Raw genomic sequence first — 115,343 nt, 5'->3', positions numbered from 1 at the left:
GGGCGGCGGCTGGCTTGCCAAGCTTGGCATGCAGGACTTCGCAGGTTCTGCCGTTGTGCATATGCAAGGAGCTACTGCAGCATTGATTGCCACCATTCTATTAAAGCCTCGACTTGGCAAGTACAGCCCAGACGGCAAGCCGACCTTAATCCCTGGACACAATCAAGTCTACTCTGTGCTTGGTGTTATTCTTCTCTGGATAGGCTGGTTTGGATTTAACCCAGGCAGTACGCTTGGTGCCGTCAATGATGGATTCTTTGGCTATATAGCCGTGACAACGCAGCTTGCAGCAGCAGCTGGAGCAGTTGCGGCACTGTTAATCTCATGGATGGTCTTCGGGAAAGCAGATATTCCAAGTATGTTGAACGGTGTACTGGCTGCGTTAGTTGCGATAACAGGAGCTTGCGCCTTTGTAGAGCCTTGGGCTGCACTTGTCATTGGTGCAGTCGCTGGAGTCATCACATTTTTTACGGCTTCATGGGTAGAACGAATGGGAATCGATGATCCGATCTATGCATTCTCCGTACATGGTGTAGCCGGCATCTGGGGGGCGCTTTCTACAGGCCTATTCGCTGCACCAGCATTAGTCGATACTGTTGGGGTAGGCAAATCTGGCTTGTTCTATGGAGGAGGCGTTGACCAGCTTCTCGTTCAATTGATTGGTATTCTAGGGGTGTTCGCTTTTGTAGCTGTACTTTCCTTGCTTGTGCTTGGAATATTGAAATGGACGATCGGACTTCGCGTTGCTGAAGAAGAGGAGCTGGTTGGTCTTGATATGAGTGAGCATGGAACCTACGGTTATCCTGAACAAATGAAGGCTTTGCAGGCTCATGAAGCGACTCTGAACCGCAAAGCCGATGATACGTTACAGTCTTGAGTAAGACTCAAAGCCTTGCTTTGCAGCTGGCACAGCCTTGGATGGAGCGACTTTCTTGCTTAGACCAGCTACCTATGCAAGAACGAATCATGTACTGCAATCAAGTGCGTATGGAGTGGATGAATACTTACTTTTCAGCAACGAATGAAGGCATTAGCAATATTAGGTTAGGGCATCGCTTGCCTTCATCTCATAATCAAAACCACATTTCCATTCCATTAACCGCTGATCAGAAGCACGAGCTCATTACGGCAGTGTATGATCATCTCTTTCAACAGGCGTCTGGTTGGGTAGAGGAAATCCTGGAGCAGGAAGGGATGGGAAAAGCCCCTGTTCCATATGCTTGTGTCCTGTTCGGCAGTGGAGGGCGAATGGAAATGACGCCTTGGAGCGACCAGGACCATGGATTGGTTTGGGACGATTCCATCAGCCTTGAAGCTGGCTCAATGGAAGCTTATTTTGCAGCATGGGGTGAAGCGTTTACGAGATTGCTCATTCAGCTCGGATTTCCCCCGTGCTCAGGCAAAGTGCTGGCTAGCAATCGCCAGTGGCGAGGCTCACTTAAGGAATGGATTGCTCGAACCAAGCGTTGGGCAGTTGAAAGAGGTTGGGAAAATACGCGATACCTTACGATGGCGATGGATATGAGAGCGATTTATGGCGCTACTGAGTTGGAGAAACAGTGGAGGGGTTCATTGAATATGGTCTCCCCTCTGCTCCGTTTAGAAGTACAGCGAGCGTTAATCGCGAATCTGCTGCACCGAAAGCCTGCCCATAACAGCTTTGGTAAGCTGATACGCGAGCGATACGGTGAAGATGCAGGGCGATTCGATGTGAAATATCGTTCCTATGTCCCTATTGTGCAGCTTGCGCGCAATACGGCATGGATGGAGGGTCAATATGCAGAAGCGCTATCGACAAAAGAGCGGCTGCTCAGGCTTTCTTATTCCTTAGAACGAGATTCATCGTTAGACGCAGCTGTTCGTGAAACGGGTGTAGCATGGGAGATGGTGCTGGAAAGTCGGCTGGAAGCACTGGGCTGCTTGGTGCATGGACAGTGGCAATCAAGCGGCATGGTCGATCCGGGACGGTTGACAACTGTCATGAAGCAAGGCTTGAAGTCTAGCTCCCATGCAATCAATAAATGGCTGCGATGCTTGGAACGGAGGTACTTGCATGATTGATGAGAATAGAAGCGGTAGCTCCGGATGGATGAATCGCTTAAGAGAACGGGCAGGATGGATGCAGAAGCCAGTCCTATCAACGGACGCATCTGTCCAAGGTGGAATCAATTCCTTTTCAAGGCCTTCGAAATTGCATAGTGAAGGTGCAAGGCAGGCCTATGAACGGTCCTTGGCGAAGGAGAAGGAGCGTGCAGGAAGGGGCAAGGAGCGTTCTCTGCTGTTGGATATTCCATTAACCGAGCTTCCTGTCGTCGTTATCGACCTGGAAACGACTGGCTTTGAGCCTTATGCTGATGAGATTATTTCGATAGGTGCCAAGAAAATTGTAGGAACGAAGTGGGAGCAGGGAGAAGACTGCGAATGGTATGAGCTGCTTAACCCGGGCATCCATATCCCCTCCCATATCGAGCTGCTAACAGGGATAACGAATGAAGAGGTGACCGAGGCGCGATCAGTAAGTGATGGGCTCCGGCACTTCGTGCAATTTGTAGATAAACGGCTCATTATCGCTCATGCTAGTGGCCATGACAAAGCTTTTCTCCGTACGGCGCTTTGGCGATATCACCGGCACACATGGAAGTATAGGATGCTAGATACGATGCTTGTTGCAAAATGGCTGTATCCTAAGCAACGAGAACTGGACCTGGATACGCTAGCTCAGATGCACGGCATTTCTATTGTGAAGCGCCACCATGCTCTCTATGATGCTAGGACTGCTGGAGAGCTTTGGATGAATTTTGTGGATCAGGCGCTTGCAAAGCGTGTTATGACATTGCGTGAGATGTATATGTATTTAAGTCAATATTAAAGTGAGATTATACTAACAAGCCGAGTCGCTCAGGAGTAATCAGAGCAGCTCGGCTTGTTCCGCATTAGGCTATGCCACCTTTTTATCCGGCTTAATGAAGAAGAACACCAAGACAAGCGCAATAGCTGACAGCGAAGTGACGCTGATAAAAATAATGCGATGGGAAATATCCATCATCCAGCTGAACAATGGTGGTCCAAGTGCGACCCCGATAAAGCGCATGCTGCTGTATAGTGATGTAATCATGCCTCGTTCAGTCTTCTCTACAGCGCCTGTAATCATGGTATTTAAGCAAGGAAGCAGCAAACCTGTACCAATAGAGCTTAACGTAATAAGCCCGATAAAGACATAGAGATTGCGGCTGAAGAAGATTGTTAGGCATAAGGAGATCACCATTAGGGAAAGTCCGATGTTGATGAGCCAGCGAATGAGAACACCATTTTTCTTAATAAGGCTGCCCGTTGTAAAAGAAGTGATGACCATGCCCAACAATGGGATGGCGAGTACAAGTCCCTTCATTACCCCTTTTATATGGTAAGGATCCTCTTCAAGTATATCGGACAAGTAAAACAAAATGCCGAACAGAATAAATAGAGCTAAAGAACCGGAAATAAAAGCAGGAATAAGCCAGTGTCCCTTTTGTTTGAAGATCTTCTTTATGTTCTCCATATACTGGGACAAAGGGAGCTTCTTTTTATCCTTAGATGCTTTGGGCTCCTTGATCAAGAAAATCATGGCCACTAGTGAACCTGCGCAAAAGACGGGGAATGCAAAGAAAGGAACGGTCCAGCTCCAAAGCGCCAACAAGGACCCTAGGATGGGACTTGCTACTTTACCAGCGCCATTCGATGCTTCTATAAGCCCGAGTGCCTGACTTTCGGTTGCACCCTTATATAGATCACCAACAAGCGCCATGGCAATTGGGGCTGTGCCGGCAGCTCCGATTCCTTGTATCGCTCGTGCTGTAATCAGTAGCGGGTATGATTTCCACAGCGCGCCGAATCCTGCTAGAATCCCTGCTGCCCCGTATAGAATCAGAGCGGGTATAATGATTTTTTTGCGGCCAAAGCGGTCCGAAAGGTAACCGGCGATCGGGATAATAATTCCCGCTGCTAAAGAAAAAAGAGTGATGATCAAGCTTGTCTGCAAGGAGGACAACGAAAGCTGTCTTTTGACATCAGGCAATATGGGCACCAGCATCGAATTGCCAAGTACGAGTACAAGGGGGACAGTTGCCAACGCGGTATATTCAATCCACTTTGATTGATTTTCCTGCTTAGATGCTTGTTGCTTCGCTTGGGCGTGTTTCATAACGGCCTCCCGTTCGAATCGGTATCTATGACGCAGTGAAGCTAAGCCGAATGCAGTCGACGGCATATGCTTCTAACGTACCCAAGAATGGATTTGTACATGCTTGTCGTATTCTTGAGAAAAAAAGGGTATGATAAAAAATGGAGATATGTACAGAAAGGGTATGGTTTCATGAAAAAAAGTACAGGTGTGCTCCTGCTGTTAGTTGTGCTTGTTGCGATTACTGTGGTCAATAATCAGCGGGTAAGCGGTGAACAACTGGCATCCTCAAGAGATGCAATCGTATCGACAGAGGAGGCTCCACGAGAGGGGTTTATGGCCCCTTCCTTTACCCTGCAATCTATAGATGGACAAACGAGTTATGAGGTCGGAGGCAAGCGGAACAAGCTCTTGTTTTTGAATTTTTGGGCTTCTTGGTGTGGACCATGCCAGGCTGAAGCGCCGGATCTCGTCATGCTGTACGGCAAGTACAAAGATCAACTTGATATGTATTCGGTCAATGTAACATCCAACGATACGGTGGATAAAGCAAAGCAATTTGTGGATCAATACAGCTTTGTGAATCCCGTGCTTATGGATGTCAAAGGAGATGTATTTAAGAAGTACAACGGCATGGCATTTCCGACCAATCTGCTGATCGATCGCAATGGAGTCGTTCGTCACGTCTTTATTGGGATGCGGCCGATTAAAGATGTCGAAAAGGCAGTAAACCATTTATTGAAGGAAGCTCCGTAAGGATGAGAGCTATGAATGATTTCCTTTAGGGTTAATGTGATATCGAATGATTGCACATTTAGTAAAGTGTCTCATGAGGACTGACAATAATTGTGAAAGAAACAGGATGTGCGTAATAACCGCTGTATGCTGTTGCTGAAAAAAAGGCAACGATTAACCATCTCTCGAATGGCTGATCGCTGCCTTTATTTGTTTCAATGCGTATAACGGCCTGCTCAGTGATTTACGATTCCGAGCGGCTCCTTGCGCTGTATGGCTGTGGTTTGCTTTTCCTTGCCAATTAGCGCATAGCGGAAGCTGTCCACTAGAGCTTCCCAACTGGCCTCGATTACGTTGGAAGAGACACCAACTGTACTCCACGTATTTCCGAAGTTCGTCGATTCGATCAGTACGCGGACTTTCGCTGCTGTCGTGTCATTTTCATCCAATACACGAACCTTATAGTCTGTTAGATGCATATGTTCAATATCTGGATAATGACGAACGAGCGCCTTCCTTAATGCGTTATCCAGCGCGTTGACCGGACCGTTGCCTTCTGCAACCGTCAGAATCGTTTCCTCGTCAATGGTCAGCTTCACAATCGACTCAGAGCAGGAAGAATCATCGCTCGCCTTGTCCGTAATGATCTTGAATGCTTCGAAGGTAAAAGAATCCTGCGACAAGCCGGTCGCTTTTCGGAGCAGCAGCTCAAGGGAAGCATCTGCGCCTTCAAACTGATAGCCTTGATGCTCAAGCTCCTTGATGCGCTCGATAATAGAGCGTGTCTCCGGATTGGTTGCGTCAAGCTCGTAACCGAGTTGGGCTGCCTTGGATAAGACGTTGCTTTGGCCTGCAAGCTCAGACACGAGAATGCGCTGTGTATTGCCGACAAGCTCAGGCTCGATATGCTCATATGTTCTCGCATCCTTCAGGATGGCAGAGACATGGATGCCTCCTTTATGAGCAAAAGCTGCATTTCCCACATAAGGCTGGTTGATTGGCATATGCACATTGGCAATTTCGCTTACGTAGCGGGCAACACTTGTTAACTCTTTAAGCTGTGTGGCAGGAAGAACGTCATAGTTCATTTTGAGCTGGAGTGTAGGGATGATGGAGCACAGATTGGCGTTGCCGCAGCGTTCGCCATAACCGTTGACCGTTCCTTGAATCTGCAATGCCCCTGCTTGAACCGCGGCGAGTGCATTGGCGACCGCAAGCTCACAGTCGTTATGCGTATGGATGCCGAATTTGACTTTAACCGTATTAACTGCTCCTCTAACAATCTCACTGATCTCGTGCGGAAGACTTCCGCCGTTTGTATCGCACATCACAATCCAATCGACCCCTGCTTCTTCCGCACGCTTCAGCACAGCGCGGGCATACTCCGGGTTATGCTTATATCCATCAAAGAAATGCTCAGCATCGAGCATGACCTCAAGACCTGCTTGCTTTAAATAAGCGATAGAATCCCCGATCATAGACAGATTTTCTTCCAATGTCGTTTGAAGGGCGGTATGCACATGAAAATCCCATGACTTCCCGACTAACGTTGCCGCCGGAACTTGAGCCTCAATAATCCGATTCAAGCTGACGTCTTGTTCTGCGAGAGAATCCTTACGTCTCGTACTGCCGAATGCAGTCAGCTTCGAGCTCCAGCTATACGTCTTGGCCCGGTTGAAAAATTCAATATCCTTGCCATTGCTCCCTGGAATTCCGCCTTCAATATAATGAACACCTAGTGCATTTAATTTGCGTGCAATCTTGATTTTGTCGTCTGCAGAAAGACTAATGCCCTCTCCTTGTGTACCGTCTCGAAGTGTAGTATCGAAGATGGCAATGGATGTCGTCATGAGATGGCCCTCCTTTTTTTAAGTGTGGATGAATATGGTAAGTTTTATTTTCCTATTATAGCATCGGATTTTGGCTTGTATAGAGGAAGTTTCAGATCTTGAGGCACAAGTGCATAACCAGAATGGCATGTTTATATAATGATCGTAGGAGAAACCCTCTATCGAGGCCATGTAAGAACGACCGCTTCGGGTGAGCTTTACATCATGTTTATAGTGAAATGGAATGTTTGTTCTGTTCATGAAGGTTTGTTGCATTCTATTATGGTAAAATAAGAGAAGAAGGTGATGATGGAGGAAGAGTAGATGAGTACGGAGGATTCGGTTAATCAAGTAAAGCGGTTCTATCCTGAGAAGGGAAGAGTGATTCTTCACTTGGATATGAATGCGTTCTATTGCTCGGTGCACGAGGCTGAAGATCCGGAAACGTACCAAGGCAAGCCTACTGCTGTAGCTGGAAGCATAGAGCTGCGCAAGGGGATTGTTGTAACCTGTTCGTATGCTGCCCGCGCGGTTGGGGTGAAGACCGGCATGACAGTCAGACAAGCTATGCGAATATGTCCGGATCTCATCTTGATTCAGCCCGACTTTCATTTGTATCGAACCTACTCAAAGGCGTTCCTGGAGATTGCAAGATCATATACCCCGCTCGTCGAACCCGTATCGATTGATGAATGCTACTTGGATATTACGGGTTCCAAGACCTTTGGCACTCCGCTTGAGATTGCGAATGAACTGCAGAGCCGTATTCGAGAGCAGCTGTTGATCCCATGCTCGATTGGCATTGCACCGAATAAGCTGTTAGCTAAGATGGCCTCGGATATGAAAAAGCCTAACGGTATTACGGTGCTTCGCATTCGGGAGGTTCCGAAGCTCTTATGGCATAGACCTTGCGGAGAGCTGTTTGGAGTTGGGAAAAAGACAGCCGCGAAGCTTGAGCGGATGGGCATTCTTACAATTGGGGAACTGGCCAGAGCGGATGAAGGAAGGCTTGTCCATGCCTTCGGGGTATACGGACAAGCGATGAAGCAGGCAGCGCATGGCCTAGACTATAGCGAGGTGAAGGCCGATCGAGAGGCAGCCAAGTCGATTGGCCACTCGACGACATTGCCAGCGGATGTGGATACGGATGAGGATGTTCGCCGGGTTCTTCTTAATCTGTCGGATCAGGTGACAAGACGCATGCGCAAGCAGCATATGCTCGCGTACACGATTCAATTGACGATACGATCTCCCGATATGAAGACCATTACACGATCCACAACATTGGAAACGCCGACTGACGATAGAAATAAAATGCTTGATGAAGCAAAGCGCTTGTACGAGAAGCATTGGAAGCGCGGGGAGCCTATTCGTTTGCTTGGCCTAACAGGGCAAAACCTTGTGGTTAAGGAAGAAGCTGCGGTGCAGCTGGATTTATTTGAGTATCATGAGCAGCCCAAAAAAGAGAAATTAAATGAAACAATGGACAAAATAAGAGACAAGTACGGAGAAAATTCACTCGTAACGTTAGGAATGCTTGGAGATGACCCTTCTGTGCTGCTTCGCAATCATCGCAGGCGAGGCACTTCTCTGGATAAGGACTTCCTAAGAGAGTGGCAGCAGGATCATAAAAAGGAAGAAGATTAGCTAGAAATCTTGTATGGATAAAAATGTAAATTTTATCTAGGCAGTTGGATAAGGTAAATCGTCTAACTTCTTGTCTGTCAAGGAAAATCGTTTGAATTTCGACCATCTTTGTATTATAGTGATTACGGAGGAACGAGAAAGTAGATCGTAGTTAACCAGGAGGGAACAAAGTAATGGCAAAATATACTTGGGTTGAAAAAGATACATGCATCGCATGTGGTGCTTGCGGCGCAACTGCACCAGATATTTATGATTATGATGATGAAGGTATTGCTGAAGTCATCTATGAAGGAGACAACAATCAGGGGGTTACCGAGATCCCAGAAGATTTGTACGATGACCTTCAAGATGCAGCAGATGGCTGTCCTACAGATTCCATTAAGATTGCGGACACACCTTTTAACTAATTTGTTATCATCAACATGATGTCATGATAGATAAAGAGATCAACCAAAACCAACCAACAAACAAAGAACTCCCGCATTGGCGGGGGTTTTTTTGTCGAATTACATAAGAAATTTGTCGTGTTATAGGGAGTGGAAGCGCATCTTGGAGTTTGAAATTTCCTGGATACCCATTACAATGTAATAGGATAGGGAAGGGAGATGACCATGCTAAAAAAAACATTTCCTATTATAATAGCCCTCTTGCTGACCTTTATCATGGGAGGCTTGTATATTATCGGATCTGGCGGCATTCTTCAAATGACCGAGAATGCGTTTAGAGATGTGCTGTTGTTAAAATCAGAGGAAGAGCGCAGGCCTGACGATCGGATCAAAATGCTCGTCATTGATGATGCTTCCCTGCAAACTTTGGGTGCATTTCCCTGGCCAAGATCTTTATATGCAGATGTTGCGGACGAACTGATGAAGGCAGGAGCCAAGGCCGTCGCGATCGACTTGCTCATGCTCGAACCGTCTGTTGATCCAGCAGAGGATGAACGGTTGTCCCAAGTTTTAAAGAAATGGCCGCAGATCTACATACCCGTACAGGCTGTCTTTCCTTTGCTGCAGGAAACGAAAGATGCACTTCAGATCGAGCGGATCGATCGTCCGCCAAAGTCGATTCAAGCACAAGCTGCCCAGCTTGGGCATGCCAATGTCATGCAGGATCAAGACGGTATTATCCGTCGATTAACGTTAGGGCTGCCGGATGAGCAGGAACAAATGATTCCTGCTTTGAGTGTACGGCTTGCTAATTCGCTGTTAGATAAGAACGAACAGATCGCTTGGGATTCCAGTCTGCACAGCTGGGTGCAGAACGGCCGTAAGATCCCATCCAATAATCGCTATCAGGTGAGAATTGATTATTACTCCACCGCCTATGATACCGTTGATGATGCCGTTGGAGGATATGATCGACAGCCCTTCTCTGAAGTGCTGCTAGGCAATATTGATCCTAGCTACTATAAGGGAGCTGTTGTCTTGATCGGTCCGTACTCGCAAACCCTTGGCGACCGACATCTTACGCCAGTAAGCCGATCGATTCCTCTCTACGGAATAGAGATTCATGCTAATATGGTTCAGTCCTTGTTGGAGCAAAACTACTATCAAGAGATAAAGCCCATAGGAGGCTTGCTGATGATATTTGCCATTACTTTATTGGCTTGTCTATTAGCAGCTTACTTTAAAGGCTTCAAGACCTATATAAGCTTTCTTCTACTTATTTTAATATATATGAGTATAGGATATATGTTCTTTTATTTTGAAGAGACGTATATTCCATTTTTATATGGGATGCTTGGAATGATAACAGGCTTTGCGATTGTGACAGCTAAGAAGAGCAGCGAAGAACGGGCGCTTCGCAAGCATGTAACTCATCTCTTTGGCCGCTATGTTTCCCCAGATGTGGTTCGAGCCTTGCTGGCTTCAAAAGAACCCATTAAGCCCGGAGGCGTGCGAATGGATATTACCGTGATGTTTATCGATATTCGATCCTTTACGCCATTAGCCGAGCAGCTTTCCCCTGAAGAGACTCTTTTGATCCTCAATCGTTACTTGCAGATGTGTACGGAAACGGTATTCCGTTATCAAGGAACATTGGATAAATTCCTTGGCGATGGGGTAATGGCGATCTTCGGTGCCCCGCAGCGAATGGAGAATCATGCTGATTTGGCAGCTGAGGCTGCGCTTGAGCTTACGCACTTAGCAGAAAAGTGGACAGAGGATATGCGGCGCGAATACGGGCGCGGCATTCAATTCGGCATTGGTCTGGAGTGCGGTGAAGCGGTGGTGGGAAATATTGGATCCGCCACTTTGCGAATGGATTATACCGCGATCGGTGATACGGTGAATGTCGCAGCGCGACTAGAAGGAAAGGCTCAGCCAGGCAAAATTGTAGTGGGTCCAGAAGCGGCATCGCGCCTTCAATCGAGCTTTGAGCTGCATACCATTGGAATGGTTCAGCTAAAGGGGAAATCTGAACCTATGCTCTTAAGCGAGCTCGTTAGTAAACGAAAAAATCAGTAGCCTTATCTTGAATGCAAGAATCAACATACCGATAACTATGGAGAGAGGAGGTCTGTGATGAGAGCGCTTCGCTATATGTCTGTGCTGCTGATGATTGTTACGATCATCTTGAACGCACTGCCTCATCAAGCAGCAGCAGCGGACAAGCTTGTTCGTGCTGCCGTGGTTACAGACTGGAAAGGAAAAGCGAGTGTAACGAAGACCGGAGGCAATAAAGAGATCCAGTTATTTAAAAAAATGAGCATTAATGAGGGAGACCGCATCGTAACGGGGCCGAAGTCCAAGGTGGTTCTGCAGCTCGTTGGCGGAGACAAAGAGGATACGGTTACGATCGGAGAAAACTCGAATGTGACCTTTACGACTTTATCTAGCAATAAAGGAATCAAGACGCGGATAAGCGTATGGTCAGGCTCTGCCTGGCTAAAGGTGAAGTCTGCGGCAGGCGCGGATGCAAGATTCGAATTGGAAACGCCGACAACGGTCATGGCGGTTCGCGGGACGCAGTTTGGCGTTCATGTGAATCCAACGGATGGTCGAACTCGATTGCAGGTGACAGCAGGGGTAGTTGCTGTGCAATACCCGGTATCTTCAACATTCGGGCAGTTGGGATCTTCATATGGAAGTCAATCGATGCTGATGCTTAATAGATTGAATGTTTATCCTGCACAATCCGTCTCATTTATTCCTGATCAAGAACATTCTGGGCTTATTAGGCCTTTCCTTGGTTATATCAATACCCATGCGCTTGCGGAAGAAGGGGATCACGCGATCATCCAGGCAATTGCTGACGGCTACAAGGATGCTGTGGAAGAGAATGATCTTCTATGGCAAAAATGGCTCGATACATATGGGGAGGGGCCATCTCTCGATTCTCCGCTTGCTTCCTATCTAAAGCTTGGGTCAACTGAGGGGAATGCATCATTATCGCAAGAGCGCATAGCGCTTGCAAAACACAATGTTGACCACATGATCGGCACGTTGATAATGCATGCCAATGCTGCTGGAGTATTAAGCAGCACGGAGTTTACGAGCTGGTTGCAGACATCAGGGCTCAAGTCCAGTAAGATTGGGCTCAAGCTGACTGAGGAGGAGATCAGCAGACAGAAAGTCATTCGTGAAGCGGAGAAGAATGTACCAAGCATTACCGTCCCTAATGCACTGGAGAAGAAGAAAGAGGAACTTCTTGCATTGGAGCAAGAACGAATGAAGCAGCAGGAAGAGCTCGATCGCGAAGCTCAGCTTGCGCTTGAACAGAAGTATCAGGAGAATATGACATCGGAAGAGAAGCTCGAGTTCGATAAAGATCATCAATCTGCCAATGATGAGCTCTGCAAGCATGCTGATCAATATTATACCTGTGGTGAAAGTGGCGGTTCGTCCGGAGGATCTGCTGGAGGAGACGGAAACAGCGGTGGTGGTAATGAGAATGGTGGAGGAAATGAAAACGGCGGGGGCAACGGGAATGGCGGAGGTAACGAAAATGGGGGGACAGACCCGGATCCGCCTATCGTTACGAAGCCTTCCAATGTTGTAGAACTTGCAGCCTCTTCTCAGGAAATGACAGCAGGCAGTGTTGTGACAGTTGATGCGATATTGAAGCGATTTGAATCATCGCCAGTCGTGACAGCAGTGGAATTGTCATTTGAAGTAACGGGCGGCGAGTGGGATATGAGCAAGCTGACTGGAGCGGACAAAGCGCTCTATCGTCATGGAGCAAAGGGAAGATTTGCATTAGCCTTCACGTCAGGTGAATATCCAACCAATCGAGCGGTGGATCAGGTTCAGCTTCAAGGCTCAACGCTTACTTACCGAATCCTAAAAACAGATGCAGGTACCGTTACATTAAAGAATGAAGATGTCATCGTTACCCTTCCTGTGAAAGCACTTCTGGGACAGGAAATGACGATTGCCATTAAGGAAGTCAAGCTGTATGACGAACAGGGGAAAGCGATCGAAGCGAAGCCATCTGAAGATAAGATTGTTATCCCGATCAAGCCATAAGCTTCACATTCAACCTATACAAGTAAATAATGAACAGGTATAGCCTAAGGAGTTATGTTAAGCATGAGCATGAGAACTAGAAGAGGTCGATATATCAAACAGAGCATTGCATTTTCTTTCGTGTTCCTTCTATTAAATGGCGCATGGGGGCTTGAGGGGGCGGTTGACAAGCAAGTTGCATTGGCAGCACCAATGGGACCCTCAAATGCCGGAGCAAGTTCAGATTCTATCATGCAAGGAATGCGTTCTCCAGCCTTTGAGACGAAGCATTGGCTGACTGAAGCTTATTGGTATGAGATCGTCACCTTGGCGGGAACCGGAACACCTGGTCACGAGGATGGAAGTTTGAATGAGGCAGCTTTTCGTTATCCAACCGGGCTGTTCGTGAATGGCAAAGGAGATTTGCTTGCTGCGGACTCGCTTAATCATATGATTCGCAAGCTGACTCAAAAGCAGGTCTCAACGGATGCAGGCGCTTGGCTCGGAGAACAATCGGCGGGAACACCAAATGGCGGCTGGTATGACAGTAACGCGAAGGAATCGTTATTCTCTGAGCCCAGTGCTGTTGCCGAAGCTGCTGACGGGACGATCTTCGTTGCGGATACAGGCAATCACGTGATCCGCAAGATTGACCGAAGCGGTCAAGTTACGACTTTAGCAGGCGACGGACTTGCAGGCTATAAGGATGGGATCGGAACGAAGGCCCGGTTCCATTCGCCGAGAGGCATTGCGATTGGCGAGAACGGGATCGTTTATGTTGCTGATTCCCTGAATCATGTGATCCGAAGCATTGATGCTAATGGAAAGGTAACAACGCTGACCGCGCCTTCAGCTCGAATCGTTGAATATTCGAAGGGCACTGTGACGGCTGCTGGAGACTATCAGGATGGGGAACTGGCGAAGGCTAAGTTTAATGAGCCTTCAGCCCTTCTCTATGCTTCTAGCGGGAGGTTGATCGTCAGTGATACAGGCAATCATCGCATCCGTGAAATCGATCTAATGAAGAACCAAGCAACAACACTTGCTGGCGGAAGCCGTCACAGCTCCAAGCAGATTTATGGGGATAACGAGCTTTATGCGCCAGGAGGATATAAGGATGGCACTGCTCAGCAGGCTGCATTCAATGCTCCTGTTGGAATCACGATGATGAAGGATGGCAGCTTGATTGTTGCTGATCGAGACAATCATTCCATTAGACTGATTCATCAAGGCAAGGTGTATACCGTTGCCGGACATCCTGAAGCACCGGGATTTCAGGACGGTATTGCGGCATATGCGAGCTTCCATGAGCCAACGGGCGTTGCTGTGCTGCCAACAGGTGAGGTAGCGGTATCTGATTCCTTCAATAATACCATTCGTCTTCTTAAACGATACCAGCTGCCGCAGCAGGCAGGATCTAATCTGGAGAGTGGAAATCATGCTCCGAAGATGGTGTATAATCAACAAATCATCAAGAGCGATTCGCCGCCGATAAATAAAGAGGGAGTAACCTACCTTCCTATTCGAGCGCTCGGAGATGCCATTGGAATAACATCCAAATGGGATCAAAAAAGTGGCAAAGCAGCCTTTGTAGCAGCTGATGCAGCATATCATTTCGAGCCAGACAAACAAACCGTACTGAAGCAATCTGGGGATTCGGAGACGACGCTAACGATGCAGCAAGCTCCATTTTTAGAAAAGGGTCGATTATATGTACCTGTACGTTTCTTTGCGGAGCAATTTGGTTTACGCGTGGATTGGATCCATGAGCTGAACATGATCGTCGTTCGTGATCTTACCTATATTCGGTTTGTGGATCAGTCATCATCCTAAACCCGTCCTTACATTGCAAGGAATAGAAGATATGCAGGAGGACCAATATGAGCAAACAGCAGGGGAATGCCGGATTCTCCGCTAAAGATCAAGCTTATATGAAGAAGTATGTAGAATCTCATCCTGATAGCCGCATGGCATGGTATTTGCTCGGCAAGGAATATGAGCGAATCGGTGAGATGAATAAGGCAAGGTACTGCTTCAATGAAGCTGGCGATATCTATAAAGCCTTTGAAAATGAACCTTTGCCCGCGGAAATGGCTGCAGAGGCAGAAGAGAAGCGTCAGAAGATTATAGAGTGGAAGTTTGCTAAGAAGAGAAGACGAAAAGTACTTGCTCGAACAGTGGGCTTGACGATCATGCTGTTGCTGTTCGGTACACTTCTTGTAACAGGCGATGCTGACGCGCCTCCATCTGACAAACAGCAGGCAGCGAGTGAAGAAGCCAGCGGCACAAATCTTGAGCAGCCAAAAGAGGCGCCAAAGGAGCGCATTTATCTTGCGAAGAAAGGGGCTGCTGAGGAGCAGGGCAAACTGCTGGCGAAGCTATTAAAGGCGCCATTACCAGCACGTTCTTCTGCATTGGTCGTGGAGCAGGAGGCTGTAGGCAGATGGAAACTGTGGACGCAGGAGCCTGAGCCGGCATATGCGCTTCAAGCGACGGATAAAGCGCGAGTCACGAAGATCACACAGTTGAATGCTGAAGATTGTGAATGTGAGGAAGAACAGACTAAGAGCAAGGATCGAGCGGCGACATGGGCCATTGATCAGGAAAAGCGGATGATGGGAAGATCTATGCTAACCGCGGTGCTCGCGCTCGGTGAGACGCCTCCTGCGGAATTAAAGAGTCTTGCAGGACGGTATCCAGACAATTGGATATCAGGTGTGGATCAGACGCTTGTTCCCTATTACAAGCAGGCGTATGCGGAGTGGAAGGCATTAGGAGCTCTTCCAAAGCAAAAGGGGATTAAGAAGCTTTGGGAGCAGGTCGCTTCGCAAGAATCGACTCCATTTCATGAACCAATGCGCATTGTGGTAGATAAAGCGAACTATCGTCTGGCACTCATTAGCGGAGATCAGATTCTGCGAAATTATGCTGTAGGCCTTGGCGGCAAGCGTACTCCTGAAGGGGAATTTATCATCACGGAGAAAGTGGTCAATCCAAATGGAAGTGCGACGGGAGCATTCGGCAGCAGAGGGATGACACTGTCCAATACGCTGTATGCGATTCATGGTACGGATGAGCCGGAAAGCATGGGGAAGGATCAATCACTGGGCTGTGTAAGAATGCTGCGCGAGGATGTGGAGGAGTTGTTCGACATTGTTCCTATGGGGACGAAGGTGACGATCACATCTGGCGTACTTCCGGACAAGAAGCTTATTCCTGCGGAAGATCGGTATCATGTGCCGTTAACATCAGGTCAAGACAATCCTAACAAGGTATACAAATGGCTATAAGAGAAGTTCATCATCAGCAAGCCGAGCCCCGATGCGGGACTCGGTTTGCTGATTTCGTTTTTATAAGAATAAGATCATCAAGACGACAAGCAGCAGTACAACGAAGGATAGGGAGCCAATCACCCATTTTAGAGCAGCGCGATTCATTTCTTCATGCTGCTTATGGGGCATGGCAGGCTTAACTCGTTTAACAGACATGAACATCACCTTTCTTTTACGCGTCATTGAAGTCGCATGATCTAGAATGAATAAACAAATCGTATACTATTATTGTAAACGGTTTCTCTTATTTGGGCTATAGTTTTGCGTAGGCTTGCTCTTTTCATTTAGAGATGAAACGATTAAACTGTTGCATAGGCAAAATGTCTGATTCGGAAACAAGTGGAATCAAGCTAACCATTTTCTATAATTTTATGTTAGAATAAATTACATGATAACTGACGAACGGAGTGACATCTTTTGTTATACCGTAATTTCCTGAAACCAATATTTTTCCGTATGGACCCTGAACAAGCGCATCATACTGTTATGGGAGGGCTCGCGACCGCAGCGAAGATCCCTGGGGCGCTTTCAATCATGAAGGGCTTATATGGCGTGCAAGAAGATCCTATGCTTGCTACGGATTTGTTCGGTCTTCATTTTCATAGTCCGATTGGCCTCGCGGCTGGCTTAGACAAGAATGCGGAGGCTGTAAAAGGACTTTCTTCCGTAGGTTTTGGATTTTTGGAGGTTGGTACGGTAACGCCTGTAGGACAGCCCGGTAATGAGAAGCCAAGAATGTTCCGATTGCCAGAAGACGATGCGCTCATCAATCGTATGGGCTTCAACAATAAGGGTGCCGATGCCATGCTGACTCGCTTGTCTCAACTGAAGCAGCATACGGTACCGATATGGGTGAATATCGGTAAGAACAAAGTGACCCCGAACGAAGCCGCCCACGAAGATTATCTATCCTGTATTCGGAAGCTTTACCCGGTAGCAGACTTATTTGTGGTGAATATCAGCTCGCCTAATACACCTAATCTCCGTAATCTCCAGCATGGTGAAGAGCTCCGTCAGCTTCTTGGCCAGATTGTTCAAGAGATGAAGCTTCAAAATGAAGCTGTAGGGCGTAACAAAGCGGTACTGGTCAAAATCGCGCCAGACGTGACGGAGGAAGAGCTTGCTCATATGACGGAAACGATCGTAGAGAGCGGCGTGTCCGGCATTATCGCAACGAACACGACACTGTCACGAATGGGCACAACTAATCAGAATCGCTTGGAAAGCGGCGGTTTAAGCGGAAAACCGTTAACAATACGTTCGGCTGAGGTCATTCGTCAGGTCTATCAGTATACCGACGGTAAAATACCGATTATCGGTTCAGGCGGTGTGTTTACAGCAGAGGATGCCTATGCACAGATCTGTGCAGGAGCAAGTCTGGTGGAGATCTATACCTCCTTTATTTACCAAGGGCCAGATGTGACTCGAGAGCTAGCTAAAGGACTTAAGCAATTGCTTCAACGAGATGGCTATCAGCATATCTCTGAGGCGGTTGGCCGGGATCATCGGAGATGAGAGGGCCTTTCGCCTTATAGAGCATGAACGGTTGCAAGGACAGGAGGCGTTAAGATGGACGGAAGAGACTGGGGAAAATTTTTATTACCTTATGAACAGGCCGTCGAAGAGCTGAAGGTCAAATTTAAGACCATGCGGAACGAACTGAAGAAGCGCGAAGAATATTCGCCAATCGAATTCGTAACAGGACGTGTAAAGAAGATATCGAGCATTCTTGAGAAATCAAAACGGCTCAGTATTCCTTTTGATGATATTGAACGAGGGATTGAAGATATCGCTGGCATACGCATCATGTGCCAATTCGTAGAGGATATTCGCTATGTAGCGCAGCTGATCCGTAATCGCAAGGATATGAGTGTATTATATGAGAAGGATTATATTACGAATTATAAGGACAGCGGCTATCGAAGCTTCCATATGATCGTAGAGTATCCGGTGCAAACGGCGCTTGGCCAGAAGATTGTTCTGGCTGAGATTCAAATAAGAACGCTTGCGATGAATTTCTGGGCGACGATTGAGCATTCGCTCAACTATAAGTTTCGAGATCGCCTGCCCGAGGACGTGAAGGAACGCTTGAAGAAGGCTGCTGAGGCTGCTTTCGTACTCGATAATGAGATGACGAGCATTCGCCAGGAGATTCTCGATGCGCAGAGGAGCTTTGAGGACAAATCAAGAATCGTGCAGAATTGCTTGACGTTTATCCAAGAGCTGTACTTCTATCATCAGATAAATGAAGCGATTGAGTATCAGAATCGATTCAATGAAGTGTGGCAGCAGGAGGATTTGACAGGTCTTCGTCAGCTTGAAGAGGAGCTTATTCAGGCAATAAGCGATGCGAAGCGCAATAACAATGCGAATAAGCTTGAATAAATAGAAGAAAGGCTCGTCTCCTAGGGAGGCGAGCCTTTTATGTGTTTGTATAAGAACCATTTCAATCACATCGTATTATTGCAAGACGACGACGTCACCAGGCTTAAGCCCATCCAATACTTCGATCTTCTCGGGGGTTTCCATCCCTGTCTTGATGTCCCTACGGACGGCTTGTCCATCGGCTTGACGCAGCATAACATAGGAACCGTCTCCATCCTTCATGACGGCTACAGTCGGAACGACCACTGCGCCTTCTTTTCGCTCCGTTTCGATTTGGCCTGTAAGGCTAAGTCCTGCAATTAATTGCTCATTCGTCTCCAAGCTAATGATAACTTCAAATTGTGCAGGCTGGTTGCTGTTGGAGTCGGTGCCGCTCTTCGCGAATTTCGATACTTTGAGCACTTTTCCATTTAAGCTCGTATCCTTAAGCGCATTGATGGTCACCTTCACAGGCATACCTTCCTTAATGCTGAATACATCCTGCTCCCCGACGTAGCTAACGAGCTGGAGCTTGTTCATATCCACGATCTTCCCGATGCGCTCGTTCTCCTGGACAAGCTGAGGCAGCTTGCTAGCATCATCATAGAGGAAGATCCCTCCTGTTGAGGCGCCATAGCTGGCTTGACTCATCTTGCTTTGCTTATCCGCAATATCCTGCTTCTGCATATCCGTCGAAACTTGGTTGATTTCACTTTGAATTTCTTTTTGAAGCTTCTCTGTCTCACGTTCAATGAACTGTTTCTTTGCATTTTCTTCGGTATATTCCATCTCGTTTACTTGCTGTGCAGTCTGCTGCTGCAGGCTGCTGAGCTTCGCCTCAAGCTCTTGTTTTTTCAGGTTGGCTTCGGTCTGGGCGACTTCCTGTCGAAGCTCTTTTGTGCTGAGCTGGAACAGCACATCGCCTTTCTTAACCTGTTGACCATCCTTTACATTCCACTTTTGAACCTTGCCGGTAAACGGAGCATATACGATCGTTTCTTTTTCATAGGTGGATTTGCCTTTCACTTCGATATTGTGAATAAGGGTCTCCTTCGCAATGTTAAAGGATATCATCGAATCAAGGTCGCCGGCTTCCATAACAGGCCCCTGCGGCTTGCTGAATTGATAAAGACCGTAGCTGATGCCGGCAAGGATAACAATAACAACCAGCCATTTAATTTTTTTCTTCATAAAAGGTACGTCCTCCCTTTGTTGTGCAACGAGCATGATTCAATCCAATCTAATCGCGTTTGATCGCAGTTAAGGCATCCGTTCTAGATGCGGACAGGGCAGGGTAGATGCCTGACAACACTCCAGTCAATATCGCAAAGAAGATGCCGAGCGGAATTATATACAGCGGAATGAAAATAATCGCTTCTTGGCTGGAGGTTGCTGTCATGACGGCTCCATTGATCCCCCAGACGATCCAGTAGGAAATAAGGACGCCAATTAAGCCTCCAATAAAGCCGAGCAAGGCGGCTTCAATAATAAACATGTTTCGAATCTGTCCGAGGTTTGCACCTAATACCTTCATGATCCCAATCTGTCTTCTTCGCTGATAAGTGGACATGGTCATCGCAACAACAATGGAGATAGAGGCGATCAGCAGGACGAACAAGCCTGCACCCAGCGCGATGGTGCGAATGATGGCAAACTGCTCTGTTAACCGGTCTTTTTGTTCCAAGTTGGTTTGGGTGTTTAGGACAAGCTTCTTAATTTGCTCCTCCACCTGCTTTACGTTCTCCTGTTGATCCACTTTCACCACAACGGAGTTGTATTGTCCCTTCTTCAGCGGCGTCACACCGCTGTACTCCGTCAGCTTCAATGCATCCATAAGAAGCTCGGCGGTCTCGAAGGATACATAGGCCTTCTTATCGTAGACGGCCATATTATCGGTTGTATTGGCTGGCTTGGCTAGAATTCCAGTGACCCTCATATATGAGCTCGACAGTTCTTTGTTTGGCTCCATGGTTTGCGTCTTGAAGCGCACCTGCTTCTGATACAGGGATGCAGGCAGTTTCTGAATCTGCTGAATCTGGTTGTTAAGCTCTTCGTTGAATGGATCACGCTCAAGCTTTGAGTATAGATCGTTCATGGCTTGCTGATCGATCAATCCGAAGGTAGCCCCATAGCTAAGCACGACAGTATCCGGAATATCTGATGGTGACCCTTGCTTGAAGGTATTTCCCATGGAAATAAGCTCATTCAAGTCTGTCGCGATCACCTCAACATGATTGTTGCGATCATCGGATAGATACATCGGTAAGTAGGACAAGGACTGCATCGGAAGCGCACTCTTTACATGAGGCAGCTTGCGAATGACCTCAAGCTTCTGATCGGTCAGCTGTCCTCGAATGGCTTCTTCACTGTTGGGGTTGGTTTCGCCGCTGCGGCTGTTGCCTGCTGAGAATGGCATGACGGTGATCTCATCAATCTTTAGAAAAGAGTTCATCTCTTTCTCGGCGTAATTCTGAGCGGAATCTCCTAGGCTCATCGCAACAATAATAGCAGCACAGCCGATCGATATCCCTGCTGCGCATAGGCCGGTCACGACTTTGCGTCGACGCAGCTGATCGAAGGCGAGTGACATATAATCCCGAATTCTCATGTTGTTCCTCCAACGACAGGCTCTGGCACATGCTCCTCCTCGAGATGACCATCACGAAGCATAAGGACGCGCTTGGTATGCTCTGCCACTTCTCGTTCATGCGTGACAATAATAAAGGTGGTGCTCATCGTTCGATTCAGCTGCTTGAGGATCGAGATAATCTCCTCCTCCGTCTTCGTATCGAGATTCCCTGTTGGCTCGTCCGCAAAGATTACAGATGGCTCTGTAATGAGCGAGCGGGCAATACTTACACGCTGCTGCTGACCGCCTGACAATTGAGAGGTGAACATTTCCGACTTGTCAGGAAGGCCTACCTGCTCAAGAAGAATCATAGCTTTTTCTTTTCTCTTTCTTTGGGGAATACCTTGGAAGACTAATGGGAGCTCGATATTTTCCCGAACGGTCAGGTTGGGGATGAGCTCGTACGCTTGAAAAATAAATCCGATATGTGACCTGCGGAATTCAGCAAGCTGATTCTCGCTCATCGTTACGATGTCCTGACCTGCTATGTATATGCTGCCTTCTGTGGGCTTCATCAGTCCAGCCATTAGGTTCAATAGTGTTGATTTGCCTGATCCGGAGCTTCCGAGCAGGGCAACCATGTCTCCTTTATGAACCACAAAATCAATTTGATGCAGGACTTCGGTTAATTCCAGTCCATTGCGGAAGGAATGAGACAGCTGTTTAACTTTAAGCATATTGTCCTCCTTTCTCCTTTCCCGTTAAGCCTTTAAGCCTATGATCGATTGTACATGCTAACATTCAAGGTGAACAAGACAAATGATTCAACGTGACAATATTCATTGGACGATAGTTAGTGAAAAAGTACGTCAATCTTTCAAAATTCGTTTCAATCATGATATGCTGTAGCTATGCAGTAAAGTTGAATAAGAACCAATGATTCAAAAACGGCAGAAGGTCCTGACAAAGCAAGACCGATCGCCTTTGTTTGAGCCTTTTGACCACGTTTTTTATAATCGAGAAAGGCAAGGACGACAGAGATCGCAAGGGATCGTCTGCCTTTTTGTAAAAGAACGAAAGGATGGGAAGATGAAGCTTCCGATAGCATTTGTTACCGCCATGCAGCAGCGACTGGGCGAGGAATTTGAAGCTTTTTTAAAAAGCTATGAGGAGGCTCCTTATGCAGGACTCCGTATCAATACCATTAAGACCAATATAAGCAATGTATTGGATCATATTCCCTACAAGGTCACCCCGATTCCTTGGACGCGAGATGGATTCTATACTCCGCAGGATGCAAGGCCAGGCAAGCACCCTTTCTATTACGCAGGCATGTATTACATTCAAGAACCAAGCGCTATGGCGCCAGTAGAGCTGTTGGATGTTCAGCCGGGAGAACATGTGCTTGACCTGTGCGCGGCGCCGGGAGGAAAGTCTGTTCAGATTAGTGCAGGCCTTCAAGGCACAGGCGTTCTCGTTACGAATGATATTCATCCCGATCGGACAAAGGCGCTGGTGCGCAATATGGAGCTGTACGGAGTAACCCGCTCGATTGTGCTGAATGAACAGCCAGAGCGTATTGCTGCCGCATTTCCAGGTTATTTTGATAAAGTGCTGGTCGATGCCCCATGCTCGGGCGAGGGCATGTTCCGCAAGGATCCCGATATGGTGCGATCCTGGGAGCGTGAGCCCGTAACCAGCTACTCTGTCATGCAGCAGGACATATTGGATGCGGCAGCTAAGGCAGTTGCGCCAGGCGGAACGCTTGTCTACTCGACCTGCACCTTTTCTCCAGAGGAGAATGAGGCGAGCATTGCAAGGTTCCTGACCAAGCATCCTGAGTTCCATGTGAAGCGGGTCGAGCTGAAGCATGGCTGGGCTAACGGGAGACCAGATTGGGCGAAGCAATGCATGGAGGAACATGGCTGGGAGGCAGCACCTGAGGCGATACAGGCAACTCAGCATACCATTCGCTTATGGCCGCATCGCTTGCACGGTGAAGGCCACTATGTAGCTGTGCTCGTGCGCGAGGGAGAGCGCTTAGAACGCCATGATCCGATGTCCGATGCTCATGAAGAGGCAATAAGCGCTTCACTTAACCGATCAGGAGGCAGTCATGAACGAAACGCTTCTGAGCGTCATCAGGCAAAGCTTGTCCGCAAGGGACAAAAAGACACGGTCAAATCTGCTAAACCTAAATACTCGGCAGCTAAAAAAGGGCTCCAAGCTCCTGTAAAAGAGGAATTGGAGGCTTATAAGGCCTTTTGCGACGAACATTTTACCGAAATGCCTGCAAAGCTCAACGTCATGATGAATGCTTATGGATACTGCTGCCCGATCTCGATTGATCGATTGATAGGACTTCGAGTTGTTAGACCAGGATGGTTTCTCGGTACCTTTAAACCACAGCGATTTGAACCCGCACATGCACTCGCTCTAGGTTTGAAGGTGAATCAGGCAAAGCGTCAATATGCTTTATGTCTAGAATCCGAGAAGCTTATTCCTTATCTGAGAGGCGATACCCTGACGATCGATGAAGAGGAGCTTCAATTGCATCTGGGAGCACAAGCTAAGGGCTATGTGCTGCTAACCTTAATGGGCTGCCCATTGGGCTTTGGCAAATGGGTAGACCGACTGTTGAAAAATGAATATCCCGCTGCATGGAGGTGGAATTCGTAATGGCTGCAACAATGCGGGTGGATAAGCTCCTCAGCCATATGGGCTGTGGGACAAGATCAGAAATCAAGAAATGGGCCAAGACAGGCTTGATCCAGGTAAATGGGGCTGTTATCAAAGATAGCGGCAAGCAAATCAATCCTGAGCATGACGAGGTGCGCCTAGACGGCGAAGTCATTCGCTACCGTGAGTTCATATATGTCATGCTGAACAAGCCGCCAGGCGTTATTTCGGCTACGGAGGATCGGTATGACCAGACTGTGATTGATCTGCTGCCGGCAGAACTTCAAGTATTTGAGCCATTTCCTGTAGGCAGACTGGATAAAGACACGGAAGGCTTGCTTCTGTTGTCCAATGACGGCAAGCTCGCCCATGAGCTGCTTTCACCAAAGAAGCATGTACCTAAGACATACTATGCCAAGGTGGAAGGAAGAGTAGACGAGGCGGATGTTGTCGTCTTTCAAGCAGGCGTTACGTTGGATGATGGCTACAAGACGAAGCCTGCCCAGCTAGTCGTTCTTCAAGTAGAGGAACGAGAGATTCCTCTATCTCATATTGAGCTGACAATTTCCGAAGGGAAGTTCCATCAGGTCAAGCGAATGTTTGAGTCGGTAGGCAAGAAGGTTACGTATCTAAAGCGCCTTACGATGGGCACTTTGAAGCTGGATGAAGAACTCGCGCTAGGCGGATGGCGAGAGCTGACGGATAAAGAGTTAGCGGAGCTGAAGCGAGCATCCACAGAATAGACATAGAGAGAAGTCGGAGGGGACCAGCTTGAAAATGAAAATGGTAGCATTAGATATGGATGGTACGCTGCTTTGCGATGATCATAGCTTGTCACCTCAGAATGCAGCTACCATTAAGGAATGTTCCAACCAGGGAATCGAAATTGTCCTGTGCACAGGCAGAAGCCCGAGCAGCACGCTGCCTTATCTGGATGAACTGGGACTGGATGGTGTTGTCATTACACATAATGGGGCTGCGACGATCCAATCAATTGGAAGAAAGGTGTTGCATGCCTTTAGCATGAATCGCGAAGAGTTGGAGCCTTATCTTGCCTTTTGCGAGGAGCGGGACATACACTACGATTTGAATACGACATTTGATCTTTTTGTCACACGCTATGAGGAACTGACACCTGAAATGCTAGGGCTGTACGCGCAGTTCCGCATAGAGCCAAAGAGCTTTCCGGGCTGGGAGCAGCTTGAAAGCCCTGTCGTCAAGATGACCATGAGCGGGGAGAAAGAACGAATGGATCTTCTGGAAGAGGAATTGAAGGCTTGGGACCATAAGCTTCAGTGCATTCGATCAGGAGATTACTTCATTGATGTGATGCATGCGGAAGCGACAAAGGGAAATGCGCTCAAGGAACTGTCTCGCATTCGCGAGATTGATCGGGATCATATTCTCGCAATCGGAAACTATTACAATGATCTGACCATGATTCAGTTCGCCGGCGTTGGCATTGCGATGGACAACTCGCCTGACGACATTAAGGAATTAGCTGATGATGTAACACTATCCAACAACGATGGCGGCGTTCATGCAGCACTTGTAAAGTACGTCTTGTCCTAAATAACGAACAAGAAGGAGGGGGAGCAATCCCCCTCCTTATCGTGGTAGCGTTCGGTTGTTGGAATTAGAAAATAAACGCACAGGAAACGATGACCAACAGGATGAACAACACCAAAATAACACCCGTGGAAGTGTGAATACCTGCTACAGCACTCATTATAATTCCTCCCTTTGCAATGTAGTTGGTCCACACCGAATCGGGCTTGCTTGGTTCCGGGCAGTTGGAGGATGCAGCGGAACCGTCCGTCATTCGGTATATTGTATAGTATGCAAAAGCCTTGATCGGGATTGGACATTTATCCCTATGGACTGCATTTGGGCGCTAGGCAACGGGATAAACGCGGAATATCTCCTGCTTGCCCGATGTTTGCTGTAGGCCATGACGTCATTTGCATCTAATCCTACTTCACTTTGGAAGATGACGATAATGTAAGAGTTTTTCTCGCGATTATGCATTACAATAATAGAAGTCGTCTTGTGGAATAAGATGAATGTAGAATGCAAGACTGAAGCATAGAAGGGCGGAAAGTCCGGTAAGCAGGGGGACGTTCCTACCATATACCGTAAAGTCGGCTAGGGTGTAATGAATAAGGAGTGAGGTCATGAATGATATCGTCGTAGAGATTAAAAATGTGACGAAAAAAATTGGCGGCAAAACGATCATTAATGATTTGTCGTTTAGCGTAAATCGTGGAGAGATATATGGCTTTCTCGGCCCCAATGGTGCAGGTAAGACCACTACGATCCGCATGATGGTTGGACTGATGTCCATGAATTCAGGCGAGATCATCATTGAGGGTCATAATGTGGTGACGGATCGAGCGAAGGCTATGATGCATGTTGGTGCTATCGTAGAGAATCCAGAACTATACAAATTTATGACGGGCCGTCAGAACTTGACCCATTTTGCCCGCATGAGCGGCCGAGAGATTTCTCAAGAGCGCATTGATGAGATTGTGAAGCTGGTTGAGTTGGATCAAGCGCTCGATAAGAAGGTTAAAAATTATTCTCTAGGGATGCGTCAACGCCTAGGAATTGCACAAGCGCTTCTGCATCACCCATCCATTCTGATTCTGGACGAGCCTACGAATGGCTTGGATCCAGCGGGTATTCGCGAGCTGCGTGACTATTTGCGCCGTTTGTCCAGAGAAGAGAACATCTCGATTCTAGTATCGAGCCACTTGCTCTCTGAGATTGAACTGATGTGTGACCGCGTTCTCATTATACAAAATGGTCAGTATGTCGGTGAGCGCTTGCTCGACGGAAGACAGGAAGGGGAGCTTGCAGAAGAAATGCAGGCGATCCAGCTTCAAGTGGATCAGCCGGAGAAGGTGAAGCAGGTGCTCCAGGATACGCCGTGGAGCGTTGCCTCTGAGGAAGGCAATCGATTGATGCTGAGTCTTTCCCATGAGGATATTCCGAAATTAATTGCTGCGCTCGTATCTCAGAATGTGCAGTTGTACGAAGTACGCAAGGTTACACCGACCCTTGAAGATACATTCCTGCAGATGACAAAGGGAGGTCGTATCTTATGAGGTACTTTAACGGACTAGTCAAAAATGAATGGATGAAGGCAACAAGCAAGCGGCAATTGCCTTACTATTATCTCTTCTTAACGCTGCTTACGATTGGGATCGGAGCCGTGATGCGCATGGTTATCGGTGATCGTTCCGGCTATGCAGCGATTGATTCCGTAAGTGTAAGCTTATCTGTACTGCTCACGATCTCCAGCTTTTTCTTTATTGTGGTATCGTCTCAAATTATTACGGATGAGTTCAAGGACGGGACGATCAAGCAGCTGCTAATCCGTCCTGCAAGCCGCACGACGGTACTGATGTCCAAGCTTGTCAACTTGCTGTTGATCATGGCATCTGTATATGTACTGGCCTTTATCTTGTCTGTAGGGGTAGGATTTATCCTCTTCTCAGGAACTACCGAAACGACCTTTATGGACGTGGTTAGACAAGGGCTGCTGACGCTTCCTTCATCCTTGTTCTATTCATTATTTGCATTCATGGTTGCGGTCTTGACAAAGAGCTTGGGACTTGCGATGAGTATTCCGATTATTGTGCAGTCTTTAAGCGGACTGACGCAATTTGTCGCGAATAAGCCTTGGTATAAGTTCTTGATCTTCCCGAACTTGAACTGGGAAGGCTATGTGACGGGCAACGCGAATATGATTCCATTTGCCGGAGGAACGTTTTTCTTTTCCATTATGATTTTTATTGTATATATGCTCGTTCTCTTGCTTGTTTCGATTTATGCATTTAATGCAAGAGATGTTCAATAGGTTATAAAAATCCCCTGCTCGTCTCTCATGACAGGCAGGGGATTGCTGTACTCAGCTGGACCTTTTGCTAAAGTTGTTGGATTGCAGCTGGTCGAAGGTGGTTATTCGATTTTTTCCTCTTTGCTTGGAGCTGTACATCGCCTCGTCGGCTTGTTGAACAAATTCATCTACACTAACATGATTTTTGTGGATGCTGATTCCGAAGCTTCCGGTTACTCCAGTCTCTTGTTCGATCCTAACGCGGATCGTCTCGGCCAGATCTATAGGCGATACATGCTTGTTTGTAATAAAAGCGATTAGTTCTTCGCCGCCGAATCGGCCTGCAATACCGTATTCATCAACCTCTTCACGGATGATTTGAGCGGTTTGTTTAAGCACCTCATCGGCATACAGATGGCCTTCGGTATCGTTCAGCTTTTTAAAATTATCCAGATCACAAAAGATGAGTGCTCCAAACCGATTGCGATGATTAAACCATTGGTTCATGCGCTGATACATATAACGCTTATTATATAAGCCCGTCAAGCCATCCGTTATCGATGTGCGGTAGGTGCTTTGCAAATTCTCAATAATCCGTTCAAAGAAGATGAGGAACAGAATACTATAGAACAACAGCGCGACTAAGTGCTTCGCCGATAACAGGAAAGGATTCGACTCATCGTAAATATATGCATCCATCATCACAATCAGCAGATAAATGTTATAGGTCAGCAGGCTGAGAATATAGTGAATCTTCTGATTGATCCTCGGTGCAATCCACATATAGCACAGAATGGCAGCAACCATCTGATACAGAATGATGGGCCAGTACAAGCTGTGCATGCTTTGGTCTTCTTGTACCCACGCGAAGCAGATAATCGCTATGACTGGAATGCCGCCAATCAGCACGGCGAATCGATTGCGCGCTCGCCGGTTCATGCGCTTGTACAGTCTTAGGACCGCAAGATTCAATAGAATGTAGGATAAAGCCAGCATGGACGCACGGCTGATACCAAACCAATGATGAGGAGCCAGTGTATTTGAGAGATCCGACAGCATTACAATTCGATCGATCAGCACCAGAGCAAGTCCAATGCTAAACAATATATAGGCAAACGAGCGCTGCCGTGTAAATACCCTAATGGACAGTATGATCATGATGACCATAAGGTAAATCAAACAGTATACACTGAAAGCAGCGACTTCGTATGAGTCCGGAATGAACATGAGAAACTCATTCATCAGTTGAGAGCTCCTATACGTTTTTTGTTTACGGAAAGTAAGGTCTAATATATCATAAACAATGGTGAGCGAAAAGGGAATGCAAAAAGGAGGGGGAATCGTGAAAATATTGCAAGCCTTGTTCTTCCCGCCTGAACAGCCTGGTGGGGTATCCTCAATGATCCCTTATATCCTTGAACGATTTCAATCGCCGAATTGGGATATGGAAATGTTTTCATTGCCGAAGCGAATCCGGGGAAAAGGAACAGAGCCGGTATCCTTTGATACCTTTGATTGGACGCAGTTTGAAGATAGTCTAATCGTCCAAAAGTATATCCAGACGTATCGGGATTACATCTGGTGGACCAAGCTCCGCACACAAAAAAACTATGATCTTATTCATGCTCATCACCCTATAGCAGCATTAGCTATGAAGCAGTTGTTCCCAGATACGCCGTTGATCATGACGATTCATTCAAGCTTCGAGCGCGAGCTGATATTGAACGGGCGAATCGAAGAGAATGGTCCAGAGCATCGATTTCTGACCTCCCTTTATCGTGAGCTTGAAGTGAAATCCGATCATATCATGACAGTATCTGAATCCTTTAGGGCTTACTTAAGCACTTATCTTCACCATAGTGATCAAGTCTTGGTTCTGCCAAATGGGTTCGACGAGAAGCGGTTCAAGCCGATTTCTCATGAAAATGGAGTGCCGCAGCTGATCACCGTATGCCGCCTTGTCCCGGCTAAGGGACTGGACATCCTCTTGGAGGCTTGTTCGAAGCTGAAGCAAAGAGGACTAGACTATGTGCTGCACATTATTGGGGATGGCCCGATACGCAAGGATTTAGAGCAAATGGCTCAAAAGCTTGGCATTTATGATGAAACGATTTTTTACGGGTACATGCTTCATCCTGAGGAGTTTATGCCTTTCTCCGACATCTTTGTTCTTCCATCGCGTGCAGAAGCGTTCGGATCGGTATTTGCTGAAGCAGCCCTATGCTGGCTCGCGCTTGTCGGCACAGATATCGGAGGCATATCCGAGCAGATCGAGGATGGAGTCAATGGATTGCTCGTGCCTGAGGATGATGCGGACGCGCTTGCTGATGCGCTTGAACGCTTAATGATGGATTCACAGTTCCGGTATGAGCTTGCTAGAGCGGCTTGGACGAAGGCCAAGGGAACCTATTCGTTAAGCCGGATTGTAAACGAACTGAAACGAACGTATATTAGATTCAGAAAGACTACCTAAACAGAAAGCCGGTGCTAGAGTAGCATCGGCTTTTGAATTATACGAAAGATGTAATCCGTGAATGAAACGAGTGATGAGTGAAGGGAGCGAACGATATGAAATTCCGCTTCGTGCATGCGGCTGACCTGCATTTGGATAGTCCCTTTAAAGGGCTTGTTGATCTACCGGATGCGTTGCGTGAGCAGGTGCTGCAATCCACGTTCAATGCTTGGGACAACCTTGTGGAACTTGTACTTAGGTGCAAGGCAGATGCGCTATTGCTATCAGGCGATATATTCGATGCCTCCCATCGATCATTGAGAGCAGAATGGAGGCTTTTGAAAGGAATAGAGCGCCTTGGAGAGGCGTCGGTGCAGGTATATATCATTCATGGCAACCACGATCCTTTAACTGCTGAGAAGGCTTGGTCAGCTCCGATGCATGTGCATGTATTTGGAACAGAGAAGCCAGAAAGCTATCCGCTCTACAATAAGGACAAGGAATGCGTAGCTGTAGTGACCGGGATGTCCTACGGGGCACCAGCGGTCTATGATAACTTGGCATCTGCCTATCCAAGCCAGCCTGAAGCCGCACTGCATCAGTTAGAGCTGCCGCCGTCAGGCAATTCTCTGTACCGCATTGGCCTGCTGCATGGAACCGTTGATGCTGGCGGCGAGCATGACCCTTATTCTCCATGCACCAAGGATGAGCTAATGCGGAAAGGTTATGACTACTGGGCGCTCGGGCATATTCATGTGCGTCAGGTGCTGTCCACCTCACCATATATCGTCTATTCCGGCAATCTTCAAAGCCGTCATGTAAAGGAAACAGGAGCTAAGGGAGCGTACGTTGTTGATGTTCATGGGGATCATTCGACAGAGCTTGCTTTTCACAGCCTCGACCACATTCGATGGGTGGAAGAGAAGGTAGACATGAGCGGGGTGGATGCTTCTCAAAAGGCTAGCGAGCTGCTGCTCCAGAAGGTGGAAGAATGCCGCGATCTCGGTGAGGGGAGACATGTTTTTGCTCGCCTAGTACTGACGGGGAATACTCCGCTGCATGATGAATTCGCATATGGTTCCTTGATAAAAGAGCTGCTTGAGCTATGGAAGGAATCGGAGTGGCCTCGATTGGAAGCTGGAGAACCTGTTGTGTGGCCGATTCAAATGCTTGTGCAAAGTGAGCGAAGCGTTAATGTGGATGCTTGGCGCGGAACGGATCATTTTATTGGAGACGTTGTCCGAACGACAGAGGAGCTGCTTCTTGACCAAGAAGAACGAGACCAGCTTGTGCAAGAATCCTTAAGTAGTTTCTATGGACAGCGTAGATTGCGTCAATGGCTTCAGGGTCGTTCAGAGGACGAACAGAAGGCATGGGTCGAACAAGCCCTGCATCTCGTCGTAAATCGATTGGATCAGGGGGAGAGAGTCGATGAGAATAAGTGAGCTGCAAATTGATGGGTTGGGACCGCTTCAGGATAGCAAGTTTTCTTTAGCCGCACACGGATTGACGATGATTGTCGGCCCTAACGAAGCGGGAAAGAGCAGTGCAGCAACAGCGATTCGCTATCTTCTGTACGGCATGCCAAAGAGACCCGCGAGTGGTGAGTCCTTATCCAGTCATGGACGATTGCTTCAGGCTAGGCTTGTTGCGATCGATGATCAGGAGCGGGAATGGAGAATCGAATGCAGAGAGCGGTCGAATGGCTATCAGCATATCGTACACCAGATTCAAAGGGACGGACAGGTGGAAGCCAGAAGCCTTCAGGACCTGGAAAAAGAACTGCTTGGCGGCATTAATCAAGAGATGTATCGCCGCTTGTTCGGCATTACTTTGGATGAGCTTCATGCCATACATACGCTGCAGGGAGAAGCTCTACGTTCCTTTCTGTATGATGCAGCTTTCGATGCGGGTCGCTCGCTTGTGGAGACCGAGAATTGGCTGTCACAGGAGATGGATAGATTATATAAGCCGCGAGGGCGGACGCAGCAGCTTCATCTTGTTCTACAAGAAATGGATCAACGGGTAAAGGAGCGAAGAGAAAGCGAGAAGCTTGAGGGACGTCTCATCGAGCTCAGAATTGAATTGGAAAAGCAGAAACAAGGCTTAGCTGAACATTCAGAAGAACGAGCAGCGTGGAGAGAAGAAATGCTGCTTATAGAGCGTGCCCTGCATACTCGTGACATGTGGATTGAGAAGTCTGCATTGGAGGAGGAACGAGAAGGGCTCCCGAACCATGCTGCGTGGCAGCCTGGCTGGAAAGAGCAAATGGATCGGATTCATTCCGCATTGGACAATCATGAAGAAAGGAAGAGAATGATTGAGCGGAAGCTCGAGCAGCTTGAGCTGGAACAGACAAGCCCTGATCAGAATTTGTTATCCTGTGGAGCGGAAGCCAAGCAGCTAACAGGCCAAATTCCGATGATACAAGCCCAGTCTCAGGAACTTGAGGAGCGTCAGCACGAGCATGAGACGATATCGCAAGAGCTGGCCCGACTCGCCCAGAATAGCGGCAGCGAGTGGACAGTTGCGATGCTGCTTGCCTCCACGGTAGCAGAGCCGGATCAGGATGAAGCAAGAGAAATAGGCGAGAAACGGTCAAGGCTTGAGGAGCAGGCTGCTCGCGCAAGGGATGAGCGGAGCCGGGCAGGCGTTGAGCTGTTGATGGCTGAAGAAGCCGAACAGCAAGCACTAGCCTCCTTGAAGAGACATGAGGATCTAGGTGTGCTAGGCACTCGCTTCTCTCCGAGCGCGTATGAGGTTCAGCGGTTGATGCGAGAGATTGAAGAGGCTGCGAGAAGCCAAAGCGTCTTAAATGATTATGCATCTAAGGAATCCTCTGCTTCCTTTGACACGAAGCGATTATACCCTGTCATCTTTGGCGTTATTGGATTGCTTGCTGCAGCAGTATGCGTGTATCTTCAAGAATGGACAGGGGCTGTGCTCTCTCTGCTATTCGGCTTGGTAGGTGCAGGAGGCTTCTATGCGGCAGCAATGCCAACGGAGAAGCAGAATAAATCCTCTTCTGCAGGGCAATATGAGAGCTTGACGCTCCTGAAGCCTGTTATGGAAGCGCTAGGACGATCATCTCTGGATCATCCAGAGGGATTGGACGATCCAGTGGAACAGCTCAGCCGCTCGCGTAGAGGTGTACAGAGCCATAGCCAATCCCGTAGGTCGAAGACAAGGCCTCTCGTTCAGGTTAGCGGAGTCAGGAGTCCTTCAATTTCTGCTTCAATGTATGAAGCCTTGGATGCTCTGCAAACATGGAACAGCGAGCGTGAACGCCTTGGAGCGGAATATAGAACTGTACAAGAGCTTAGAAAGCAAGCTCACCGTCAGGTTGAGCGGGCAAGTCACGTTGAAGAGGAACTAAAGCAAGAGCTGGCTCAGCTTCATGGCCGATGGATAGAGTGGCTTAAGCAGCGTCAACTGCCTGAGCACTGGAGTCCAAGGAGCGTGCTGGATCACGGGGTGCGAGCTGAGCAAGCTTTAACGAGAAGAGCGAGGATGCTCCGCTGTTCACAAAGAGTGGAACAGTTAACAGCATCTATCGAAGCATTTATACAACATTGTGATGAGCTGATTGAAGCTGCAAGCAAGCTGCCGATATTCACTTTCCTTGAAAGATGGATGCAAGAGAGCGGGGACGGCCATTCCAGCATTTCGGAAATGAATTCCGAACGAACAGAAAAACTCCAGGATATGAGAGCCATTTTGAGGAAAATGGTTGAATACTATGAGGCTGAGGAAGCACGAGCTCAAGCGAACCAAAGAGTCGAAGCCTCGATATCGGAATGGAGAGCGGAGCTTGAAGTCGTAGAGCGCGAGCGTTCGAGACTTCATGAGGAGCAAAGAGGGCTGTTGTCTAAAGCCAAAGTAGCGAACCAGGAGCAGTTTGTACTTCGAACTCAGCAGGCGGAACGTTTCCTATATATTGATCAGCGACTTCGGGAGTTAAAGACGGGATATTACCGAGGCGGCGATCAAGTGGCGATGGCTCCTATCGAATATCTGCTGACGCACTATGATGAAGTGCAATTGGAGCAGCAGCTTTCCGTTCTGAGACATGATATAGAACATGTGGAGTTGGCTATAAGGGAAGGAGAGCAAAATTGCGGTAGACTTGCTCAAGAAGAGGAGCAGTTGATGAAGCGGATGGAGACTGAACAATGGCATCAGCGTACAGCTGAGCTCGAGAGTGAGCTGGATCGTCTTGGAGAGCAGTTCGCTGTATATTCGATCGCGAAGGCGATTATTCGCAAAACGAGAAGAAGCTATGAGAAAGAGAAGCAGCCTTATGTATTCAAACAGGCTGGAGAATATATTCGGCGTATGACGAATGGTCGTTATGTTCGAATAGTCTCTCCAATGGGCACGCAGAATATCGCAGTTGAGCGGGAGGATGGGCAATTGCTTGAAAGCTCTTGCTTGAGTCGTGGAACAGCAGAGCAGGTATATCTTGCTATGCGTTTTGCATTGATCGACGTCTTGTCCAAGCGAGCGAAGCTCCCCATGATCTGGGATGAGCTCTTTGTTAATTTTGACCCGGAGAGGCTTCGTCATACCTTAAGCTGTATGCCTGATCTTCTAGCTAGACAGCAGATGATCTGGACTACCTGCCATCCATATATGGTGGAGGCGGTAAAGGAGATTATTCCTGATGTGCATATCGTGCAGCTGTAACAGAGACAGCCTTTTATTATCCTTTTTTAACTCAAGAACTAACTCATCCGTTCTTTTAGGCTGTCAAAGTCCAAGGGTCGTTCATCTTCTGCATTAATAGCATGATTCTCGTGATTAGTTGAAAAAAGAAACAGGGCACTTCCTCAGAATGGGAATGCCCTGTTTTTATTGATTATGTTCACTTTCACTTATCTCGATTGTTTAGGTCGAGCATGTATGGATTTGAAGGAAAATGATCCATTATTTTTACCATGCTTATTTGGATCAATGGGGAACTTGTCATCTAGATTGATTCGCATAAGAAGGACAAGCCAGGCAATGCTGAACAGTCCAAATAAAGGATATAGGATCGAAATAAGCGATTTGAATCCAAATTGGCTCATCAGATAGCAGAACAGCATGATCGAGATAATGATAAGTTTAGGGTGAAAGATTACTCTCTCCTTCAGTTGAAGGGTTACGCCATAAATGTCTGCAATGAATGTGGTAAATATTTCTGAGAAAATAAGCAGAATGTAAATGAGTTGTATAGCCATGCCCAACCCATAAGCAATTTGTCCCATTGGAATATCAAATTGAATGATGCCAGGCATATGTGCGGAGAGGGCGATATGGCCTGCATACAGCATGCCTCCGATTAAGATTCCGCCAATCCATCCGCCAGCGCGTATGACCTTTTCGCTTGGCATCGAGGCTCCCATTGGAACAAGCACGGCCTGTGCCATTGCAAGATTGAATGCCCCATATAAAAAGGAGGACGATATTGCTCCGTACAACGGCTTGTCTGATACGTACGTGAATGCAAGGGTTGTGGTTGGAAGTTGAAGGGTATCCCATAGTATAAAGCAGGTAAAGACCAGCATAGTAGGTACGACTAATGAATTCAGATTTAAGATGGCGTTCATGCCTCGATTGATAATAATGTAGGAGCCTAAGATTGTAATGAGGAGGCCTGTCTGATAGTGCATGTTTAAATGTTCTGAAAATACAGATCCTGCGCCTGCGAGCATGACACTATTGACGCAGATGATGACAACAAGTGTGAACAAGCTGACATAGCCGCCTGCCTTTTCACCAAATAAGGATCGATTCACATCCTCATAGGATCTTGCCTGGATACGATAAGACAGAAGCATAAGCTTCGTTCCTAGCCAAACAAATAAGGCTGTTGCAATCAATATGGTAAACAATGCGTTTCTGCCATATTGGGTGAAAAATTGAAGAATTTCTTGTCCTGTTGCAAAACCAGCGCCGACCACGGTGCCGATATACGTAAATGATATTTGCAGCACTCTAAATATATTTTTCATTGCATGTAAGCTCCTCTCATGCCTGCAGTAAGCCTATGTAATGAAGAACAACTGGAGTTGTCCTCCATAGACTGTATGCAGGAAGAGGAGCGGACATGCCAACTGAAGTCAACTATGCATTGGAACGAAACAATTTGACAGCATGAATCTTGCTTGTTGTCGGATCAAGGTCCAATCTCAGCATGGACTGATTCGAATAGTATCCCCATACGTAGCCAGAATCCTGATCAGGAGCTCCTAATGCTTCTTTAACGGATTCGCTATGCTCGCCAACCTGAAGGCCCTCTATGCCGGTGCGAAGTCCCGCTTGATGCACTTCGACAAATGCGATATGCCCGCCGGCGGTGCATCCGACAGAGAAGCCGTCATATTCAAGAACCTTTACAGGATCTTCTTCAGGCATGACATAGGATGAGGAAGGCTCTCCCCAGGAAGAGGTGATATAGTCAGAGGAATCATCGAGGTGGATTCCCATTAAGCTCATATCATGCGGATCAAACGGATGATCGGTTAAATGCTCAAGTTCTTGCTTTGAAGCGGGAACATTTTCAGGGGAAGAGGCAATCTTGGCATCTTCTTTCCACGCATTATTGCCTGCTTCCTTGCCTTGCTGCTGCTCTTGAGCAGAGGACTTGTCCACAACGTGTTCTGAAGCTGCGGAGTTAGATGACGCAGGAGTACTCCAGACATATAGCGATGCTAACATAATGGTCATAGCGATGAGGATAAACAGCCGATCCTTGCGTGATGAGTTCTGATGCATTCTGTTCCCTCCTTCGTATTGTCACGCGACATATGTACAACCCTATTACCCGCATTAAAGAAAAAGATAACATCATATGAATTCCTTTATATATAAGGACGCGAGCGGTACTATATAAGTTGCATCCAACAAATAAAATTGAATCCTTTTCTCCTTTTATAGAAATCGCATATAATGTAATTAAGTAAGGAGAGGAGGCGACTCGAAATGGTCCATGAACCAACGGCTCAATATTTGCAAGAGAAGGTATCAGAGGCTAAAGTTCATTTCGAACGTGCATTGGACTGTAAGCACACGGAATTCGATGACTTGTACCCTTATATGATAGAGCATCCACAGTTCTTCTGGTACAAACGCTATGTCGCATGGTCTGAGCTATTAACTGTAGTAAAGCTATGTAATGAGTTGGGTGTGGCTTGGCGCCATCAGTTCTCCGTCACGCAAGCCGAATATATCGACAAGCGGGTTATGTCTGCGAAGGTTCTTGATTATTGGTTCGAGAAGAACGATTCCAAGGAACATGTTGGACACTGATGGAATAGAACGTCATTATTTCGTTGCAGGATGAAGCAGCGCAGGTTCTGAACCTAGGGATGATGTGCTGCTTCTTGCGATGAATCCATTCATGAAAGGAACAGCATGATGATAGATGATCAAACACTTAATGAGTATAGACAAGCAGGAATCAAGGTTAGAGTAGTAAGGGACATTCTTGAAATGAATGACGTAAAAGGCATCGTAGTGGCTTGGGATGAGGAGAACGTTATGATTCGCAAGCAGAATCGGCGCATTGTCAAAGTGAAGCGGAGCTATCTCTTCCAGCCATTTGATGAGCCCCGCCGCCTTCCGCCGGGATTGCTGACAGAGGAGTAAGCTGCTTGAGTACAAGTGTTTCTAACATGGGTTAGTTTGAATAGGCTTTTGTGTAGATCATATCGGAGCAGCTAGTACGGCTGTCTTGATGCTTAAGAATTGCACTTGTTGCTCTGATATGAAAATAGATAAAAATATTGTTGACCACATTAAATGATTGTGATATTATAAATCTTGTCGCTGCTGATGATAATCACGGAGACAATGAACAAATGAACATTATGCAGTCATGGCGGAATTGGCAGACGCGCTAGATTCAGGTTCTAGTGCCCGCAAGGGCGTGGAGGTTCGAGTCCTCTTGACTGCACCATATTTAATCAATGATAAGTCTTGCGAAGCAAGGCTTTTTTTGTTTTTTAAATATTTTAGACTGGCAAAGAAGTCAACTGATAGGATGACTTGTGGCGTATTTAATACTGGAATTTATTATGATGGTGTGATCGTGGATTGGCGTAATATATGTTCCTGTGAGAAGTGAAGAGGAGGCATCGGGGAAGTCCGTTAGGTATCGATCAATAAATATGTAGACATATTTTCTAAATAGTGGTACTATTCGTTTTTAGCCGCAGGAGGTGTTCCAGCCTCTCGCGGCTTTTCTACATACAAGAGGAGGTCACACATCATGTCTTTATTTTTTACATACGTTTTACTTGGTCTATCCATTGCGATGCCAATTGGAACGATTACGGTAGAGATGACGAAGCAAGGAATGAAGCATGGATTTATGCATGGTTGGAGTGTCGGCTTGGGAGGCATGACGATCGATTTATTGCTTATCATCGGGCTTTACTTGGGGCTTGCTTCGATATTATCCATGCCATATATTCAACTCATCATGTGGTTGGTGGGTGGCATATTCCTTATATACGTTGGCTACGATAGCATTAAACATGCTGATCACGACATTACGCTGTCTGGGGAAAAAACAGAAAAATCGATATTTTCCTCCTATAAAAATGGCCTCTTGGTAGCCATTTCACCGGGAAATCTAGTATTTTGGATCAGCGTTTTTGGCACGGTGCTCGCTAATTCATTCGATCATACCAATACCAGTTATTTTATAATCGTCGGCGCAGGCATATTATTTGGTATTTTAATGCATGATATCGTGTTGATGATGATCGTAGCTACGACTAGGAAAGTAATGAATCGGACAGCCATTAAGATGGTGTCTGTTCTGGCTGGCGCTGTTTTGATCTGTTTTGGACTTTATTTCTTCTACGAACTCATCGGTCATCTTCAAAAGCTTTAGTTGCTTGGACGAGATACTTAGGAGTAACGAATATGAAACGAATGAGCCGTAAGGGATTGGATCCCTGCGGCTCTTAATGATGTTTCTTCGTTTTTCTAGAATGATTGTTGAATCGAATACTGCATTCTAGAATGAAGTAAAGAGCAAGAAAGGAGACAAGCACCACTTTAACAAGATCCAACAACATCACCGCCCTTTAATTTGGAAGTTAATCTATGATGCATATGATAACCATCATTTTAGTCAAGATAGAATCACACTCGATTTATGGATGATCCATGTAATCCTCGTCTTACTCCGCCAAGAAGAACTGCGTAGCCATCAGACAAGCAAATACCCCAATTGCTACGAGTAGCTTGCCTCGGAAACGTATGGACTGTAGGCAGGCATTGCTTGGTTCTGAATCATCCCCTAAACGCTTGAATAGCCATGAATGCGGATTTTTAATGGTAAATATCGCAAGACCAATTGTGGCTAGGCCAAGCATCATATTGACCACACCCATTAGATCACCTCTCTGCCAATCAATACGTCCATCAAGGAATAATGTTCCATTTGAATAGCGGTAAAAGACATGGCAATTAGATATTGAAACTAACCTTCAGGTGCCCCCATTGCAAGCTTCATGACCAACCGGATGGGCCAGGAAGGTTTGGCCAGCTGATTGAGATCACCTACATAGTAGAGGTCTTTATCCGGATGATAGAACGCAAAGGATCCGGATGTACCAGAGTGACCAAGCAGTTCTCCGTTCCCTCTGAAAGCTGTTAGCAAGCCTCCTAGTCCAATTCGCATGTAGCCGCCCCCATACTGAATAGGTCCCATTGTGATCTGAAGTTTGCGATACTGTGCAAGTTGGTCTAATACCTCGCGATTAAACAAAGTTCCTCCCCAGAATGCCTTAAGAAAGATCATCAATTCTCTTGCTGTTGTGATCGTTCCTCCGCTTGCTCGGCAGCTGCACACAAACTGCGGGATATCGATCTTGTTATCTTTGTAGCAGATAGAAGGAATATGATCCTCGCCATAAAGAGGAAGATAGGTATGCTTTAGTTTGAGTGGTGTGAAAATAAAATCCTCGTAAGCTTCCGCTATTGAAGCACCATAAGCCTTCTCAATCACTTCTCCAAGCAAATCAAAATTAATGTCCGCGTAATGAGCCCGGCCTGTTGTACGTGGTGCGAAGTGCGGCTTCAACTGCTTTGTCCAATCCAGCATATCGTCAAAGGAGTAGGCGAAATCCTCCTTAATGGCCTTTGCCTTAGTGGAATCCTTGCTTTCCTCAAAAATATCCGGCAGTCCGCTCACTTGGAATAGGAGGTCGGAGATCGTTAAGTCTTGCGAGTAATCGGCAGATTTATAGATATGCAGTCCGCTTAATTTCCTTTTATCGATATAGGTTGTAAGCTTATCGTCCAACGAGAGCATGCCTTTCTCACGAAGGGCAAGTATACAAGTTGTGGTAAATAATTTGCCAATGCTAGCCATAAGCAGTGGGGAATCGATATCTCTGCCTCCGAATCCCTTGCTCCACGAAAAGTCTCCGCTTGTATTTTCGATGTAGACGATTGCTTCTTGTATGTAACGAGATTGGGCGATTTGATCAAAAGCTTTTGTGTAATGGGAAAGATTCGTTGTTTTCATAGGCCCTCCTTAAATAATCAGGCTTTTCGCAAAGATCTGAGCTGCACATCATATCCATTTTATTCCGATTCAACGATATTATTTGCATTCGTTATGATTTGTTTATCGTTTAATATGGGTAATAACATAACATACAAATGTGTTTAAAAAGTAGAAGAAGGAGAGGGTACACATGAATAATGTGAACTTGAGACAAGAAATTAAGGAAACCTGCGAGGCATACGACAGCCTATATGCGCAATTGGTGAAGCCAATTAATCAGATGCTGATGGAGCTTGATGCTTCTATTTCAGAGGAGACAGCGCAAAAGATCGTCGACAATTTGAAGGCGTACCATGCTGGGGACAAGTATATTGCGGATTGCCACTGGGATGAGAGCCAGAACTTTATGAAGGATGGCATCGGGCTGTTGAAGCAAGGCGATCTTTCGAACGGTGCCCTTCAGTTGTTTGGCGCAGGCTTGAACTTTGCTAGCTATGCTGTTAAGGTGGCAGGCAGCAAAAATGTGCATATCCACAGTCAGATGAATGATGCATTTAAGCGTATTATGAGCGAGCTAAAGGAAGAGTAAAGCAATCATTAAGTGAAATGAAAAAAAGGTTCCGGCTTCTTTCTGGAACCTTTTTTTTGTTGCAAGCAATAGATAGACTAGGTGACTGTGGCTCATTAGAATAGGTCTCTTCCATGCCTTTGGTTTGGATGATCTATCTTGCTGTCGCTATAATCGTGTTCGTTCATCCTCCTGAGTCCTTAAATGAAGTGATAAGACAATGAAGTTAGACCAACAATCTTATCTAGCCAGACTGATGAGAAGTCGCATTTTCCAGCGGGGCACGAAATTGCTCTTCAACTCGATTAGCCATCCATAAGCATACCTCCCATAGATCGGACACTGGCTGACCAGTGAATGGCAGCGTATGCATATATCCCGGCGGCCCGTACTCTGGAGTAATGGACATCGCGGTATAGCCTGCTGCACGCTTTGTTGTGATGATTTGTTCCCACCATGCCTCATGAGCTTGAAGCTCGCCAGCATATTCAGGCGCTCCAGGATGAGGAACCTGAGGACCCTCCGCATAGCCTACACGTGCATGAATGTGAATGACATGAGGGAAGAGAAAGCGAAGGCACTCCTCCTGATCGTGCAGCAGTGATTCACAGACACAGCACCAATGGCTGAAATCTGCAGTTAGCTTGAGTGAGGGGAGTTCTTCGATAAGATTGCGGGTTCCCCAAGGGGTAAACATTGCACGGCCACGGTGCGTCTCGTGGGCTACTGGGATACCTGCTTGCTCCTCAATCATCAGTGCTTGTGTGAAAAAGGCAACTTGGTCACGAAAGGTCATTGAATCCTTCCCACTGTGAGCGTTAATCAGCAGCGGCTTAAAGTCCAAGCATCGCTCTACCTGCTCAGCAAAGGATAGGGCGTGATCTGCTCCGCTCGTTGCGATTAAGGCGATAAAGTCCAGACGATGCTCTTGAAGAAGCGCTTTGAAGCGTTCAGAATCCTTAGGTGAGGGAAGTGAAGCTTCAATGCCCTTATATCCAGCCTCAGCGATCCGTTTGAACTGTTCCTCGTACGTTCCTTCCATTCCCCATAATGCTTTATAGATGTTGATCTGCAAGAAAGCAATCCTCCCTTATTCGGTCTAAAATCAGCTTGGACCAGCCGTTCAATATTTGTTTTGTTTAACGATGGCAACCGCTTATTGATCTGCCCGTGATGATATCGGTCATTACATGTTCAGCATATCGGAAGTAGCGGTTAAAAAGCGTTACTCAAAACCCGACATCATTTACTCAAAAGCTGTCTTTATCATTCACACCAAAGCCAAATCGATGATTATCGTTCACATAAAGATGACGAAATTGAAAAGCACCAAGCGACATAAAACGTTATAATCGTACATAGTTAGATTCGGAGCATTGCTTCATGAGGGGGGTCATTATCAGTGACCTCTACATGATAGGATTCATACTTCCTGCTGTGGTGTAAACATAGGTAGACTCATTTTCATTCATTCAACAACTGATTGGGAGGTGCTGTTATCATCATGAAGAAATGGATCATGATCGGACTGTGTGTGGCCGTGCTAGGTGGAGGAACAGCCGTATGGGCATCGAGCAGCTCGCTTGTCGGCAAGAAAGTGGAGAAGATGGTTTCTCTTTATATAGGGAGCACTAAGGTGAATACCGATGCGATCATCATTGATGGCGTGACGTATGCGCCAGTTCGCAAAGTGGGCGAAATGACGGGGTTGCAGGTATCCTACGAGGATGGAGCGGTAAAGCTGAATCGTAAAGATACAGGAGGCTCAGGCCCATCCAACCTGACTAGAATTGAAGAAATCAACGCTAAGATCCAAGCGAATAAGGAAAAGATGAAGGCGAATAGCGAAAGCATTGGCGACAGCGAGAAGAAGCTGGGCGAACTTCGATCTAAGTATGGAAAAGATCAGACAGGCCTGCAAAATGACAAGGACTACAAATACCATCTTGCTTTCGTAAAGGCTGCCAAGGCTGAAAATGCGGACATCGATAAGGAGATTGAAAGTTTGAATAAAGAGAAGCAGAAACTGCTCGCTTCGAAGTAATCCATGCTTGTATGCGGAATGGATTGTTACATAAAGGCTGTCTTCCACGACACAAATGGATAGATTCGCAGTGTAGCGGAGGACAGTCTTTCCTCTATTTTTTCCAATCAAAAGCTTTAAGGTTTAGCCGATAAAGGTCATTCATTTAGACTGTTTAAATGTTTCTTCTCACTTGCTTTGCTGGAATAAAAGTCCGCCCTGTCTAAGGATGACGTTCGATGCCTACGATTTACCAATTGTCAACCCTTTCCTTTCTCATCATTTTCTCATAATATACATGCGGTATGGCTCAACCTCAGTACACACCTAGGTTTTATTTGTGCATAACGGTATAAATCTATGATCCTACCAATTTTTAGATCTTGTTGCTGAAGATTTGCTCATGCCAAGATGAATCTATCTTTTACAAGGGAGGAGATTCATAGCATGAGTGTAAAGAGGTACATAAAAGGCGCCATCATTGGCTTGACGATCTTGGCGATAAGTATGACCAGTATACCAGCGATGGCCGCTTCGTCATCCGGCACGGATCGGTTTGCGATGGCTTATATATACTTTGGTACGCCTAGCAAATATGTTCAAGCGGTTGATTCAACGAAGGGGAGTCTTGACATGGTGTCGCCAAGCTATTTTGACTTGAATTCAGACGGTTCCTTGAAGCTGACAGAGGCAGTTGACCCGAACTTTGTTGCAGAGATGCATAAGCGGGGCATCAAGGTTGTTCCTTTCTTAAGCAACCATTGGGACCGCGAGTTAGGCAAGAAGGCTCTTTCCAATCGAGCAGCCTTAACGAAGCAGGTTGCGCAGGCAATCGAGAAGTATAATTTGGATGGCGTGAATGTGGACATTGAAAATGTAACCGAAAAGGAGCGGGATGCTTATACCGATCTTGTTCGTCGATTGCGAGAAGCCATACCAGCTCATAAGGAAGTGTCAACTGCGGTAGCAGCGAACCCAGAGGGGTGGACGACTGGCTGGCATGGCTCTTATAACAACGCAGCGCTCGCAAAGGTCAGCGACTATCTGATGATCATGTCCTATGATGAAAGTTATCAAGGCGGCGCTCCGGGTCCTGTCGCAGGGTTGCCTTGGGTGGAGAAGACCATTAAGCAGGCACTAAAGACTGTTCCAAGTGAAAAGATCGTGCTGGGGATTCCATTCTATGGCCGCTATTGGAGTGCGGATGGCCGCTATAAAGGGCTTGGCATACAGAATCATCTGGTCGAACAACTGATTCAGGATTATAACGGCAAAGTAAGCTACGACTCTACGCAGCAATCCGCCAAGGCTACATTTACGATCAAGGCGTCTGATAAGAAGCCCGTCATTCATGGAGTAACGCTGTCTGCTGGCCAATATACGGTTTGGTATGAAAATGAGGCCTCGATCAAGGCGAAGCTACAGCTTGTGAACAAATATAACCTGAAAGGCGCAGGCAACTGGAGCCTGAATGAAGAATCTGGAAATACGTGGGATTACTATAAGACTTGGCTTAATGGTACCTTGTTCTATGATACGATTGGTCACTGGGCGAAGGATCAAATCGAATTTGTGTTCCATGAAAAATGGATGACTGGTGTGGCAAATGGCCAGTTTGCGCCAAATCAATCCTTAACAAGAGCGCAGGCGGCAAGTGTGCTGATGCGTATTCAAGATCGAAATGCACCGGATCAAGCGGAGCAAGTGAGCTTTAAGGATGTGCCTGCGAATCACTGGGCATGGAACGATATTCAAGCGGCTCAAGCTGCTGGCTACATCACAGGCTTTGCAGACGGAAGCTTCAGGCCGAATCAAGCGGTGACTAGAGAGCAGCTTGCCGTGATGCTTGCGAGAACGCTGAAGCTTGATACAGAGCATGCAATCGGTTCGACGGCGTTCAAGGATGTGCCGACTACTCGATGGTCAAGTGCTTCGATTAAGGCCTTGGCACAGCAAGGCGTATTGGATGGTTATGGAGATGGCACCTTTCGCCCGACAAGAGCCGTGACCCGTGCTGAGATGGCAGCGGTTCTCCAATCTGCGGAGAGCCTGCTGCGATAATAAATATTTCTAGCGAATGCGTTCCTTTGGCTTAGAGAGACGTACTTGTGCCAAGTACAGTTGTATCGAGGCTAAAGGGGCGTTTTTTTTAACCTATGACAAATCATTGAAAAAGACAGAATGTCTCCATTTGCTAGCAGGATATTCAGACAAGGTGGTGAAGTGAGTAAGCAAGGATCATGATTTTTTGTTTATGACATAGAAAGATAGAAGGGGGAATAATGCGTGAGTTACCCTGCCTTGTCATAGCTTGCGAGAAATGTATGGTGGATGTTTGCATGATGAATGGAAAGTGTTTATCGCACTTTTATGTAAGCGGTATCAACATATGGAGGTTTAACGGAAGGAGGCCTGTGTGTTTATACCTTCATCTAGCATGCTTACGAATGTTAACGATATCTTCGCCATGCTGCTTATACATTGATTTTCGTTATCATCATGATCCTGCATAAGTGATTGCCATTCGCATCATATAGGTGAGGTGCTATTATTTTTATAAATATGCTGATCTGTATTGATGTGCGATTATTCGATCAGATTAAATGAATCTATTACAGGTAACTATCATAATCAAAGAGGAGTGGATCGTTATGCCTACTGCATTAATCGTTCAAGGGGGATGGGAGGGACATCAACCTAAAGAAGTTGCGGCTTTATTTCGGAAATGGCTTGAGGAGGACGGCTTCGATGTTGAGGTAAGCGACACTCTTGAAGCGTTCCGTGACATAGAGAAGCTAAAGCAGCTGAGCCTGATCATTCCGATCTGGACGATGGGCACAATCGACCAGACGCTTGTGGAACATGTCTCGATGGCTGTTCAAAGCGGTGTAGGACTTGCGGGCTGCCATGGCGGAATGTGCGATGCCTTTCGCGACAATGTCGATTGGCAGTTTATGACAGGTGGCAATTGGGTTGCGCACCCTGGCAATGATGGCGTGGAATACACCATTCACTTCAAGACAGCCTCCAGCCCGCTGACGGATGGAATAGAGGACTTTACCGTGAAGACAGAGCAGTATTATCTTCATGTGGATCCTGTGGTGGAGGTATTGGCTACAACGCGCTTCAAAGCGGAATCTGGACCCCATGCCGCCAATGGGGAGGTTGATATGCCGGTTATTTGGACGAAGCGCTGGGGAAAAGGACGAGTGTACTATAATTCGCTTGGCCACAACGTATCCGTGCTTGATCAGCCTATCGTCAAAGAACTGATGAAAAGAGGCTTCCATTGGTGCTCCGCAGGAGAGTAAGGATGCAGCACAAATGCCGCAAGTGTTTGTTTTAGAATCATCCTCAGATGATAGGAGAGTGTATCGATGCTAAAGGCAGGAATCATAGGTGCGGGGAATATTAGCGGTATTTATCTTCAAAATGGCCGTCGATTTGAATCAATGGAGATTACTGCAATTGCGGATCTGGATCGATCGCGTGCGGAGGCAAAGGGGCTTCAATATGGGATCCGAGCATTGTCAGTCGAAGACATGCTTATGGATGCTGAGATTGACCTGATCATTAATCTGACGATTCCAAAGGCTCATGCAGCGGTTAATTTGCAGGCTCTTGAAGCAGGCAAGCATGTATATGTGGAGAAGCCGTTTGCCGTTTCATTGGAAGAAGGGAAAGAGGTTCTTCGTGTTGCAGAAGCAAGGGGCTTGTATGTTGGAGGTGCTCCAGATACCTTCCTTGGGGGTGGAATTCAAACTTGCGTGAAGCTCATTCTAGAAGGGGCCATCGGTACCCCTGTTGGAGCGACAGCCTTTATGATGAGCGGCGGGCATGAATCCTGGCATCCTGATCCTGCCTTCTATTACATGAAGGGTGGCGGCCCATTATTTGATATGGGCCCTTATTATATAACGGTATTGATTGCCATGCTGGGTCCGATCCATCGCGTGACAGGAGCAGCCCGGATCTCGGCCCCGGAAAGAACGATTACAAGTGAGCCGAAAGCTGGAGAGAAGATTCGAGTTGAGGTTCCTACACATGTAGCGGGGATTATGGAGTTCAAGGCAGGTCCGATTGCGACGCTGCTGACAAGCTTTGATATCCCAGGTGGATCTGTTCTTCCGCGGATGGAGGTGTACGGCACAGGAGGCAGCCTGCTTGTGCCAGACCCGAATGATTTCGGAGGAAAGGTCATGCTGCGTAAGTCTGGCGAGTCGGAGTGGAAGGAAATAGAGCTTACACATGGCTATGCTGAAAATGCAAGAGGGCTGGGCGCGGCGGAAATGGCAGCTGCTATTGCGCGAGGCACGGCGCATCGGGCAAGCGGAAGGCTTGCGTACCATGTATTGGAGACCATGCATGGCTTCCATGCATCTGCGGAACAGGGTGTTCATATCGTGATGCACAGTGATTGCGACCAGCCTGCAGCTTTGCCTGCAGGCCTTCATCCTACATTTCTCCATATATAGCTGTACCTATCCTATGTTCAGCATAAAGCATGGCACTTTACTATAAGGAAAAAGCATTTTGAGGAGTGGCTGTATTCATGAGCATTCATGTTAACGAGCAGGATCAGCTTATTTACCTGCACACACCAAAGACAAGCTATGTCATGCAGATTGTAGATGGGAGATTCCTTGCTCATGTGTATTGGGGAAGAAGGGTAAGTGGAGGAATGCAGCACTTTATTCACTATGCCCAGCGACCATCCTTCAGCCCGAACTGGGATTCGTCGAAATCAACGATGACGCTGGATACCTTGCCGCAAGAATACCCTGCTTACGGTACAGGAGATTTTAGACATCCTGCGCTAGAGCTGCGCTACGCGGATGGTACCTCTGCGACAGAGATTGAGTATGTGACGCACCGCATAAATAAAGGCAAGCCTCGCCTTGAAGGATTGCCAGCCGTATATGTTGAGCAGGACGAAGAGGCAGATACGCTTGAGATTGAGCTGCAAGATCGCGTGAGCGGGCTAAAAGTGATCTTGCAATACAGTGTCTACCAAGACCGCGACGTTATTACCCGATCTGCTCGCATCATTAACGAGAACGTGCATGCTGTTCGCTTGGAAGCGGCATTGAGCGCAGCGGTTGATTTCCATCATGATCAGTATGAGATGATTCATCTCGCCGGCACATGGGCAAGAGAGCGGCATGTGAAGCGCACTCCGCTGACTAGCGGGGCCGTTGCAATTGAGAGTCGCCGTGGTGCAAGCGGGCATGAGCATAACCCATTCCTTGCTTTGGTATCTCCTGATGCAACGGAGAGCAGTGGAGAAGCATACGGCTTTAGCTTCGTCTATAGCGGAAGCTTTGTCGGTCGAGCAGATGTTGATCAGTACGGAACGACTCGTGTGCTCATGGGTATCAATCCGTTTGACTTTTCGTGGCTGCTGGACAGCGGAGAGTCTTTCCAGGCGCCGGAGGTCGTGATGGTATATTCCTATGAAGGCATAGGAGAGATGTCAAGAACGTATCATCGTTTATACCGAGAACGTCTTTGCCGCGGTCTTTATCGGGATGAAGTTCGTCCTGTGAAAGTGAATAATTGGGAGGCCACGTATTTCAGCTTCAATGCAGAGAAGCTGGGTCAGATTGGTTCGGTTGCAAGCGAGCTTGGCATCGAAATGTTTGTGCTTGATGATGGCTGGTTCGGCAGACGCGATAGCGATAACAGCTCGCTTGGCGACTGGGTGGAAGATCGAAAGAAGCTGCCAAACGGGCTGCATGGCGTATACGAAGACTTCCACAGCAAGAATCTGAAGTTCGGGCTCTGGTTCGAGCCGGAGATGGTGTCTCCAGACAGCGATCTGTACAGAGCGCATCCTGAATGGTGCTTGCATGTGGAGGGGCGCCGCCGGACAGAAGGACGCAGGCAGCTTGTGCTTGACTTTTCCCGCAGGGAAGTATGCGACTACATCTATAATCAGATCGCTTTGGTATTGGAAAGCACGCCGATCGTATACGTGAAGTGGGATATGAACCGTAACATGACTGAGATCGGCTCGCCTGCGCTGCCGCCAGAGCGTCAGCGTGAAACGGCTCATCGCTATATGCTGAATCTTTATGACATGATGGAGAAGCTCACGAATCGCTTTCCACACATTCTATTCGAAAGCTGCTCAGGCGGAGGCGGACGGTTCGATCCTGGCATGCTCTACTACATGCCGCAGACGTGGACAAGCGACAATACCGATGCGATTGCACGGCTTGCGATCCAGCATGGAACAAGTCTTGTCTATCCTGCGAGCGCCATGGCATCACATGTATCGGCCGTTCCGAATCATATCATGGGTCGAACGACACCACTCCAGACAAGGGGGCATGTGTCTATGGCAGGGGTGCTGGGATATGAACAGGATCTGACGAAGCTTACGGATGAGGAGAAGAAAGTAGTTAGCGAGCAAGTCGAATTGTATAAGAGCATTCGTTCGATCGTGTTGTTCGGTGATCAGTATCGCCTCGTAAATCCAACAGAGAACGGTCATGCCTCATGGATGTATGTATCTAGAGATAAGACGCAGGCTGTATGGACCTACGTCTCTGCTTCCATTGTTGGCAATGGGCCTATTCCATATATTCGCATGCAGGGACTAGACCCGGCGAAGCTATACGAAGTCTTGGAAACGGGCGAAGTGTATCAGGGGGATGAATTGATGTATGCGGGAATGCCTGTGAAAGTCCCTCATGGTGACTTTGGCAGCATCATGTGGAGATTAAAGGCTGTTCAATAGTAATACCTGGGTAAACATAAGGGGCGCTCCCGCTAAGCTAAAAGCGGGAACGCCCCTTATGTATTGGAGCAGCAATATGCTATTTCCAGTTCTCTTCAGGAACTTGCTCATCGATCACATCGACGAAGCGATCAAAGCACTTGCAGTAGAAATCTTTGCGACAGATTGGGCATGGGATTGTAAGCAAACGATTGATCGTCTTCTTACCATTGTTGTTGAACAATCGAAGCTGTGTTCCATCATGCATCGTAACGACTAACTGCTTCAAGCCAACCGATTGGTTGTCGTCACTTGCGTCTACATGCTTAACGATAGGTTGATAGGACATATCGTAAATCACCTGCATTCTTCGTTTTTTTGCGTAATTACTATCTTAGGGGTTTTTAGAGTGGTTGTCAATTAAACAGCCTAAGGATCCTTCGATTAGATCGGAATTATTCCAGTTAACGCATGTTTCTTCCCATGGTACACATACTAACCTGTATCCATTTACATGGAGTATAAACACTGGAGGATCATTTATGCGCAAAGGGTCAAAATGGAAAACAGAAATAACTTTATGTAACCATTTACGAATTAAACAAATAGGGCTTGCTTTTGCGATTGTTATTCTCTTTAGCAGTTCTGTTCCGAACATTCCATCCATCTATGCTCGTTCAATCATTCAGAAATCGGATCATTCTGCTGTCAATAAGAAAGTCGCGATCGTTATCGATGACTTTGGCAATCGAATGAGAGGCACAGAAGAAATGCTCAAGCTTCCTGTACCTATCACGGTGGCGGTAATGCCTTTTCTGCCTAGCTCCAAGCAGGACGCAGAGGCTGCTCACAGTCTTGGACATGAAGTGATTGTCCATATGCCCATGGAGCCTAAACATGGGAAGGCAAGTTGGCTTGGGCCTGGAGCGATCTTATCGAGTCAGAGCGATATCGAGATCGAGCAACGACTTCGTGAAGCCATTGATGCTGTTCCATACGCTGTTGGAATGAATAATCATATGGGCTCAAAAATAACTGGTGACAAGCGGATTATGCGCATTGTGCTTCGCGTATGTAAAGAGAAGGGTCTGTATTACTTGGACAGCAAAACCAATTACCGATCCGTTGCCGGAGAAATTGCAGAGGAACTAGGTGTATCGATCGTATATAACCAAGTATTCCTTGATGATCTTCATACTGAATCCCACATCGCAAAGCAATGGGAAGAGGTGAGGAAGATATTGTCGTATCAGTCTGCCTGCATCACTATCGGCCATGTGGGTACCCAAGGACAGAAGACAGCAGCTGTACTCCATCGTTCTGTCCCTAAGGTAAAAGATCAGTATCAATTCGTGCGTATATCGGAGCTTGCTTACAAGGGACGTATCCCACTTCAATAATATAACGCATGGTAATGGATGATAGCGTCGCATAAGCGCTGTGCGATTAAGGACTGGCCCAGTCGGCTGGTAAGGAGCTTTCGATCCTTTGCATTGCTGATGAATCCTGTCTCAACAATAACGGCTGGCTGTTTGACACGTCGCAGTAAGTAATATTTTGATCCGGTCTCAGGAAGAACGGGCGATGGAGCAAGGGTCTCTAGCTCTTGTTGGATAAGAAAGGCTAGTGCCTGACTTCTGCCTTCTTCCTGATGCAGGACCATAGGCCCCCGCTTAGAAGCGTTTTTTCCCCAGTTTACATGAATACTGACAAACATGGATATCGGCACCTCCTCGCTTAATTGTCTTCGTTGAGCTAGATCTCGGTTGTGACGGGACCTGGTGGCTGACCATCGGTTATCATCACTTAAAGCATAATCGCCCGTTCGATTAAGAATAACGGGCACGCCTTTCGCTTTTAAAAGAAGATACAGCTTTTGAGCAATGGCGAGATTAATATCCTTTTCCTTAAGATTTCCGTGAACGGTTCCTCCGTCAATTCCACCATGTCCAGCATCAATAAGAACAAATCGCTGGGTGAAGACATGCGCAATGGGCTGCTGTTCAGATCCGCCTGAAGGTAGGGAAGCAGCAGGTGCCGCAGGTAGCGACATGTATAGCAATAAGGCTGCAATGAGCATGCTTAGACGAATCGAGAAATGCTTGTTCATGCGTCGGACCTCTTTTCTCCAATTCATTAACCGTATGATGCGCGAATCGGATGAAGTCCATTCTATGCGTCTGCTGGAAATGGATGAGGGTTTAGAACGACCGACTCCCGCTAACACTAATAGCAGCTGCTTCATCTAAAGATGAATGAAGAACGACGTTAATCCGAGATGCGGCTTTCCTAAATGTTTTCGATATCATCACGGATCTAAGTGATAAAGGGAGAAGCAGCAGGAAGTGTCTTGCTTCAATAAAAAGAATAGGGAGGTGTGATGTTTTTATGGCGAAAAGTGATGACCTAATCAAGTACATTACGCAGCGTGTGGTTACGTACATGGATACTCCGAAGGAAACCAGACAGGAACGCAGGAAGGAACGGAAGGAGAAAAAGCGTGAGCCATGGCTTGTTCGCTGGTTTGGATTAATGCCTTTCGGATTCAAAATGTGGGCGACTGATTGGCGTGATTCAAGCAAGCCTATCGTGAAGCGAATCGTTCGCTATACTGGGAAGATTGCGAAGGTACGATGGAGAAAGTCTGCCACATGATGAGCACCAATCAAATCACACAAAAAAGGCGCACCCGAGTCATGATAGACGTTTTCGGTGCGCCTTTATGAATTAGGATGTGAAAGGAACCAGATAGCCTTCATCAAGCAGATCATTTTGCTGAATCCACCGTATAACCTTGTCGTTCGACTGTAAGGTTAACCCGTAATAATAGCTTGTGGATCGGTTAGAACGATTTTGATCTGGAGTAACAGCTGTGGAACCACTATCATCAACAATAGCGGCAGACCATGCTTGTTTGCCACGCAGCGCGTATGGGATTCGAATGTCCTGCTTCGTAGCCGTATGGACATATACAAGACGTGATTGGGATTTCGGTTCCCACTTTAACAGCTTCTGTGCGGCATCGCTTTTGCTCCACGTACTTTTTTTGGTCATCCATTGAATGTTCTCATAAGGATCAAACGATCCACCTATGCGAGCAGCATTTGGCATCCATAATGACAGGATGTCCTTTGTTTCAGAACTGCTCTGAATCTTCCGTTTGTTAACTTGTGTAATGGAATCCGGCGTAGAGGCAGGCAGGATAATCGGTGATCCATATCGATTTGAATTTATTTTTGTTAGTGGTTGTTCCCTATAAGGAATTTCTTCACCTGTAAACGCATCAAAATAACGACTTTCTCCGTCAGCGCTCACTTTCCACAGCGCCATCAACGCGGATGGATATATAGCCTCGACTTTCATCTCATCTTGTTTATAACCACTGCGCTTTAAGGCTTCTGCTAGTGTAAGACGATCATAAGGAAGCTCGGAACCGGCACCGTATTCTGTTAGCTTATAATCCCCTTGTTCATTCACATGAAGAATAAAATAGCCTAATGACTGATTGCCTCGGTCTAAAATACGAACGAGATATCCGTGCGTTCCGGGACCTAATGGCTGAACCTCCGTTTTTGCATGCTTCCAGCTTGTGAAAGGCTCATTTTTGGATAGTGCTGCTATGGCTTGTCCAATTGCCTCATCCAATACTTGCTTATGACTGACAGCGTGCTGCTTCTTATATGGATGAGAACTGCTTGTCACATGAATGCAAGAGGATTGTGCATATCGGTCTGCTCCTGCATCAATGAAGGGTGTACATGAGGAGTGCTGAGAAGCAGACGGATGCGCTGCTGCTTCTTGTATGATCGTGATCGGAGACGTGACGTGCTTAACTGAAGAAAGCAGGGGAAGTTGTGGAAGTGCCCCTACTAATAAATAAGATATACTCGCACAAACCGCCGAAGTAACGGCTGCAGCTGCTGCCATGCACAATCCTTGCTTCCATCCATTTTTATTTGCCATATTCATCAATCACCTCTATTTGTCCGCAACATTCTATTGTATTAATGGTGTACCCTGTTTATTCATATTTATTCTTTAATTGTAGAGGATGGCTTGTACAAAGACTGTCGCAATACGTGGATCGTGGCGGTGCAGATTCGTTCTATTTTTGACGTTACATGACAGATATCCTCAACTGATCGGTTGTTGTGCATGGAAGAATCAGAACGAGCGGCAAGCATGTCGCATGGTTGCAGATAAAAAGGAAAAACGGCTCATGACTGGCCGTAAGGCAAGTGAACGAGAGCCGCATTGATGAGATGCACTTCGATTCGAGGCTCAAATTGCCATTCCAGCTCTTGACGCCTCATATTGTATTGTTCCTCTAGACTCATCATGGAGGGAACGTCCAATTCCTCTTGATTCTCCTTAGAGTCAAAGGAAGTAGAAAGATTAAGGTTAACCATAGCGTCTTTATTCTTGGCGGCTTTACGTGCTGCACCAGCTTGAGGGGTTTTCTCCTGCGAAATGCCTGCCGCCTTAGCCTCCTGCTCCTGCTTGAGCAGCGGAATATAATAGGCGTCCAAACGGTCCAGCTCTTCCTCTAAACGTTCACTGGCCTCAATGGCCCAGGCTAAGTCAATATCCTGCAGATGCTGCTTGAGCTGATCCTCAATGAGCAGCACGCCCTGTTCAAAGGTAAATCGTGAAGGTACGGTATGCACATGATTTGGAAGCTTCGGTGACATATCTCTTTGCTGAAGCTGCTCCATAAATTGCTCGGCCAGATGTCCGGAATGAAGCGATATGCCAAACGAATGTATCTCTTCCCGTTTTAAATCACAAGCGAATTCAACCTTAAGATTCAGCATAAGCCAAGGCTCATAGGCAAGAGAGCGCTTAGGACCGCGTGATACCGGCCGATGCTCAGCGTAGCCTTGATCGAATAGAGACACGAAGCGGCCTTGCTCAGCGGCCGCTTGCATCATACTTTCGAGCCTTGGGCTGCCGTAATGAACATTTTCCCTTGGGATGCGTCCGATTCCGCCGCCACCGCCGGTAAAGGCTGGTGCAACGCCGAAGTAGCGTCCCATGATCGGATCCTGGACCTGGTCAGGAGCGGCGCTGCCTGAAGGCTGTCCCACAGGCGCTGTCACATAGCTGACGGGTCCTCGCTCTGGTGGCAGCTTCGCTGGATCAAATACAAACGTAAAGCGCATCGTCTCGGGCTCTGCGCCTGTTCGATCTACAAAGCCCCAATAGTAGGGACGATTCGTCAGCGCGCGATCCGCCTGTTCAGATAGCTTTACCGTCACATAGACTGGCGTCTTCTCCATGACTTGACATTCCATGGATTCAAGATAGCGCATGACAAAGTTTTCGATCTGCTGGGTGTTCATGGCTGCACCTCCGATCCATGACTATAAATCTTAAGGAAGCTTTGAATGGTTGCTTCTTTCTCATTAGGGGAGAGGTTCGTGTGCAATTCGTCCTTTATAGAATTGATAGAGCGGCCAAGTGAATCGACCTGCTGCCTAATTTCTTCGTCTGTCTTGGCCTCCAACAGGATTCGAGAGATGCTCTGCTCCCAATTATCCTGCTGTTCCAAGCGTTCAAGAATCATATCCAGGCGTCCAATTACGCTCTCAAACATATTGATCTTTTCATGAAGCAAATTCAAAATATGCTCTTCGATCGTACCTCTCGTAGACAGGTTATAAATCTTCACATCTTGGGACTGGCCAAGTCGGTGCACGCGACCGATGCGCTGCTCGACTCTCATTGGGTTCCATGGCAGATCGAAGTTGATCATATGGTGGCAGAACTGAAGGTTAATGCCTTCGCCGCCCGCTTCCGTTGCAATCATGACCTGCGCTCGTCCGCGGAACAGATCCATCATCCAATCCTTTTTCCCTCGATTCATGCCTCCTCGGTAAGGAACCGCCATAAGCCCATGCTTGTGAAAATACTGCAGCAAATACTCCTGAGTCGCCCGGTACTCCGTGAAGACGATGACCTTGTCATTCATGCCGCGAATAAGTTCCATCGCAGTCTCAGCCTTTGTGTTCGATGTCACCTTCTTGATGAGATCGATCAGATCCCAGATTCGCTCTCGGATCGGAGAGTCCTCAGAGAGCTTCTTTGCAAGATTGACTAGAGTCACAAATACGGCATCGCGGCTTGAGCATACCTCTCGCTGCAGCGTAATCATCGAGAACATGCTGCCAAAGTCTTGTCCGTTCTCCTGATACTGCTCGCGAATAAACTGAGTAACGCCATCGTATAGCGCCTGTTCGTCTGGTGAAAGCACAAGCGGGACATTTTTAACGATTCGCTTCGTAAATTGAACGCTGCCCTCGCCGCGTCGATTGCGGATCATGACCTTGGAAAGCGTCTGCTGCAGATTATCTTCATTCTTAGGCACACGCTTGTCTAACATGTAATTAGCGCTGAATTCTCCCTGCCCGCCTAGCTGGCCGGGCTTTAGCAGTGTGATAAGATTATACAGCTCGTTCATATCGTTCTGCACAGGTGTTGCGGTAAGCAGCATGCAGTATTTTTTTCTCATTTGGACGATGAACTGATAATTCGTCGTTTTCTTATTCTTGAGCTTGTGTGCTTCATCTATGATTAGCATATCGATATCCTGGTTAAGCAAATACGTGCGATGCGGCTCGCGCTTTGCGGTGTCCATCGAGGCAACAACAACAGGCGAGCTCCAGTGGTATTCCTTTTTTTGCGCAATGGCAGGAATGCCGAATTTATGATTAAGCTCTCGCACCCACTGAAGAACAAGAGAAGCGGGTACTAGAATCAGCACCTTTTTGACGAGGCCTCGAATCATATATTCCTTTAATACGAGACCCGCTTCAATCGTCTTGCCAAGACCCACTTCGTCGGCTAGAATAGCACGACCTCTCATCTCATGCAGCACTTTGCGGGCTGTATCCAGCTGATGGGGAAGTGGCTCCACGTTGGTAAGATGATTCAAGCATTGCAGCTCGTCAAAAGAGTGGATTTGTTTGGCTTGCTCCGCCTCGTAGGCAAGCTGAAAGCATGTCCAGTCGTCCCATGGACCATTGCGTTCGATACGACTTTGGAACGACTCCATCCAGCTCTTGTCAAAGCGAATGGGCACGAGACTATCAGTTCCGAGCGGCGAATATCCATTGTTCACGAATTGGACCTCCCATGGATTCATGTGATGTAGATGTAGTATGCGCCTCTTTTGCAATATTCATAACTTTGAACTGCTGCATTGGTGAAGACAATGCTCACGGAATTGTCATGAACTGTTCGTATATTTGAATGATTTCTCTCAAAATTAAGCATGAATGAGATTGATAGAGCAAAACCTATAATGTTAACGCTACAATCGATTTTTCGAAGGTTTCCATCCATCTATAACCATTAGAAAACAAGCGTTCGGTATAGTAAAATAATTAAGGCACACAATATGTTGATGGACTACATATATTTTGATACTAAATATAGATGGTGTGCAGTTGTTGAATACCATACACAGGAGGTCGTTATTGTTGAGTACCGAGAAGAAAGAGCAGCGCTTGGAAGGCCTAAGTGAAAAGATATTTCTAGATCGCTACGCGAGAAAGAATGCAGATACAAGTCAAACAAAGGTGGGAGACGTTGTGCTCGTCCTAACGAAGGATGATCCGAAGTTCCCTGCCAAAGAGGTTGGAGAAGTTATTGAACGCCATGGAAACATCGTATCCGTTAGACTAAGAAGTGGGGAAGTCGTGGAATCCAGCGTTGAGAAGCTTACTCTAACGATAGAGAAGACTCCAGAAGAGATGTGGGATCGTCTCGCAAGCGCGATGGCTTCTGTCGAAGCGCCGGAGAAGCAGGCAGAGTGGACAGCGAAGTTCCGCACCATTCTTGATGATTGGAAGCTCGTTCCCGGCGGACGCATTGCAGCTGGCGCAGGCGCGAGCGAAGAATTGACCCTGTTCAACTGCTATGTCATCCCTTCTCCAAAGGACAGCCGTGGCGGCATTATGGAAACCTTGTCCGAAATGACAGAAATTATGGCTCGCGGCGGCGGTGTAGGCATCAACTTATCTTCCTTGCGTCCAAGACGTGCCATTGTTCGCGGTGTAAACGGCTCATCCAGCGGCTCTGTGTCTTGGGGCGGACTTTTCAGCTATACGACCGGCTTGATTGAGCAGGGCGGCAGCCGTCGGGGAGCACTCATGCTCATGATCAACGACTGGCATCCTGATCTTGAGGATTTCATTACGGTGAAGCAAACTGCAGGCCAAGTCACGAATGCGAACCTTTCTGTATGTGTCAGCAATGCATTCATGAAGGCAGTGAAAGAAGACCTGGACTGGGAGCTTGTATTCCCAGATACGACAGATCCTGAATATAACGAGCTGTGGGATGGCGACCTTGATAAGTGGAAGAGCCTTGGCAAAGCAGTGATCCCTTATCGCACCGTTCGTGCGCGAGACGTATGGCATACGATCATTGAATCTGCTTGGAAGTCTGCAGAGCCAGGCGTTGTGTTCATGGAGTACTACAACCAAATGTCAAACAGCTGGTACTTCAACCCGATCATTTGTACAAACCCTTGCGGAGAGCAAGGACTCCCGGCTTGGGGTGTCTGCAACCTGTCCGCGATCAATCTATCCAAGTTCTATGATGAAGAGAATCATGATGTGGCATGGGATGAGCTAGGTCTTGTAACTCGTTATTCCGTTCGCTTCTTGGATAATGTCATTGATAAGACACCTTATCATTTTGAGAAAAATAAAGAAAACCAACAAAACGAACGCCGTGTTGGCCTCGGCTCCATGGGTCTTGCAGAGCTGATGATCAAGCTTGGCATCCGCTATGGCTCGCCAGAATCGTTGGCGTTTCTCGATAAGCTGTATGGCTTCATCGCTCGTGAAGCCTATCTTGCATCGAGTGAGATTGCGGCTGAGAAGGGCTCCTTCCAGGCCTTTGATACGGAAAAGTATTTGCAAAGCGGCTTTATGAAAAATATCGTAGAGGAGTATCCGGAAGTTGGAGAATCCATTCGCGTCAATGGCATGCGCAATGTGACCGTGATTACGCAAGCACCAACAGGTTCAACAGGTACAATGGTGGGAACTTCTACAGGAATCGAGCCTTACTTTGCGTTTAAGTACTTCCGTCAAAGCCGTCTTGGCTTCGATGAGCAGTTTGTACCGATCGCACAGGAGTGGCTGGATGCGCATCCTGGTGAACCGTTGCCGGATTACTTCATTACGGCTATGGATCTGAGCGCAGAGGATCATATCCGTGCGCAAGCTGCGATTCAGCGCTGGGTAGACAGCTCCATCTCGAAGACAGCGAATGCGCCGAACGACTTTACAGTTGAAGATACCAAGCGTCTATATGAGCTTGCGTTCGACCTTGGCTGTAAGGGTGTTACGATCTATCGTGACGGAAGCCGCGATACACAGGTATTGACGACAGAGAAGAAGGAAGATGGAAAGAAAGAGGAAGCTCAAGCTGAGGTTCAATCAGAAGTGGTAAGTGAGTCCGCAGCGATAACGGCTGCAAGCAAGCCTGCTCAGCCTGCAAGCGATGCGAATGGTTCGAACGGCAATGCGTATCTGCGTCGTCCGCAAGTGCTTCGCGGTGCAACCTATAAGATCAACACGCCATTCGGAATGGCATACATTACGATCAACGATTACGACCATATTCCAGCGGAAATCTTCCTGAATGTAGGCAAGGCAGGTTCAGACGTATTCGCAATGGCAGAAGCGCTTGGCCGTGTATGCTCCTTGTTCCTTCGTTATGGCGACCATGGCAACAAAGTAGAGCTCTTGATCAAGCACTTGAAAGGCATTGGTGGTTCTGGTGCAATCGGCTTCGGAGCCAATCGTGTGGAATCCATCGCAGATGCAGTAGCGAAGGCGCTTGAGAATCACATCAATGAGACAGGTCCACAGCCTAATGTGATCGAGCCGGCACCGATTGCGGCTACAATTGAACCGAAGGCTGTGACGATCGGCATGAAGGGCTCCTCGGATTCCCGTGATCTGTGTCCATCCTGCGGCACAGCATCTCTGCTGAACGTCGAAGGCTGCAAGACCTGCGCTAACTGCGGATACAGCCGCTGCAATTAAGGGAAAGTCTAAGGTTTTGTTCTTCATTGCCATACAGATGAAGGATATCATCCACTAATCACACCTGCTATAGAAAACAAGCGATTCTCGAGATGAACGTACTCGATGGATCGCTTGTTTTGTTGTAAACCTATAAGGTTGAATATTTCGAATTCGTATGAAGTTGATGGAAATGGGAAGCCTACAAGGTACCTATTACCTTTCAGGGGGCTTGCTTAATGTCTGGCATCTCCAAGCGAACAACACGACCCTCCTCAACGTCTCAAACATCGGGGGCTGAGGATTATGGTTGGAATCACCTTTATAAATACCAGTTTACTAAGGACATCAAACAAAATGAGCAGACCATGAAGGAGATCCTTCATAATTGCTCAGACGTACAATATCGACATATCCGAATAGGCAATGACATGAAAGCCCTGCTCATCTATGTAGATGGGCTCATTGATTCGAAAAGTTTGGAAGAAACGGTGCTGAAACCACTAATTGTCCAAGGATTGAACGATGATGACGATGATTCATTTGCCAATCAGATTGTGGACACGCTCGCAACCAGGCAAGCAACACAAACGGAAGATGTACAGGAAACGGTTAAAAGCATACTAGGCGGTCAAGTTGCTATTTTCGCTAAAGAGTCCAATAAAATATTAATTGCAGATCTCAAAGAATTTGAGAAGCGGCAAGTGTCTGAACCTGCTACAGAATCGGTTGTCCGAGGGCCGCGAGAAGGATTTAATGAGAATATACGGACAAACACGGGACTGCTGCGTCAGAAACTGAAAAGCCCACTGTTAAAAATAGAACCTTTAACCCTTGGAACCTTATCACAAACAGATGTGGCAATTGTGTATATCGAAACTCTTGCTGAACCCTCCATTCTAGACGAGGTCCGCAAGAGAGTTGGAAGCATAAAGATCGATGCGATTCTAGATTCGGAATACATTGAAGACTACATACAGGACGCACCCTACTCGCCGTTTCCTACGGTTCAAAACACCGAACGGCCAGATGTCGTCATTTCTAGCTTGCTGGAAGGCAAAATTGCCATAATGGTGAATGGATCGCCCTTTGCACTTATCGTGCCTCTTACTTTTTGGGCGGCATTGGAATCGGCAGAAGACCATTACGAGAACTTTATCTATACAACAGCTATTCGCTGGCTGCGCTTTCTACTGCTGTGCATTTCCTTTCTTCTCCCTTCCTTGTATGTCGCATCAACGACCTTTCATCCTCAGCTTATTCCAGCTGATCTGCTGTTCAGTATCGCTGCTGCTAGAGAAGGGGTTCCTCTGCCAGCTGTGATCGAAGCCATTTTGATGGAATTGATGTTTGAAGCATTCAGGGAGGCGGGGATTCGGCTGCCTAAACCGGCAAGCTCTGCGGTCGGCATGGTAGGGGCGTTGGTTATCGGAGAATCTGCTGTCCATGCAGGCATTATTTCAGCGCCTACGGTCATTGTTGTTGCTTTTACTGGGATCGCTTCGTTTGCCATCCCACGATACAACTTAGGATTGGCCTTTCGTTTCCTGCGGTTTCCGTTGCTGATCTTGGCGGGAACGGTTGGGTTTTACGGAATTGGCTTCGGACTGATCATGCTCCTTATTCATGTCGTTAATCTCAGTTCCTTTGGTGTGCCTTATCTTTCACCTCTAGCACCGCAGGTGCCAGGCAATCTCTTGGACATCCTAATCAGGGTGCCTCGTTGGGCAGCGAATCGTCCTAGATCCAATACGGGATTGGATATAAAGAGATTTTCAGAAGATACGAAGGAAAGCATGGAACAATTCGAGCCTAAAATAGATTAGCTTTGTGCGATCACTTCATGAAGTAGGGGCGTTTTGTAAATGAAGATAACCGGAATACAGTTATTTTGGCTGATGATCTGTGTTGTAACCGGCCTAGGGATTCTATATGCATTGCCTCATTCTATCGAAATGGCCAAGCAAGATGCATGGATATCGATTGCCCTAGGAGGATTCATGGGGGCAGTTGTGTTATTCGTCATGATGAAAGTGAACGTGATATTCCCTAATCAATCCATCATCCAATATTCCCAGTCCATACTTGGGAAGTGGGGAGGAAGAATGATCGCGATACCTTATCTCCTTATGTGGTATGTGGAGGGTGGAATGGTTTTGCGCAGCTCCACTGATTTTATTTACATTACGCTCTTTAACAAGACGCCTATCTTCATCCTGTCTCTCATGATGCTGATCTTAGCCGTTTATATCGTTTATGTTGGAGGAATTGTAGGTATAGCGCGATGCAGCGAGATTATGGGGCCGTTAATTCTTTTTATGGTTGTCTTTACCTGTATGTTCAACCTAAGCAACATGGATTGGAACCAAATTACGCCTATCTACACCGATTCAGGCTGGAGATCAATCGTCAAAGGAAGTGTTACGCCGCTTTCCTTTTTTGGAGATGTGGTTGTATTTAGTATGGTATTTTGTTTTGCAGTGGACATGCGCAAGTCTGCTCCAAAGGCATTATGGGGGCTATTGGTATCGATTCTCATGATCGTCCTATCCATGATCGTCATCATTACAACATTCGGTCCCAATCTTTCTTACCGCCTCTGGTTTCCTTACTACCATATGACGCGGCTTATTTCCGTTTTCGGCTTTATTGAAAACTTAGACTTCTTTGCAGTGGTCGTTTGGATGTTCTCAATGTTCATCAAATCATCGCTTGTCCTTTTTGCAGCCGTATATGGGACAGCACAATGGTTCAATGTACAACAATGGAGAAAACTACTGTGGGTAGTTGCTCCAACGGTATTGTGTTTGTCGCTGCTGCCAAAAAACATCAATGAAGCCGTTATAGGACACGTCTATATTTGGCAGTTTATCGTGCTTCCCCTTAATATCATCGCTATACCGTTATTGTTATGGGTAGTCGGAATCTTGCGCCATCATGCCAACAAGCGGGTGAGGCAGTCATGATGCGCAAATTTTTGTTCCTAACTATCAATATGGCTATGTTAGGAACCCTTGTAACGGGTTGCTGGGATAGCAAGGAACTGAATGATCAAGCCATTGAAACCGCTTTAGGTGTTGATCTGAATAACGATGGCACGATTCGATGCACGCTGCAGATTCTGAGTCCTTTCAATGCAAGCATCGGGGAGAAAGGGAAGGATAAGTCGGTTTTCACCGTTTCGGAGAATGGCCGAACGATTATTGAAGCGATTTCACATATCCAGCAGCGACTATCCAGATATGTGTTTGGCGGTCATCGAGAGGTTGTTATTATCGGGGAATCTTTAGCTAAGTATGGCATTTCGGATATATTGGATGAGTTTACGAGGAATCCCGCTGTTCGTTTAAGAATGGACATGTTTATTGTAAGAGGGGGAGATGCGGAAGATTTTCTAAAACTCACATACCCCCTGGAATACATTCCAGCAAGAGCACTGCCTGAGATTCATAAAGTAAATGGAGCACATTGGACGCTTACGTTGAGAAACTTTTTAATGGCAGCCACGGGAGAGGAAGGCAGCCCATATCTTCCTGTAATCGATATCTATAAGGTGGATGAGGGGGTTGAACCAACGCTGGGGCTTGGGGGCAAGGCAATCTTTGATCAAGAACTGAAGCTTGTGGGATATATGAATGAGGAGGAAACCTCGTATCAACAATGGATTAGGGGAGAGTCAGATTTTTTAGAACTGTTTGTGAAGATTCCACACGAGACAACGGAGATTGCGATGAAGGTTAGGCACTTGAAAAAAAAGATAAAGACGGTTGAGAAAGGCCGGAAAGTCAGTATTCACGTGACTTTGAGTGGCATCGCCACCATTCTTGAAGATAATACCCGTTATGATTTCAACCAATTTCAGAATATGAAGACACTGCAAAAACATTTAAGCAGCCAAACGGAGCAAACCGTTCGCCAATGTATTCAAAAAGGACAGTCTTTAGGCGCGGATGTGTTCGGCTTTGGAGAAGCTTTTCATCGGCAGCATCCTTCTAAATGGAAAGAGATGAAGCAAGATTGGGGAGAGAGGTTCAAGGAAGCTGAGATTACCACGTCGATAAATGTCATTGTAAGGTACACAGGTTTGGAGGGTCCAGCCCAAATGTGGAAAAATGATCAAATTATTAAATAAGGCTTATCGAAAAGCAGCCCATCATCATCGATAGGGCTGCTTTTCATCTCAAGATTATACTTTCATCGTCTGGATGGCATCGTCTTCATGGCGACTTCCCTGACGTGCGTCAAACTACAGGTTCAGAATCGTTTTCGCAACCATGAAATAGATGACAAGACCTGTGCCATCCACAAAGGTTGTAATGAACGGACCAGAAACGACGGCTGGATCAAGCTTTAGCTTTCGAAGAACAAGCGGCAAGGCAGAGGCTACGATGGAAGACCAAATGACAATAAACACCATGGCAATCGCAACGACCTGTGCAACCTCAAACCCTACGCCTAATATGGAAGCGCGGATGAGACCCGCTACACCCATCATAAGACCCAAACATACCCCGATCGTTGCCTCTCTTTTGATGACCCGGAAGATATCTTTAAACTTCACTTCTCCAACACCCACTGCGCGAATGATTGTTGCCACGACCTGCGTACCTGTATTTCCGCCTGTACCCACGAGCAAAGGAACGAAGAACGCCAGTGCAACGACTGCTTCAATTGTATCCTCAAAATGCTTCAGTACGGTCCCGGTGTAAGCTTCAGCAACAAACAGGATAAGCAGCCAAGGAAGCCGTTTTCTAAAAATACTCCATATGGAGGCTTCAAAGTATGGCTCGTTTAACGGCTCACTGCCCCCTAATTTTTGAATATCTTCCGTTGCTTCCTCATGAATAACATCAATGAGATCGTCAACGGTGATGATCCCGATCATTCGCTGCTCCTCTGTAACGACTGGGAGAGCCACGAGATCATAGTTGGATAACTGATCGGCTACCTCTTGCTGATCCATTTGAGCGGGAACGGTGATCAAGTCCTTTTTCATTATGTCTTCAACCAAGGCTGTCTCTTCTGCAAGAATTGCATCTTTAAGAGAAAAAATGCCAACCAATACCCCGCTGGAATCAAGTACATAGATATAGGAGACCATCTCAGCATCCTGACCAACTTTGCGGATGTGCTGCAAGGTATGTCCAACTGTCCAATTGTTTCTTACCGCAATATAGTCTATGGTAGCAAGACTTCCGGCTGTTTTTTCCGGAAACCGCATCAAGGCTTCGATCTTCTTTCGGTGTTCCTCAGGAAGGAACTCAAGAAGCGTTTCCGCTTGATGAGGATGAATAGCAACCAGTAGATCGACAACCTTATCACTTGACATCTCATTGAGAATCAGTGCGATTTTTTTCTCTGATACTCGGTCTAATATATGATACTGAACATCAGGATCGACATATTCTAGAATTTCTGCTGCTAACTCAACAGCGGTGCTGTTGATGAGGTCGATCTTCTCATGATCTTTAAGTTGAAGCAGCATTTGTGCGATATCGTAAGGCTGATGTCGAATTAAAAATTCATAAAGACGCTCCTGATTTTGTTCGACCAACCTCTTTTTTAGCTCTTGAATCGTAATTTGTTTAACCATGTTGTCATCCTCCTCACGCTTTGCGTGACATACCTAGTTTGTTTCCCTTTGCGCTTTAGTAGCCATAAAAAAGCTTTCTCCGCACAAAGGAGAGCATGTAGTTCCTGTTCTTCAACCCGCTGACTGGTTGACTTCTGCATGCTGAAACACACCTGCTAGGCTCACACATGTTAGGCAGGTAAGAGGCAGTGCAAATGGCAGCCAAGGGTAAGAAGAGCATCGTTCTCCCACTTCGCAAGGTCATGTACTTGTTTCAATGATCGATTACTGGAACTACTGTCCATCGGATGTTCTCCCCCCTTAATTGGCAAAAATAATACCCCTCTGGATCCAGTCCTAGAGGGGCAGATGAAAGAATGCATGTAAAAGATGCATTCTGCCCCCTAGTTGAGTTTTAGCACTATGCAACGTAAAGAGAAGGGGATGTTGTCTCTCTTAGCCACCTTATGAAAAGCCTTAATCCGGCAATTCCTGTTCTACCCATGGGCATCTCTCGATATTTCTGGGCAGTGGCCTATGTTTGCATAGGAGCCTCACCTAACAAGGTTAATATGAACATTGAACTTGCACATCACGTACTTCAGTATAGTGGATCGACTTAAGAAAAAGGTTATGAAAAAGTTAAAGTGGTAAATTCGCATTTTTAGCCTTATAAAAGTCAAAGATAAGAAGAGGCGGGACCGTTTCATTCGAAGTGGAAATGGTTAAGGTTGATATAGTGACATCTCTTTGAATTTTTGCATGTAGAGCAAAAGAAAAGGGATTTGCATGGAAGGATTATCGTTTAGATTGTGGAATAGATCATGTATTTCCTGCTTCTATATAAATAGTGGTTTTTCAGAGCTTGGGAATAGCCTGTTATGGATTGCGTCATCATGAATGAGCGGCTGTGCGTTGAGAAAGGATCTCATTTTATAATTATTATAAAAAAGTCTTGACAGATTGCATCGTTTCGTAAATAATAATTATTATAAAGTGACGCCGACATGGACAAGCGACATGATTCGGACAAGCTTTATAACAATATAAATATAATTGCAAAGGAGATATACACATGTCATTAATCGGAAAAGAAGTATTACCATTCAAAGCATCTGCATTCCAAAACGGTAAGTTCATCGATGTTACAGAGGAAAACTTCAAAGGCAAATGGAGCGTAGTTTGCTTCTATCCAGCTGACTTCACATTTGTGTGCCCAACTGAGCTTGAGGATCTTCAAAACCAATATGCAACATTGAAAGATCTTGGCGTTGAAGTATACTCTGTTTCCACAGATACTCACTTTACACATAAAGCATGGCATGAAAGCTCCCCAGCGATCGGCAAAGTAGAATACATTATGATTGGTGACCCTTCTCATGTCATCTCCCGCAACTTCGATGTATTGATCGAAGAAGATGGTCTTGCAGACCGCGGTACATTCATCATCGACCCAGACGGCGTTGTACAAGCTGTTGAAATCAACGCAGGCGGCATCGGCCGTGACGCTAGCTCCCTTGTAAACAAAATCAAGGCAGCTCAATATGTTCGCAACCATCCGGGTGAAGTTTGCCCAGCTAAATGGCAAGAAGGCGGCGACACACTTAAGCCAAGCCTCGATCTCGTAGGCAAAATCTAAAGGGTGATAAACGATGGCACTAGATCAAGAACTTAAAAACCAACTCGCACAGTACCTCGATCTCTTGGAAGGGGAAGTCGTGCTTAAGGTTAGCGCAGGCACAGACAAAGCGTCTGAAGAAATGCTTAGCCTAATCGATGAGCTCGCTACCATGTCCTCAAAGATAACGGTTGAACATACAACGTTATCTAGAACACCAAGCTTTAGTGTCAATCGTGTAGGTGAAGAGACGGGGATTACGTTTGCTGGAACACCTTTGGGTCATGAATTTACTTCTTTGGTATTGGCTCTGCTGCAAGTTAGCGGCAGACCACCAAAGGTGGAGCAAAGCGTTATCGACCAGATCAAGAGCATTAAAGGCGAATATAAGTTTGAGACGTATATTAGCCTAAGCTGTCACAACTGTCCTGATGTTGTGCAAGCACTGAACTTGATGAGTCTTCTCAACCCAGGCATCTCTCATACAATGATTGATGGCGCGGTCTTCAAAGATGAGGTAGAGAGCAAGGACATCATGTCTGTGCCGAGCGTATTCTTGAATGGCGAATTCTTCGAAAGCGGTCGTATGAACGTGGAAGAGATTCTTGCCAAGATTGGCAGCGCTCCAGACGCATCAGAGTTTGACAATAAAGAGCCTTTCGATGTGCTTGTTGTGGGCAGCGGCCCTGCAGGTGCAAGTGCGGCGATCTACGCTGCACGTAAAGGCATTCGCACAGGTATCCTAGCTGAGCGCATCGGCGGTCAAGTGAACGACACCTTGGGCATTGAGAACTTCATCAGTGTGAAATACACGGAAGGTCCGAAGCTTGTTGCGAGCATTGAAGAACAAATCAAAGAGTATCCAATCGATGTGATGAAGCTTCAACGCGCGAAGCGCTTGGAGAAGAAGGATCTTATCGAAGTGGAGCTGGAGAATGGTGCCGTTCTTAAGAGTAAGACGGTCATTCTCTCAACGGGTGCTCGTTGGCGGAATATCGGCGTTCCTGGTGAAGCAGAGTTCAAGAACAAAGGGGTAGCATACTGCCCGCATTGTGACGGCCCTCTGTTCACAGGAAAAGACGTAGCCGTAGTAGGCGGCGGCAACTCCGGTATTGAAGCTGCGATTGATCTTGCAGGTATTGTTAAGCATGTGACGGTTCTAGAGTTCGCTCCAGAGCTTAAAGCAGATGCCGTGCTTCAGGATCGTCTCCACAGCCTGCCAAACGTTACGGTATTGAAGAACGTTCAAACGAAAGAAATTACCGGTACCGACAAGGTGGATGGTATTACTTACATTGATCGTGATTCAGGAGAAGAGAAGCATGTTGAGCTGCAAGGCGTATTCGTGCAAATCGGTCTCGTACCGAACACGGAATGGCTGGAAGGCACGCTTGAGCGCACCCGCATGGGTGAGATCATCGTTGACAGTCGTGGTGCGACTACGATTCCTGGCGTGTTTGCAGCAGGCGACTGCACAAACAGCCCGTACAAGCAGATCATCATCTCGATGGGATCTGGCGCGACAGCGGCGCTCGGTGCTTTCGATTATCTCATCCGCAATTAATCGGCATCATAGAATAACAGCATATGATCTATCTTTAGGTGGATCTTGAGAAAAAGCCCTCACTTTGTAGTGAGGGCTTTTTTCGTGTGTTTTTATTAGATATGAGGAATAAAAAGTCATATAATGATGACGGTAGTGAAGGGGGTATTTCCCGAGTAAGTTTGTACCACTTTAAAATTTTGATTCTGCACTAATCTGACAAATATATTTTCGGAACGACAAATAACATATATAGAAAATATAGGAGTATTGTTGTATGATGTTATTTAATGTGGTAAATTATAACATTTCATAGTTGGAGGTGTATTGAAAAATGAAGAGAGTGTGCATGATATTTTTTTCGTTATCATTTGTACGAGTTTATTAGGTACAAGTGTATCTGCTGGAAGTACTTTTTACTATTATGATTTATCTAATCGATTAATCAGTAAAACGGTAACTAATAAGGAGGGGAATAAAAATACAACAGAGTATACTTATGATGAGAATGGAAATCTGCTGAGAAAGAAGCATGTAAAAAGTCTAAATAATCTAACGAACGGGGATTATGAAAATTTTACAGGTACTAATGGTATAGCAGATCACTGGAAAGCTTACAATTTAGGGACATCCGCCCAATCGTTCTCTCCAACAACAGACGCTTATTCGGGAAAGCAAGCACAGCATATTCAGTTAACTAATGCGGCAGAAGGTGCAGTTGCTGGCATAGAACAGCAGATATCCATTGCGGGTGGAAAGCCATTTGTTCTAGGAGGCAATATTCGAATCATTCAATTGTCTGATTCGATCGTTCAATTTGGCATTCGATTCTATGATGTAAATCATCAATTAATACAAGATGAATTTAGGCAGTTAACGTCATCAAATGATCGTTACTCATTTATTATGTCCAGAGGAATCGTCCCGCCTAATGCAGTATCAGCCAATGTGTACGTTTTTATTCGTTCATCGGGTAATCAGGGGCAGAGTACGATTTCGATCGATACTGTAAACCTAGATTATAGTCAAATGGGATCATTTATTTCCTTAGGAGACAGTCATGTGCTTGCTATTAAGAATAATCAATCTGTTTGGGGGTGGGGGCATGATTTTGACGGAAGAGTACCTGATAATAATGATACACCAGTTCCTTTTATAGGACTTGAGAACGTCAGGTCTGTTGCAGCTGCTGATCATTCCTCATTTCTGCTACAAGATGGTACTGTTTGGGGTGTGGGTAGTAACACCAAAGGTCAGTTGGGAAATGGAACCAATAAAAGCTCGAGAGTACCCGTTCAAGCTCTCGGTCTTGATAAGGTGATAAAAATCGATTCTGGCTTCAGCTTTGTACTTGCTTTAAAAGAAGATGGAACCGTATGGTCTTGGGGACTTAACCACTTAGGTCAGTTGGGAGATGGCACAACTATTGATAAGAACATCCCTGTACAGGCAATAGGACTCACGAATGTTGTTGATATAGCAGCTGGAGAAATGCATAATATTGCTCTCAAAAGTGATGGAACCGTATGGTCTTGGGGGACAGGAGGCTCAGGGCAGTTAGGAACTGGAAAAAGCGGCGCCTATTATAATGAGTCTGCGCCTGTTCAAGTTATTGACCTTCAGAATATCAAAGCGATTGGCGCAGGTGACGATCATAGTTTTGCTATATCAAGCGATGGGGCTTTATGGGCATGGGGGATGAACTCGTATGGTAGATTAGGTGATGGAACTACAACTTCCCGAAACAAACCTGTAAATATAACGGGAATATCAAATGTTGTTGCTGTCACTGGGGGAAAGGGACACACTATTGCACTTTCAGCGGAAGGAAATGTTTGGTCCTGGGGACGTAATTATAATGGGCAATTAGGTCTAGGAAATAATATTGATATGTTGACTCCAGTGTTGGTTCCAGGACTTAACGGAATAACAGAGATATCCGCAGCTGACGATAGTTCTCTTGTATTGCGTTTAGACGGAACGGTTTTTGGATGGGGAAACAACTTTTTTGGTGTACTAGGTAGTGAAACTGGAGATAGCCCAACTCCAGTTCCAGTATTCTCTAGAGGAGAGGATGTTATTCCACCTAACTCACCATCTGGTTTCTCTGCGACTCCAATCTCTGATAGGTCTTTCCATCTAACCTGGACTGCTTCTGATGATAATGCCGGTGTCATGTTGTACGAAATTTATAATCAGGGCATTAAGATAGCAAGTACAAGAATGCTCGAATTAGAATTGAAAAACATGATTCCATATACTAAATATTCGTTAAGTGTTGTTGCAGTGGATTTATCTGGGAATCGTTCCGATCCAAGTGGTCTTGTGGAAATTACGACGAGTCAAGACAGTGAGCCACCTTCTGCACCTTCAAACCTCACACAATCAAACCTTACTTCGACTACCGTTCAGCTTGTTTAATCTTGTTCCTGCTGCATTAGAACATTATGAATTTTATACTAAACGAAAATCTTATAAGCAAAGACACCAAAGTATAAGCTCTCCTTCTCTTCACCAGACAGTTCCGCAAATGAACAAGATATCAGATCTACCAGCATTACAGAAGATCAATGAGTTTAACAGTGATTATCAATACGCTGTAAAAACTGACCATATTGTTGATCCACTTTATCGTACTGCAAATCATTATGTAACAGATATTAACTTGGTAGGTAAAGAAGGTCTTGATCTTATCATCACTCGTTCCTATAACTCACTCTCCAGCAAAATATTGTCACCACAATATACTGTTGGACTTGGAAATTATGGTGAGACACCGCAAACAGAAAATATTATTGGATTTATAGCGACAGGCTGGGCTTTAAATTTGCCATATATGCAATTAACTAATCAAATTCCAGATGTACTGCCTAAAGTGATTGCATGTTCAACAGTTAATAATGCATGTGATACAAGTCCACAAGCAAACATCCCTAAAAGTGGATTTCTAACACAATATACGTTGCAATCCTCTCAGAAAGAAAAAGTTATATTTACTCTTGAGGATGGATCTACGATTGAATTTCGTAATGGTCTACTTTATAACTATCCTTATGAAAATGTTACATACACCAAGACGAACGGCCAGCCTGTCATGCACAAACTTACAATTAATGAAGCTCTCACATACACATTTGACGAAGCGGGGAGAATGATCAGTAAGGAAAATCAATATGCTGATAAAGTAAGTTACCATTACAATTCAAACCAACTTGATGGTAACGAAAATATTGTCATTACGGACTCCTATCAAAGACAAATAACGATATTTCGTAAACCTGATCTTAATTTTCCCAATCGACCTCCTATTATAACAGGTATCAAAGTGATGCATGGAACAAATGTAGTCAAAGAAATTAAATATGATGTGTCCCGCGCAGCCACAGATCTTGTTTATCGAAATTGGAATGAAGAAACTGATGAGGTAGAAATCATAGAGAAACCTCAATTGGGGTATTGGAAATTAAATAAAGTTACTGATCTTACAAATGGAAGTCAGATTCTGGAGTCCTATGATTATTACCCAGTAGATACAACCAGACTTGCAGATTTTAATTTTAAATCAGATGGATATGCTTATAGCTCCGATGCAGAAGGCAATCCCTCTGCTTATGATGCTGCATCTTGTCCAGATCCTAACAAACTATGCTATACAAAGCAGTGGAGATGGTCTGGGGACGACCAATATGTTGAGTCCGATAGTGTCGTTCAAATGAACAATCATCGGTATGGTGAAATTGCGTATTCTTTGTTAAAGAACATTTATTTTTATAATGGATTGACAGTCAAATATAACTATCAAAGTTATAATGCAGGATGGTCAGCTAGTCCAGAATATACACAGAAAGAACAGTATCGAGGAAGTACTAGATTGTATACAAGTCCGCATGCCTTATCTTACTTTGGATATCATGCAGTAGATCGGGTTGACTACATATATAATGAGGATAATCAATCCAAGATGATATCCAACTATTATAGGAATCTGCATCAGGATCATGGCTGGCAATTCAACGAATATTGGCAGCAAGATAAGAGTCAGATTCCTAGATTACGTAATAGTTCTCGGTATGGAGATAAACAGATCACGATCGAGCAGCAGCAAGTAGGTAAAGTGTTAGATGCAACCTACCGACTATATCATTATGAACCTGGCGATACACAATTATTATTGAAGTACTCATGGATGGCACCTTGGAATTATAACATGCTAGAAACAGTTGAAGATCATGTTCAATATACAAATCATAATCATCTGATTACGAAGTATGGTTACGATACAGGGCTTGACCAGCCATCTAAAATCTGGTCTTACGTAGGAAACGTAGATGATGTCTGCCAACCTCCGGAACCAACGAAGTTAGATGTAAAAGAAACGTATTCTTATGATAATTGGGGACGGATATTATCATATATTGATATTATTGGGAATGTTACGACGAACAGATATGAGGGCCCTTTTCGTCAGCTAAGCTTTACATCGACAGAAAGTACAGATCACACTTTAGTCACTAACAAACAGCTTGATTATTACAGATTGTCTGACCCAGAGATAAGCAAACGGGGTCAATTGAAGAAGATAACGAATACACAGAAATACCCTAATCCTGAGAATAACGGTGAACAAATCATTAGTTCATTTACTACAGATGTTCTTCTTTATGATAAGAATCGTAATGCCATTCAAACGAAACAATATTCGACGGATAATACGTTAATGGATACACCACCATTAGCAGAACGGCGTTATACTTACACGTCGTTAGGGCAGTTGGAGTCGCTAATGGAAGCAGCAGAAATGGGCGGGAATTATAACTTTCGGTATGATTTAAAGACATCTTACAAATATGACATATATGGGAATATTATAGAGGCTTCCTACCCTGATGGATCTAGAACAACTGCGACGTATGATTTATTAGGAAGAATGACGTCTACAATTTATAAGAACCAGAAAAAAGTCTACAATTATCTTGATTCCGAACGCAAGGTATCTATTACCTTGCCAGATGGAGAGATTCAAAACAATTACTATTCACCATTCGGACTTCCAGTCAAAGGGGAGCGAATCGTTGCAGGAACGACACGAACCAGCTTTATTAACAAGTCATCTGATGGTCAACTGATTGACGAAGAGCTGCCATTTGGAGAATCAAGTTTAGCAACTATGTATTCTTATGACTCTTTAGGAAGACAAAAAACGATAACGAATAGTCTTGGACATAAGACAGAGTACTACTATTCCAATACTGCTATTGAGGGACATGTGGAATCGAGGTCAACAAATAAAGTACTTTATCCTGATGGAACGGTAGAATTCAATTATCTGGACAAGTACGGAAGAGTTGATCGTATCGTCTCTCAGATACCAGAGATGAGAGAAGAGATAAACAACACTTATACTGATTATGGAGATGTTGTAGAGCAGGAAGTCAATGCTTTTAAGAATGACAACTTGGTAAAATCACAAACGACTCGTTATGCTTTTGATACTAATCATCAACTAATCTATCTGAAAGATGCTGAGAATAACATTCATAGGTACACTTATAATTATCTTGGAGGGTTAGTTGATTACAAATTGAATGGGCAATTACAAAAGCATAATACTTACAATGCGATCGGTTGGAATATCACGACGACGGATGCATCGGGGAAGTTTGAACTTATCGAATATAATAAGCTAGGATTGCCCGTCACGATAACTGACAAAAAAGGGAATAGCATAATAAACACATATACAACATTAAATGAAATTGACACCGTTACTGTTAAGGAAAAGAGTAAAGAAATTTATAAACAGAAGTATCAATATGATGAACTTACCCGCCTATTAGTGAATTCAATATCAACTGAGTCTAGTGTCCCAAAATCAGAAACAATCACCTACTCATATGACCCATGGAAGCGTTTGGAAACACAAATTGTCGCTGGTCGTTCCTATAAATTCGTCTACGACGACTGGGATCGACTTACCTCAATCATCTATCCAGATGAGCAAGTACAGACATATCAATATGATACTTTAAATCGATTGCTTAGTGTTTCATATGCAGATATGGGGACAGTCACTTATGACTATAGCATTGGGCCTCATGAAATGCGTTATAAAATAATGTATCCAAATAGTTTTACATTATCTAAAGTGTCAAATGGCTTTGGGCAAGTCACATTTTTAACTCATAATCGTTCATCTATAAATACTTATTCAGAAGAATATTTTTATGATGGAATGGGGAATATCTCATCTATTGACAGAATTAAAGATGGGAATACAGTAAAAACCTCCTTCCAATATGATCAATTAAATCGAATAACTTCAGAGCTATCGCCTCTAGGACAGACACAGTATCGGTATGATGTAAGAGGAAACCGCGAACAATTATCGAGTACGGCAGAAGATATACAACCTCAGTACAGTGATGTTACGTATTCATACAATGGGGTAAATATGTTAAATGAGATAGCTGTACGGGAGCAGGGAGTAAGGGCCTTATACACCTATTATGCTGACGGTCTAAGAGCTACAAAAACTGTTGGTGATGTAAGAACTCGCTATGTTTATTATAATGGACGAGTTATTGAAGAATTGGGTGAGGATACACAGGGGAATATTACGGAACTACAGGCTCGTAATATTTGGGGTAATGAATTACTATTCCGTAAGGATTACAGATCTAATCAAGGAGGTTATTACCAATATAACGGTCATGGTGATGTTATACAGATTACAGATAAGTCTGGGAATGTAATCAATTCTTATGAATACGATATTTGGGGGAATGTGACTTCTAATGTAGAAAATATAACAAATCCTTTTAGGTACACAGGAGAAATATTAGATGAAGAATCTGGATTATATTATTTAAGAGCTCGTAACTATGATCCTGCAGATGGACGCTTTATTACTGAGGATACGTATGAAGGGGAACTAGGTAATCCACTGAGTTTGAATTTGTACACGTATGTGGAGAATAATCCGCTGATATATACTGACCCAAGCGGGCATGTTAAAGCATCTGACAATGAAGTGTTATCTAATATGGTTCTTGAATTTACTGATGATTGGAATAGGGCAAAGAAAAAAGGCGACTTTGGAAGAATGCAAGAGGCAGAAAGAGATGCTGATAGAATAAGAGTGTCATATTATAGAATGTTCGGGCTTAATATTCCAGATGATGTTAGATATACAGATGTAAGTGATAAGCAACAAAGTCATTTCAGAGTATTCTTTTTTGCATTGTCAGGTGCTCCTATGCCTGATAAAAATTTCCTGAATCTTAAATCAAATCTAAATATTAACTATATTATGAATAACCCACAATTGCTTTTTGCATTAGGACCAGAGCATACTGAAAAAGTCTTTACTCAATCTGGATATAAAGTTGAAATGAGTCCACAAAAAAGTGGGAATGGTGTTAAATTGATAATAGGAGGCCATAAGGAAATAGGTTATATCCAGTTCTCAAACGGACAGGGAAGACATGGATTACCCTATATTAAAGTAGCAGGAAATCTGAATTTGCCAGGGAACACATTGAAAATCGTACAAGGATTACGATCAGACTATAAAGGTAATATTCAAGCCGAGGAGAAGGCAGGAACAAGGTTTATTTGGTGGGGAGGAAAGTGGGGGAGAAGGTAATGTTTACATTCGATAGGGAATCAGTTGATCTTAATGCTCCTATCATTCCTAATGAAGGAATTGGTATATTTAAGCTTAACAATCATATCCAACAGTATTATGATGTTATATCTGAATATTGTTTCAGAAAAATCACACCATATAACTCCAATTTTGTTGATTACGTTCATCTTCGATCACCATTCGAGATGGTATTCATAATTGCAGAGTGTCTTGAAGTTTCATTTCACACAATGAATGGTAAGTTGATGCAGGTAACAGCTAAAAAAGGTTATCGTGGAATGTTTAATGGTACAACTACTGTAGGAATGCAATTAGATGATTTTTCGGTATTAGAGCCATCGTTTATTTATGATAACAGTCATGAGGATTACGTTAGTACTCAATATCGGGGAATATCGATTAATAATGATCCATACTTTAAAGAAGTTGAGTCGATTTCTGTATTTGTTGAAAATATTAGAGAAGAGCATGATCTAATAATCATTGAGAACTTTAAGAAAGGTAAATGGTAGAATTGAAATGCATGTGAGTGTATTAACTCCATGTGGCTTTCTTTTTAAGTAAGTGAATAACAACGAAGACCGCCAATTTTACGGGCGGTCTTCATTTATATGATTAATATTTCTTGTATGTTTCTCCAGTTCAATCTCATACAAACGTACCAAGTCGGACGCTTTGATATTAACGGCTTGAGCAATGGACATCAAAGAACTAAGACTGGGCTGATGAATTCCACGCTCCAGCATAGAGATATATGTCCGATCAAGATTACTCCGGAAAGCCAATTCTTCTTGACTGATATCATATTTGGTGCGAACTGCTTTAAGCACTTTGCCGAATACTAATTCTGTGTTCAAGTCATCTACCTCATTTTTAACCTCATACTGTCTTACATCCAGAAGAATGAACACGTAGTAAACTCTACAAAATGGTTTATTACTGTAATTATTTGTGATAAAATTTAATCTAAGACGTTGGAAATTCGATATAGAAGGAGGTGTCATGTGACTGCAAGAAAATTAGCTATGAGTCTGCTAGCTATTATAATTGTTCTGGAAGTGGCCTACTACATGCTGTATTTAAAACCGTCAGTTGATCCGGTATTGACAATGGCAGATCTGAACAATGAGGCTAAAATGCAGCGCATATTTGATAGGGAACTTGAGGATTGGCGGTATGGCGACGAGCGACGAACTAGGTTCAAGTATGTTATGGGAGTAACTATCATAGGCGGCTTTATGTTAGCCTCTCTTATGCCTAATCGGAAGTTATAATTACATGTTATGGAGTGTGGCTAATGTCGAAATTGTATCCATGTCCGGAATGCAATCATTCGGTCGCTGCATCTGCGACAAGTTGTCCGAACTGTGGAGCTAATCTGGAGGAAGAACAAGGAATTGTTTTTTATATTGTGAGGATCATTATTACTATTGCCGTAATCCTTGTACTTGGTCGAGTCATTATGTATGTATCTGAATCACTAAGATAAAGGTATTTCAACTAAACATATTCAATGGAGGAATGAACAATGGCAAAATGCCCAAGCTGTAATCAAAATATTCTGATAATCTCTCCCCGTTAGCTGTTAATCAATGCACATCCTGCGGCAAGAAATGGTGTTTTCATTGTGATGGATATGGAACCAATAAATGTCCAAGTTGTGGAAATGGCGCTTCAACACCTGTCTTCATCTATGATTAAACAAGATATCCAATATTTTCGGCTAACAGGCTGTGCCCCTGAAAAAAATTTAAATATCTTGACATTACGCTGTTACAAATCCCCTTAAATTTACTATTTATATATTAACAACAATGAAGGGGAAAATAATTAGATCATGCAATGATAGAAGAACGTAATAAAATCAAGTAAACGAAGTAACCTCGCAAAGTAAATCAGACGAAGTAAAACTCGATTCGTTACTCTCGGCCAAGACCACGCAGCTTGGCCTTTTTATTTTTTTGTTAAATAGTTCAATTTGCGTTTAATATCCCCATGTTAAAGCAAAGGGGATTTAAGCATGGAGAAAAAATCTAAACGGATGAAGCGAATTTCATCTCAAACTGAACGATTGGAAGCTGAACGCCAATTTCAAGAACTTTATGAAGCGATTCAAGCCGACTTTGATCAAATCAGCGAAGTAAGGCAACGACTAAAAGAGACTGAGCAACGCTCGGCAATTGAACATGAAAATAGGTACAACTGGAGTCGAATGGAGTTTGAAACGCTGAACACTCAAATGAAACAATATAAGAAAACACTAGACTCTCAGCTCTTTAAGACCATGTGGCATGATCATCTTAAAAAGCTAACCCATCAATACTTGCATGATTTCATCATTAAGGGAATGCCGGAAATGGCAAGGCGTTTATTTTTAATAGACACGAAAGCCGAAGAACTGCAAGACATGTTATACCCTGTACTGATTCAGGCCATTCATGACTGGGGACCAGATGACGAACATCGTTTTACAAAGGATTTTGCTGCTTTTTACAAGAAAGCTGTTGAATATGAACGGGCGAATATATTGAGGAAATTCAACAGTAAATGCAATAGACAAGTCTCATTACAATATCTGGATTTTAGTAATGTAAACGTTCTTCTTATGAATGAGCCCAATTTGGCTATACATTTAGGAGATCAATCAAATATCGAGCAGGCCATAATGAAGTGGCATGTGACCGACTTTGTTCAAAACTGCTTGACTCAAGAAGAAAAGGAATTGTTTCGAATGTTCTAAGAGGAGCAACGCACCGTTATGGAAATTTCTAAAGTTTTGCAAGTTACAAGAATGACCGTCTATCGAAGAATGGAAAAAGTAAACCGACTTTGGGCTAAATTTAATCAGCACAATGATTGAAGCTAAAAATGGGAAGAAAGAAAGAGCATTTCCACGAGACATGCCTAAAATGGCCCATGAATCACGAGAGTTTTTTGATGACTTTTTTCGATTTGTGAAAAAAAGTCAAAGCGATTCCATACTCGTATGTAACACAAATATAGTATGTTACATTTATAAAATACCCGAGAAGCCTTATGAAGCTTATCTTCGTGGGTATTTCCATTCATGTGCTGATAAAGCCGTGTACGATGAATGTAACACTTTATATAATTAATATATAGTTTATTACATTTAGTAAGCGGTGAAGAAGTACTTGCGCGGTCAAAATGTCCGTGATTATCTGTTGCTGGTGTTGGGCATTAATTCCGGTTTGCGCATTTCCGATTTGTTGCGATTGAATATTGAAGATGTATATAAACAGGAGCGAATCAACCTGCGAGAGCAAAAGACGGGCAAGCACAAGGACTTTCCTTTATCCGAGGTTTGCAAAAAGGCAATTCATGAGTTTGTGAAGGAAACCGGACGGCAAACCTGCATATTGTTTGCAAGTCGTAAAGGCAACAAGCCGATTGGTCGCGTTCAGGCTTATCGCATATTGAATGACGCTGCCCGGCAAGTGGGGATTAAGGAAGCGATTGGCGTTCACTCAACCCGCAAGACATTCGCCTATCATGCCTATCAAAGCGGCGTCGAAATTACCCGCATCCAAAAGCTCTTGAACCATTCATCGCCAGGCGTGACGTTGGCTTATATAGGAATAACGAAAATGGAACTCGATGAAGTGTATATCAGCCTTAACTTATAATCGGTAAGGATAGATGATTAAAATGAGTACAAATTGTGACAGTGTATTTGAAAACGCTTTACCTACTCGTTTTACATCAAAATTTAAGCAGTATTCATTAAAATTTTTTGGAGGCATACTCAGGTTATGAGTTGAATATAAACGACCCAAAGCCAAGAACGCGAGGTGAAGTCAACCATAATGATTTGAATGCTCCGCTCTTTGACAACCAACTAGCCTGATTGTAGGAGCCATGAATTCAAAATAATAATTAATGGAGGATAAGCGAATGTATATTGAAATGAAAAGTCAAACCGAGGGAATTACGGAAAGTATAAAGCATTTTCAAAAATGGAACTGGCGTTTGCTCAACCATGGCGAGGAACAGTATCTTATTGACTTACCGGAACTACCGGAGGTTGAGAACAAGCAGAAGGTGAAAGAAGTCAAATCGGCTCTTTCCTACGCTGAGCGCAAGAGCTTCCCAACCACACAGAAAAGTGATAGCTGGGATGCGGAATGCGTGGCAAAAATTCTGCTGAACAAGCTCGATATCTTGCCTGATGCCAACCCACAGGACATCTATTGGTCAATCGGTCAGCTTGTTGCAAGACGAAATGCGCTGATTAAAGCACATACCGCGCTCAAGAACCAGCTTCACATGCAATTATCCCATCACTATCCAAGCTACAAGAAATTCTTTAGCGATATAGACGGGAAATGTGCCTTGGAGTTCTGGCATAGCTACCCCGCCCCGCATCATCTGAAAGGCGTGAGTTTGGAGGATTTGCGAGAGATGCTGTTAAAAGCGAGACATAACACCTGTTCGATCAAGAAAGCAGAGGAAATCAAGGCTTTGGTGGCGGCAGATGGCGAGACTAAGCGGGAGTACCAAGAATCAAGAGATTTTCTGATTCAAAGCTATGTCCGAGACATCCGTTTTAAGAAGGAAGAAGTTCAAAAGGTAGAAGTAGATCTAAGCCGCATGATGAAGCAACTGGGCTTTCAGCTAGAGACCATGTCAGGCATCGACCTTGTCACGGCATCGGCTTTAGTGGCTGAGATCGGAGACATTCACCGTTTTTCCTGTCCTGACAAGCTGGCTCGTTTTGCAGGCATTGCTCCTGAAAGTTCAGTTCGGGCGGGAAGGGTAAGGAACAGAAGAGCAAGCAGGGAAACCGCACCTTGCATGGCATCTTCTATAACTTAGCTGTCCAGCAGGTACAAGTCTCCAAAGGAAGCAAGCTCCCCCGAAATCCTGCTTTCCTAGCCTACTATGAACGAAAGCAAGAAGAAGGCAAAACGAAAGGACAGGCGATAGTGTGCATCATGCGACGGCTGGTCAACATTATCTACGGCATGATGAAGAACAAGGCCCCATACATCGCCCCGCCCCTCGCTGAACAAGTCGCGTGATGATAGAATGATGGTAGTTGGAAAATCTGACTGCCACCATCCTTTTAGCTGGATTTAGCTTTACAACATAGGGGACGGGAGAAGTTGCCACCACTCGAGTTGGTCGATGGATGTCCAAGGAAGAATACGATACTATGGCTAAAACAGGTAAAGTACCTGAGAGCCATACCGGGACGACGCATGTTGCTAATCCTGCAGATGCTAATGCATTTGGGAAGCAAGCAAAACCGGGTTCATTATATGTTGAATATGATGTCTCTACGTCATCCTTAAAGCAAACAAATGATGGTTGGGCCAAAATAGTTGGGCCAAATTCACTTGAAGGTAGGTTGGCGGCTAAAAAAGATCAACCAATACCCGAAATGCCTCCTGCAACGAACATTAAAAGAGTGGGTGAAAAATAATGCTAGATAGTTTTCAGAATTGGATTAATGAAGTTAAGGAGCAGTTACAAGCAAAAGGAGTTGAGACGGAAGAAATAAATGTCGTAGACTTAACAACTTCTGATAATCCAAGTGTCACCGTACATCACTACTCACCTGAGAAGTTTATTGGCTTGATTACACTTTGGGAAACTAATGCCGCTTTTATTGAAGTGTTAGAATACTCCAGTGGTGAAACGGTGATATCTAAACATTTACAGCTAGAAGTAAATTCAGATTTTCACGAAGTTTTCAGAGAATATCTTTCCGTAATATCAAAAGAAGGATTATAAAATTTATTTCTTCAATCCCTGATTAAAATCGGGGATTTCTTTTTTGTGGGGGCTACCCAGTGCCGAATGAACCCATCATTCAACCAATAACACATATAACCCATGTAATACCCGTATGAAGATTTCGTCATTTTGATTGTACGCACATAAAATGCTTGAATTTTATCACCTAAATAACGGTATTCCGTTACAACGAACAGGTCGATTATGGTCAGATACCACCATGATTAACCTGTTTTTTGTTATCTTCGTTTTCTCACAGGTTTTTGAAATCAATCGCAACTTTACGAATACATACCCCAATGGATATAGTTTCGAGAGCATTGCAACAACTTCACAGGATAGTCCGACCACTATATTGTCAGGACTTAACTGAACAAACGGGAAGGTCATGTGTGAAAGGCTAGCCACCTGCCCTCTAATAGTCCGAAATTCATGAAAAAATCGGGAAGGAGGTGCACATTAAGGATTGGTTGATGCAAATTCAGAGTCATGCTAAGGAAGTCCTGTTTGTCCGCTGTGATGTCGATTTGATATTCCTCGTAGTATGAATGAGGTCTTTACGATGTCGCTGAAAGGTGGGAAATCGCCTCCTTAACTTGGAACTCGTTTATACAATTGAGCATACCAACGACAGCGACACGGTTATTGCCGTGTGTATGAGGCTATGAAGGGAAAGAAAATCGAGGGGGAACTAACTCGAATGGAAATCTTCTACGATCCCAAGAAGATAATATCGCTGGAGCACTTACTTCCAGAATTTTCTAGCCTTACTTCTTGAACAATTAATTAAAGAACTTATATCCTTGATTGGCTACATGGACTGACCCCATCCCGTAGTGAGGGCTTTTTGTATCTACCTGTCCATGAATGAATCTGCAATCTTGCCATTCCGATATGCCCTCGGACTCAGTCCTATTTGTTTGCGGAACAGAGCAGCAAAGTGATTGTAATCGGTAAATCCGACGTCCTGTGCGGCTTCGCTTGGGGTTCTGCCCATCTGATCCATAAGCATGACCGCTTGGTTGATTCTGATGCGGTTTAGGTGTTGAATAATGGATTCGCCTGTCTCCTGCTTGAACAAATGCGTCAGCCTGGAAGGAGAGAGCATAACGGCTCTTGCCAGATCCTCAATTTGGAGGCGTTCGGCCATTCGTTCGTGTAGCAGGTCAAGGACGTTCTGTACCCTAGGATCACGCTTTACGATAAGATGTTGGATGGACAGCAGCAGAATCTCGCGGATTGCATTTTCGCACAATAATCGGTTAATGCCGAATTGCTCTTTGGAGTCATGAATTATATGGCGAAAGGCTTGAACGATGCGCTCACGCGAATGATCATTTGTAATAGGCTGTGACCATACTTCTATCTCTGGCAGAAAGCGCACCTCAGGCAGGTTTTGAAAATGAGCCCACAAAAAATGCCACTCTGAGCCTTTAACGGTGCCATAATGGTGAGGAGTGCCGCTCTGAAGCACGGTAATATGATGAGCTTTGCAGGTAATATTTGTGTTCGGTGTACGCATAAAGCCTTCTCCACTAAGCGTATAACAGACGAGCCAATCCTTCATACCGTGAGGCCTCTTCGTCTCGTAGCTGTCGAATTGTTGAAATTGTCCTGCAAAGATCAAGCCCGAATCCTCAGCCCATTGCTGCTCCTCAATCATCGAACGCATCTCCTCTCGCCTGTCATGAAGCTGGATATGTAAGAGCTAGTATACAACGGTGAATGTAAACTGTCACATCCTGATTTCTAATAGCAAGCTGTATGCATAAAGCCTTATATACCAAGAGGATAGACAGTTGCCCACATTTAAAATAGCTGAATCGTATGAGTTTATGACTGAATTCCGACTTCTTCTATTCTGGAAAATGGAGGTAGAATGAAGGTGGGAATGATGAATAACAGGGGGAGGCACGGATGATGATTAGAAGCCAATTAGTGCTGACGGAAGAGCAGCTTGAGCAATATGAGCGAGAAGGGTATTTGATTGTAAAAAGGCTTTTTAACTCGGATGAAGTGCAGGATATTAAGGAAACGTTCGATGAGATGAGTAACACCGTCGTTCCAGGCTACTTCGAGCCAGACTTAAGTGAGGACAACACGGATCCGTTAAAACGATATCCTCGGGTCATGCATCCGCATCGCTTCAATGAAAAAGCAAAGAAGTATATGCTGCATCCTGGTGTGCTTGATGTCTTGAAAGATTTGTACCAAGAAGAGGCACTGGCTGCACAAAGCATGTACTATTACAAGCCGCCGGGGTCTAGAGGACAGGCGCTTCATCAAGATAACTTCTATTTGAAGGTGGAGCCAGGCAACTGTATAGCGGCTTGGACGGCGATTGATCCAGCAGATGAAGAGAATGGCGGGCTGCTGGTTGTCCCGAAGACGAGCCAATACGATATTGTATGTCCAGAGCTCGCGGATCAGCAGGAATCGTTTACGACGCATTTTGTAAAGCCGCCTAAAGAAAAGCAAATCATTCCTGCCATACTAGAGCCGGGGGATGTATTGTTTTTTAACGGTAACCTGATTCATGGCTCTTATCGCAATAAATCCAAGAATCGCTTCCGCAGAGCCTTTATTTGCCACTATGCCAATGCTTCGGCTGTACGGATCGGCTCCGGCTATCGACCGTTGTTTCGAGCAGATGGCACCGAGGTAGACTTGGAGGGCAATCCAGATGGAGGACCTTGCGGAATCGAGTTTGATACCCAGTATCCCCACTAAGTGTTTTGCCGAACGAACTTCCTGCAAGAAATAAAACGACTATCCAGCAGAGGGATAGTCGTTTTGTATTGCACTCAGATACGAAGCGATGCCTGCTCTAGCTCCAGCAGCCTCTTCTTCATCTCTAGGCCGCCTCGATAGCCGGTCAATGCCCCGTTCTTGCCAATTACCCGGTGGCAGGGGATGGCAATAAGACAAGGGTTAGCACCGATTGCGCTCCCTACAGCGCGTACCGCAGAAGGCTTCTGAAGCTCAAGCGCAATATCCGTATAGCTTTTCGTCTCGCCATGTGGTATACGGCTAAGCACTTCCCATACGCTTAGTTGGAAAGCTGTCCCTTTCAAATCCAATGGAAGCTGAAACTGCCGGCAGTGCCCCTCCAAATACGCTTTCAGCTCACGGCTATAGGAAGCGAGCTCACTCGCACTTTCGACTAGAATGCCATTAGGATAACGAGTATGAATAAACGGCTCGAACTCCTCCCATAAACCTCCCTCAGAGCCAACAAAGCATAACCCGCTTGAGGTTGCAGCTATGATCTGCTTCCAATCATTGATGTTCAAGGTGGTCCAGTAAATCGTTTCCGCAGCTGTCAGTTCCGCATTTATTTCCTCTACCTTTACTTGAATGTTCTCCCTATTCCTCAATGGTTCCACCTCTTTTTGATCATGTCTAATCATGAATGAATGATCGTTATAACGTTAAATCCTTTCATGAGCGCTTCGATATTCGGAAGGACTCATGCCCGTTTGCTTCTTGAATAAGGTTGCGAAGTACGTTGGATTGTCGAGACCCACTTCAGCACCGATGTCAGCAATGGTCTTTTCGCTTTCCGCTAGCTGCTTCTTCGCATGATCAATCCGGACGAGCTGAACATATTCATTTGGCGTCATGCCGATAAGCTTCTTAAATGTTCGATGCAGGTGATAGGGACTGCTATGACTGATATCTCCTAAGGTTTGCAACGAAAGCGTCGAGGCGTGATGCTCTTCAATGTAAGCTTTGACGGTATCAATCCACTCCTGCTCCGGAAGCCTTGTACCCGTAGGCTTGCATCGCTTGCAGGGTCGAAAGGAGGCGTCCATGGCTTCATCCGCATTGTTGAAAATGAGGACATGTTCTTTCTTTGGAGGTCTTGACTTGCATGAAGGCCGACAGAAGATATGGGTGGACAGGACCCCATAGAAAAATTGGCCGTCAAATGCAGCATCATTGGAAACGATGGCCTGCCACCATAAATCCGGGATGCTTTTTGAGGTTTGAAGAAAAAAAGCCTGATGCTTTTTACTTTGGTCATCTATTTGATTGGTTTTGATCGTTTGGTCAACATCGTTGATTGACTTCGATCGTTTTATATGTTCTATTGGGTGAATGGAATCCATGATTATTACCTCCATACCTTTGCTTAAGGCAAAAAAGAACACTTCGTCGCGCGATGAAGCTGCTTTTAGAATAAGTATAACCTTGATCGGGGCTCGCTGTACGCAGTTTCTGCTGTAATCGCAAGATATTGAAAGTGGCTCCTCTGCGGTTAATCCGCATAATCGCATGCGATATTGCTGTTGCCCAACTGTGATGCCCATTGTTGTTTTCATCAGTTTGCATTTCCATTTATGGAACATGTGGAATGGTCCTCGTTGGTTGTATTCTGATTGGTTTTGAATGAAATTCGAATAATTATAATTATTATTGATTGATTTTGATTGAAAATGATTGATTTTTGTTGCCGTTTTCATTACAATAACGTTGAAAGGGATGATGAGATGTTAACTCCGGAACGACATCGAATTATTTTAGATATGCTGCAGGAAAAAGGAGTCGTCAAGATTCATGAGCTCGTCCAAGAGACGGATTCCTCTGAAGCGACGATACGACGAGATCTCAGCCATCTTGAGAGCGAGAATCTGCTCAAGCGAGTACATGGCGGTGCGGCGCTGCTTCAAGGTAAAGGGATGGAAGCTTCATTAAGCGAAAAGTCTACCAAGCAGCTAAGTGAGAAAAAAAGAATCGCCGAGCTCGCTGCTTCATTGATACAAGAAGGAGATTGCATCTTTCTTGATGCGGGAAGCACGACTTATGAGATGATTCCTTTCCTCGTCGATAAGCAGGTTACCGTTGTAACAAATGGTTTGATGCATCTTGAATCTCTATATGAATACGACATTCAGGCCTATGTCGTTGGAGGCAAGATCAAGGGGCTTACCAAAGCGTTAATCGGAAGCCAGGCTGTGCGGGGCTTGCAGGATTATAGATTTGATAAATGCTTTATGGGTTCAAATGGCATTCATGAGGAGTTTGGCTACACAACGCCAGATCCTGAAGAAGCAAACATCAAGAAGATGGCTCTCCAATTGTCCGAGAAGCGCTATGTTGTCGCGGATCACAGCAAGTGGAACAAGGTTATGCTTTGTGCAATTTGCAGCGATTCATGAGGCATCGCTCGTGATCGACGAGTTGGAGCAAGAGGAAGAGAGCACCATCAATAACAAGACGACAGTAATAAAGGTTGTGGAATAAATGATTTATACAATGACGCTCAATCCGTCGATTGATTACTACGTGTATGTGGACCAATTCCAGGTTGGCGGCTTGAACCGAATGACGAAGGACTTGAAGTATCCAGGTGGAAAAGGGATCAATGTTTCTCGGGTGCTGTCCCGAATGGGCGTTAAGACGAAGGCGCTTGGGTTTGTCGGAGGCTTCACGGGAAGCTACATTCAGAATGTGCTGAATCAAGAGGACATTGCGACGGACTTTGTTCAGGTTGAAGGGGATACTCGTATCAATATCAAGCTGAAGACCGGGGAAGAAACCGAGATTAACGGCGCGGGCCCACAGATCTCGGAAGTTCAGCTCCAAGAGCTCCTTAACAAGATTGAGAAGATGAAATGCCACGATACATTGATTCTTGCAGGAAGTATTCCGTCGAGCTTAGACGCAGATTTGTATGGTGTTATGATGCGGCTTTGCTTGGATAGAGGCATCCGCGTCGTTGTGGATACAAGCGGGAAGGCCATGCTTGAGCTGCTTCAATACAAGCCATTTCTCGTTAAGCCTAATCAGCATGAGCTTGGAGAATTTTTCAACGTGAAGATAGAATCTCTAGAAGATGTCATTCGTTATGGACGCAAGCTCGTAGAGAGGGGAGCGAAGCATTGTATCGTTTCGATGGCAGGCGATGGCGCAGTGCTCATTACTTCAGATCAAGCTTATGCAGCGAATGTCCCGCAAGGGAAGTTGATCAATTCTGTAGGTGCAGGAGATTCACTCGTTGCTGGCTTTATTGGCACATTTGAGTTAACAGGCTCTATCGAGAAGGCTTTCGCTTATGGCGTGGCAACAGGGAGCGCAACTGCATTTTCAACGGACCTATGTACAAAAGCCTTGATTGACGAGCTGCTTCCACAAATCAAGCTAACACAGGTAGAGGAGAGAACATCATGAGAATAACAGATCTTCTGAAGCAGGACACGGTCATCCTTGATCTTCAGGCAAAGAGGAAAGAGGAGGTCATTGATGAGCTGATTGCAAAGCTTGAAGCGGCTCAACGCTTAAATGATCCGCAAGCCTTTCGTGAGGCCATCCTGCTGCGCGAAAGCCACAGCACGACGGGGCTCGGCGATGGAGTTGCGATTCCTCACGCGAAGACGGCAGCTGTTAAAGTGCCTGCGATCTGCTTTGGCCGATCCATTGAAGGTGTAGACTATGAGTCCATGGATGAGCAGCCGGCGCATTTATTCTTTATGATTGCAGCAACGGATGACGCACATGATACGCATGTCGAGACGCTGTCGCGCTTGTTTACGCTGCTCGACGAGGATATGCGTGAAGCGATGCTGAAGGCAACTTCCGTAGACGAGCTGCTCCAGATCGTGGATCAGCGAGAAAATGAAGTGCTGGCGGAGCAGGTTCAGGAGGCTGAGCAAGCTGAAGAAAAGGCGCAAGCAGAGATGCAAGCGCAGGTAGAGGCGTCCAATCAAGCAGCTAAGAACGATGGACCTTCAGCACCTGAACCAGCGCGGCCATATGTCATTGCAGTAACCGCTTGTCCGACCGGTATTGCCCATACGTATATGGCGGCTGATGCCCTCAAGCAGAAGGCAAAGGACATGAGCATTGAGATTAAGGTGGAAACGAATGGCTCTACAGGTGTTAAAAATGCGTTGACGAATGAAGATATAACGCGTGCTACCGCTGTTATCGTGGCCGCGGATAAGCAGGTGGACATGGACCGATTCGCAGGCAAGCACGTTGTACAGGTGCCTGTTGCGGATGGCATTCGGAAGACGGAACAGCTGCTTGATCGTGCCTTGAAGCAGGATGCCCCTATCTATCGTGCTTCTGGAGAGAAGACGGAGCAGAAAGAAAGCAGCGGCGGTAAGCGTGGTGTATACAAGCACCTGATGAATGGGGTAAGCAATATGCTGCCATTCGTCGTTGGCGGCGGTATCTTGATAGCGTTGTCATTCCTTGTAGGAGGAATTAATGCGGAGGGTCCTGTTGCAGAGCTGTTCTCTACCATCGGTAAGGCAGCGTTTGCGTTCCTTGTACCGATTCTGGCTGGTTTTATTGCGAGCAGCATCGGGGACCGTCCTGCATTCCTGCCAGGTATCGTTGGTGGTTATCTTGCGGCTGAAGCGGGTGCTGGCTTCCTTGGCGGTCTCGTTGCGGGCTTCTTGGCTGGTTATGTTGTCGTCTTATTGAAGCGTGTTCTGAAGCATCTCCCTCAGGTATTGGAAGGCATTAAGCCTGTTCTCCTGTTCCCACTGTTAGGCTTGCTAATCGTGGGAGTCCTTATGGTTACGGTTGTGAATCCGCCAGTCGCAGCACTGAACGGCATGATGACCGATTGGCTCAACAGCTTAAGCGGAGCCAATGCGATTCTGCTCGGTGTGCTCCTTGGCGGTATGATGGCTGTCGATATGGGCGGCCCGATCAATAAAGTAGCCTTTACATTTGGTATTGCAGCGATTGAAGCAGGCAACCTTGGCCCACACGCTGCCGTTATGGCAGGTGGAATGGTTCCACCGCTCGCGATTGCGCTCGCTACAACCTTCTTTAAGAACAAGTTCACAGAGACGGAACGTAAATCCGGTGTCACAAACTATGTCATGGGCTTGTCGTTCATTACAGAAGGCGCGATTCCATTCGCTGCGGCAGATCCGCTTCGTGTTCTCACCAGCTGTATCCTTGGTTCTGCTATTGCAGGCGGACTTGCCATGGCATTCGGCATTACGCTTCCAGCTTCACATGGCGGTATCTTCGTGATTGCCCTCGTGAACAAGCCGTTCCTATATCTACTTGCCATTTTGATCGGCTCGATTGTCTCTGCTCTTACACTGGGTGTGTGGAAGAAGAAAGCAGCAGTACAATAAAACAACTGAGCGGAACAGAGTGACTCGCTGTAATCGTATACTGAAAGGCAGGAGATCGTTCCGAGCACGCAGGGGCTTGGGACGGTCTTTTTTTATTATGAAGATGTTAGATTCCACCACTATACGGATTATCGTCGCATGAACATGAATCTTCATGTACAATAGGAGAGGGAAGTAAATAGGCAGGTGAGCGATTGCGAGCACGTGTTTTTGTTCCATACATAGACGCTGCAAAAGGGCTTTATCGTTCAAGTTCATAGAAGTGACTCCAGTGCCTAATTTTGCGTATAATGGTACAGAGACGCTGTACATAGCGGATCTTGTGTTAAGTTCATGCGAGGAGAAGACCTATAATGATTGCACATCAACGATTTGAACATATGCTTAAAAAGCAAACAGCTTTATCCCAATATTCTACCTACGAGATTGGGGGAGAGGCTCGGTTCTTAGCCGAGCCGAAGACGACAGAGGATCTCGTCCTGCTATTGGACGAAGTCGAATCCAAAGGGATGAATTCCTTTATCTTTGGATCAGGCTCCAACATTTTATTCCCGGATCAGCCGGACCCGGATACGCTGTTCATCTCCATGCGGGACCACATGGAAGCCAAGTTTCATGACAACAAGCTTTATGTCTCAGCAGGCATGCCGATGTCATCGCTGGCTCTGATTGGAGCAATGAACGGATTCCATGACTTTGACTTTACGTTCTTGCTGCCAGGCACCTTCGGCGGCGGCATCTTTATGAATGCAAAGTACTTCAGCCGTCAAATGAGCGACGTGCTTGATACGGTGTATTATCTGGACTTGGATCATATTAGCCGCGGCGTTCAAGCCATTAAGGCAGAGGACTGCGAGTTTGGCTACAAATCGACGATCTTCCAGAAGCATCGCTGGTTTGTAACGGGTGCGGACCTGAAGCTCGATGGTACTGTACATGATCCTGATTCACTGAACCAAGCGCTGGCTCAGTTCCAGTCCCAATTGTACCACCACTCTAGTTTGGGAGATTTCTCTTCCTATTACATCGGCCACTTGGAGCAGCTTCGCTCTAGAGGAAGAACCATTGCTGCCATGGAGGATGTCATTACTGACCGCGTCGGGAAAAAGCATTTCGACTATCCATCCTGCGGCTCTGTGTTTAAAAACAACTATGATTATGGCGTACCGATCGGCAAGCTAGCGGATCAGCTGAATCTGCGCGGAACGACCTACGGGCGCGCAATGATCTCGCCGAATCATGGCAATATGATTCAGAATCGCGGAGGAGCTAAGGCTGCAGACGTGGTTCATCTTATTCAAGTAGTACAGGAGTCGATAGACAAAGCGTTTGGCTTTGTTCCAGAGCCTGAAGTTGTTATTGTATAATTAAACATACTGATAAAAGCAAGCTTGCAGATGATTGTAAGCTTGCTTTTTTTACGATATTACGGATGTAGAAATCCTATTAGTTGAAATACAGATTATAGAAAGGGCATTAGTCGAAAGAAGGCGCAAGCTGAACAGCATGATGGGCTAAGATTTTGAAAAATGGAAGTGGAATGAATGTTTTTGAAAAGGGAATTGATGGTATCTTACGGCTTTTATAAGCAAAAACGAACGTTTGATATATAATAGGTTCATATTGTTAAGAAAATGACGTATGCTTCTAATCGCAATATGATCCATCTTCATCATCCAAATGATTTCCACCATGCTTATTACGGGGAGTGAATTCTTGCCCATGAAGCTACATATTGAATATTCACATGCTATTCCGCTGGAAGCGTTTCAGTGGACGCCGAGCTCTATGCTTGAGCCTTTTCATACCCATCAGAGCTTGGAGATTGGGGTATGCTTGTCCGGTTCGGGAGTATTTTATTTTGAACAGAAGCGTTATCCAGTAAGTCCAGGGGACGTCTTCCTTGTCAATCAAACGGAGCTGCATATTGCACAAGCTGATCCAGATGATCCCTGCTCCTTTATTTTTGTTAACTTTGATCCAGGCATTCTGCTTGTAGAGGATGAGAAGCTGCTGCTGCCGTACAGCTATCAATCCGACCAGTTTCAAAATCATATTGCGGCCGATACTGAGCTTGCCAAAATGATTCTTCCACGAATGAAGATCATGCTGGAGGAGATGAAGACTCAGGAGATCGGTTATTTGTCACGCGTGCGTGCCGTGCTTATTGAGATTCATGTTCTGTTTCTGCGGAATTATATGAATCAGATTTCTTCTGATCAATGGAGAAGACTGAATGAATCGTATCGTGAGCTCCGCATCATCCTTCATTTTATCCATGAGCAATACACAAGTGACATCCAGCTTGCGGATGCAGCCAAGCTTGTCGGTTGGTCAAGCGGGCGCACATCACGATTCTTCCGAGAATGCATGGGCCAAAGCCTGAAAGACTATATTCAGGCGTTACGCATTCGCGAGGTAACCAAAAAGCTCGTAAGCACCTATGACCCCATCAGCGAGCTTTGCTTCGACTGCGGCTTCCAAAGCATGGCCAGCTTCTATCGTGCCTTTCAGAAGGTAACCGGGATGTCGCCAAAATCGTACCGAGAAAAATTTGGTCTCGGGAACGTTTTTGAGAATTGGGAAGAGGATAATGAGAAGCGGATGTAAACCTGGCTCAAGTATAATAAGGGCGTGAATGACAACAATACGTAGAACTTGGAAATATGCACCTTATTAAAAACGGCGGGAGGCAGGACATGGTCACATACCACTCCGATTACCCTGAGAAAGTCTATGCAGGCTGGTTAGGCAAGATGATCGGTGTTCGCCATGGGGCGAACATAGAGAACTGGAGCTACGAACGAATTGAACGGGCATTTGGCGAGATTACCGGCTACTTGTACGACTTTAAGAACTTTGCTGCAGATGATGATGTGAACGGGCCAATTTTCTTTATGCAGGCGCTTAGGGATTTACCGCTTGGTGAAAAGGTAACGGCCAAGGCGATGGGAGACACATGGCTCAATTATATAGCAGACAGCCATGGCTTCTTCTGGTGGGGCGGATATGGCATATCAACGGAACATACCGCTTACAACAACTTGAAGGCAGGTATCGAAGCACCAAGATCAGGATCGATGGAGCAGAATTCGAGAGCGGTGGCTGAACAGATCGGCGGTCAGATTTTTAGCGATGTATGGGGCTTCCTAGCACCTTGCGATGAGCAAGAAGCGGCAGAGCTGGCAGGCAAGATGGCCTCTGTCTCTCATGATCAAAACGGCATCTACGGCGGGCGGTTTGTGGCAGCATGCTGTGCGGCAGCGTTTAACGCAAGCTCTATTCATGAGGTGATCGCAAGGGGGCTGTCGACAATCCCGCAGGATAGTGAATATGCTCGCGTTGTGTTGGATATGGTGCGTTTTCATAAGGAGCAGCCTGAGGATTGGCGAGCATGCTTCCGTTATGTACAAGCACATTACGGTTATGATCGTTATCCAGGCGTGTGCCATATTATCCCGAACACGGCGGTGGTTGTACTTGGCTTGTTATATGGGGGAGGAGATTTCAGCCGATCCATCAACATTTCGAACATGTGCGGCTGGGATACGGATTGCAACGTAGGAAACGTTGGCGCAATCGTAGGGACTTTTGTCGGGCTGTCTGGCATCGATGAAGCTTGGCGCAAGCCGATAAATGACTTTGTATGCACGTCAAGCCTGATTGGTTCACGCAATATTCAGGATTTAGCAAATGTGGCGAAGGAGACCGTAGCGATATCGAAACGTTATTTTGTAGGCAAAGAGATTCCTGACAATCAGGGCTTCCATGCACATTATGACTTCGAACTTCCAGGCGCCACCCATGCATTTCGCAATGCGGGACCGGAGGGGGCCATGATCATGACCTCATGCGTGAACACGGATGAAGCGGCATACCATGGAAAGCGTTCTCTTCAAGTGAGCTTCAGTTCACTGTATGGTGGAGGCAGCTATCGCACTTATATGCAAACGTATTATACGCCGGAAGATTTCAATGACAGCCGCTATGATCCAAGCTTTACACCGAACTTCTTTCCTGGCCAAACCGTAACGATGCATGTCTATGTTCCGAAAGGAAATGAAGAACACTTGGCCGCTCGCTTATATGTGCGTAATTTGACAGATGGCGCGTTCTCGTACGGGGACAAAGTGAAGCTTCCACTAGATGAGTGGACCAGCCTAAGCTGGAGTGTTCCAACGATGCCAAATGCAGTGATTGCAGAGGTGGGCATCGAATGGATTCCGCTAGCTGAGATATACAGCTCTCCGAAGTCGCTTATTGCTTATATTGATGAGGTGACATTCTCAGGTCAAGCGGACATCCATCAATCGTTCCATGCGTCTGCTATGGAAGTATGGAATCCGATTCACCAAGATGTGCGCCAGCTGACATATCTGCGCGGCCATTGGGCACTCGAAGACGGACAGCTGACAGGCAGCGGGGCAACAGGAGATATCGAAGCCTATACTGGCGGACACTATTTCAGTGATTATACCTTTGAGTCGACGCTTACGCCGCTCACGGGCTCTTCTCATGGCATCCTGTTCCGTGTGCAGGGGGCGCTAAGAAGCTATGCGCTGCTGCTGGAAGACAACTCTCTACTGTTATTGAAAAAGAACGGGCTTGCCTGGACAGTGCTCACAAAGGTTCCTTATATGCTTCAGCATCATCGAGAGCTCACTTTGTCCGTGAAAGCATCGGGGAATCATTATGAAATGTATGTCGATGGGCAGCTGATGATGGAATATACGGATGCAGACATGCCATATCTGAACGGGCAAATTGGCTTTCTCAATCGAGAGGGAAGCCGAACGGCTTATGCGAGTTACACGGTTCGTCCCATCTAACGGACGGGTTTGCACAATAGTACGATTCGAATTTAACACCAGGAAGAGGAATGCAGATGAAACGCGGTATTAAGGTTGATTTTACGCTGCTCGCCATCACGATGATCCCTATCGGTGTTGCGATCAACGTCGTTGCCTATCAGTTGATGACGATTCTAAAGATGCCCATCTATCTTGATGTTATCGGGACTTGCATCGTTGCGATGGTAGCAGGGCCGTGGGTGGGCATGATCACAGGCGGGCTAGGCAACTTGGTAAACGGCATGCTGAACCCGATCTCGATTCCATTTGGCTTAACATCCATGGCGATCGGATTAACGGCAGGCTATTTATCGAAGTATGGCATGTTTGTAAAGCCATGGCGCATTATCGTGTCAGGGCTTATCATAGCGGTTGTATCGTCGGCGACATCAAGCCCGATTCAAGTTATTTTGTTTGGCGGGGTAACGGGGCAGAGCGGCGACTTGGTTATGGCTACCTTGCTTGCAACTGGGCAGCAAATATGGACGGCGGTGTTCTCCCAGACCCTGCTCTTGGGGGTTGTTGATAAAGTGCTGGCCATCCTTGCAAGTTCTCTTATTGTTTATAAAATGACGCCGCAATTTCTGTCCAAAATGCATTACGGCGCGCCCTATATGCGATCCAAGAAACGTCATCGGAAAGAGGGGCTGACTCGAAAATGAAAAATCCAATCTTGCAGCTTCACCCGATGACGAAATTGCTCGGTGTATTCTTTGTATTAATCTCGATCCTAATTGTACCAGGCTATGGCTATCAGTACTTGATTCTGCCGATCTGCATGCTGATTGCGCTGCTGGCAGGGGTATTCAACAGCTTTTGCAGCTTGATTTTCAAAGGCGTGACGCTAATTGTGCTGTTTATTTTCATCATCCAAGGCTTCTTCTATCCTGGAGAGACCGTGCTTTGGTCCGGATGGATCTTCAGTCTGAAGCAGGAAGGGCTGGAGTATAGCCTTCTATTGACCTCGAAGATCGTCGCGATTACTTCTTCGATTACCCTATTCTTCCAGATTACAAAGACGAAGGACTTTATCGTCGCCTTGGAGAAAATCGGAACGCCAAAGAAAGTGACATACGTGATTATGTCAACGCTTCAAATCATTCCGCAGATGCGCCATCAATTGAACGCGATTATGGACGCACAGCAGTCCCGCGGCGTGGAGACGGAAGGCAGCTTGAAGATTCGAGCGAAGGCGATCGTGCCGGTGCTTGGCACATTGATTGTGTCTTCTTTTGAAAATACGCAGGAGCGTGTCATTACGCTGGAGTCACGTGCATTTACAAGCCATAACAAAAAGACAAATGTGACCGTGCTGCATAAGTCAGCCCTTGATTACGTGCTTCGCGTCATTCTGCTTGCTCTGCTTGTCTATATCTGGGTGAAGGGAGGATTCTAAGATGAGCTTATTAACGTTACGCGATGTGTCCTATCGCTATCCAATCAATGACTGGGAATCGCTGAAGCATGTAAGCCTGGATATAGAGAAGGGCAGCTTCTATGCCGTGATTGGAGCCAACGGTGCTGGCAAGTCCACGCTGTGCAATGTGCTGCGTGGCTTTATCCCTCACTTTTTCAATGGAGAGCTTAAAGGAGAGGTAACCTTGTTCGGCAAGCGTGTGCAGGAGCTGGAGTTAGGCGATCTGGCAGAACGCATCGGCTACCTATTCCAGAATCCGTTCACACAGATCACAGGGGCGAAGGACACGGTGTTCGAGGAAATTGCTTACGGTCTTGAGAACTTAGGGTTGGAACCGGCGCTAATCAAGCAAAAGGTAGAGGAGGTTATTGAACGGCTTAGGCTTGGACCAATTGCAGACAAAAATCCGACGGAGCTGTCCGGCGGCCAGAAGCAGCGTGTTGCCTTCGCGTCTGTGGTCGTGATGGATCCGGAGGTGCTTATTATTGACGAGCCAACCTCACAGCTTGATCCGCAGGGGACAGAGGATATTTTTAGAATCATTCATCTGATGAAAGAACGGGGCAAGACGATCATCTTGGTCGAGCACAAGATGGAGTGGATTGCGGAATATGCAGATCAGATTATCCTGCTTGAAAATGGCGAGCTTGTCATGCAGGGCGATACGAAGACGATTCTCAGCGATCCAAAAGTGAAAGCTCATGGGGGCTCTTTGCCGCAATATGCCGAGCTGGGTCTTCGCCTCAAGCAGGAGCAGTTGGTGACTGAGGTGCCAATCACGCGAGCGGAAGCAGAACAGGTATGTGCTCCTCTTCGGAAAGGAGCGGGACAATAATGGCTCTATTGGAACTGCAACAAGTATCTTTTATCTATCCAAACGGATCAAAAGCGCTTGATCAAGTCTCGATGTCGTTTGAAGAAGGAGAAAAGGTTGCGATCATTGGTCAAAACGGTGCAGGAAAGACGACGGCTGTGAAGCTGATGAACGGCCTGCTGAAGCCGACAAGCGGCACCGTAATCGTGGATGGCTGGAACACGCTGGAGCATACGACCGCTCAGGTATCCTCAAAGGTCGGCTATGTGTTCCAGAATCCTGATGATCAGATCTTTCATGAGACGATTCGAGAAGAAGTAGAATTCAGCACACGTCATTTGAATCTTAGCGAGTCAGAGGCATCGCAAGTAGTCAATGAAGCACTTCAGCTCACAGGCCTTATGGATGTTGCGGATTTGCATCCGTACAGTCTGCCATACTCGCTGCGCAAGTTTGTTGCGATTGCAGCAGTGCTTGCGATGCAGACGAAGGTGGTCATTCTGGATGAGCCGACGGCAGGTCAAGACGCGCGCTCCTTGGAGCGCTTGACGAAGATCATCGAGCATCTCACGAAGAACGGCAAGACCGTGATCATGATCACTCACGATATGAACTATGTGGCCGATCAATTTGACCGTGTCATTGCGATGGCGAATCGCCGCGTGGTGTCCGATAGCACCGCGAAGGAGATCTTCTGGAATCCGGCTGTGATGAAAGAGAGCCATCTGCAGGCTCCGCCAGTGACACAGCTTGCAGGTACGCTCAGCCTTGGTGGGCGAATTATCACGGTAGATGCCTTTGTGAAAGCATGCAAAGGAACGAAAGAATAAGCTTCTATATGCTAAGCGGCTCGCTCCATGCAACGGGGCGAGCCATTTTTACTATGGAAGTAGCAATCGTAAAGCGTCTATTAGGTACACAAATCATAGCGGCATTCTTTCAACCTATGAATGGATCGATAGAAAAGAGAGTATACGTTGAAATAGCTGATCTTCAAGAAGAAATACGAGGTAGAACTACGGTTGTTCTTACCGTGAAACGGATGCTTCGTTGAGGCATGAGAAAGATCGGAGTAATCGAAGAAGTGAAAAGAACTCCTTGCATCTGCTGTCAGCACAGTGTGTAAGGAGTTCTTTTACTAGTATGAGTCTATTACGTATTTGCATTCTTATTTGCATTCATTCAATGACCCCGTATATCGATCATTAGCTAGCCTTTTCACTAGGCAGTATCTTATTCAATAAGATTGCAGCCAAGGAAGCAGCAAGGATAGGCGAGCCTAAGAGATATTGCACGAACGTCGGCAGTGAATACAAGAAATCTTTCGGAATAAGCACTAGCGCTAGTGTGATAATCATCGGTATGGCGATGATGTACATTTCTTTCTCGCCAATTTTTTCGTTTTTGATCACTTGTACCCCGTTTATGGCGATAATGCTGCAAACGATGGCAAATACGCCTCCGATGACAGACGTCGGAATCGAAGAGATCAAAGCTGCTAATTTGCCTGAGCAGCCGAAGAGGATAAACCATCCGCCTACTGCCAGAAAGACACGACGGCTTGCAATACCGGTGATGGAAATAATACCGGCATTGGTGGAATAGCCTGTAACAGGAGTTGAACCGGCCAAAGAAGCGATAAGACAGCTAATCCCTTCTCCGATTACACCCTGGTTTAAGTTTTTATCCGTTAACGGCTTATCGATAACGTTGCTGACGGCAAACCAGGTGCCCGTTGTTTCAGCAAGCAGCACGAAGTATATGATCACCATCGTGATAATCGCGGAGAAATTGAACGAAAAGCCAAAGTCTGCAAATGGAATCTGCGGCATGCTGAACCACTTAGCGTCTCGAACTGCTGAGAAGTCCAATACGCCCATTGCATCTGCAGCAATACATCCGACAACCAAAGCAACCATGACGGACGTTGTGCGGAATATCGTTCCTTTTTTACGGAACAGAGAACCTAGAATAACGAATAGAAGAAGTGCGGCGCCTGAAATAAGGGCCAGCAGCACGTTCTGATTGATTGTTGCATCCGTTGCACCATAAATATTGTCTCTTATCGCAACCGGCAGCAGCGAAAGACCGACGATAAAAATAATCGTTCCCCCTACAATCGGCGGGATAAAGGATTTAACGATTTTATTGAAGATACCTGTATAGCCCAAAATAATGACTAGGATCGAACCAATCAAGCTTGCTCCCAAGACGGAGTTCCAGCCTAATTGTCCGCCGCCGCTTGCGGCATAAATACTGACGATGGCACCAAGCGGAACGTAGGAAGGGCCTTGTGCGATAGGAAGCTTCATACAGAAGTACGTTTGCACAATCGTTCCGATACCTGCTGCAATGAATGTGGATTGAATCAATGCGCTGGATTGACCGGAGGATAAACCAATCAGCATGGCAATAAGAAACGGTACGACATAGACATCCATGGCGATAACATGCTGCAGTCCCAGGATGGCGGACTTGCCGAAGGATAGTTTCTGATCAGGCGAGATTGTTAATTGTGGAGCGTGATCTTGTTTGTCTGCTTGTGTTTTCACTTTGATGTACACCTCAAATTTGCTTGTTTTATAGGCTTAACGCGAATGAACCTTTTCACCCTGAACCCAGACCTCACGGATATTTTCAGGTCTAGATAGATACATGATTTTTTGGAAAACGTCGTGTAAATCTTCATTCGCATCATAGATCGGCAATTTAGAGGACGGTACATTCGTATCGATGATTTGTACATCCCATGCATAGTTCTCCTGGATGCGGCCGATTGGCAAGCTTAAGCTCTCGCCGCCGCCAGCTGTGGCAAGATAGAATGCTTCATCAATCGTAATGCGTGAATCGGGTACGCCGCGTTCATGGGCAGGAAGAGACGGGTTAACACCATCTTCCAGCATTCTAGAAGAAATGACGGCTTGTCTGATGTTATCGAAAAGGCTAGGTGAAAAGCCGCCGGAAATATCCGACCCTAAGCCAATCTCAACCCCTTTGTTATGGAAATGAGCGATAGGGATAACGCTGTTCGCAAAATAAGCATTAGATATCGGACAATGTGCAACTGCCGTTCCTGTCTCTGCAAATAAATCGGTATCATGGTCATCCAAGAAATTGCAATGCGCCATGACGGACTTATCACGTAGCAGGCCAAAATCATTTAGCGCAAAGGCATCGTTCTTTTGAAACCGATCTTGCACGTAGCCATGTGCCCAATCGCTTTCACTGCAGTGCGATTGAACATAGGTATCATACTTGGCCGCGAGCTCTCCGAGCCCTTTGAGCGCTTGATCTGTGCAGCTTGGAATGAATCTAGGTGTCACAACGGGGTAAACCCCTTGCTTCGTTGATTCAGCTAATTCCCGCACGGCGAGAATAAATTCCTCTGTATCTTTAAGTGCTGTTTCAGTATCCGCATCACGATAAAACGCCGGATTCTGCTCAGGATCATCCATAACCACTTTTCCAACTAGACCGCGCTGGCCTTTCTTCGTACATAATTCAGCCAACAACAAGCTTGCTTCTTTATGCACCGTAGCAAAGTAAAGGGCTGTCGTTGTCCCGTTCGCGAGCAAGGTGCTGACAACATCGCCGTAGACTTTTTCCGCAAAGCTGAGATCTGAGAATTTAGACTCAAGCGGGAAGGTGTACGTGTTCAACCAATCATATAGTGGAATGTCTAATGCAGTCCCCGATTGAGCCCATTGGGGTGCGTGAACATGCAGATCGATAAATCCAGGCAAGAAATACTGGCCCTCTGCCAAGGAATGAAAGTAATCCGTGCCTTGATAAGCTTCAAGCAAGTCCTGATAATCGAATTCCTCAGGTGCGACGATCTTTTCGATCACTCCGTCGCCATTGACCAAGAAAAGGTGGTCTTTTAAGATTTGTGTTTCTTTAGGTGATTTGCTAGAAAATGCAGTGCCTTGAAATAAATGCATATTATTTTCCATAATTACCGCCTTAAAGTTCGTTTTTCAAGATGTAATCGTTATTATAATCCTGAAAAAATGATAAGTCTATAACAGAATACGAATATTAATTTGTAATTTCTGTGAGGTTGTTAAGAAGTGTGGTCTTTCGTTATAAGTTGATCATCAAATAGGTTTTTTACGCTCATGATTCTAAATCACAAAAAAATGTTATCGATATCTATAATCACCCCACACGAAACGCTCAACTTGATATAATGAAGTTAACAAAAAACGCAGAGGAGAAGAGGTGAAGATCAATCTTATGGACCGTCAAGAAAAGTTAAGTGTTACGATTATTTCAGGTCCGGTAGGAGTCGGAAAGTCTACAACGTCCAAAGCGGTTGCTAGGCGCATTCCAGGAGCAGTTCGGATTGAAGGAGACCATCTGCTGAATATGTTTCAGGAACAGCGCATGCCGTTATGGGAGGATCGTCTGCGCATAACCTGGAGCAATCTGATGCATCTGACCCGACAGTTTCTAGCAGAAGGTCTGCATGTCGTGATTGACTTTGTCGTGGAAGAGGAGTGGGAATGGCTTGAGAAGGAGCTTGCAGGGCTCGGCATTCAGGTGACGTATGTCGTTCTTACAGCTTCACCTGATACGGTGAAGGCAAGAATTCATCAAAGAGGAGATCTTGAATCGTTGGATCGCTCCATGTTCCTGCTTCGCAAGCTAAGCCATGATCCCCTGCATATTCCGTATTTATTGGATACGGATCATAAATCCACGGATGCCATTGCTGACGAGATTATTGCAAGATCCTAGTACAAATATGATGAAGGATCAAGCTCTGGTATTTTGAACGAAAGGTGCGCATTACGGTCTGTAGGAAGTTATGCTTGATTTGGGAGTTTCGAGGTAGAGTATTCACGATTGAGATGAAGAGGTATGCACTTGCTTGTCGATGATAAGTCGAACCATTGTTTGAACCATGTGCTGTAGGCACAATACTGGGGAGGTCCTGAGATGGATCAATCAAAGCGCAAGGCACCGAATATCGTATTTATCATGAGTGACGACCATGCTATACATGCGATGAGCTGTTATGGAAGCGTCATCAATCAGACGCCGAACATTGATCGAATTGCAAACGAAGGCATTCGATTTGACCACTGCTTCTGTACAAACTCGATTTGCGCGCCAAGTCGAGCCTCTATTTTGACAGGTACATACAATCATTTGAATGGAGTTCGCACGTTGTCCGACCGTTTCGACGGAAGTCAGACGACCTTTCCAAAGCTGCTTCAGAAGGAAGGCTATCAAACCGCCATAGTTGGAAAATGGCATCTGGGGCACGGTGGTGAAAGCGATCCGACAGGCTTTGATTATTGGAACATCCTGCCTGGACAAGGCGATTATGATGATCCCATCCTAATTGAGATGGGAGAAAATAAACGGCACTCTGGTTATGTAACGGATATTATCACGGATTTATCCCTTGACTGGCTTGAAAAGCGTGACAAGGATAAGCCATTTTTGCTGATGTGCCATCATAAGGCGCCTCATCGTCCTTGGATTCCAGATAAGAAGCATCAGCATCTTTATGAGGACATTGATATTCCTGAGCCCGTAACCTTCAACGATGATTACTCGAATCGGGCGCGTGCGGCTAGTGATGCTCTCATGCGTGTAGATCGGGATATGACGAAGACGGATTTGAAGATGGAACCTCCGGAAGGGTTGACGGACAAGGAGCGGAAAAGCTGGAATTATCAGCGCTACATCAAAGATTATTTGCGCTGCGTGGCATCCATCGATGACAATGTTGGTCGATTGCTTGATTATCTTGATGAACAGCAGCTGGCAGATGACACGATCGTGATTTATACCTCTGATCAAGGCTTTTTCCTAGGCGACCATGGCTGGTATGATAAGCGATTTATGTATGAGGAATCACTCAAGATGCCATTTGTCATGCGTTATCCCCGCGAGCTTGCTGCTGGCACGGTCAATACCGATATGATATTAAATATAGATTTTGGTCCAACCTTTTTAGATTTTGCAGGTATCAAGACACCAGAGGAGATGCAGGGCAGAAGCATGCGTGCGCTTTCGAGAGGCGAAGCCGTGAAGGATTGGCGGCAAGCGATGTACTATCGCTATTGGATGCATATTGACGAGCATCGCGTGCATGCGCACTACGGGATTCGAACGAAGCAGTTCAAGCTCATTTATTACTATGCAGATCCTCTTGACACTTCTACGCAGAGCTATGAGCCTGTGCCGCCAGAGTGGGAACTGTTCGATCTGAAGAAGGACCCTCATGAGCTTCTTAACGTATATCATGATCCGGATTATGAGCAGGTAGTCGAGCGATTAACGGGACAGCTTCATGAGCTGCAGGCTGAAGTTCGCGATACACCTTATGTTGAAGAAGAGGGTTCAAGCATCGTGTAATGGGATCTAAGAAACGAAGCGTAAGCAAACTTATGTCGTGGAGAGGGGACGAGGCAGCAATGAATACACAACATTCCAGCAGCAAGGGCAAGCCTAATATCATCTACATTTTGGCAGACGATATGGGATATGGCGATGTGTCCTGTTTGAATGAGAATTCCAAGCTAAATACGGTTCACCTGGATCAGCTTGCTTCACGAGGCATTGCTTTTACAGATGCGCATTCCAGCTCAGCGGTGTGTACACCATCCCGCTACAGCATTCTAACGGGTAGATATAATTGGCGATCGGAACTGAAGGATGGAGTGCTTGGAGGCTATAGCCGTCCTCTTATAGAAAAGGGGCGAATGACCGTAGCATCTATGCTTCAGGAAGTGGGATATCAAACCGCTTGCATTGGAAAATGGCATCTCGGCATGGAGTGGAGCTTAAACAGTGACGATATATCGGACATCGATTACACAAAGCCTATTGCGAATGGTCCAACAGCTTATGGCTTTGATTATTACTATGGAATAAGTGCTTCATTAGATATGCCACCCTATGTGTATATTGAAAATGATCGCGTAACCGCCCTGCCGAATCGCATCACAAAAAGCGAAACGGAGCTCGGCTGGTGGAGAGAAGGGCCGACAGGCAAGGACTTCACTCATGAAGAAGTCCTTCCACGCTGCACGGAGAAGGTATTAGAGTGGATCGACCAAGCAAAGGATGATCCGTTCTTTATTTACTTCCCGCTGCCAGCTCCGCATACGCCGGTGCTTCCTACAGCGGCTTTTCAAGGCAAGTCTGGTACGAATGACTATGGCGACTTTGTGCTGATGTGCGATGATGTGGTCGGGCAAGTTGTCCAGAAGCTGGAGGAGTGCGGCATTGCAGACAATACGATCGTTGTTTTCACCAGCGATAATGGCTGTTCACCGAGCGCTAACGTTAAAGAGTTGGCCATGCTTGGCCATCATCCAAGCTATGTGTTCCGCGGCTATAAAGCAGACATCTATGAAGGAGGGCACCGTATCCCTCTAATCATTCAGTGGCCGGAACAGATCGCGTCTGGGCTCACTTCCGATGAACCGGTATGCTTGGTTGATTTAATGGCAACGGTTGCAGACATTCTTCAGCTTCCACTCCCAGAGCATGCAGGAGAGGATAGCGTGAGCAGCTTGCCTGTATGGCTTGGCCAAGAGCTTGAGGGACCCTTGAGAGAGGCCATTGTCCATCACTCAATAAATGGATCATTCTCGATACGCAAGGGCAAGTGGAAGCTTGAGCTGTGCCCGGATTCTGGCGGCTGGAGCTACCCGATGCCTGGAGAGACACCTCAGGGAGCCCCTGCCGTTCAATTGTATGATTTGAGTGAGGATGTTGGCGAGCAGCTTAATGTATGCGAAGCACATCCCGATATTGTTCAAGAACTGACCCAGCTACTATCCACCTATGTGAAGAACGGCCGAAGCACATGTGGAACACCACAGCCGAATGCAGGCGGCATGGAGTGGGTTCACAGCTTGGAATGGCTGGTGAAGTAGCTGATAGAATGACAGATGAGTTTGAGGAATTTGAGCCTATCGAAACCGCTCTTTTGAACGATAGGGTGATGCAAAAAAAGAGAAGCAGCTCCTATGGCTGCTTCTCTTTTTTGCTTTAGTAAAGGTCGAAGAGATATCGACTTATGATGTTGATCCCTCGAGATTAGCGTGGAGCTGTTTACGATGCTTGCCTCGGAAGGCCAGCTGCTTTGTATCAACCGCCTTTTCGACTCGATCAGCAGGCGCATCCTTGCATTTTTTGCACACCTTGATCTGGTGGTTCTCTTTATCACTTACTGTATATAAGAGCTTAATTCGAGTTGAAAGACAGATGGGACAAGTCCCCCGCCCCTTGGAAGGCGTCTTCCACAATCCTTTACCTCTATGTGTCTTAGCCATTTCTGATACTCCCTTCGTTTTGGCTGTGCCTGACCATCAGGCATATCTAAAGTATAGGAAGGAATGGATGATAATGGTATTTACAGTTTGGTTATAATGATTTCGTCCAGACGTTGATCATCTATTGCAATGATCACACATAGAGAATTGTAAGATTTGGTATGAATCTAGCAGATTATTGATATTGACTGTGATAATATGGAAAATAATAATATGCTTTTTTTGTGGACATAAGCCTAAATAAAGAAGCTAATATTTCATCATTTTAAGGGAAAGAAGACCTCGATGTGAGACAACTGTGATATTTTCCCGTGTTGGATACGGCTGTTGTGTCATGATCGGAGGTGTCAGGTGAACGTTCTAGCAGATCCTAACAAGATTGAGGAACTATCGCAGCAATTCAAACGCTGGCGAAGGGAGCTGGAGTCGAGCTTTATCCAGATTGGAGGAACTGCGAATCGTGTGGCGGGTTCCGCTCGTTCCTCTTACCCAGAGGATGGTGGAGTAAGAAGTGTAGCGCAAAGCATCGAAAGGCTTGCTCAAGAACTGCAACGTGAGGCCTCAACCTTAGTAGGCAAGCTTGACGAGCAATCTAAACAGTTATATCACGCAGCAAGCGAGTATAAGCAGTTAGAGCGAGAGGCTGAGCGGAAGCTTAAGTCATCTAAGCCATTTCGTTTTCCAGCTGGCATTAGCCGATTCGTTCCTTTTATTAGTTCATTAGGGGATACAAGACTAAGGCAATCTAGATTGGAAGCTTCCTTGCCTGTTATCAAACAAATGTATCATATTCTCAATCCTGCCTCTTTTGTAAGACAGCTTATGGACATGCTGCTGGCTAAGCAGGTGGCTATTGTTAAGGAAGATCCCCTTACCGCTAAATGGCTTCGTGCTTTGACAGAAGGTACACTGGAAGAAAAGGAAGCGGCGAGATTAGGGCTCTCTACTGTCGCTTTGTCCTTAAAAGAGATTGCAGAGGCGCAGCAAGAATACAGCGTGTACAAGCTTTTTGGACATTCAGCATATATGGGGGAAGCGCATTTACGCGCGAATGAAGCTAGAGAGAAGCTGCGGGATCTAGGGATTGAGGAGCAATACTATAATGAGCAAGTAAATCTAGCCATTACGAATTCTGACGATCCCCTTTTAGCTTGCCGTTTCAATCCGATTAAAGATGACGGCTCACCTATGCCCGAGAATGAAGAATTGCTCGCATTTATTCAAAATGTGCTTGCAAAAGACAAGGCGGACCCCATGGATCGCTTGCAGTATGCGCTGCTGGAGGAAAAGCTGCGAAAGATAGACAGCGGCGAGCTCCCACCAACCCATTTGCCAGACGGAAGGCTTATTGATGCCTACAACAAAGAGAACGAGACAACCTTTGATTATTTTCAGGCGCATCTTAAAAATGAAAACATGCAAAATCCGTATTTGGAGTATATTGTCTGGTTGGATGATACTTACGGAAAAACAGAATGGCGGAAGAAAGTAGAGACGGCGGATGCGGTGGTGCGGGGCTTTGGTACAGGAGTCATCAAGGGCGTTATCGAAGGAGTCGTTGACACAGCAGGTCTCGCCTATCAACTTGTCGTCGACCCTCAGAAGGTTGGACAGGACATGCTTTATGCGGCTGAATACATTATTCAGAATCCAGAGATGGTTGTTGAGGCTGCAAAACAAATGTATGTAAATTTCGAAAGTGCGTCTCCTGAAGAAAAAGCAGAGATGATTGGCAATGTGGCATCCATCCTTATACCAGGGGTAAATGTAACCAAAGCTGGTAAGGCCGCGAAGGTGCCTGAAGCGCTGAATGCAATTAGTCATTCCGCCTTGGAAGCAATTAAAAATGTCGATTGGCGTACGCAGTTCGCGAAGCCTCAGGATTGGTTTAATGGATTACAATCGAATCGATATTTCGTTACACCTGAAGGGATTGCGATAAAAGTCCCTGATGAGCCTCCATCTTCCGTTATGAAGATTGATGCTGGGGATGGGCGGCAACTTGAAGGGACGCCAAAAGCTTCCATTATAAATATTTCAAAAAATGAGTTGGGAGAACATTTGGGCAGCGGTGGTAACAAGGATGTATATGCGTATGGGAATGACGAAGCTGTGGGTGTTTTAAAACCTGGAAAGCCAACAGTCCTGCTAGATGATGAGCTCAAATTGCTCAATAAGTTGGATGAACTAGGCTTTCCAACCGTTAATGCTCGTTCAGTAAATGTTGATGGCGACCCAGGTCTTATGTTTGACAGGTTTGCTCAAGGTTCTAAGGATATAGTAAGGTTACAAAATGGTAAAATAAGAATAGTTGGGGAGTCGTCTTTATTAAACCAACAAAGTATTAATGATCTAAATGCTATAAAACAAATGATGATTGAGAAAAAAGTTAAGATAAACGATCTTCAGTTCCTAATAGGAAAAGATGGAAAGATTGTAGTTGCTGATCCATTAGACGTAGTTGTTGGCGAAAAGCCATCTGCCAATAACATAAGAATGATAGATCTACTTATTGAGGCTGCCAAAAAAAATTAGATTGAAATGAGGAGACTTTCGATGGATGAAGACAATAAAAAAAGTTCTATCCCGTCTGATAAAGTTAAATTGTTTGAAGTTGTAAAAAATCAGACGCTTAGCAAGTTGATAAGATGTAGCTGGTGGGAAAGTAGTGATGCAATGGAGCAATGTGGGATTGCACAAGAAGATGTTTTCTCATTAACTGCTGGGCCGGTACTATTGTATTTTCAATCAGGGTTAGTGGTAGGGGCAGCTAGTGACCCAGCACAGAACTCTGTTGTTGTATGGGTTGAAAGAGATGATACAGGATATGTAACTGATGAGCCTACCGAAAATGATACTGATCTCTATACTATTAGTGCCTTGGATAATCAGTATAGCAATTCTTATTGGAGTCAAATAGTAGGGCAGAATATAAAGATGGTAAATATCATCAAGCGCGCCCCACAGAATGCATTGCTCGCTGAATTACAGAATGAAGTTGGTGTTGAACTGGTTATGGATAATGGAAAAAAATTTATATTGTCGCATGGGCTTCACAACAATTCTGACGACTTTTCAGTGATAACAGAGTCATATATTGACAGAAGACTTTTAGAGAATTTAGGGTGGGTAAATGTGGTGTAGTCCATTTTCCAATGAAACTACTCTGGAAGTGAGAGTTTACAATCCCAACAACAAGACCGTACAATACAACCAACAAACCAAACACTAACTGATTCATACACATGATAAACTTCAAAAGCTCTTTCCCACTTGTTTTATGAGTAGGAATGAGCTTTTTCTTTGCGTGCCCAGCAACCAGCGAACTAGGCACAAGCAGCCTATGAACAGCTTATGGGTGAGCTTCGTAGCTGCTGTCAGCAGACAGTGTGAATAACTTTGTATTACATGGGCCCCCACACGGACCGTGTCCAGGCTAGCTGTAGTCCAACTCGCTCCATATTATGCTGACTGGTGCTGCCGAAGCTGGCTTGTCCAGCGACATATTCACAATTCGCTAGCTTGGCTTCATGCAATCGATGCTGAAGGAGCGATGTTTGAAGACCGAGGTTGCGAAATGCAGGTGCGGTTGCGGCGAGCGAGAGCGATGCTATCCCATCCTTGATAAACATGGTGGCGACTGCGGCGGGCTGCTTATTCCATTTAGCCAAATAAATACGCCAACCAGGTCGATGCAGAATACCGCGATTATTGGTTGCAAAATGATGCTTATGCTCAAGATCCATCCCTGATCCTAAACAGTGAATGGCAGCATAATGATCAAATCCTTCTTCATCTACAATCTCCTGAATGCTAATTTCAGGAGAGAGGCGCGGCTTATTGGACAGGGGAGTTCCAATCAATACGGAATGGAAACCCGTCTGAATGAGACCACATGAAGGAAGCTGCTGGAGCAGCTTTTTGCTTGTGCCAACAGGATCTATATCCAGCTGGAAGGATCGTTCTTTCTTTTTATAAAAATCTACTATCCCTGCTAGATGCCCTGCATCTTCATCGCATAGGCCCTTGACCGCATTGAAGACGCTCCAAGGCATAGTACGAATGTACGTGGCAGACGCTTGTCCGAAATGACGGATGTCCACTCCCTGTGGATTGCCTTCTTGTTCGGCAATCGATTGTATCCGTGATACATGAAAATCCTGCTCGGATTGAAGAATACGTGCTGCAAGTGAATCCGTTATGATGATCGTGTTTGACATGGATAACCGTCCTTTGTGTATAACTCATGTTATAATAAATAGTCATTGTTATCGTAATTCATATAAAACTTTGCTATAAAGAACAACTACTATAACGAAAGTCCAGGTGATGTCGTTTGGAACAAACATATCTCGTCCTGCTCGGTTTTGCAGCGGTAATTGGCGGCATGGTTGTTTATCGACTGCTAATGAAGTGGAAGGATAAGCGTAACTCCGAATAGTGAGAGAGCAATAACCCATAATAGAGAAGTGGAATGAAAGAATCACGACTGCTTCTTACATCTTAGAATCAGAAAAAGAGGGATACGAAGTCTTCTTGCGTATTCTTCTTGATCTTCAAATAACAAGCGATTGGGCTTGCCTTCTCTCAGATCGAGAATGCTAAAGCCAGCCTGTAAACAAGCTTGTACGTAATCCTCAATGGATCGATGAAACTTCACGATCTGTTCCCCAATCCATGGTTCCGTTCGTTGTCCCATTTCAAAATACTGATCTACGATCCAATCTGTTCGTGGACCACCTGAGGCTGCGCTTTTTATCGAAGAGGTGAGGATGGGATGCTGCACGCTGAATACCCACTCTCCTCCCAGCTTCAAAGCATGATACACCTTTTTAAAAAGACTGCGCGCATCTTCTACGTAATGGAGAGCAAGTCGAGAAACAGCTAAATCCACGGTTGCTTCATTTGGCTGCCACTCTTCCATGTTAACGTGATGGATGCTGCACATATGAGCATCGACATGCTTGCGCGCTTCATTGACCATCTGAAGGGAGCCTTCAATCCCCTCGTAGAAGCTGCATCCACGATCCATCAGGTCGACACTGAAGCGGGCATCTCCACACCCTAAGTCCAAGATGTGCTTGCCTCGAACATCCCCGATCATTTCTAGCAGGATCGGCCTTTCAATAAGATTGTTCGGGCTGTTTGTACGGTGTCTTCTAGCCAAATAATTTTTGAAAAAGGCTTCTTGATCATACGCAGACGATCCTTGGTATTCCATGCCAATCCTCCTTTTTGCTGCTAACATATTTTAACATCATTCTTCAACAAGGAGAAGAAAGGGAATCAACTAACGACAATCTTCTTTTCATTGCATGCTGCTAATCCTAGCTTCAATTCCTCTTAGGATCTTTTCACTTTCATGAACGAATCATTATAACGATTTGCAACCTATCTTTCCTGACTCTGCTCCTGCTTTAATTAAGATTAGATGAATCGATAAGAGGAGTGTTGTGAAATGGAAAGACGGTTGGGTGATCACATTCAGAAGTTATATAAGCTGTCGAATCCAAGGTTCGAATCTGTTACAAACGAAATGCACCGCTGTATCACAGAGAATGGAATTTACTATGTGCGTGCTACAAATTATAAGCCCTTGGAGGAACAAGAGGCAGAGATCCAACTGCTTCGAGCGTTAAAGCAATATGGCATTGGTGTTCCAGCTATTGTGCAATCGATACACAATCGATTTTTAGAACAAATCGATGACGAAGGAACAAAGACGCTGGTTGTATTCGATGCTGCCCCGGGAATCCACGTCCCCCGTGAACATTGGAATGAAGAGATGTTGTACGAGGTTGGGAAGGAAATAGGAAGGATGCACCGCGTTTGCCAGCAATATATGAAAAACGATTCTAAGCCGACTATTAAACATTGGCATGAGAGTGATGAATATCGATTTCTAGACTATATTCCCGAGGAAGAAATACATATACGGAAGCTAGCTGATGATGTACTTGCTCAGATTCATGAGATTCCCCGACTGGATACCAACTATGGCATCATCCATGGTGACCTGTGGTTGGAGAACATCTTAATTACCGAAGATCATCAAGTGACATTTATTGATTTCCAAGACGCAGAACGTCACTTCTATCTGTATGATCTTGTTGTGCCGGTGTACTCGGCAATGGAATTCTCTTTTACTGGGAAGGGGAATATTCGAGATTATGCCAATAGGATAAAGGCAGCTATTCTTAAAGGATATATAGAGGAACATGAGCTGCCACAGGACATGTTACGCTGCTGGCCACTATTTTATCGATTGAAAGAACTATTTGAATATGCCTTGATGCACATGTATTGGAATAAAGAACAATTAACGGAGGAGCAGGTTCGAATCCTGAACTTGTACCGAATGAAGCTGGAGAATCCTATCCTGTGATCACCTGGAAAATGACTTTTGATAAACCTATGTCTAGGCTTGCGTTTGGTCATAGGTTTTAAGACTCATACGAATAAAAAGTAAAGTTCATACAATTTATGTTGAAATCTGGAATCTTATGCAGTAAGATAATAAAAGTCTCATTGGATATATAAGGAATTACCTAATCGAAATTTTATTACATAGGACTAGAGAACTTAGTAGGTGAGTCAATGAAGCTATTGTTTGTTGCTGGTCAAATGAACAGAATGATCGAAGGCTATCATTTCAAATCGTTCGATTTTTATCCAAGTGGTTCATTATTCCTATCCGATCTCCCAGCTTATTGGAGTGAGGTTAATCCTAAAGTGGATGCTGTTATTGTCATGGATGAAGGAGCTGTCGGCTCCAGCAGCAGTACCAGACAGGAGTGGCTAGCTTTACTAAGTCAGATGGAGACTGCCGTAGGCACTCCGATGGTTCTTTCAATAACTAGGGATCGGGCACTAGAACGGTATTTGCAATCTTTGATGGAGAGGTTTTCATTTTTACAAGTGGAACACTCGAACGACATCAGAATATCGAAAGAGTTTATTACACAATCTATTCTCCGTCATATCGAGGTGAGGAGCAATACCACTCAAGCTGTACCAACTGCACCTAGAAGCAATCCGTTCACAGAATCTGATCCCGTGAAGGAAAAGAAGTCTTCTTTTCTTGATCGTCTTCTAAAGAAGAGCAAAAATGTGACAGAACGTACCGCAACCGACCCCTTAACGAAGGAGTTGGAAAAGATCAGCCGCGGGATGAGTCGAATTGTAGCCATCACAGGCCATCGGGGAAGCGGAGTAACAAGTACAGTCGTTAATGTCGCTAGCGAAGCAAGCAAACGAGGACTTTCCACGATCATTATTGATCTTGATATCCAGTATCGAACCATGAATATGTATTTTAACAGCTTTCATGAGCGTACAAAGAAAGACGATATGATAAACGCATCACTTATACGCACCTTAGCGAGACCTCAAGATTACACCACCACTACCTATCATCTAAAAGACAACTTATGTTTAACCTCTCTGGGATATGACTTCAAAGACCGACTGCTCATTGAGCAATTCTATAATTCTGCCAAGTTGATTTCCTTGCTTTCTTTACTCCGAAGCAAGTTTAACTTGATACTGCTTGACATGCCAATGGACCTATGTGATTCATTTCGGGATATCTTGATCCATATCGATACATTTGGACTTTGTGTTCCCAATAATATTTATGCGGTTTTAAATACGCTTAAGAATATGGAAGTATCTTTGGATAATGAATCCATTGCTTATTTAAATGCCAAGTCTAAGCTTGTCGTAACCAAATATAATGACCGCTCACGCTTTCAGCAGGAGCAATTTACTCCAGAGTCCGTAAGTAACGTAATGACCTCTGGCTTGCTCGAGCCTTTTATGTATGAGACAAAAGTTGCGGGTTACGTGCCTTATTCTCAGGAGTTTGATGGACAAATTGAAGCGGATCTGCCAATTGTGCATACAAGCAAAGAGCATGAACATGCCTATGGAAGTATACTTCTTAGATTAATGGAGGGAACGAGCTAGATGGACTTAAGCGCCTTAAAAAGTACCAAACCTAACCGCAATCTGTTTAAAAAGATAAGCGCTGTTCTTTTTGCACTCGTTGTTATTTTCTTATCCTATATGTATCTCAATCAAGCGAGCAAGAATGCACAGGACGTCGTAGAAGTCATTCGAGTTAAAGCTGACGAAGGCATTCCCGCCTATGCGCCACTGACTAAGAATAATATTGAGTCGTACAATTTGATCCGCAAGGAATATACAGAGGATATGCTGCTTGCGAGTGAGATAGACAGTACTCTTGAGAAGCTCACAACTTATTACCTTAGAAAAGGTGCTGTCATATACAAAGACCAGCTAACCGATGAGAAACCGTTAAAGAATGAATGGCTGTACGAAGTCAGTGATGAGAACGAGGTGCTTACCCTTCCTTATAACTTCTTAGAGGTTGGAGGAGATATCCTCGTCCCAGGTGACCGAGTACGTATACGCGTATCCTATGATACAGAAGTGAGCTCATCATCGGGCAATCCGAATATACCTTCTTCATCCAGTACCACCGTAAGAAAGACGGAAACCTTATTCGATAGCATTATTGTTAAGGATATGCTGAATTCCAACAGCCGTTCCATCTATGAGGTGTACAAGGAAGTAACGAAGCTGAATGAGGATAAGAAGCAAGAGGTAATGAAGAGTGAAGATTTTCTATCTGGCATTAAACCCAAGGCACTGCTCTTAGAAGGAAGCAGCAAGCAAATTGATAATTATGCGAAGTATCAAGGATACGACAACAAATCCTTCCTGATTACGATACTGAGCCGTAAAAATAGCACGATCATATTGGATCAGCTGCCGACTTTGGAAAAAGAGGTGGAATCGTGGATCGAAGAGAAGCAGAAATAAAGGAGATTCTTACCAAAATCTCATCTAAGGATTTAATTGGGGCTGAAATGCAGGATAGCAAGCTGATCTACAGTGTGGTTGGCTTTATTCAAGCAAGTGATGGCGTTGACAATGCGCTTCTCATCAGCAATCTCGGGTATTTGCTCGCTCAAAAAGGGCTTAACACTTGTATCGTTGATCTAAAAGTATTCTATCCTAATCTGCATCATTATGTAGACGCCACACCTCCTAAAAAAGGGGAGGGGCTGATCAAGGTGCTGAAGAGTGACAAGATTGATTTGCGAGAGGAACTTATTGTTACAAAGTATGAGCGTTTGTATTTACTGTCGCCAAGCCCTCAAGATTTGCTGGAAGAATACTTCGATTTTAATTTCGAGCAAATAGAACGTGTCATTACCATTTTGAAGCAAACCTTTGACATTGTGCTTGTTGATATTCCCAATAATCCGCCGCTTGAATTTTGTTTAGGTGCAATGCGTTCTTGTCATCTTGGCTTCTTTACAGCTGCTGAGCGGATGGAAGCCGTTATCAATATGGTGAAGCTATTAGACTTTGCGAGTTCAGTCGGAATAAGCACTGCGAAATTCACAAGCATTATTCTGATGAATCTTCATCATATCGACTTCGATGTGTCGGTTATGAAAGATATGGGGTTCAATATTGTTGCAGCTCTTCCGTTCGTAAAGGATGGGGTGGCTCGCTCTAATAAAGGCAAGCTTTATGTGAAGGACAATCCGTTGTTCAACCGCCAATTCATCAAGGAAATTCAACGTTTAGCAGCTCAGCTGGCAGCACAGTAGGAAGGGGGACATGGAATGCTAACACGAGGCAAGATCAGTGATATGCAGCAAAAAGTTCATCATCAGATGAACCCTGTGCAGCAATCTGATAACTTGGAAGAGCTGAAGAACAAATATACGACTATTAGCTTTGAGGAAGCGCTTGAACT

The 115,343-nt window shown here is 45.6% G+C and carries 94 protein-coding genes, 1 tRNA gene, 3 pseudogenes and 1 riboswitch (2 of these 99 only partly in view); of the genes and pseudogenes, 69 read left to right on the top strand and 29 right to left on the bottom strand.

The window, feature by feature from the left end; all coding sequences use genetic code 11:
* The 3 genes in view from I2H74_RS03155 to I2H74_RS03145 are tightly spaced (each overlapping or abutting the next) and all read left to right on the top strand, a layout consistent with a single transcriptional unit that may run on beyond the window.
* A protein-coding gene (locus I2H74_RS03155; RefSeq protein ID WP_195571573.1) for an ammonium transporter crosses the window boundary here: on the top strand, nt 1-877 show its 3' portion. 563 nt of this gene lie to the left of the window's left edge; only the last 877 of its 1,440 coding nucleotides appear in the window; the start codon falls outside the window, past its left edge; the stop codon is at nt 875-877.
* Nucleotides 874-2,061 (top strand): DUF294 nucleotidyltransferase-like domain-containing protein, encoded by a 1,188-nt coding sequence (locus I2H74_RS03150; protein ID WP_195571571.1) that lies wholly within the window; start codon nt 874-876, stop codon nt 2,059-2,061. The genes I2H74_RS03155 and I2H74_RS03150 overlap by 4 nt, the downstream gene beginning before the upstream one ends.
* Nucleotides 2,054-2,869 (top strand): exonuclease domain-containing protein, encoded by an 816-nt coding sequence (locus tag I2H74_RS03145; RefSeq protein WP_195571569.1) that lies wholly within the window; start codon nt 2,054-2,056, stop codon nt 2,867-2,869. Before I2H74_RS03150 ends, I2H74_RS03145 begins: the two co-directional genes overlap by 8 nt.
* A 69-nt stretch (nt 2,870-2,938) precedes the next feature.
* On the opposite strand, the gene I2H74_RS03140 is transcribed toward I2H74_RS03145, so the two are convergent.
* Complete coding sequence (locus I2H74_RS03140; protein ID WP_229106303.1) at nt 2,939-4,180, bottom strand: MFS transporter; 1,242 nt, start codon at nt 4,178-4,180, stop codon at nt 2,939-2,941.
* A gap of 171 nt (nt 4,181-4,351) precedes the next feature.
* Here I2H74_RS03140 and I2H74_RS03135 point away from each other — a divergent pair, with 171 nt between their 5' ends.
* A complete protein-coding gene (locus I2H74_RS03135) occupies nt 4,352-4,915 on the top strand; it encodes a TlpA family protein disulfide reductase (protein ID WP_195571565.1) in 564 nt (187 codons plus the stop codon).
* Nucleotides 4,916-5,130: 215 nt separating this feature from the next.
* Here I2H74_RS03135 and cimA read toward each other — a convergent pair whose 3' ends face one another.
* Nucleotides 5,131-6,744 carry a citramalate synthase gene (cimA, locus tag I2H74_RS03130; protein WP_195571563.1) on the bottom strand — a complete coding sequence of 538 codons (1,614 nt, stop codon included), beginning with the start codon at nt 6,742-6,744 and terminating at the stop codon, nt 5,131-5,133.
* Between the two features lie 303 nt (nt 6,745-7,047).
* On the opposite strand from cimA, the gene I2H74_RS03125 reads away from it, so the two are divergent.
* The 6 genes from I2H74_RS03125 (at nt 7,048) to I2H74_RS03100 (ending at nt 16,108) form a co-directional block, all read left to right on the top strand.
* A complete protein-coding gene (locus I2H74_RS03125; protein ID WP_195571561.1) occupies nt 7,048-8,370 on the top strand; it encodes a DNA polymerase IV in 1,323 nt (440 codons plus the stop codon).
* A gap of 173 nt (nt 8,371-8,543) precedes the next feature.
* Nucleotides 8,544-8,777 (top strand): ferredoxin, encoded by a 234-nt coding sequence (locus I2H74_RS03120; protein ID WP_195571559.1) that lies wholly within the window; start codon nt 8,544-8,546, stop codon nt 8,775-8,777.
* A gap of 204 nt (nt 8,778-8,981) precedes the next feature.
* Nucleotides 8,982-10,838, top strand: coding sequence for a CHASE2 domain-containing protein (locus tag I2H74_RS03115; RefSeq protein WP_195571557.1), 1,857 nt, complete (start codon nt 8,982-8,984; stop codon nt 10,836-10,838).
* Between the two features lie 57 nt (nt 10,839-10,895).
* Nucleotides 10,896-12,839 carry a FecR family protein gene (locus I2H74_RS03110; protein ID WP_195571555.1) on the top strand — a complete coding sequence of 648 codons (1,944 nt, stop codon included), beginning with the start codon at nt 10,896-10,898 and terminating at the stop codon, nt 12,837-12,839.
* A 63-nt stretch (nt 12,840-12,902) separates the two neighbouring features.
* Complete coding sequence (locus tag I2H74_RS03105; protein ID WP_195571553.1) at nt 12,903-14,651, top strand: stalk domain-containing protein; 1,749 nt, start codon at nt 12,903-12,905, stop codon at nt 14,649-14,651.
* A 47-nt stretch (nt 14,652-14,698) separates the two neighbouring features.
* Nucleotides 14,699-16,108 (top strand): L,D-transpeptidase, encoded by a 1,410-nt coding sequence (locus I2H74_RS03100; RefSeq protein ID WP_195571551.1) that lies wholly within the window; start codon nt 14,699-14,701, stop codon nt 16,106-16,108.
* 60 nt (nt 16,109-16,168) lie between these two features.
* Here the strand turns inward: I2H74_RS03100 and I2H74_RS03095 are convergent, their stop codons facing one another.
* Nucleotides 16,169-16,306, bottom strand: coding sequence for a hypothetical protein (locus I2H74_RS03095; protein ID WP_195571549.1), 138 nt, complete (start codon nt 16,304-16,306; stop codon nt 16,169-16,171).
* A gap of 261 nt (nt 16,307-16,567) precedes the next feature.
* On the opposite strand from I2H74_RS03095, the gene I2H74_RS03090 reads away from it, so the two are divergent.
* Complete coding sequence (locus I2H74_RS03090; protein ID WP_195571547.1) at nt 16,568-17,665, top strand: quinone-dependent dihydroorotate dehydrogenase; 1,098 nt, start codon at nt 16,568-16,570, stop codon at nt 17,663-17,665.
* A gap of 54 nt (nt 17,666-17,719) precedes the next feature.
* On the top strand, nt 17,720-18,535 hold the full coding sequence (locus tag I2H74_RS03085) for a GTP pyrophosphokinase (protein ID WP_195571545.1): 816 nt from the start codon (nt 17,720-17,722) through the stop codon (nt 18,533-18,535).
* Nucleotides 18,536-18,610: 75 nt separating this feature from the next.
* On the opposite strand, the gene I2H74_RS03080 is transcribed toward I2H74_RS03085, so the two are convergent.
* Genes I2H74_RS03080 through I2H74_RS03070 form a run of 3 tightly spaced genes read right to left on the bottom strand, consistent with a single transcriptional unit; the run spans nt 18,611 to nt 21,820 of the window.
* On the bottom strand, nt 18,611-19,705 hold the full coding sequence (locus tag I2H74_RS03080) for an efflux RND transporter periplasmic adaptor subunit (protein WP_195571543.1): 1,095 nt from the start codon (nt 19,703-19,705) through the stop codon (nt 18,611-18,613).
* Nucleotides 19,706-19,754: 49 nt separating this feature from the next.
* Nucleotides 19,755-21,122, bottom strand: coding sequence for an ABC transporter permease (locus tag I2H74_RS03075; RefSeq protein WP_195571541.1), 1,368 nt, complete (start codon nt 21,120-21,122; stop codon nt 19,755-19,757).
* Nucleotides 21,119-21,820: an ABC transporter ATP-binding protein gene (locus I2H74_RS03070; protein ID WP_195571539.1), complete on the bottom strand. Its 702-nt coding sequence runs from the start codon at nt 21,818-21,820 to the stop codon at nt 21,119-21,121. Before I2H74_RS03070 ends, I2H74_RS03075 begins: the two co-directional genes overlap by 4 nt.
* 352 nt (nt 21,821-22,172) lie before the next feature.
* Between I2H74_RS03070 and I2H74_RS03065 the strand changes: the two genes are divergently transcribed.
* From I2H74_RS03065 to I2H74_RS03055, 3 genes are read left to right on the top strand one after another with little or no spacing between them, the layout of a single operon-like run.
* Nucleotides 22,173-23,762, top strand: coding sequence for an RsmB/NOP family class I SAM-dependent RNA methyltransferase (locus tag I2H74_RS03065; protein WP_195571537.1), 1,590 nt, complete (start codon nt 22,173-22,175; stop codon nt 23,760-23,762).
* Nucleotides 23,762-24,505, top strand: a complete 744-nt coding sequence (locus I2H74_RS03060; RefSeq protein WP_195571535.1) for a pseudouridine synthase — start codon at nt 23,762-23,764, stop codon at nt 24,503-24,505. Before I2H74_RS03065 ends, I2H74_RS03060 begins: the two co-directional genes overlap by 1 nt.
* Nucleotides 24,506-24,539: 34 nt before the next feature.
* A complete protein-coding gene (locus I2H74_RS03055) occupies nt 24,540-25,334 on the top strand; it encodes a Cof-type HAD-IIB family hydrolase (protein WP_324254004.1) in 795 nt (264 codons plus the stop codon).
* Between the two features lie 64 nt (nt 25,335-25,398).
* Here the strand turns inward: I2H74_RS03055 and I2H74_RS03050 are convergent, their stop codons facing one another.
* Nucleotides 25,399-25,491 (bottom strand): YjcZ family sporulation protein, encoded by a 93-nt coding sequence (locus I2H74_RS03050; RefSeq protein ID WP_195571531.1) that lies wholly within the window; start codon nt 25,489-25,491, stop codon nt 25,399-25,401.
* A gap of 445 nt (nt 25,492-25,936) precedes the next feature.
* Between I2H74_RS03050 and I2H74_RS03045 the strand changes: the two genes are divergently transcribed.
* On the top strand, nt 25,937-26,869 hold the full coding sequence (locus I2H74_RS03045; protein WP_195571529.1) for an ABC transporter ATP-binding protein: 933 nt from the start codon (nt 25,937-25,939) through the stop codon (nt 26,867-26,869).
* On the top strand, nt 26,866-27,624 hold the full coding sequence (locus I2H74_RS03040) for an ABC transporter permease (protein ID WP_195571527.1): 759 nt from the start codon (nt 26,866-26,868) through the stop codon (nt 27,622-27,624). Before I2H74_RS03045 ends, I2H74_RS03040 begins: the two co-directional genes overlap by 4 nt.
* A gap of 51 nt (nt 27,625-27,675) precedes the next feature.
* On the opposite strand, the gene I2H74_RS03035 is transcribed toward I2H74_RS03040, so the two are convergent.
* A complete protein-coding gene (locus I2H74_RS03035) occupies nt 27,676-28,845 on the bottom strand; it encodes a sensor domain-containing diguanylate cyclase (RefSeq protein WP_195571525.1) in 1,170 nt (389 codons plus the stop codon).
* Nucleotides 28,846-28,945: 100 nt separating this feature from the next.
* Between I2H74_RS03035 and I2H74_RS03030 the strand changes: the two genes are divergently transcribed.
* The 3 genes from I2H74_RS03030 to I2H74_RS03020 all read left to right on the top strand — a co-directional run bounded on the left by I2H74_RS03030 (nt 28,946) and on the right by I2H74_RS03020 (nt 34,741).
* Nucleotides 28,946-30,076, top strand: coding sequence for a glycosyltransferase family 4 protein (locus I2H74_RS03030; protein WP_195571524.1), 1,131 nt, complete (start codon nt 28,946-28,948; stop codon nt 30,074-30,076).
* A 95-nt stretch (nt 30,077-30,171) separates the two neighbouring features.
* On the top strand, nt 30,172-31,500 hold the full coding sequence (locus tag I2H74_RS03025) for a metallophosphoesterase family protein (protein WP_195571522.1): 1,329 nt from the start codon (nt 30,172-30,174) through the stop codon (nt 31,498-31,500).
* A complete protein-coding gene (locus I2H74_RS03020) occupies nt 31,487-34,741 on the top strand; it encodes an AAA family ATPase (RefSeq protein WP_195571521.1) in 3,255 nt (1,084 codons plus the stop codon). Before I2H74_RS03025 ends, I2H74_RS03020 begins: the two co-directional genes overlap by 14 nt.
* A gap of 188 nt (nt 34,742-34,929) precedes the next feature.
* Here the strand turns inward: I2H74_RS03020 and I2H74_RS03015 are convergent, their stop codons facing one another.
* Together I2H74_RS03015 and I2H74_RS03010 are read right to left on the bottom strand one after the other, a co-directional pair.
* A complete protein-coding gene (locus I2H74_RS03015; RefSeq protein WP_229106302.1) occupies nt 34,930-36,051 on the bottom strand; it encodes a hypothetical protein in 1,122 nt (373 codons plus the stop codon).
* Between the two features lie 112 nt (nt 36,052-36,163).
* Nucleotides 36,164-36,814, bottom strand: coding sequence for a hypothetical protein (locus I2H74_RS03010; protein WP_195571519.1), 651 nt, complete (start codon nt 36,812-36,814; stop codon nt 36,164-36,166).
* Between the two features lie 207 nt (nt 36,815-37,021).
* Here I2H74_RS03010 and I2H74_RS03005 point away from each other — a divergent pair, with 207 nt between their 5' ends.
* From I2H74_RS03005 to I2H74_RS02990, 4 genes are all read left to right on the top strand, one after another.
* Nucleotides 37,022-37,348 (top strand): hypothetical protein, encoded by a 327-nt coding sequence (locus tag I2H74_RS03005; RefSeq protein WP_195571517.1) that lies wholly within the window; start codon nt 37,022-37,024, stop codon nt 37,346-37,348.
* Nucleotides 37,349-37,456: 108 nt separating this feature from the next.
* Entirely contained in the window at nt 37,457-37,687 is a 231-nt protein-coding gene (locus I2H74_RS03000; RefSeq protein ID WP_195571515.1) for a hypothetical protein, read from the top strand.
* Between the two features lie 223 nt (nt 37,688-37,910).
* A tRNA-Leu gene (locus tag I2H74_RS02995) sits at nt 37,911-37,997 on the top strand.
* Between the two features lie 312 nt (nt 37,998-38,309).
* Nucleotides 38,310-38,939 (top strand): LysE family translocator, encoded by a 630-nt coding sequence (locus tag I2H74_RS02990; protein WP_195571514.1) that lies wholly within the window; start codon nt 38,310-38,312, stop codon nt 38,937-38,939.
* Between the two features lie 292 nt (nt 38,940-39,231).
* Here I2H74_RS02990 and I2H74_RS02985 read toward each other — a convergent pair whose 3' ends face one another.
* A complete protein-coding gene (locus I2H74_RS02985; protein WP_195571512.1) occupies nt 39,232-39,444 on the bottom strand; it encodes a hypothetical protein in 213 nt (70 codons plus the stop codon).
* An 89-nt stretch (nt 39,445-39,533) separates the two neighbouring features.
* A complete protein-coding gene (locus tag I2H74_RS02980) occupies nt 39,534-40,583 on the bottom strand; it encodes a serine hydrolase domain-containing protein (protein WP_195571510.1) in 1,050 nt (349 codons plus the stop codon).
* Nucleotides 40,584-40,755: 172 nt separating this feature from the next.
* Between I2H74_RS02980 and I2H74_RS02975 the strand changes: the two genes are divergently transcribed.
* Entirely contained in the window at nt 40,756-41,154 is a 399-nt protein-coding gene (locus tag I2H74_RS02975) for a hypothetical protein (RefSeq protein ID WP_195571508.1), read from the top strand.
* Between the two features lie 223 nt (nt 41,155-41,377).
* Here I2H74_RS02975 and I2H74_RS02970 read toward each other — a convergent pair whose 3' ends face one another.
* Nucleotides 41,378-42,208 (bottom strand): sugar phosphate isomerase/epimerase family protein, encoded by an 831-nt coding sequence (locus I2H74_RS02970; protein ID WP_195571506.1) that lies wholly within the window; start codon nt 42,206-42,208, stop codon nt 41,378-41,380.
* A gap of 429 nt (nt 42,209-42,637) precedes the next feature.
* On the opposite strand from I2H74_RS02970, the gene I2H74_RS02965 reads away from it, so the two are divergent.
* From I2H74_RS02965 to I2H74_RS02945, 5 genes are all read left to right on the top strand, one after another.
* Nucleotides 42,638-43,177 (top strand): hypothetical protein, encoded by a 540-nt coding sequence (locus I2H74_RS02965; protein WP_195571504.1) that lies wholly within the window; start codon nt 42,638-42,640, stop codon nt 43,175-43,177.
* A 426-nt stretch (nt 43,178-43,603) separates the two neighbouring features.
* Nucleotides 43,604-45,217 (top strand): S-layer homology domain-containing protein, encoded by a 1,614-nt coding sequence (locus I2H74_RS02960; protein ID WP_229106301.1) that lies wholly within the window; start codon nt 43,604-43,606, stop codon nt 45,215-45,217.
* Nucleotides 45,218-45,807: 590 nt separating this feature from the next.
* Nucleotides 45,808-46,467 (top strand): ThuA domain-containing protein, encoded by a 660-nt coding sequence (locus tag I2H74_RS02955; protein WP_195571500.1) that lies wholly within the window; start codon nt 45,808-45,810, stop codon nt 46,465-46,467.
* A 66-nt stretch (nt 46,468-46,533) separates the two neighbouring features.
* The gene (locus I2H74_RS02950) at nt 46,534-47,631 is read left to right on the top strand and encodes a Gfo/Idh/MocA family protein (protein WP_195571498.1); all 1,098 of its coding nucleotides are present in this window, start codon (nt 46,534-46,536) and stop codon (nt 47,629-47,631) included.
* A 77-nt stretch (nt 47,632-47,708) separates the two neighbouring features.
* A complete protein-coding gene (locus tag I2H74_RS02945; protein ID WP_195571496.1) occupies nt 47,709-49,898 on the top strand; it encodes an alpha-galactosidase in 2,190 nt (729 codons plus the stop codon).
* 79 nt (nt 49,899-49,977) lie between these two features.
* On the opposite strand, the gene I2H74_RS02940 is transcribed toward I2H74_RS02945, so the two are convergent.
* A complete protein-coding gene (locus I2H74_RS02940) occupies nt 49,978-50,226 on the bottom strand; it encodes a hypothetical protein (RefSeq protein ID WP_195571494.1) in 249 nt (82 codons plus the stop codon).
* Nucleotides 50,227-50,419: 193 nt separating this feature from the next.
* Here I2H74_RS02940 and I2H74_RS02935 point away from each other — a divergent pair, with 193 nt between their 5' ends.
* Complete coding sequence (locus I2H74_RS02935) at nt 50,420-51,277, top strand: divergent polysaccharide deacetylase family protein (protein WP_195571493.1); 858 nt, start codon at nt 50,420-50,422, stop codon at nt 51,275-51,277.
* Here I2H74_RS02935 and I2H74_RS02930 read toward each other — a convergent pair.
* Complete coding sequence (locus tag I2H74_RS02930) at nt 51,271-51,987, bottom strand: N-acetylmuramoyl-L-alanine amidase (protein WP_229106300.1); 717 nt, start codon at nt 51,985-51,987, stop codon at nt 51,271-51,273. The two genes, I2H74_RS02935 and I2H74_RS02930, sit on opposite strands and share 7 nt — an antisense overlap.
* A gap of 278 nt (nt 51,988-52,265) precedes the next feature.
* Here I2H74_RS02930 and I2H74_RS02925 point away from each other — a divergent pair, with 278 nt between their 5' ends.
* Nucleotides 52,266-52,532 carry a YqzE family protein gene (locus tag I2H74_RS02925; protein WP_195571491.1) on the top strand — a complete coding sequence of 89 codons (267 nt, stop codon included), beginning with the start codon at nt 52,266-52,268 and terminating at the stop codon, nt 52,530-52,532.
* A 72-nt stretch (nt 52,533-52,604) separates the two neighbouring features.
* Here I2H74_RS02925 and I2H74_RS02920 read toward each other — a convergent pair whose 3' ends face one another.
* The 3 genes from I2H74_RS02920 to I2H74_RS02910 form a co-directional block, all read right to left on the bottom strand.
* Nucleotides 52,605-53,840 carry a hypothetical protein gene (locus I2H74_RS02920; RefSeq protein ID WP_195571489.1) on the bottom strand — a complete coding sequence of 412 codons (1,236 nt, stop codon included), beginning with the start codon at nt 53,838-53,840 and terminating at the stop codon, nt 52,605-52,607.
* 254 nt (nt 53,841-54,094) lie between these two features.
* Nucleotides 54,095-55,219, bottom strand: a complete 1,125-nt coding sequence (locus I2H74_RS02915) for a YqhG family protein (protein ID WP_195571487.1) — start codon at nt 55,217-55,219, stop codon at nt 54,095-54,097.
* Complete coding sequence (locus I2H74_RS02910) at nt 55,216-56,931, bottom strand: DEAD/DEAH box helicase (protein WP_229106383.1); 1,716 nt, start codon at nt 56,929-56,931, stop codon at nt 55,216-55,218. The genes I2H74_RS02915 and I2H74_RS02910 overlap by 4 nt, the downstream gene beginning before the upstream one ends.
* A 424-nt stretch (nt 56,932-57,355) precedes the next feature.
* Here I2H74_RS02910 and I2H74_RS02905 point away from each other — a divergent pair, with 424 nt between their 5' ends.
* The 4 genes from I2H74_RS02905 to I2H74_RS02890 all read left to right on the top strand — a co-directional run bounded on the left by I2H74_RS02905 (nt 57,356) and on the right by I2H74_RS02890 (nt 64,052).
* Entirely contained in the window at nt 57,356-59,941 is a 2,586-nt protein-coding gene (locus tag I2H74_RS02905) for an adenosylcobalamin-dependent ribonucleoside-diphosphate reductase (protein ID WP_420707406.1), read from the top strand.
* A gap of 218 nt (nt 59,942-60,159) precedes the next feature.
* Entirely contained in the window at nt 60,160-61,746 is a 1,587-nt protein-coding gene (locus I2H74_RS02900) for a spore germination protein (protein WP_195571481.1), read from the top strand.
* 39 nt (nt 61,747-61,785) lie between these two features.
* Nucleotides 61,786-62,886, top strand: a complete 1,101-nt coding sequence (locus I2H74_RS02895; RefSeq protein ID WP_195571479.1) for a GerAB/ArcD/ProY family transporter — start codon at nt 61,786-61,788, stop codon at nt 62,884-62,886.
* Nucleotides 62,883-64,052, top strand: a complete 1,170-nt coding sequence (locus tag I2H74_RS02890; protein WP_195571477.1) for a Ger(x)C family spore germination protein — start codon at nt 62,883-62,885, stop codon at nt 64,050-64,052. Before I2H74_RS02895 ends, I2H74_RS02890 begins: the two co-directional genes overlap by 4 nt.
* A 114-nt stretch (nt 64,053-64,166) precedes the next feature.
* On the opposite strand, the gene mgtE is transcribed toward I2H74_RS02890, so the two are convergent.
* Nucleotides 64,167-65,495: a magnesium transporter gene (mgtE, locus tag I2H74_RS02885; RefSeq protein ID WP_420707415.1), complete on the bottom strand. Its 1,329-nt coding sequence runs from the start codon at nt 65,493-65,495 to the stop codon at nt 64,167-64,169.
* A gap of 391 nt (nt 65,496-65,886) precedes the next feature.
* Nucleotides 65,887-66,065, bottom strand: a riboswitch (M-box (ykoK) riboswitch).
* A gap of 502 nt (nt 66,066-66,567) precedes the next feature.
* On the opposite strand from mgtE, the gene ahpC reads away from it, so the two are divergent.
* The 5 genes from ahpC to I2H74_RS02860 all read left to right on the top strand — a co-directional run bounded on the left by ahpC (nt 66,568) and on the right by I2H74_RS02860 (nt 76,813).
* Nucleotides 66,568-67,131 carry an alkyl hydroperoxide reductase subunit C gene (gene ahpC / locus I2H74_RS02880; RefSeq protein ID WP_195571473.1) on the top strand — a complete coding sequence of 188 codons (564 nt, stop codon included), beginning with the start codon at nt 66,568-66,570 and terminating at the stop codon, nt 67,129-67,131.
* A 13-nt stretch (nt 67,132-67,144) separates the two neighbouring features.
* Nucleotides 67,145-68,674, top strand: a complete 1,530-nt coding sequence (ahpF, locus tag I2H74_RS02875) for an alkyl hydroperoxide reductase subunit F (RefSeq protein ID WP_195571471.1) — start codon at nt 67,145-67,147, stop codon at nt 68,672-68,674.
* A 306-nt stretch (nt 68,675-68,980) separates the two neighbouring features.
* Nucleotides 68,981-71,074, top strand: coding sequence for a fibronectin type III domain-containing protein (locus tag I2H74_RS02870; protein ID WP_195571469.1), 2,094 nt, complete (start codon nt 68,981-68,983; stop codon nt 71,072-71,074).
* Between the two features lie 109 nt (nt 71,075-71,183).
* Complete coding sequence (locus I2H74_RS02865; protein ID WP_195571467.1) at nt 71,184-76,298, top strand: RHS repeat domain-containing protein; 5,115 nt, start codon at nt 71,184-71,186, stop codon at nt 76,296-76,298.
* Nucleotides 76,298-76,813 (top strand): hypothetical protein, encoded by a 516-nt coding sequence (locus I2H74_RS02860; protein ID WP_195571465.1) that lies wholly within the window; start codon nt 76,298-76,300, stop codon nt 76,811-76,813. Before I2H74_RS02865 ends, I2H74_RS02860 begins: the two co-directional genes overlap by 1 nt.
* A gap of 78 nt (nt 76,814-76,891) precedes the next feature.
* On the opposite strand, the gene I2H74_RS02855 is transcribed toward I2H74_RS02860, so the two are convergent.
* Nucleotides 76,892-77,158 (bottom strand): helix-turn-helix domain-containing protein, encoded by a 267-nt coding sequence (locus tag I2H74_RS02855; RefSeq protein ID WP_195571463.1) that lies wholly within the window; start codon nt 77,156-77,158, stop codon nt 76,892-76,894.
* A 147-nt stretch (nt 77,159-77,305) separates the two neighbouring features.
* Between I2H74_RS02855 and I2H74_RS02850 the strand changes: the two genes are divergently transcribed.
* The 7 genes and pseudogenes from I2H74_RS02850 (at nt 77,306) to I2H74_RS02820 (ending at nt 82,058) form a co-directional block, all read left to right on the top strand.
* The gene (locus tag I2H74_RS02850; protein WP_195571462.1) at nt 77,306-77,575 is read left to right on the top strand and encodes a hypothetical protein; all 270 of its coding nucleotides are present in this window, start codon (nt 77,306-77,308) and stop codon (nt 77,573-77,575) included.
* Nucleotides 77,576-77,598: 23 nt separating this feature from the next.
* A complete protein-coding gene (locus I2H74_RS02845) occupies nt 77,599-77,790 on the top strand; it encodes a zinc ribbon domain-containing protein (protein ID WP_195571460.1) in 192 nt (63 codons plus the stop codon).
* 531 nt (nt 77,791-78,321) lie between these two features.
* Nucleotides 78,322-79,041 (top strand): hypothetical protein, encoded by a 720-nt coding sequence (locus tag I2H74_RS02840; protein ID WP_195571458.1) that lies wholly within the window; start codon nt 78,322-78,324, stop codon nt 79,039-79,041.
* A gap of 415 nt (nt 79,042-79,456) precedes the next feature.
* Complete coding sequence (locus I2H74_RS02835; RefSeq protein WP_229106299.1) at nt 79,457-79,948, top strand: site-specific integrase; 492 nt, start codon at nt 79,457-79,459, stop codon at nt 79,946-79,948.
* Between the two features lie 397 nt (nt 79,949-80,345).
* Nucleotides 80,346-81,343, top strand: a pseudogene (locus tag I2H74_RS02830) (IS110 family transposase); the annotation flags it as partial.
* Nucleotides 81,344-81,444: 101 nt separating this feature from the next.
* Nucleotides 81,445-81,747 (top strand): annotated as a pseudogene (locus I2H74_RS02825) (hypothetical protein); the annotation flags it as partial.
* Nucleotides 81,747-82,058, top strand: coding sequence for a hypothetical protein (locus I2H74_RS02820; RefSeq protein WP_195571453.1), 312 nt, complete (start codon nt 81,747-81,749; stop codon nt 82,056-82,058). The pseudogene I2H74_RS02825 and the gene I2H74_RS02820, both read left to right, overlap by 1 nt.
* A gap of 856 nt (nt 82,059-82,914) precedes the next feature.
* On the opposite strand, the gene I2H74_RS02815 is transcribed toward I2H74_RS02820, so the two are convergent.
* Nucleotides 82,915-83,724 carry a helix-turn-helix domain-containing protein gene (locus I2H74_RS02815; RefSeq protein WP_195571451.1) on the bottom strand — a complete coding sequence of 270 codons (810 nt, stop codon included), beginning with the start codon at nt 83,722-83,724 and terminating at the stop codon, nt 82,915-82,917.
* A 257-nt stretch (nt 83,725-83,981) separates the two neighbouring features.
* Here I2H74_RS02815 and I2H74_RS02810 point away from each other — a divergent pair, with 257 nt between their 5' ends.
* Nucleotides 83,982-84,791, top strand: a complete 810-nt coding sequence (locus I2H74_RS02810) for a phytanoyl-CoA dioxygenase family protein (protein ID WP_195572112.1) — start codon at nt 83,982-83,984, stop codon at nt 84,789-84,791.
* Nucleotides 84,792-84,865: 74 nt separating this feature from the next.
* On the opposite strand, the gene I2H74_RS02805 is transcribed toward I2H74_RS02810, so the two are convergent.
* Nucleotides 84,866-85,438, bottom strand: coding sequence for a methylated-DNA--[protein]-cysteine S-methyltransferase (locus tag I2H74_RS02805; RefSeq protein WP_324253977.1), 573 nt, complete (start codon nt 85,436-85,438; stop codon nt 84,866-84,868).
* 54 nt (nt 85,439-85,492) lie between these two features.
* Nucleotides 85,493-86,173, bottom strand: a complete 681-nt coding sequence (locus tag I2H74_RS02800; protein WP_195571447.1) for a bifunctional transcriptional activator/DNA repair enzyme AdaA — start codon at nt 86,171-86,173, stop codon at nt 85,493-85,495.
* A gap of 381 nt (nt 86,174-86,554) precedes the next feature.
* On the opposite strand from I2H74_RS02800, the pseudogene I2H74_RS02795 reads away from it, so the two are divergent.
* The 10 genes and pseudogenes from I2H74_RS02795 to I2H74_RS02750 all read left to right on the top strand — a co-directional run bounded on the left by I2H74_RS02795 (nt 86,555) and on the right by I2H74_RS02750 (nt 98,077).
* A pseudogene (locus tag I2H74_RS02795) lies at nt 86,555-87,308 on the top strand (DeoR/GlpR family DNA-binding transcription regulator).
* The gene (gene pfkB, locus I2H74_RS02790) at nt 87,309-88,235 is read left to right on the top strand and encodes a 1-phosphofructokinase (RefSeq protein ID WP_195571445.1); all 927 of its coding nucleotides are present in this window, start codon (nt 87,309-87,311) and stop codon (nt 88,233-88,235) included.
* A complete protein-coding gene (locus tag I2H74_RS02785) occupies nt 88,232-90,166 on the top strand; it encodes a PTS fructose transporter subunit IIABC (protein WP_195571444.1) in 1,935 nt (644 codons plus the stop codon). The genes pfkB and I2H74_RS02785 overlap by 4 nt, the downstream gene beginning before the upstream one ends.
* Before the next feature lie 353 nt (nt 90,167-90,519).
* Nucleotides 90,520-91,533, top strand: a complete 1,014-nt coding sequence (locus I2H74_RS02780; protein ID WP_195571442.1) for a UDP-N-acetylmuramate dehydrogenase — start codon at nt 90,520-90,522, stop codon at nt 91,531-91,533.
* Between the two features lie 355 nt (nt 91,534-91,888).
* Nucleotides 91,889-92,776, top strand: coding sequence for an AraC family transcriptional regulator (locus I2H74_RS02775; RefSeq protein ID WP_195571440.1), 888 nt, complete (start codon nt 91,889-91,891; stop codon nt 92,774-92,776).
* Between the two features lie 89 nt (nt 92,777-92,865).
* Nucleotides 92,866-94,995, top strand: coding sequence for an ADP-ribosylglycohydrolase family protein (locus tag I2H74_RS02770; protein ID WP_195571438.1), 2,130 nt, complete (start codon nt 92,866-92,868; stop codon nt 94,993-94,995).
* A 56-nt stretch (nt 94,996-95,051) separates the two neighbouring features.
* On the top strand, nt 95,052-95,678 hold the full coding sequence (locus tag I2H74_RS02765; RefSeq protein WP_195571436.1) for an ECF transporter S component: 627 nt from the start codon (nt 95,052-95,054) through the stop codon (nt 95,676-95,678).
* Nucleotides 95,675-96,412, top strand: coding sequence for an energy-coupling factor transporter transmembrane component T (locus tag I2H74_RS02760; protein ID WP_195571434.1), 738 nt, complete (start codon nt 95,675-95,677; stop codon nt 96,410-96,412). The genes I2H74_RS02765 and I2H74_RS02760 overlap by 4 nt, the downstream gene beginning before the upstream one ends.
* Nucleotide 96,413: 1 nt before the next feature.
* Nucleotides 96,414-97,268, top strand: a complete 855-nt coding sequence (locus tag I2H74_RS02755) for an energy-coupling factor ABC transporter ATP-binding protein (protein ID WP_195571432.1) — start codon at nt 96,414-96,416, stop codon at nt 97,266-97,268.
* Nucleotides 97,268-98,077 carry an energy-coupling factor ABC transporter ATP-binding protein gene (locus tag I2H74_RS02750; RefSeq protein WP_195571430.1) on the top strand — a complete coding sequence of 270 codons (810 nt, stop codon included), beginning with the start codon at nt 97,268-97,270 and terminating at the stop codon, nt 98,075-98,077. Before I2H74_RS02755 ends, I2H74_RS02750 begins: the two co-directional genes overlap by 1 nt.
* Before the next feature lie 375 nt (nt 98,078-98,452).
* On the opposite strand, the gene I2H74_RS02745 is transcribed toward I2H74_RS02750, so the two are convergent.
* Nucleotides 98,453-99,799 (bottom strand): uracil-xanthine permease family protein, encoded by a 1,347-nt coding sequence (locus tag I2H74_RS02745; protein ID WP_195571428.1) that lies wholly within the window; start codon nt 99,797-99,799, stop codon nt 98,453-98,455.
* Between the two features lie 36 nt (nt 99,800-99,835).
* Nucleotides 99,836-101,200 carry a guanine deaminase gene (guaD, locus tag I2H74_RS02740; RefSeq protein WP_195571426.1) on the bottom strand — a complete coding sequence of 455 codons (1,365 nt, stop codon included), beginning with the start codon at nt 101,198-101,200 and terminating at the stop codon, nt 99,836-99,838.
* Between the two features lie 268 nt (nt 101,201-101,468).
* Between guaD and I2H74_RS02735 the strand changes: the two genes are divergently transcribed.
* The 3 genes from I2H74_RS02735 to I2H74_RS02725 all read left to right on the top strand — a co-directional run bounded on the left by I2H74_RS02735 (nt 101,469) and on the right by I2H74_RS02725 (nt 105,148).
* Nucleotides 101,469-101,987 carry an AAA family ATPase gene (locus tag I2H74_RS02735; RefSeq protein WP_195571424.1) on the top strand — a complete coding sequence of 173 codons (519 nt, stop codon included), beginning with the start codon at nt 101,469-101,471 and terminating at the stop codon, nt 101,985-101,987.
* A 201-nt stretch (nt 101,988-102,188) separates the two neighbouring features.
* Nucleotides 102,189-103,619: a sulfatase gene (locus tag I2H74_RS02730; RefSeq protein ID WP_195571422.1), complete on the top strand. Its 1,431-nt coding sequence runs from the start codon at nt 102,189-102,191 to the stop codon at nt 103,617-103,619.
* A gap of 59 nt (nt 103,620-103,678) precedes the next feature.
* Nucleotides 103,679-105,148, top strand: coding sequence for a sulfatase family protein (locus I2H74_RS02725; RefSeq protein WP_195571420.1), 1,470 nt, complete (start codon nt 103,679-103,681; stop codon nt 105,146-105,148).
* Between the two features lie 141 nt (nt 105,149-105,289).
* Here the strand turns inward: I2H74_RS02725 and I2H74_RS02720 are convergent, their stop codons facing one another.
* Nucleotides 105,290-105,547, bottom strand: coding sequence for a hypothetical protein (locus I2H74_RS02720; RefSeq protein ID WP_195572155.1), 258 nt, complete (start codon nt 105,545-105,547; stop codon nt 105,290-105,292).
* A 387-nt stretch (nt 105,548-105,934) separates the two neighbouring features.
* Nucleotides 105,935-106,099 carry a hypothetical protein gene (locus I2H74_RS02715; RefSeq protein ID WP_195571418.1) on the bottom strand — a complete coding sequence of 55 codons (165 nt, stop codon included), beginning with the start codon at nt 106,097-106,099 and terminating at the stop codon, nt 105,935-105,937.
* A 210-nt stretch (nt 106,100-106,309) separates the two neighbouring features.
* On the opposite strand from I2H74_RS02715, the gene I2H74_RS02710 reads away from it, so the two are divergent.
* Nucleotides 106,310-108,082, top strand: a complete 1,773-nt coding sequence (locus tag I2H74_RS02710) for a hypothetical protein (protein ID WP_229106297.1) — start codon at nt 106,310-106,312, stop codon at nt 108,080-108,082.
* A gap of 21 nt (nt 108,083-108,103) precedes the next feature.
* Nucleotides 108,104-108,691, top strand: a complete 588-nt coding sequence (locus tag I2H74_RS02705) for a hypothetical protein (protein ID WP_229106296.1) — start codon at nt 108,104-108,106, stop codon at nt 108,689-108,691.
* Nucleotides 108,692-108,951: 260 nt separating this feature from the next.
* On the opposite strand, the gene I2H74_RS02700 is transcribed toward I2H74_RS02705, so the two are convergent.
* Together I2H74_RS02700 and I2H74_RS02695 are read right to left on the bottom strand one after the other, a co-directional pair.
* Nucleotides 108,952-109,767 carry a GNAT family N-acetyltransferase gene (locus tag I2H74_RS02700; RefSeq protein ID WP_195571414.1) on the bottom strand — a complete coding sequence of 272 codons (816 nt, stop codon included), beginning with the start codon at nt 109,765-109,767 and terminating at the stop codon, nt 108,952-108,954.
* Nucleotides 109,768-110,030: 263 nt separating this feature from the next.
* The gene (locus I2H74_RS02695; protein WP_195571413.1) at nt 110,031-110,768 is read right to left on the bottom strand and encodes a class I SAM-dependent DNA methyltransferase; all 738 of its coding nucleotides are present in this window, start codon (nt 110,766-110,768) and stop codon (nt 110,031-110,033) included.
* Between the two features lie 237 nt (nt 110,769-111,005).
* On the opposite strand from I2H74_RS02695, the gene I2H74_RS02690 reads away from it, so the two are divergent.
* From I2H74_RS02690 to I2H74_RS02670, 5 genes are all read left to right on the top strand, one after another.
* Nucleotides 111,006-111,932 (top strand): phosphotransferase enzyme family protein, encoded by a 927-nt coding sequence (locus I2H74_RS02690; protein WP_195571411.1) that lies wholly within the window; start codon nt 111,006-111,008, stop codon nt 111,930-111,932.
* Nucleotides 111,933-112,144: 212 nt separating this feature from the next.
* Nucleotides 112,145-113,515, top strand: a complete 1,371-nt coding sequence (locus tag I2H74_RS02685) for an AAA family ATPase (protein ID WP_195571409.1) — start codon at nt 112,145-112,147, stop codon at nt 113,513-113,515.
* On the top strand, nt 113,516-114,394 hold the full coding sequence (locus tag I2H74_RS02680) for a flagellar biosynthesis protein FlgA (RefSeq protein WP_195571407.1): 879 nt from the start codon (nt 113,516-113,518) through the stop codon (nt 114,392-114,394).
* Nucleotides 114,370-115,194 (top strand): AAA family ATPase, encoded by an 825-nt coding sequence (locus I2H74_RS02675; protein WP_195571406.1) that lies wholly within the window; start codon nt 114,370-114,372, stop codon nt 115,192-115,194. Before I2H74_RS02680 ends, I2H74_RS02675 begins: the two co-directional genes overlap by 25 nt.
* A gap of 15 nt (nt 115,195-115,209) precedes the next feature.
* Nucleotides 115,210-115,343: the 5' end (the start) of a CpaF family protein gene (locus tag I2H74_RS02670; protein ID WP_195571404.1), read on the top strand. It continues 1,351 nt past the right edge of the window; the window shows 134 of its 1,485 coding nt (coding positions 1-134); it begins with the start codon at nt 115,210-115,212; its stop codon lies beyond the right edge, outside the window.

This window comes from Paenibacillus sp. 1001270B_150601_E10, from assembly GCF_015558675.1.
Lineage (GTDB): Bacteria > Bacillota > Bacilli > Paenibacillales > Paenibacillaceae > Paenibacillus_B.
The sequence above is the reverse complement of the archived record's forward strand: the minus strand, read 5'-3'. Positions and strand labels throughout refer to the sequence as shown.

Excerpts from the sequence above, each read along its gene's own strand:
- I2H74_RS02810 (WP_195572112.1), top strand. The coding sequence starts at position 83,982 with ATGATTAGAAGCCAATTAGTGCTGACGGAAGAGCAGCTTGAGCAATAT.
- I2H74_RS02900 (WP_195571481.1), top strand. The coding sequence starts at position 60,160 with ATGTCTGGCATCTCCAAGCGAACAACACGACCCTCCTCAACGTCTCAA.
- I2H74_RS03145 (WP_195571569.1), top strand. The coding sequence starts at position 2,054 with ATGATTGATGAGAATAGAAGCGGTAGCTCCGGATGGATGAATCGCTTA.
- I2H74_RS02865 (WP_195571467.1), top strand. The coding sequence starts at position 71,184 with ATGAACAAGATATCAGATCTACCAGCATTACAGAAGATCAATGAGTTT.
- I2H74_RS03125 (WP_195571561.1), top strand. The coding sequence starts at position 7,048 with ATGAGTACGGAGGATTCGGTTAATCAAGTAAAGCGGTTCTATCCTGAG.
- I2H74_RS02960 (WP_229106301.1), top strand. The coding sequence starts at position 43,604 with ATGAGTGTAAAGAGGTACATAAAAGGCGCCATCATTGGCTTGACGATC.
- I2H74_RS03120 (WP_195571559.1), top strand. The coding sequence starts at position 8,544 with ATGGCAAAATATACTTGGGTTGAAAAAGATACATGCATCGCATGTGGT.
- I2H74_RS03020 (WP_195571521.1), top strand. The coding sequence starts at position 31,487 with ATGAGAATAAGTGAGCTGCAAATTGATGGGTTGGGACCGCTTCAGGAT.
- I2H74_RS03035 (WP_195571525.1), bottom strand. The coding sequence starts at position 28,845 with ATGAATGAGTTTCTCATGTTCATTCCGGACTCATACGAAGTCGCTGCT.
- I2H74_RS03065 (WP_195571537.1), top strand. The coding sequence starts at position 22,173 with ATGAAGCTTCCGATAGCATTTGTTACCGCCATGCAGCAGCGACTGGGC.
- I2H74_RS02920 (WP_195571489.1), bottom strand. The coding sequence starts at position 53,840 with ATGGCAAATAAAAATGGATGGAAGCAAGGATTGTGCATGGCAGCAGCT.
- I2H74_RS03010 (WP_195571519.1), bottom strand. The coding sequence starts at position 36,814 with ATGCATCAGAACTCATCACGCAAGGATCGGCTGTTTATCCTCATCGCT.
- I2H74_RS02820 (WP_195571453.1), top strand. The coding sequence starts at position 81,747 with ATGCTAGATAGTTTTCAGAATTGGATTAATGAAGTTAAGGAGCAGTTA.
- I2H74_RS03045 (WP_195571529.1), top strand. The coding sequence starts at position 25,937 with ATGAATGATATCGTCGTAGAGATTAAAAATGTGACGAAAAAAATTGGC.
- I2H74_RS02965 (WP_195571504.1), top strand. The coding sequence starts at position 42,638 with ATGAAGAAATGGATCATGATCGGACTGTGTGTGGCCGTGCTAGGTGGA.
- I2H74_RS02690 (WP_195571411.1), top strand. The coding sequence starts at position 111,006 with ATGGAAAGACGGTTGGGTGATCACATTCAGAAGTTATATAAGCTGTCG.
- I2H74_RS03025 (WP_195571522.1), top strand. The coding sequence starts at position 30,172 with ATGAAATTCCGCTTCGTGCATGCGGCTGACCTGCATTTGGATAGTCCC.
- I2H74_RS02730 (WP_195571422.1), top strand. The coding sequence starts at position 102,189 with ATGGATCAATCAAAGCGCAAGGCACCGAATATCGTATTTATCATGAGT.
- I2H74_RS02720 (WP_195572155.1), bottom strand. The coding sequence starts at position 105,547 with ATGGCTAAGACACATAGAGGTAAAGGATTGTGGAAGACGCCTTCCAAG.
- I2H74_RS02950 (WP_195571498.1), top strand. The coding sequence starts at position 46,534 with ATGCTAAAGGCAGGAATCATAGGTGCGGGGAATATTAGCGGTATTTAT.
- I2H74_RS02780 (WP_195571442.1), top strand. The coding sequence starts at position 90,520 with ATGATTGCACATCAACGATTTGAACATATGCTTAAAAAGCAAACAGCT.
- I2H74_RS03100 (WP_195571551.1), top strand. The coding sequence starts at position 14,699 with ATGAGCAAACAGCAGGGGAATGCCGGATTCTCCGCTAAAGATCAAGCT.
- I2H74_RS02925 (WP_195571491.1), top strand. The coding sequence starts at position 52,266 with ATGGCGAAAAGTGATGACCTAATCAAGTACATTACGCAGCGTGTGGTT.
- I2H74_RS02975 (WP_195571508.1), top strand. The coding sequence starts at position 40,756 with ATGAATAATGTGAACTTGAGACAAGAAATTAAGGAAACCTGCGAGGCA.
- I2H74_RS03055 (WP_324254004.1), top strand. The coding sequence starts at position 24,540 with ATGAAAATGGTAGCATTAGATATGGATGGTACGCTGCTTTGCGATGAT.
- I2H74_RS02785 (WP_195571444.1), top strand. The coding sequence starts at position 88,232 with ATGAGAATAACAGATCTTCTGAAGCAGGACACGGTCATCCTTGATCTT.
- I2H74_RS03005 (WP_195571517.1), top strand. The coding sequence starts at position 37,022 with ATGGTCCATGAACCAACGGCTCAATATTTGCAAGAGAAGGTATCAGAG.
- I2H74_RS02700 (WP_195571414.1), bottom strand. The coding sequence starts at position 109,767 with ATGTCAAACACGATCATCATAACGGATTCACTTGCAGCACGTATTCTT.
- I2H74_RS02895 (WP_195571479.1), top strand. The coding sequence starts at position 61,786 with ATGAAGATAACCGGAATACAGTTATTTTGGCTGATGATCTGTGTTGTA.
- I2H74_RS03110 (WP_195571555.1), top strand. The coding sequence starts at position 10,896 with ATGAGAGCGCTTCGCTATATGTCTGTGCTGCTGATGATTGTTACGATC.
- I2H74_RS02800 (WP_195571447.1), bottom strand. The coding sequence starts at position 86,173 with ATGGATTCCATTCACCCAATAGAACATATAAAACGATCGAAGTCAATC.
- I2H74_RS02725 (WP_195571420.1), top strand. The coding sequence starts at position 103,679 with ATGAATACACAACATTCCAGCAGCAAGGGCAAGCCTAATATCATCTAC.
- I2H74_RS03075 (WP_195571541.1), bottom strand. The coding sequence starts at position 21,122 with ATGAGAATTCGGGATTATATGTCACTCGCCTTCGATCAGCTGCGTCGA.
- cimA (WP_195571563.1), bottom strand. The coding sequence starts at position 6,744 with ATGACGACATCCATTGCCATCTTCGATACTACACTTCGAGACGGTACA.
- I2H74_RS02915 (WP_195571487.1), bottom strand. The coding sequence starts at position 55,219 with ATGAACACCCAGCAGATCGAAAACTTTGTCATGCGCTATCTTGAATCC.
- I2H74_RS02680 (WP_195571407.1), top strand. The coding sequence starts at position 113,516 with ATGGACTTAAGCGCCTTAAAAAGTACCAAACCTAACCGCAATCTGTTT.
- I2H74_RS02930 (WP_229106300.1), bottom strand. The coding sequence starts at position 51,987 with ATGAACAAGCATTTCTCGATTCGTCTAAGCATGCTCATTGCAGCCTTA.
- I2H74_RS02765 (WP_195571436.1), top strand. The coding sequence starts at position 95,052 with ATGAAACGCGGTATTAAGGTTGATTTTACGCTGCTCGCCATCACGATG.
- I2H74_RS03070 (WP_195571539.1), bottom strand. The coding sequence starts at position 21,820 with ATGCTTAAAGTTAAACAGCTGTCTCATTCCTTCCGCAATGGACTGGAA.
- I2H74_RS03085 (WP_195571545.1), top strand. The coding sequence starts at position 17,720 with ATGGACGGAAGAGACTGGGGAAAATTTTTATTACCTTATGAACAGGCC.
- I2H74_RS03095 (WP_195571549.1), bottom strand. The coding sequence starts at position 16,306 with ATGTCTGTTAAACGAGTTAAGCCTGCCATGCCCCATAAGCAGCATGAA.
- I2H74_RS02860 (WP_195571465.1), top strand. The coding sequence starts at position 76,298 with ATGTTTACATTCGATAGGGAATCAGTTGATCTTAATGCTCCTATCATT.
- I2H74_RS02755 (WP_195571432.1), top strand. The coding sequence starts at position 96,414 with ATGAGCTTATTAACGTTACGCGATGTGTCCTATCGCTATCCAATCAAT.
- I2H74_RS02945 (WP_195571496.1), top strand. The coding sequence starts at position 47,709 with ATGAGCATTCATGTTAACGAGCAGGATCAGCTTATTTACCTGCACACA.
- I2H74_RS02705 (WP_229106296.1), top strand. The coding sequence starts at position 108,104 with ATGGATGAAGACAATAAAAAAAGTTCTATCCCGTCTGATAAAGTTAAA.
- I2H74_RS02990 (WP_195571514.1), top strand. The coding sequence starts at position 38,310 with ATGTCTTTATTTTTTACATACGTTTTACTTGGTCTATCCATTGCGATG.
- I2H74_RS02980 (WP_195571510.1), bottom strand. The coding sequence starts at position 40,583 with ATGAAAACAACGAATCTTTCCCATTACACAAAAGCTTTTGATCAAATC.
- I2H74_RS03015 (WP_229106302.1), bottom strand. The coding sequence starts at position 36,051 with ATGAAAAATATATTTAGAGTGCTGCAAATATCATTTACGTATATCGGC.
- I2H74_RS03050 (WP_195571531.1), bottom strand. The coding sequence starts at position 25,491 with ATGAGTGCTGTAGCAGGTATTCACACTTCCACGGGTGTTATTTTGGTG.
- ahpC (WP_195571473.1), top strand. The coding sequence starts at position 66,568 with ATGTCATTAATCGGAAAAGAAGTATTACCATTCAAAGCATCTGCATTC.
- I2H74_RS02845 (WP_195571460.1), top strand. The coding sequence starts at position 77,599 with ATGTCGAAATTGTATCCATGTCCGGAATGCAATCATTCGGTCGCTGCA.
- I2H74_RS02685 (WP_195571409.1), top strand. The coding sequence starts at position 112,145 with ATGAAGCTATTGTTTGTTGCTGGTCAAATGAACAGAATGATCGAAGGC.
- I2H74_RS02935 (WP_195571493.1), top strand. The coding sequence starts at position 50,420 with ATGCGCAAAGGGTCAAAATGGAAAACAGAAATAACTTTATGTAACCAT.
- I2H74_RS02910 (WP_229106383.1), bottom strand. The coding sequence starts at position 56,931 with ATGGAGTCGTTCCAAAGTCGTATCGAACGCAATGGTCCATGGGACGAC.
- I2H74_RS02890 (WP_195571477.1), top strand. The coding sequence starts at position 62,883 with ATGATGCGCAAATTTTTGTTCCTAACTATCAATATGGCTATGTTAGGA.
- I2H74_RS03105 (WP_195571553.1), top strand. The coding sequence starts at position 12,903 with ATGAGCATGAGAACTAGAAGAGGTCGATATATCAAACAGAGCATTGCA.
- ahpF (WP_195571471.1), top strand. The coding sequence starts at position 67,145 with ATGGCACTAGATCAAGAACTTAAAAACCAACTCGCACAGTACCTCGAT.
- I2H74_RS02815 (WP_195571451.1), bottom strand. The coding sequence starts at position 83,724 with ATGATTGAGGAGCAGCAATGGGCTGAGGATTCGGGCTTGATCTTTGCA.
- I2H74_RS02955 (WP_195571500.1), top strand. The coding sequence starts at position 45,808 with ATGCCTACTGCATTAATCGTTCAAGGGGGATGGGAGGGACATCAACCT.
- I2H74_RS03060 (WP_195571535.1), top strand. The coding sequence starts at position 23,762 with ATGGCTGCAACAATGCGGGTGGATAAGCTCCTCAGCCATATGGGCTGT.
- I2H74_RS03115 (WP_195571557.1), top strand. The coding sequence starts at position 8,982 with ATGCTAAAAAAAACATTTCCTATTATAATAGCCCTCTTGCTGACCTTT.
- I2H74_RS02750 (WP_195571430.1), top strand. The coding sequence starts at position 97,268 with ATGGCTCTATTGGAACTGCAACAAGTATCTTTTATCTATCCAAACGGA.
- I2H74_RS03040 (WP_195571527.1), top strand. The coding sequence starts at position 26,866 with ATGAGGTACTTTAACGGACTAGTCAAAAATGAATGGATGAAGGCAACA.
- I2H74_RS02760 (WP_195571434.1), top strand. The coding sequence starts at position 95,675 with ATGAAAAATCCAATCTTGCAGCTTCACCCGATGACGAAATTGCTCGGT.
- I2H74_RS02940 (WP_195571494.1), bottom strand. The coding sequence starts at position 50,226 with ATGTCCTATCAACCTATCGTTAAGCATGTAGACGCAAGTGACGACAAC.
- I2H74_RS03000 (WP_195571515.1), top strand. The coding sequence starts at position 37,457 with ATGATAGATGATCAAACACTTAATGAGTATAGACAAGCAGGAATCAAG.
- I2H74_RS02840 (WP_195571458.1), top strand. The coding sequence starts at position 78,322 with ATGGAGAAAAAATCTAAACGGATGAAGCGAATTTCATCTCAAACTGAA.
- I2H74_RS03135 (WP_195571565.1), top strand. The coding sequence starts at position 4,352 with ATGAAAAAAAGTACAGGTGTGCTCCTGCTGTTAGTTGTGCTTGTTGCG.
- I2H74_RS03080 (WP_195571543.1), bottom strand. The coding sequence starts at position 19,705 with ATGAAGAAAAAAATTAAATGGCTGGTTGTTATTGTTATCCTTGCCGGC.
- I2H74_RS02695 (WP_195571413.1), bottom strand. The coding sequence starts at position 110,768 with ATGGAATACCAAGGATCGTCTGCGTATGATCAAGAAGCCTTTTTCAAA.
- guaD (WP_195571426.1), bottom strand. The coding sequence starts at position 101,200 with ATGGAAAATAATATGCATTTATTTCAAGGCACTGCATTTTCTAGCAAA.
- I2H74_RS02770 (WP_195571438.1), top strand. The coding sequence starts at position 92,866 with ATGGTCACATACCACTCCGATTACCCTGAGAAAGTCTATGCAGGCTGG.
- pfkB (WP_195571445.1), top strand. The coding sequence starts at position 87,309 with ATGATTTATACAATGACGCTCAATCCGTCGATTGATTACTACGTGTAT.
- I2H74_RS02775 (WP_195571440.1), top strand. The coding sequence starts at position 91,889 with ATGAAGCTACATATTGAATATTCACATGCTATTCCGCTGGAAGCGTTT.
- I2H74_RS02985 (WP_195571512.1), bottom strand. The coding sequence starts at position 39,444 with ATGGGTGTGGTCAATATGATGCTTGGCCTAGCCACAATTGGTCTTGCG.
- I2H74_RS03140 (WP_229106303.1), bottom strand. The coding sequence starts at position 4,180 with ATGAAACACGCCCAAGCGAAGCAACAAGCATCTAAGCAGGAAAATCAA.